The sequence below is a fragment of the Gracilimonas sp. genome (genome assembly GCF_017641085.1).
Lineage (GTDB): Bacteria > Bacteroidota > Rhodothermia > Balneolales > Balneolaceae > Gracilimonas.
Genome location: NZ_JAEPPI010000001.1, coordinates 576,715 through 692,057 on the forward strand (window position 1 = coordinate 576,715; position 115,343 = coordinate 692,057).

General features: G+C 43.9%; 101 protein-coding genes (2 of these 101 only partly in view). 66 read left to right on the forward strand and 35 right to left on the reverse strand.

Translation table 11 applies throughout. The annotated features are described in order from the left end of the window. The 10 genes from JJ941_RS02345 to JJ941_RS02390 all read right to left on the reverse strand — a co-directional run. Positions 1-94: the 5' portion of a rod shape-determining protein gene (locus tag JJ941_RS02345; RefSeq protein WP_255134876.1), read on the reverse strand. Its footprint begins 971 nt before the window's first position; the window shows 94 of its 1,065 coding nt (coding positions 1-94); the start codon lies at positions 92-94; its stop codon lies off the left edge, out of view. A gap of 146 nt (positions 95-240) precedes the next feature. After that, on the reverse strand, positions 241-1,815 hold the full coding sequence (purH, locus tag JJ941_RS02350) for a bifunctional phosphoribosylaminoimidazolecarboxamide formyltransferase/IMP cyclohydrolase (protein WP_290961924.1): 1,575 nt from the start codon (positions 1,813-1,815) through the stop codon (positions 241-243). Between the two features lie 18 nt (positions 1,816-1,833). Continuing rightward, a complete protein-coding gene (gene purN, locus JJ941_RS02355; protein ID WP_290961928.1) occupies positions 1,834-2,418 on the reverse strand; it encodes a phosphoribosylglycinamide formyltransferase in 585 nt (194 codons plus the stop codon). Between the two features lie 79 nt (positions 2,419-2,497). Further along, entirely contained in the window at positions 2,498-3,586 is a 1,089-nt protein-coding gene (locus JJ941_RS02360) for an AI-2E family transporter (protein ID WP_290961931.1), read from the reverse strand. After that, entirely contained in the window at positions 3,586-4,275 is a 690-nt protein-coding gene (locus JJ941_RS02365) for a RecX family transcriptional regulator (RefSeq protein ID WP_290961933.1), read from the reverse strand. Before JJ941_RS02365 ends, JJ941_RS02360 begins: the two co-directional genes overlap by 1 nt. Next, entirely contained in the window at positions 4,259-5,317 is a 1,059-nt protein-coding gene (recA, locus tag JJ941_RS02370) for a recombinase RecA (RefSeq protein ID WP_290961935.1), read from the reverse strand. The genes JJ941_RS02365 and recA overlap by 17 nt, the downstream gene beginning before the upstream one ends. Before the next feature lie 208 nt (positions 5,318-5,525). Beyond that, positions 5,526-6,713 carry a hypothetical protein gene (locus JJ941_RS02375; protein ID WP_290961938.1) on the reverse strand — a complete coding sequence of 396 codons (1,188 nt, stop codon included), beginning with the start codon at positions 6,711-6,713 and terminating at the stop codon, positions 5,526-5,528. A 95-nt stretch (positions 6,714-6,808) separates the two neighbouring features. After that, positions 6,809-7,411 (reverse strand): hypothetical protein, encoded by a 603-nt coding sequence (locus JJ941_RS02380; RefSeq protein ID WP_290961941.1) that lies wholly within the window; start codon positions 7,409-7,411, stop codon positions 6,809-6,811. Between the two features lie 92 nt (positions 7,412-7,503). Next, the gene (locus tag JJ941_RS02385; RefSeq protein WP_290961944.1) at positions 7,504-7,917 is read right to left on the reverse strand and encodes a hypothetical protein; all 414 of its coding nucleotides are present in this window, start codon (positions 7,915-7,917) and stop codon (positions 7,504-7,506) included. Positions 7,918-8,165: 248 nt separating this feature from the next. Continuing rightward, complete coding sequence (locus JJ941_RS02390) at positions 8,166-8,945, reverse strand: tryptophan 2,3-dioxygenase family protein (protein WP_290961947.1); 780 nt, start codon at positions 8,943-8,945, stop codon at positions 8,166-8,168. A 654-nt stretch (positions 8,946-9,599) separates the two neighbouring features. On the opposite strand from JJ941_RS02390, the gene JJ941_RS02395 reads away from it, so the two are divergent. The 8 genes from JJ941_RS02395 to JJ941_RS02430 all read left to right on the forward strand — a co-directional run bounded on the left by JJ941_RS02395 (position 9,600) and on the right by JJ941_RS02430 (position 24,615). Then, on the forward strand, positions 9,600-12,743 hold the full coding sequence (locus tag JJ941_RS02395; RefSeq protein WP_290961951.1) for a TonB-dependent receptor: 3,144 nt from the start codon (positions 9,600-9,602) through the stop codon (positions 12,741-12,743). 31 nt (positions 12,744-12,774) lie between these two features. Then, positions 12,775-14,892: a T9SS type A sorting domain-containing protein gene (locus tag JJ941_RS02400; RefSeq protein WP_255134866.1), complete on the forward strand. Its 2,118-nt coding sequence runs from the start codon at positions 12,775-12,777 to the stop codon at positions 14,890-14,892. An 8-nt stretch (positions 14,893-14,900) separates the two neighbouring features. Next, complete coding sequence (locus JJ941_RS02405; protein WP_290961955.1) at positions 14,901-15,905, forward strand: PorV/PorQ family protein; 1,005 nt, start codon at positions 14,901-14,903, stop codon at positions 15,903-15,905. 15 nt (positions 15,906-15,920) lie between these two features. Beyond that, positions 15,921-17,195: an IPT/TIG domain-containing protein gene (locus tag JJ941_RS02410; RefSeq protein ID WP_290961958.1), complete on the forward strand. Its 1,275-nt coding sequence runs from the start codon at positions 15,921-15,923 to the stop codon at positions 17,193-17,195. 64 nt (positions 17,196-17,259) lie between these two features. Beyond that, the gene (locus JJ941_RS02415) at positions 17,260-18,654 is read left to right on the forward strand and encodes a T9SS type A sorting domain-containing protein (RefSeq protein ID WP_290961962.1); all 1,395 of its coding nucleotides are present in this window, start codon (positions 17,260-17,262) and stop codon (positions 18,652-18,654) included. Between the two features lie 68 nt (positions 18,655-18,722). Then, complete coding sequence (locus JJ941_RS02420) at positions 18,723-20,714, forward strand: family 10 glycosylhydrolase (protein ID WP_290961965.1); 1,992 nt, start codon at positions 18,723-18,725, stop codon at positions 20,712-20,714. Continuing rightward, complete coding sequence (locus JJ941_RS02425) at positions 20,714-21,730, forward strand: metallophosphoesterase (protein ID WP_290961968.1); 1,017 nt, start codon at positions 20,714-20,716, stop codon at positions 21,728-21,730. The genes JJ941_RS02420 and JJ941_RS02425 overlap by 1 nt, the downstream gene beginning before the upstream one ends. 449 nt (positions 21,731-22,179) lie before the next feature. Continuing rightward, positions 22,180-24,615 (forward strand): phosphodiester glycosidase family protein, encoded by a 2,436-nt coding sequence (locus JJ941_RS02430; protein ID WP_290961970.1) that lies wholly within the window; start codon positions 22,180-22,182, stop codon positions 24,613-24,615. A gap of 274 nt (positions 24,616-24,889) precedes the next feature. Here the strand turns inward: JJ941_RS02430 and JJ941_RS02435 are convergent, their stop codons facing one another. Then, positions 24,890-26,050: a heparan-alpha-glucosaminide N-acetyltransferase domain-containing protein gene (locus JJ941_RS02435; protein ID WP_290961972.1), complete on the reverse strand. Its 1,161-nt coding sequence runs from the start codon at positions 26,048-26,050 to the stop codon at positions 24,890-24,892. A gap of 100 nt (positions 26,051-26,150) precedes the next feature. Here JJ941_RS02435 and JJ941_RS02440 point away from each other — a divergent pair, with 100 nt between their 5' ends. Next, a complete protein-coding gene (locus JJ941_RS02440; RefSeq protein ID WP_290961975.1) occupies positions 26,151-27,005 on the forward strand; it encodes a BadF/BadG/BcrA/BcrD ATPase family protein in 855 nt (284 codons plus the stop codon). A 425-nt stretch (positions 27,006-27,430) separates the two neighbouring features. On the opposite strand, the gene JJ941_RS02445 is transcribed toward JJ941_RS02440, so the two are convergent. Then, positions 27,431-28,492 carry a glycoside hydrolase family 3 protein gene (locus tag JJ941_RS02445; protein WP_290961978.1) on the reverse strand — a complete coding sequence of 354 codons (1,062 nt, stop codon included), beginning with the start codon at positions 28,490-28,492 and terminating at the stop codon, positions 27,431-27,433. Positions 28,493-28,602: 110 nt separating this feature from the next. Here JJ941_RS02445 and JJ941_RS02450 point away from each other — a divergent pair, with 110 nt between their 5' ends. Continuing rightward, on the forward strand, positions 28,603-29,847 hold the full coding sequence (locus JJ941_RS02450) for a DUF1343 domain-containing protein (RefSeq protein WP_290961980.1): 1,245 nt from the start codon (positions 28,603-28,605) through the stop codon (positions 29,845-29,847). A gap of 3 nt (positions 29,848-29,850) precedes the next feature. Continuing rightward, positions 29,851-31,710: an N-acetylmuramoyl-L-alanine amidase gene (locus JJ941_RS02455; protein WP_290961983.1), complete on the forward strand. Its 1,860-nt coding sequence runs from the start codon at positions 29,851-29,853 to the stop codon at positions 31,708-31,710. A gap of 322 nt (positions 31,711-32,032) precedes the next feature. On the opposite strand, the gene JJ941_RS02460 is transcribed toward JJ941_RS02455, so the two are convergent. The 4 genes from JJ941_RS02460 to nagB form a co-directional block, all read right to left on the reverse strand. Next, positions 32,033-34,537, reverse strand: coding sequence for an N-acetylmuramoyl-L-alanine amidase (locus JJ941_RS02460; protein WP_290961986.1), 2,505 nt, complete (start codon positions 34,535-34,537; stop codon positions 32,033-32,035). Between the two features lie 43 nt (positions 34,538-34,580). Beyond that, positions 34,581-35,540 carry a hypothetical protein gene (locus tag JJ941_RS02465; protein WP_290961989.1) on the reverse strand — a complete coding sequence of 320 codons (960 nt, stop codon included), beginning with the start codon at positions 35,538-35,540 and terminating at the stop codon, positions 34,581-34,583. A 138-nt stretch (positions 35,541-35,678) separates the two neighbouring features. Continuing rightward, the gene (locus JJ941_RS02470; RefSeq protein ID WP_290961992.1) at positions 35,679-36,983 is read right to left on the reverse strand and encodes an MFS transporter; all 1,305 of its coding nucleotides are present in this window, start codon (positions 36,981-36,983) and stop codon (positions 35,679-35,681) included. A 106-nt stretch (positions 36,984-37,089) separates the two neighbouring features. Then, complete coding sequence (gene nagB / locus JJ941_RS02475) at positions 37,090-39,018, reverse strand: glucosamine-6-phosphate deaminase (protein WP_290961994.1); 1,929 nt, start codon at positions 39,016-39,018, stop codon at positions 37,090-37,092. A gap of 304 nt (positions 39,019-39,322) precedes the next feature. Between nagB and JJ941_RS02480 the strand changes: the two genes are divergently transcribed. The 7 genes from JJ941_RS02480 (at position 39,323) to JJ941_RS02510 (ending at position 43,930) form a co-directional block, all read left to right on the forward strand. Continuing rightward, a complete protein-coding gene (locus JJ941_RS02480) occupies positions 39,323-40,081 on the forward strand; it encodes a TatD family hydrolase (RefSeq protein ID WP_290961996.1) in 759 nt (252 codons plus the stop codon). A gap of 90 nt (positions 40,082-40,171) precedes the next feature. Next, complete coding sequence (locus JJ941_RS02485; protein ID WP_290961998.1) at positions 40,172-40,714, forward strand: cysteine hydrolase family protein; 543 nt, start codon at positions 40,172-40,174, stop codon at positions 40,712-40,714. A gap of 442 nt (positions 40,715-41,156) precedes the next feature. Continuing rightward, on the forward strand, positions 41,157-41,609 hold the full coding sequence (locus JJ941_RS02490; RefSeq protein ID WP_290962000.1) for a DUF3592 domain-containing protein: 453 nt from the start codon (positions 41,157-41,159) through the stop codon (positions 41,607-41,609). 14 nt (positions 41,610-41,623) lie between these two features. Then, complete coding sequence (locus JJ941_RS02495) at positions 41,624-42,118, forward strand: hypothetical protein (protein ID WP_290962001.1); 495 nt, start codon at positions 41,624-41,626, stop codon at positions 42,116-42,118. A gap of 178 nt (positions 42,119-42,296) precedes the next feature. Beyond that, positions 42,297-42,743 carry a hypothetical protein gene (locus JJ941_RS02500; protein WP_290962002.1) on the forward strand — a complete coding sequence of 149 codons (447 nt, stop codon included), beginning with the start codon at positions 42,297-42,299 and terminating at the stop codon, positions 42,741-42,743. Positions 42,744-42,845: 102 nt separating this feature from the next. Further along, entirely contained in the window at positions 42,846-43,340 is a 495-nt protein-coding gene (locus JJ941_RS02505) for a DUF1772 domain-containing protein (RefSeq protein ID WP_290962004.1), read from the forward strand. 173 nt (positions 43,341-43,513) lie between these two features. Then, positions 43,514-43,930, forward strand: coding sequence for a DUF6567 family protein (locus JJ941_RS02510; RefSeq protein WP_290962006.1), 417 nt, complete (start codon positions 43,514-43,516; stop codon positions 43,928-43,930). Positions 43,931-43,996: 66 nt separating this feature from the next. Here the strand turns inward: JJ941_RS02510 and JJ941_RS02515 are convergent, their stop codons facing one another. Further along, positions 43,997-45,367 carry a glycoside hydrolase family 3 N-terminal domain-containing protein gene (locus tag JJ941_RS02515; RefSeq protein ID WP_290962008.1) on the reverse strand — a complete coding sequence of 457 codons (1,371 nt, stop codon included), beginning with the start codon at positions 45,365-45,367 and terminating at the stop codon, positions 43,997-43,999. A 138-nt stretch (positions 45,368-45,505) separates the two neighbouring features. On the opposite strand from JJ941_RS02515, the gene JJ941_RS02520 reads away from it, so the two are divergent. Beyond that, complete coding sequence (locus JJ941_RS02520; RefSeq protein WP_290962010.1) at positions 45,506-46,330, forward strand: hypothetical protein; 825 nt, start codon at positions 45,506-45,508, stop codon at positions 46,328-46,330. A 33-nt stretch (positions 46,331-46,363) separates the two neighbouring features. Here the strand turns inward: JJ941_RS02520 and JJ941_RS02525 are convergent, their stop codons facing one another. The 4 genes from JJ941_RS02525 to JJ941_RS02540 form a co-directional block, all read right to left on the reverse strand. Then, positions 46,364-46,909 (reverse strand): hypothetical protein, encoded by a 546-nt coding sequence (locus JJ941_RS02525; RefSeq protein ID WP_290962012.1) that lies wholly within the window; start codon positions 46,907-46,909, stop codon positions 46,364-46,366. Further along, entirely contained in the window at positions 46,896-47,387 is a 492-nt protein-coding gene (locus tag JJ941_RS02530; RefSeq protein WP_290962014.1) for a hypothetical protein, read from the reverse strand. Before JJ941_RS02530 ends, JJ941_RS02525 begins: the two co-directional genes overlap by 14 nt. Positions 47,388-47,479: 92 nt before the next feature. Further along, positions 47,480-49,195 (reverse strand): T9SS type A sorting domain-containing protein, encoded by a 1,716-nt coding sequence (locus tag JJ941_RS02535; protein WP_290962016.1) that lies wholly within the window; start codon positions 49,193-49,195, stop codon positions 47,480-47,482. A gap of 21 nt (positions 49,196-49,216) precedes the next feature. Next, positions 49,217-50,329, reverse strand: coding sequence for a 4-phosphoerythronate dehydrogenase (locus tag JJ941_RS02540; RefSeq protein WP_290962018.1), 1,113 nt, complete (start codon positions 50,327-50,329; stop codon positions 49,217-49,219). Between the two features lie 50 nt (positions 50,330-50,379). Here JJ941_RS02540 and JJ941_RS02545 point away from each other — a divergent pair, with 50 nt between their 5' ends. The 10 genes from JJ941_RS02545 (at position 50,380) to JJ941_RS02590 (ending at position 60,696) form a co-directional block, all read left to right on the forward strand. Further along, positions 50,380-51,723, forward strand: a complete 1,344-nt coding sequence (locus tag JJ941_RS02545) for a thymidine phosphorylase (protein WP_290962020.1) — start codon at positions 50,380-50,382, stop codon at positions 51,721-51,723. A gap of 75 nt (positions 51,724-51,798) precedes the next feature. Beyond that, positions 51,799-52,551 carry a PspA/IM30 family protein gene (locus JJ941_RS02550; protein WP_255134829.1) on the forward strand — a complete coding sequence of 251 codons (753 nt, stop codon included), beginning with the start codon at positions 51,799-51,801 and terminating at the stop codon, positions 52,549-52,551. A gap of 9 nt (positions 52,552-52,560) precedes the next feature. Then, positions 52,561-53,025: a hypothetical protein gene (locus JJ941_RS02555; protein ID WP_290962023.1), complete on the forward strand. Its 465-nt coding sequence runs from the start codon at positions 52,561-52,563 to the stop codon at positions 53,023-53,025. Then, a complete protein-coding gene (locus JJ941_RS02560; RefSeq protein WP_290962025.1) occupies positions 53,022-53,906 on the forward strand; it encodes a hypothetical protein in 885 nt (294 codons plus the stop codon). The genes JJ941_RS02555 and JJ941_RS02560 overlap by 4 nt, the downstream gene beginning before the upstream one ends. Positions 53,907-53,909: 3 nt before the next feature. Continuing rightward, positions 53,910-54,689 (forward strand): enoyl-CoA hydratase-related protein, encoded by a 780-nt coding sequence (locus JJ941_RS02565; protein ID WP_290962027.1) that lies wholly within the window; start codon positions 53,910-53,912, stop codon positions 54,687-54,689. Between the two features lie 88 nt (positions 54,690-54,777). After that, the gene (locus tag JJ941_RS02570; RefSeq protein ID WP_290962029.1) at positions 54,778-56,055 is read left to right on the forward strand and encodes a hemolysin family protein; all 1,278 of its coding nucleotides are present in this window, start codon (positions 54,778-54,780) and stop codon (positions 56,053-56,055) included. 90 nt (positions 56,056-56,145) lie between these two features. Beyond that, positions 56,146-57,858, forward strand: a complete 1,713-nt coding sequence (locus JJ941_RS02575) for an AAA family ATPase (protein WP_290962031.1) — start codon at positions 56,146-56,148, stop codon at positions 57,856-57,858. Between the two features lie 290 nt (positions 57,859-58,148). Beyond that, positions 58,149-59,123, forward strand: a complete 975-nt coding sequence (locus JJ941_RS02580) for a hypothetical protein (protein WP_290962033.1) — start codon at positions 58,149-58,151, stop codon at positions 59,121-59,123. A 15-nt stretch (positions 59,124-59,138) separates the two neighbouring features. Continuing rightward, complete coding sequence (locus tag JJ941_RS02585; RefSeq protein WP_290962035.1) at positions 59,139-60,047, forward strand: hypothetical protein; 909 nt, start codon at positions 59,139-59,141, stop codon at positions 60,045-60,047. A 1-nt stretch (position 60,048) separates the two neighbouring features. Then, positions 60,049-60,696 (forward strand): T9SS type A sorting domain-containing protein, encoded by a 648-nt coding sequence (locus JJ941_RS02590; RefSeq protein WP_290962036.1) that lies wholly within the window; start codon positions 60,049-60,051, stop codon positions 60,694-60,696. A gap of 151 nt (positions 60,697-60,847) precedes the next feature. Here JJ941_RS02590 and JJ941_RS02595 read toward each other — a convergent pair whose 3' ends face one another. Continuing rightward, positions 60,848-61,942 carry an ATP-dependent 6-phosphofructokinase gene (locus tag JJ941_RS02595; RefSeq protein WP_290962039.1) on the reverse strand — a complete coding sequence of 365 codons (1,095 nt, stop codon included), beginning with the start codon at positions 61,940-61,942 and terminating at the stop codon, positions 60,848-60,850. Between the two features lie 168 nt (positions 61,943-62,110). On the opposite strand from JJ941_RS02595, the gene JJ941_RS02600 reads away from it, so the two are divergent. Next, positions 62,111-62,758, forward strand: coding sequence for an SDR family oxidoreductase (locus tag JJ941_RS02600; protein WP_290962041.1), 648 nt, complete (start codon positions 62,111-62,113; stop codon positions 62,756-62,758). A 90-nt stretch (positions 62,759-62,848) separates the two neighbouring features. On the opposite strand, the gene azu is transcribed toward JJ941_RS02600, so the two are convergent. Then, positions 62,849-63,289: an azurin gene (azu, locus tag JJ941_RS02605; protein ID WP_290962043.1), complete on the reverse strand. Its 441-nt coding sequence runs from the start codon at positions 63,287-63,289 to the stop codon at positions 62,849-62,851. A 156-nt stretch (positions 63,290-63,445) separates the two neighbouring features. On the opposite strand from azu, the gene JJ941_RS02610 reads away from it, so the two are divergent. From JJ941_RS02610 to JJ941_RS02645, 8 genes are all read left to right on the forward strand, one after another. Beyond that, complete coding sequence (locus tag JJ941_RS02610; RefSeq protein WP_290962045.1) at positions 63,446-64,408, forward strand: Gfo/Idh/MocA family oxidoreductase; 963 nt, start codon at positions 63,446-63,448, stop codon at positions 64,406-64,408. Positions 64,409-64,583: 175 nt separating this feature from the next. Continuing rightward, positions 64,584-65,201, forward strand: coding sequence for a TetR/AcrR family transcriptional regulator (locus tag JJ941_RS02615; RefSeq protein ID WP_290962047.1), 618 nt, complete (start codon positions 64,584-64,586; stop codon positions 65,199-65,201). Further along, positions 65,198-66,463, forward strand: a complete 1,266-nt coding sequence (locus JJ941_RS02620; RefSeq protein ID WP_290962049.1) for a TolC family protein — start codon at positions 65,198-65,200, stop codon at positions 66,461-66,463. Before JJ941_RS02615 ends, JJ941_RS02620 begins: the two co-directional genes overlap by 4 nt. 23 nt (positions 66,464-66,486) lie before the next feature. Beyond that, positions 66,487-67,386, forward strand: a complete 900-nt coding sequence (locus JJ941_RS02625; protein ID WP_290962051.1) for an efflux RND transporter periplasmic adaptor subunit — start codon at positions 66,487-66,489, stop codon at positions 67,384-67,386. Positions 67,387-67,443: 57 nt separating this feature from the next. Continuing rightward, positions 67,444-68,319: an ABC transporter ATP-binding protein gene (locus JJ941_RS02630; protein ID WP_290962053.1), complete on the forward strand. Its 876-nt coding sequence runs from the start codon at positions 67,444-67,446 to the stop codon at positions 68,317-68,319. Then, entirely contained in the window at positions 68,312-69,055 is a 744-nt protein-coding gene (locus JJ941_RS02635; protein ID WP_290962055.1) for an ATP-binding cassette domain-containing protein, read from the forward strand. Before JJ941_RS02630 ends, JJ941_RS02635 begins: the two co-directional genes overlap by 8 nt. Next, a complete protein-coding gene (locus JJ941_RS02640) occupies positions 69,052-70,161 on the forward strand; it encodes an ABC transporter permease (RefSeq protein WP_290962056.1) in 1,110 nt (369 codons plus the stop codon). Before JJ941_RS02635 ends, JJ941_RS02640 begins: the two co-directional genes overlap by 4 nt. Next, positions 70,158-71,288 (forward strand): ABC transporter permease, encoded by a 1,131-nt coding sequence (locus JJ941_RS02645; protein ID WP_290962057.1) that lies wholly within the window; start codon positions 70,158-70,160, stop codon positions 71,286-71,288. Before JJ941_RS02640 ends, JJ941_RS02645 begins: the two co-directional genes overlap by 4 nt. Positions 71,289-71,346: 58 nt before the next feature. On the opposite strand, the gene JJ941_RS02650 is transcribed toward JJ941_RS02645, so the two are convergent. Further along, the gene (locus JJ941_RS02650; protein ID WP_290962059.1) at positions 71,347-72,042 is read right to left on the reverse strand and encodes a TIGR04283 family arsenosugar biosynthesis glycosyltransferase; all 696 of its coding nucleotides are present in this window, start codon (positions 72,040-72,042) and stop codon (positions 71,347-71,349) included. Between the two features lie 86 nt (positions 72,043-72,128). Here JJ941_RS02650 and JJ941_RS02655 point away from each other — a divergent pair, with 86 nt between their 5' ends. Next, a complete protein-coding gene (locus JJ941_RS02655; RefSeq protein WP_290962061.1) occupies positions 72,129-72,944 on the forward strand; it encodes a DUF547 domain-containing protein in 816 nt (271 codons plus the stop codon). Here the strand turns inward: JJ941_RS02655 and JJ941_RS02660 are convergent, their stop codons facing one another. The 4 genes from JJ941_RS02660 to JJ941_RS02675 form a co-directional block, all read right to left on the reverse strand. Beyond that, positions 72,945-74,021 carry a BamA/TamA family outer membrane protein gene (locus JJ941_RS02660; protein WP_290962063.1) on the reverse strand — a complete coding sequence of 359 codons (1,077 nt, stop codon included), beginning with the start codon at positions 74,019-74,021 and terminating at the stop codon, positions 72,945-72,947. It abuts the gene before it with no gap. A gap of 21 nt (positions 74,022-74,042) precedes the next feature. Then, positions 74,043-75,245 (reverse strand): ATP-binding protein, encoded by a 1,203-nt coding sequence (locus JJ941_RS02665; RefSeq protein WP_290962065.1) that lies wholly within the window; start codon positions 75,243-75,245, stop codon positions 74,043-74,045. Positions 75,246-75,259: 14 nt separating this feature from the next. Continuing rightward, positions 75,260-76,135 (reverse strand): hypothetical protein, encoded by an 876-nt coding sequence (locus tag JJ941_RS02670; protein ID WP_290962067.1) that lies wholly within the window; start codon positions 76,133-76,135, stop codon positions 75,260-75,262. 99 nt (positions 76,136-76,234) lie between these two features. Continuing rightward, positions 76,235-76,921 (reverse strand): hypothetical protein, encoded by a 687-nt coding sequence (locus JJ941_RS02675; protein WP_290962069.1) that lies wholly within the window; start codon positions 76,919-76,921, stop codon positions 76,235-76,237. A gap of 368 nt (positions 76,922-77,289) precedes the next feature. Here JJ941_RS02675 and JJ941_RS02680 point away from each other — a divergent pair, with 368 nt between their 5' ends. Next, positions 77,290-79,122: a DEAD/DEAH box helicase gene (locus tag JJ941_RS02680; protein WP_290962071.1), complete on the forward strand. Its 1,833-nt coding sequence runs from the start codon at positions 77,290-77,292 to the stop codon at positions 79,120-79,122. A 158-nt stretch (positions 79,123-79,280) separates the two neighbouring features. Here JJ941_RS02680 and JJ941_RS02685 read toward each other — a convergent pair whose 3' ends face one another. Next, entirely contained in the window at positions 79,281-81,284 is a 2,004-nt protein-coding gene (locus tag JJ941_RS02685; RefSeq protein WP_290962073.1) for an ATP-binding protein, read from the reverse strand. A 447-nt stretch (positions 81,285-81,731) separates the two neighbouring features. Here JJ941_RS02685 and JJ941_RS02690 point away from each other — a divergent pair, with 447 nt between their 5' ends. After that, positions 81,732-82,556 (forward strand): hypothetical protein, encoded by an 825-nt coding sequence (locus JJ941_RS02690; protein WP_290962075.1) that lies wholly within the window; start codon positions 81,732-81,734, stop codon positions 82,554-82,556. A gap of 13 nt (positions 82,557-82,569) precedes the next feature. Here JJ941_RS02690 and JJ941_RS02695 read toward each other — a convergent pair whose 3' ends face one another. Then, positions 82,570-82,950, reverse strand: a complete 381-nt coding sequence (locus JJ941_RS02695; protein WP_290962076.1) for a hypothetical protein — start codon at positions 82,948-82,950, stop codon at positions 82,570-82,572. A gap of 338 nt (positions 82,951-83,288) precedes the next feature. Between JJ941_RS02695 and JJ941_RS02700 the strand changes: the two genes are divergently transcribed. From JJ941_RS02700 to JJ941_RS02795, 20 genes are all read left to right on the forward strand, one after another. Next, entirely contained in the window at positions 83,289-83,735 is a 447-nt protein-coding gene (locus JJ941_RS02700) for a response regulator (protein ID WP_290962078.1), read from the forward strand. Between the two features lie 11 nt (positions 83,736-83,746). Continuing rightward, complete coding sequence (locus JJ941_RS02705; RefSeq protein WP_290962079.1) at positions 83,747-84,244, forward strand: chemotaxis protein CheX; 498 nt, start codon at positions 83,747-83,749, stop codon at positions 84,242-84,244. A 15-nt stretch (positions 84,245-84,259) separates the two neighbouring features. Continuing rightward, a complete protein-coding gene (locus JJ941_RS02710; RefSeq protein ID WP_290962081.1) occupies positions 84,260-86,797 on the forward strand; it encodes a chemotaxis protein CheW in 2,538 nt (845 codons plus the stop codon). A 14-nt stretch (positions 86,798-86,811) separates the two neighbouring features. After that, positions 86,812-87,651: a protein-glutamate O-methyltransferase CheR gene (locus JJ941_RS02715; protein ID WP_290962083.1), complete on the forward strand. Its 840-nt coding sequence runs from the start codon at positions 86,812-86,814 to the stop codon at positions 87,649-87,651. A gap of 11 nt (positions 87,652-87,662) precedes the next feature. Further along, complete coding sequence (locus JJ941_RS02720; RefSeq protein ID WP_290962084.1) at positions 87,663-88,196, forward strand: chemotaxis protein CheD; 534 nt, start codon at positions 87,663-87,665, stop codon at positions 88,194-88,196. A gap of 11 nt (positions 88,197-88,207) precedes the next feature. Continuing rightward, complete coding sequence (locus tag JJ941_RS02725) at positions 88,208-88,630, forward strand: response regulator (RefSeq protein ID WP_290962085.1); 423 nt, start codon at positions 88,208-88,210, stop codon at positions 88,628-88,630. A gap of 24 nt (positions 88,631-88,654) precedes the next feature. Next, a complete protein-coding gene (locus JJ941_RS02730) occupies positions 88,655-89,065 on the forward strand; it encodes a response regulator (protein WP_290962087.1) in 411 nt (136 codons plus the stop codon). After that, positions 89,043-89,516: a chemotaxis protein CheX gene (locus tag JJ941_RS02735; protein WP_290962089.1), complete on the forward strand. Its 474-nt coding sequence runs from the start codon at positions 89,043-89,045 to the stop codon at positions 89,514-89,516. Before JJ941_RS02730 ends, JJ941_RS02735 begins: the two co-directional genes overlap by 23 nt. Next, the gene (locus tag JJ941_RS02740) at positions 89,516-90,583 is read left to right on the forward strand and encodes a chemotaxis response regulator protein-glutamate methylesterase (RefSeq protein WP_290962091.1); all 1,068 of its coding nucleotides are present in this window, start codon (positions 89,516-89,518) and stop codon (positions 90,581-90,583) included. Before JJ941_RS02735 ends, JJ941_RS02740 begins: the two co-directional genes overlap by 1 nt. 19 nt (positions 90,584-90,602) lie before the next feature. After that, positions 90,603-91,676 (forward strand): chemotaxis response regulator protein-glutamate methylesterase, encoded by a 1,074-nt coding sequence (locus tag JJ941_RS02745; RefSeq protein ID WP_290962093.1) that lies wholly within the window; start codon positions 90,603-90,605, stop codon positions 91,674-91,676. Between the two features lie 16 nt (positions 91,677-91,692). Then, positions 91,693-92,073: a response regulator gene (locus JJ941_RS02750; RefSeq protein ID WP_290962096.1), complete on the forward strand. Its 381-nt coding sequence runs from the start codon at positions 91,693-91,695 to the stop codon at positions 92,071-92,073. A gap of 509 nt (positions 92,074-92,582) precedes the next feature. Further along, positions 92,583-93,053 (forward strand): PAS domain-containing protein, encoded by a 471-nt coding sequence (locus JJ941_RS02755; protein WP_290962098.1) that lies wholly within the window; start codon positions 92,583-92,585, stop codon positions 93,051-93,053. Continuing rightward, entirely contained in the window at positions 93,028-95,763 is a 2,736-nt protein-coding gene (locus tag JJ941_RS02760; RefSeq protein ID WP_290962099.1) for an ATP-binding protein, read from the forward strand. The genes JJ941_RS02755 and JJ941_RS02760 overlap by 26 nt, the downstream gene beginning before the upstream one ends. Next, a complete protein-coding gene (locus JJ941_RS02765; RefSeq protein WP_290962101.1) occupies positions 95,744-96,886 on the forward strand; it encodes a hybrid sensor histidine kinase/response regulator in 1,143 nt (380 codons plus the stop codon). Before JJ941_RS02760 ends, JJ941_RS02765 begins: the two co-directional genes overlap by 20 nt. A gap of 336 nt (positions 96,887-97,222) precedes the next feature. Next, the gene (locus JJ941_RS02770; RefSeq protein WP_290962103.1) at positions 97,223-97,654 is read left to right on the forward strand and encodes an energy transducer TonB; all 432 of its coding nucleotides are present in this window, start codon (positions 97,223-97,225) and stop codon (positions 97,652-97,654) included. A 938-nt stretch (positions 97,655-98,592) separates the two neighbouring features. Next, positions 98,593-99,105 carry a chemotaxis protein CheW gene (locus tag JJ941_RS02775; protein WP_290962105.1) on the forward strand — a complete coding sequence of 171 codons (513 nt, stop codon included), beginning with the start codon at positions 98,593-98,595 and terminating at the stop codon, positions 99,103-99,105. 39 nt (positions 99,106-99,144) lie between these two features. Further along, positions 99,145-100,923 carry a methyl-accepting chemotaxis protein gene (locus tag JJ941_RS02780; protein ID WP_290962106.1) on the forward strand — a complete coding sequence of 593 codons (1,779 nt, stop codon included), beginning with the start codon at positions 99,145-99,147 and terminating at the stop codon, positions 100,921-100,923. An 88-nt stretch (positions 100,924-101,011) separates the two neighbouring features. Continuing rightward, positions 101,012-101,416 (forward strand): hypothetical protein, encoded by a 405-nt coding sequence (locus JJ941_RS02785; RefSeq protein WP_290962108.1) that lies wholly within the window; start codon positions 101,012-101,014, stop codon positions 101,414-101,416. A 55-nt stretch (positions 101,417-101,471) separates the two neighbouring features. After that, positions 101,472-101,873, forward strand: coding sequence for a response regulator (locus tag JJ941_RS02790; protein WP_290962110.1), 402 nt, complete (start codon positions 101,472-101,474; stop codon positions 101,871-101,873). A 205-nt stretch (positions 101,874-102,078) separates the two neighbouring features. Beyond that, entirely contained in the window at positions 102,079-103,272 is a 1,194-nt protein-coding gene (locus JJ941_RS02795; RefSeq protein WP_290962112.1) for a histidine kinase dimerization/phosphoacceptor domain -containing protein, read from the forward strand. A 13-nt stretch (positions 103,273-103,285) separates the two neighbouring features. Here the strand turns inward: JJ941_RS02795 and JJ941_RS02800 are convergent, their stop codons facing one another. The 5 genes from JJ941_RS02800 to JJ941_RS02820 form a co-directional block, all read right to left on the reverse strand. Then, a complete protein-coding gene (locus JJ941_RS02800; protein ID WP_290962114.1) occupies positions 103,286-106,738 on the reverse strand; it encodes a PAS domain S-box protein in 3,453 nt (1,150 codons plus the stop codon). Between the two features lie 29 nt (positions 106,739-106,767). Next, positions 106,768-107,211 carry a response regulator gene (locus JJ941_RS02805; RefSeq protein WP_290962116.1) on the reverse strand — a complete coding sequence of 148 codons (444 nt, stop codon included), beginning with the start codon at positions 107,209-107,211 and terminating at the stop codon, positions 106,768-106,770. A 14-nt stretch (positions 107,212-107,225) separates the two neighbouring features. Beyond that, a complete protein-coding gene (locus JJ941_RS02810) occupies positions 107,226-109,655 on the reverse strand; it encodes a PAS domain S-box protein (RefSeq protein ID WP_290962118.1) in 2,430 nt (809 codons plus the stop codon). A gap of 203 nt (positions 109,656-109,858) precedes the next feature. Then, a complete protein-coding gene (locus JJ941_RS02815; protein ID WP_290962120.1) occupies positions 109,859-111,253 on the reverse strand; it encodes a PAS domain-containing protein in 1,395 nt (464 codons plus the stop codon). A 176-nt stretch (positions 111,254-111,429) separates the two neighbouring features. Continuing rightward, the gene (locus JJ941_RS02820) at positions 111,430-112,362 is read right to left on the reverse strand and encodes a HAMP domain-containing sensor histidine kinase (protein WP_290962122.1); all 933 of its coding nucleotides are present in this window, start codon (positions 112,360-112,362) and stop codon (positions 111,430-111,432) included. A gap of 203 nt (positions 112,363-112,565) precedes the next feature. Between JJ941_RS02820 and JJ941_RS02825 the strand changes: the two genes are divergently transcribed. The 5 genes in view from JJ941_RS02825 to fliF are tightly spaced (at most 26 nt apart) and all read left to right on the forward strand, a layout consistent with a single transcriptional unit that may run on beyond the window. Then, positions 112,566-113,051: a flagellar basal body protein gene (locus JJ941_RS02825; RefSeq protein WP_290962123.1), complete on the forward strand. Its 486-nt coding sequence runs from the start codon at positions 112,566-112,568 to the stop codon at positions 113,049-113,051. An 11-nt stretch (positions 113,052-113,062) separates the two neighbouring features. Next, the gene (locus tag JJ941_RS02830; RefSeq protein ID WP_290962125.1) at positions 113,063-113,563 is read left to right on the forward strand and encodes a flagellar basal body rod C-terminal domain-containing protein; all 501 of its coding nucleotides are present in this window, start codon (positions 113,063-113,065) and stop codon (positions 113,561-113,563) included. A gap of 4 nt (positions 113,564-113,567) precedes the next feature. After that, positions 113,568-113,801, forward strand: coding sequence for a hypothetical protein (locus tag JJ941_RS02835; protein ID WP_290962127.1), 234 nt, complete (start codon positions 113,568-113,570; stop codon positions 113,799-113,801). A 26-nt stretch (positions 113,802-113,827) separates the two neighbouring features. Beyond that, positions 113,828-114,142: a flagellar hook-basal body complex protein FliE gene (gene fliE, locus JJ941_RS02840; protein ID WP_290962128.1), complete on the forward strand. Its 315-nt coding sequence runs from the start codon at positions 113,828-113,830 to the stop codon at positions 114,140-114,142. A gap of 12 nt (positions 114,143-114,154) precedes the next feature. Further along, positions 114,155-115,343 carry the 5' portion of a flagellar basal-body MS-ring/collar protein FliF gene (gene fliF / locus JJ941_RS02845; protein ID WP_290962129.1) on the forward strand. 452 nt of this gene lie beyond the right edge of the window, so only the first 1,189 of its 1,641 coding nucleotides appear in the window; its start codon is at positions 114,155-114,157; its stop codon lies beyond the right edge, outside the window.

A 115,343-nucleotide genomic window follows, 5' to 3' on the forward strand; every position in this document is an offset into this window, starting at 1 on the left:
CAATTGCTATATCGGTGTAAAGAAAATCTAAAAAGCCCTTCTGAGCTTGTTTTTTTGAAGACTGTGAAGGGTTTGCTCCGCTGGAATCTGACATTTGCGCTGATTAAGTGAATTGAACTTTAATGGGATGATATAATCATGAGAAAATACAATATTGAAATTGTATTTGCGAATGTATAAGCAACGAATATTAGGAAATTTATGAAACCGAAATGTAAGGTCATTTTTAAGCGGTAAATATCAGTGCTTAAAGTGACGTTTTCCGGTGAAGATCATAGCCATGTCATATTCATCTGCTTTGGCAATTACTTCTTCATCTCGGATACTGCCTCCCGGTTGAATCACTGCTTTAGCCCCGGCTTTAGCAGCTGCTTCAACACCATCTGCAAAAGGGAAAAAAGCATCCGAGGCTATAGCCGATCCGCTTAAATCCAGTCCTTCTTTATTGGCTTTGGCAACAGCAATTTCCGAAGAATCAACCCGACTTGTTTGTCCTGAGCCGATTCCCAAAGTGCGACCGTCCTTAGCATATACGATGGCATTAGACTTGATATGACGAACTACTTTCCATGAAAAAAGCAGGTCTTTCATTTCCTGGTCTGTTGGTTTTCGCTTACTCACAATTTCAAAATCATCCGGATTTGCAGGGGCCAAGTCAGCATCCTGATTCAGCAATCCTCCAAAAATAGACCGGAATGATGAAGCTTGTACTTCACGAACTGACTTTTTGATCCTGATTAATCGCCTGTTTTTTTTCTGCTGTAGCAATTCCAGAGCTTCATCCGAAAAGTCGGGGGCTATGATAATTTCAGTAAAAATCTCATCAATGGCTTTTACTGTATCAATATCCATTTGCTGGTTTACAACAACGATGCCTCCGAAAGGAGAAACCCTATCGGTGCTGAAGGCTTTCTTATAGGCTTCGGTCAGGTTGTCGGCCACGCCCACGCCGCTTGGAATGGTATGCTTGATAATGGCACAGGCGGGCTCATCCTTATCGAAATCGGAAATGATGTTAAGTGCGGCATCTACATCCAGGTAATTGTTGTAACTAAGCTGCTTGCCATGAAAACAATCAATAAAATCATCCTGACTTCCATAAACGGCCGCTTTTTGATGAGGGTTTTCTCCATACCTGAGTTCCTGTGAAAGCGGGAGGGAGGTATTGAATTGCCGGGCAGGCTCTTCCTCAATCAAACCCGTAAAATAGTTGGCAATGGCACTGTCATAATCTGCCGTGTGAGCAAAAGCAGCTTTGGCCAGTTTTTGACGCTTCTCAAAAGAAATCGCCATCTTTTCTTCCAGCTCCTCGATAAAATCAGCGTAATGATCGGGAGAACTCAGAATAGAAACATGGGCAAAGTTTTTGGCTGCCGCCCGGATCATGGTTGGTCCGCCGATGTCAATAAATTCTGTTGCATCGGCAGCAGTAACATCAGGTTCAGCAACTTTATTTTTGAAGGGGTAAAGGTTCACAACTACCAAATCGATGGGAGTGATTCCCAGATCTTTGATTTCATTCACATCCGGCTCGTGAGAAGTACGGGCTAAAATTCCTCCATGAACCATAGGATGCAAGGTTTTAACCCGACCATCCAGGCACTCCTGAAACCCGGTAACCTCGGAAACATCTTTAACCGGAATTCCTTCTGCTTCAATAGCTTTGGCCGTGCCACCTGTTGATATAATTTCTACACCGGCAATATGAAGGGCTTTGGCAAGTTCTGATAGACCGGTTTTGTCAGAAACAGAAAGCAGTGCGCGGTTGATTTTAAGAGGTGTTTTAGGAAGGGATGAGAGAGGTTTAAGAGCCACGGTTTTGGGTTTTGAAATTTATAAGTTTTGTATGTGCTTCTGTATGGTTTGGGGATAGAGTCGATGCTCTTCCTTTAATACTCGTTTAGCTAAATCTTCCGGAGTATCGTTTTCATGAACCGGAACTTTGATTTGGGCAAGAATAGGGCCTTCATCAAATTCTTCGGTGACAATATGGACGGTGCAACCCGATTCAGTTTCCCCGGCTTCAAGTACTGCTTTATGTACATTGGAACCATAAAACCCTTTACCTCCAAACTTTGGAAGTAAGGACGGGTGAATATTCAGAATTCGGTTGGAATACATCTTGATGACAGAGGAAGGAATTTTCTTCAAATAACCGGCTAAAGCTATCAGGTCTGCATCCCAGGCTTCTAATTGTCGCAACAGTGCTTCTTCATAATCCTGCTCAGAGCCAGGTTCTTCAGGATTGATAACCTTTACGGGGATGTCGTTTTTTTCGGCACGTTCAATGGCGCCGATTCCGGGTTTGTTAGTTATCAGGCCGCTGATACGGGCAGAAAGCTCGCCACGCTGAATAGCGTCTATTATTGACTGGAAATTGGTGCCCGAACCGGAGGCAAAAACAACAATATTCTTCAAGAAAGTAGTGATGGATTTTGCAGTGCCTGATTGGGCGTTGAAGATAGTAAATGTTTGGGTGTAATGAAGGACTTTCTTGCTAACCAGGCGGACCGGTTGATTGAGAAATATCGCGCCTGAATACCTGGTAATTGTTGAAGCTCCAGCTTACCTGGGTAATGGTGATTTTTACAACTGTAGCTATAGGTATGGCAACCAGCATCCCGATAATTCCTGCCGTTTCAGCACCAATCAGAATAATAAACAGGATGGCAACCGGATGCATGTCGGCCGATCGTGAGAAGAGCATGGGTTGAAATACAATGTTGTCCAACATCTGAACTACAAATATGGCCAGGATACAGGCTGCCACTAAAGAGAAGTTGCCGGTTTCAATTATGGATACGATGATGGAAAGAAAATATCCCAGGATAGGTCCGAAGTAGGGGATGGTATTTGCCAGCCCGACCGCAATCCCCACCGACATTGCGTTATCCAATCCGGCAACGCTCAGTGTAGTCCACGAAGACAGGGCGACCAGAAAACTTTGGAAAAGTACGCTTCGAAAATAAAGGCCAAGACGTTTTTCAATTTTGTCTATAACGGTGAGTGTGGTCTCGAAATACTTATTCGGGACCAACTGAAGGAGGTCACGGCGGATTTTACTTCCGTCTTTAAGAAAAAAGAAAGCAGCAAAAGGCACTACTAATACAGCCGAAAAAATATTGGTAAAAATACTGAGGGCGTCGCTTACAATGGTTGAAATCTGATTTACATTAAACAGCTCATTAAGTACTGCGGTTATATTTTCTTCCAGGAAGCCGTCAGGCAGAAACTCAAATTTATTGGTAAGCTGATTTTCAACCTGTACCGCAATCCGGCGGATGTTTTCAATACTGAGTTGTGCGGTTAGTTCCGCCATTTGGTTAGCGATAATCGGGATAACGCTGGTGGAAATAAAAACAAGAATCAGGATTACGGTGGCCAGTATCAGTGTAATTCCAAACGTCCGGTTCAGCCCTGCTGATTGCAACCGGTTGGCAAATGGATCAAGGATGTAGCTGAGTATCATTGCCAGGATCAGGAACACAACCAGGGTAGAATAATTGTATAGAATGAGCAGTGCCACAGCTATTGCCGCTGCTCCGAGAATGAATTTTACTACCCGTTCTAATGTGATATTTCCCATTATGAGATGATATCTAAAAGTTCGTCCAGATGCTTTAAAATATTTTCTGAATCATACCCTTTTCTCATTAAATAGTCGAAAACTTTCTTCCGGCGTTTTTCTTCCGGCTCTCTCAGGTATCTCTTTTTCCTTTTGGTGATTAAAGTCATCATGCTTTCTTTGATCGCCTGATCTCCAAAAGTAGTATTAATTACCTGTTCGGCTATTGATTTTGAAATCCCCTTTTTAAATAACTGAGTTCTGATTTTATAGGGACCCCAGTCATTGAACTCAAACTTGTCGACGGCATATTTCTCAGCAAACTTCCGATCGTTGATGTATTCCTTTTGTTCAAATTCATCCAGAATTTCATCTATAAAGCTACCCGAGTAGCCTTTTTTGTAGGCTTTGTCTTTTAACTCTTTGCGGGAGTGGTCGCGCCGTGAGAGAATTCGAAACATGTATTCACGGGCAGCCCATTGGTCTTCCTGCTTCTCAATTTGCTGCAAAAAAGAAGGCGTTATTTCAACGCCTTTCTTTAGATTTAGTTTTGTCAGAGTAGAGTCGGAAACCCCGATCAGAAATTGGTTTTTAACAAAAATAGAGTACCGGCTGCTATTTTTCTTTTGAACCTGAATTTCGGAAACAGGGGCCGGAAGAAGTTTGAATGCTTCTTCCGAATACCGTTGGTATTTATCCTTCTTCTTCAACGGCTTCTTTGTCTTTTTTCTTACCCTTTTCCTCCTGCACTTCCTCTAATTCTTCACCGCGGAGTTTAGCGCGAACCTGCTGCTCAATTTTATCAGCTAATTCAGGATCTTCTTCCAGGAATTGCATTGCTGCATCGGAACCCTGACCGATCGGTTCACCGCCATGACGGAACCAGCTGCCTCGCTTCTCGATGATGTCGTACTCTACGGCAAGGTCAAGAATTTCGGAAATGCGGGAAATCCCTTTTCCATACATGATATTAAATTCGACCACTTTAAAAGGAGGGGCCACTTTGTTCTTAGCTATTTTGACTTTGGTTCGGTTACCGATTACTTCGTCGCCACTTTTGATGGAGCCAATTCTGCGAATATCAATACGAACAGAAGAGTAGAATTTAAGGGCTCGACCACCGGTGGTGGTTTCCGGGTTACCAAACATTACCCCGATTTTCTCCCGAACCTGGTTAATGAAAATGCAGGACGTCCGGCTCTTGTTGATGATTCCGGTAATCTTTCTCATCGCCTGCGACATCAGCCGAGCTTGTAGCCCCATGTGAGAATCTCCCATTTCACCTTCCAGTTCGGCCCGTGGCACAAGCGCGGCTACGGAGTCAACCACAACTACATCGAGTGCGCCTGACCGAATCAAAGTTTCGGTGATTTCGAGTGCCTGTTCTCCGTTATCGGGTTGGGAGACCAATAGCTCTTCTACATTAATCCCCAGAGCTTTAGCATAGCGTGGATCAAAGGCGTGTTCAGCGTCAATAAAAGCGGCATATCCGCCGGCTTTTTGTGCTTCCGCAATTACCTGAAGGGCGAGGGTGGTTTTACCACTCGCTTCCGGCCCGTAAATTTCAGTTACACGTCCACGTGGAATTCCCTGCACCCCAAGTGCATAATCAACCATGATGGAGCCGGTGGATATTACGTCAATATCCTGAATAGCTTCAGAACCCAGCTTCATGATGGTTCCCTTGCCGTGTTGTTTTTCTATTTGCCCTACGGCAATATCGAGGGCTTTCATTCGATCGTCTTTTGACATGGTATTCGGTTTTTTGAATTTGTTTTAGGCAAATATAATGGACAACAGTGACACTTCATGTCACCTCTTTTACAACGGAATCAATATATGTTCAATATATGTGATAGACAAATTTCAGATGTACTCATTTAAAATATTTCCCCAAAAAGTTGTTTATGTGTGATATATGTTAGAGCAACTAAAAAGGAATTCCTTACAAAAAAAATTTTCAGGGTAGATTTTTTACAACAGCATTAAGCTCATTTATGGCTTCATTGATCTGAGAAGTGGATATATAGGGGGCAGGCCCAAACCGTAGAATTTCACCACGGGCATCGGTGAAGACGCCTTTTTCAAGAAGAGCAGCTCTAATTTCCCGGGCGTGGGGAGAGGTAAGTGAAAGGAATCCGCCGTTCCGTTCCAGAGGCTCTTCGTGGGTGAGGCGAATCAAGGATTGGTCAAACTGATGGGCAAGGAATTCTTCTCTTAACATTCCGACTTGGGTCAGGTATTGTTCGCGCAAAACAGTTGGAGATAATCCATGCTCCCGGAAAAAATCGACCACCCGGGCAGCTCGAAATTGGGAGGAAGGGTCATAGGTTCCGCTGGCAAAACGCTGGTTGCCGTTATCATATTCCACCGGGGCATCGGTTCGGGGTTTATCGAGAGAGCTGAACGCAGCAAACCAGCCGGTTATAGCGGGACGGTAATCGCAATCTTTAGGAAAACGAAGAAAGCAATTTGCTTCTCCCCACTGCAAATATTTGTAGCCTCCAATCAGGATAAAACAGTCCTCCAGCCCGGCTTCCCGGATAGACAGAGGAACAACATTGGTTCCGTGGTAGTCATCAATTAAAACGGGGATGTCTTTTTCTCTGGCAGCTGCAGCAATTTCGGTGAGGTGTGTATTAATAAGACAAGTCTCAAAATACACGCGGGAAAGCATGATGGCCGATGTCCGGTCATCCATTTCATCAATAATACGTTCTGCAAAACTTTCATCGGGTTCAGTTGCTACTCGAACAAACTTCAGGCCTTCTTCTTCCAGCCTGTGCAGCTGACGAAACAGCGAATGAAATTCACCATCAGTGGATATGATTTTTGGCTTATTTTTAAGATCCAGACTGCTCATCCAGCTTACGAATAGCACATGGGTGCTTTCTTCACGACAATAGAATCCTTCAGGATCATCATAAAAATCACGCAGGTAATTTCTGAGGATTTCCGTCTTTTCAAAAGCGATGTCCCATTTGTTGTCCACATGTTTAGCGCATACATCAAAATATTCGGTTTGTCCTTCCCGGGCTACATCCGGCCAGGCCTGGTGAGAGTGACCGGTAAACAAGAGGCGGTTGGCTACATCGAAGTGAGAATAATGGGGGGAAAGCTTATGGGCTAGGGTGTCAATTGCGGACATGAAAAAATATCTGTTGATTCGTTTCTGGGCCTGAAAATAAGTTTACTTTGGCTTATTGCCTAAAAAGAATCAAGCTAACACGCAGGGATGATAATTCATTCTTTCTGAGCCGAATTCCCGTCAGAAAGATATTTCATTAATCCAAAAGCCATTGCAACGACCAACATCATATAGACAATAGCTGATAGAGTATAGACAGTGGGAGTGAGGTCTATCGTTTCTGCAAAGTCATCTAAAAACAGGAAGCTTGTGATAGCCAAAACTCCAAAAAACAGGAAAGCGAGAACACCTTTTGTAGAGAGCTTTTGGGACTTTAGTTCATCTTCATATTCTTCAAAAGTAGTTTCTTTGAGAACCCAATAGCGAGCTCTTGTCCGGTCCATTAACACAAATAGTAAAGCGAAAAGGGCAACTATTACAGGAATAGAAAACCACACCGGCTCAGAACCTATGGTGCTTTCGAGGTAGTAAAAAACACCCCAGGTAATTCCAAGCAAACCCAGAATAAAGAGGGGATAGATCAGCCAGAAAGGCTTTTCGAATTGAGGGAACCCGGAATCATTTTTTTTCTGAATCAGAATGGTATCACAATGCTGACACCTGAAAAATCCCTGAAGGGCTCTTTTAAAACCAACCCCTTTCAAATAGAACGTTCCCATGAAACCCACAGGCTTTTTACCGCAATTCGGACAGTTCATGATGTACCCCTTTTTTGTTTATCAATAACTTTCGGTTGACTCGGAGCTCTTAAGCCGCATTCTGTTGTTAACTAGGATATAAGAAGTAAGCTCTATTCCGGAAGTTTCTTAAATAATGACGAATTCATAATCTTAAGAGCGATAATTAAAACGATGGCCAGGTAAGTCAGTGTACCCACAACAAAAAGTAAAGTGCTTATTGAATGATCATTTGCCCATTTACTGAGGAATCCAAAACCAAAGATGGCAAGTACTGCATAGGCCATAAACACAATCATTCCCATAACTGATTTTTTTTGAATCTGTTCCTCTTTTGCAGGATCATAGATTTCGAGTGTTATATATTTCCTCGCCAATGCTCCTCCACCCAAACTGATAGTTATACCAGCGAGAAAAAGTAAAGCCAAAGACAATGCAGGCGAAGAAATTGAGAAAATAACTTCCATATTCATAATCACCGCCCAAGTCAGGGTGAGTGTCAAAATAATGAGCGTGCTGAGAATCACGTAGAAACTGTTTTCGAAATGATAGAAACCATATTTATTCTTTTTGAAGGTTAGTTCGGTTCCGCATTTCCGGCAATTGTATTGCCCCTTTAAATTTTTCCTGAGCTCCTCTTTACCCGGAAATATAGATTCCAAAAAAGTATATGGCTGTTCTCCACAATTTGGACAAGTCATATTGTACCCTAAAATTTTACCCGATTAAACGATGGCATTAAATACTAAAAATAACTCTTTTAAATCAAGCCAGATCAGAAATTTGCCCGGATAGCCCAAAGGTCCGGGAAAATTGGATTGTTCAGTGTTTTATGCAGGTATTTGGCACCGTCCGATCCACCGGTTCCTTTCTTGGTGCCGATGGTTCGTTCCACCATTTTAACGTGCCGGTAGCGCCACTCCTGTAGTCCTTCATCATAATCCACAAACAGCTCTGCAATCACAGCCGCTTCCGGATCATTTTTCATAGCTTCAACCAACATCTCCTGAATCTCTTCGGAAGGCTCATGAACCAATCCCTTTTCGTTTTCGCGTTCGGGATGGATGTTATATCCCCGCGTTCTCAGGTAGGCACAAAAACTTTCCCACAATGTGGATTCTTCCATCCGCTGCTCCAATACCTTTATATGATTGGGCTGATCTTTATGGGCTTCTTTCATTAAGGGGAAGCGGAGTCCGCAAACGATTTCCATTTCCCGGAACTGCAGGGATTGAAACCCGCTCGACTGACCCAGGAATTTTCGAAAGCTATTGAATTCAAGAGGGGTCATGGTTTCCAGGATATCAATTTGGGAGACCATGGTTTTTAGTATGGTAAGAACCCGCCGCATGGTTTTAAGAGAAGCCCAGGTGTTTCCGTCTTCTAGGTTTTTGCGGAGCTTCCCAAATTCATGCAATATCTGCTTGAACCACAACTCATAGGTTTGATGGATAATGATGAACAGGGTTTCATCATGTTCAGGTGGGTTTGATTTAAGCTGCTGTAGTTCAAGCAGTTCGTCGATTTTCAGGTAGTTGGTATATGTAAGGCTCATAGCACAATTTTGATTGAGCCGAATTATAGCGAGATCGTCGGATTGATGCTAAAACTCAATTTGGATGATAGAGATGATAAAATTGGTGATTAATTTCATTAAGAATAGTTGAGATATTTTGAAATCGGGGATCTGTTTTAGCAACGCGCGCTCAAAATTTATCGACAAAAGATTTAAAAAATGTTACTTGGTATGGTTTTGAGAATATTTTCTGGGTTGAGAGCCTTGGCACTATAATAAATTTTCGATCTCAAATCGGCGCACAACAAATAGGGGGAAGGGCGTAAGTTTGACAGCTCATCCAAACCTTTTATCGATTACTGAGTGTTAAATAACGGGTTTTCGGTGAAAATTTTTTTCATGGCAAGTCAGTTAAAATTCATATAGTTAAAGCATAAGCAGGAATTAGAAGTTCCATACAAGAAAATTTTTTATAAGGGTGGCAGGGGTATCTGGGATATAAGTAAGAGAGAGAAGTAAACAAATGAAGCGGTTTTAGGGCAAAGGAATTAACGAAATTCAGTGAGTTTCTCCGTTTGCTAAAAAACCTTCAACAAAAGTTTATTTCTTAATTGGAATTTTATACTATGCGGTTTCAGTCAACACTGAAAAATCCTGTTTGGGATTTCTACTGTTAAAAAAATTTTTCAGTCTATGGATGTTAAAAAGCTACTATCATTCTTCTTCTTTTTGCTTATCTCTCAATCCCTTCTTGCGCAAACCGGTAAAATAACCGGATTTGTAACCGACACGGAAGGGGAACCGCTTCCGGGGGTGAACGTAATTATTGAAGGAACAACTCAGGGAACAGCAACTCAACCGGATGGATATTTTCAAATCTTAAACGTGAAGCCCGGTACATATACCCTTAGAGCTTCTTTTGTGGGATTTACTCCGGTTGTTATTGAAGAGGTGGAAGTAAACATCAACCTGACTACCGAGATTGATATCGAAATGTCGGAACAAACATTTGAAGGGGAAGAAGTTGTGGTTGTGGCTGAACAACCTGTCGTGAAGAAAGATGTTTCCTCTAGCCAGGCTAATATCAGTAAAGAAAATATAGATGCGCTTCCGGTAGCCAGTGTAACTGATGTGGTTGGTCTGCAAGCCGGTGTTGAAGGCTTAAGCGTTCGGGGTAGTGGCTCTGATGAGATTTCGTTCAACCTGAATGGATTTACTCTTCGTTCCGGGCGAGATAACAGTCCCTTTACCGGAGTAAGTGTTACTTCAGTTGAAAATGTACAGCTGCAAACCGGTGGTTTTAATGCTGAATACGGTAACCTCAGGTCCGGTTTGATTAACGTAACCAGTAAAGAAGGTAATCCCGATCGTTATACGGTAGATGGACTGATTCGTATTACTCCTCCACAAAAGAAAAATGTAGGGCAGGATATAAATAGTCCTAATTCATACTGGCTTCGTCCTTATATGGATGATGAAGTGGCCTGGACCGGTACGGACAATGGAGCCTGGGACCGATACACCCAGCAGAATTACCCATCATTTATCGGGTGGAATGCTTTTTCACAGAACCTTCTCGCTGACGACGATCCAACAAATGATTTGACACCTGAGGCAGCTCAGCAGGCTTTTCTATGGCAGCACAGAAAAGATTTTGCCATCACCGAGCCTGATTATGAAATTGATTTGACGGTAGGTGGCCCGGTTCCGTTTGTAAGTGAAAAGTTAGGAGACTTGCGGTTTTCATCATCTCTTCGCCAAACCCAGACCATGTACATGGTACCCCTTTCAAGAGACCGGTATCAGCAAACTACTTTCCAGACCAAAGTAACGAGTAATGTGGGAACGGGTATGAAATTGTCGATTGACGGACTGTACAGTAAGGAAACAGGTACAGGTGCCAGTCAGTCAGGTAATCCGGGCTTCTTTGTATCCCCGTCCGGTATTGCAGGTAGTATTGAACGGGTAAGTTTCATTGAGTCCAGATTATATGCTACCGATTACTGGGCGCCATCTGAAAGAGTAAGTGCAAATCTTGGGGCACAGTTTACTCACTCCATCAACAACAATACATTTTACGAAGTAAAGGTTAGCAACTATTATTCAAGTAACAGCACGAATCCCGGTGGATTTCGCGATACTTCCGATGTTGTTAGTTTTGGAGGAGTTGGTTTTTCTGCAGCTCCATTTGGATTCTTTGATGAGACCTCATTTGGCTTAGCGTCCGGTATGCGAATGGGAGTTGGAATGAGTACCTCCCGGGATAGTAGTGAGGTTTCTGACCTGAATGTGAATTTCGCCATCACCAGCCAGGTCGATCGCTTTAACTTGATTAAGGCGGGGATTGATTTTAACAGAACAAACAGCCGGGTTAACTACGGTTCTTTTGATAAGGTGCTACCTTCAGGCCGTACCCGCTCCGTTTGGAATACAACTCCGTACCGAATAGGAGCATATGTTCAGGATAAGTTAGAGTTCCGTGGTATGATAGCTAACCTGGGGCTTCGCCTGACCTACAATGACCCGAATGTTGAGTGGTATGATTATGAGCCTTTTACTGATTTATTTTCTAGTGGAAACGCTTCCGCGCTGGACACGGCAGCTACTTCAGATGTTGATCCTCAGGTTGTACTGCAGCCACGCTTAGGGGTTTCTTTCCCAATCACCGAAAGCAGTAAGCTGTTCTTTAATTACGGACATTTCGTTCAGCTACCGGATCCAGAAAACCTGTATCTGGTCCGAGTTGAGCCTTTTACGAATACCGTAACCCGAATTGCTGCTCCGGGTAATAGTTTACCTAAAACCGTTGCTTATGAACTCGGATATGAGCAAAACTTATTCGATAATTATTTGATACGAATAAGCGGTTACTATAAAGATTTGACCAACCAGCCTATTCAGGTTTCATTTACAGGACGTGATAACAGCAACTACACGGTTAGCCGGCCATTTTCATATGAAGATATCCGCGGTATAGAATTTACTCTCAGAAAACAAAGAGGAAGATTTTTCTGGGGTGAAATTAATTACACCTATGATGTGCAAACGACTGGGTTTTTTGGAACGCTTGAAAACTATGAAAACCCATTTGAGCAACGTCAATATGAGCGCTTAACAGCTGATAATGACATAAACAGATCAACACCACGTCCTTATGCCCGCTTGCAATTGTATTTCCAGACACCATCTGATGTTGGACCTGAATTTCTTGGCGGCCACCCCTTAGGTAGCTGGCAGGTTGTGCCATTAGTTACCTGGAGGGCAGGGGATAAGTTTACTTATACAGGAGGAGGCTCAATTCCCGGTATAGTGGATAACCTGCAATACAGAGATTTCTGGGGAACCAGCCTGCGATTGACAAAACGCGTGGACCTCGGGGACGGATCTAACCTTCGATTCTTTGCTGATGTGAGTAATGTGATCAACCGAAGAAACTTCAGCATTTTCAATTCCGGCCTGATTGACGGTAACGATTACCTGGATTACATGGCTTCACTTCACCTGCCAAAAGGAAAACTTGAAGAGATAAATTTATTGAGTTCTCGTGTTCCCGGTAACGATCAACCCGGCGACTACCGTCCGGCAAGTGTTGAGTATGTACCGATTGAAGCTACCACAGATTTAGGAACCATAAGTAACCCGAACGGGCGGGCCTTGTACTACAATACCCAGGAAGGAAAGTATTACCAGTTTGAAAACGGATCTTTTGTTGAAGCAGATAAGGGCTTTGTCAATAAAGTGTTAGACGACAAAGCATATATCAATATGCCTAATCAACGGTTTTTCAATTTCCTTGATCCAAGGACGATCCGTTTTGGTGTAAGATTTTCGTTTTAAATAACAGAGCAGTAATAATTAAACAAGCGTAATGAGTAGAAAGAATTTGTATAAGAGTATCTGTGCTTCGCTACTAATAGCCTTTGGGTTGTCTGCTAATGCCTATTCGCAAGTAGAAAACAGATGGTTATCGGCGGGGTCTTTTCACAATTTTTATTCCAGTATTGGCTCTGAAATTGAAGAAGGCTTTATCAAGGAACAGCAGGGCGGATGGCAATGGCCTGCTATTTACAGAGGTCAGGATGCCCAGGCCATGAAAGCACTTTGGCTTGGAGTAACAGACTATACGGACGAAAACGGAACTACCTTCAGCAGCCGGGTAGTCCATGTGGGCCCTCGTGTAACCGGGCTTGGAGAATTTTACCCTGTGAGCATGGAAACGGTAAGTAAGTTTCAGCCACCATCAGTTACTGTAGATGGTTTGGATTCATTTTCAAAAAGTGTACAAAACGATCGTATAGATCCAAACCTGGAAGCTGACCGTGAAATACGCGTGGTTACAAACACCCTGATTGGTGTTACGGTAAAAAGAACCATCAAGCAGTTTAGCCAGCAGTACCACGATAACTATCACATTATTGAATATACCTTTGTAAACACAGGCAACACTGATGATGACCCTGAGATTGAAATGCAGGGGCAGGATATCACAGGTTTTGTACCCTACTTTCTGAACCGAATGGCACCGGTTAAAGCTTCCCGATATACCATCGGTAACGCAACAGGCTGGGGTATTAATACCATGAATGATCAGCGAGGGGACGGTGCCCGACCCGGTGAACCGGAAGACTTCAGGGCTTCTTTTGCATGGCATGGCTATTTCCCAAGTTTTGCCAATCCAAATTATGACAATATCGGAGCCCCGATTTTTGTACCAAATACCACCGGTGGTTATTTATCAGCCGATGATACCACAGGAAGGCTGGCAGCCTATCACTTTGTAGGAACCGTAACGCTGCATGCGGATGCCTCCTCAACGGATCCTACCGATGATCCAGGTCAGCCTTTTACCATGTCGTATGAGCATAATGATGATCCATTATACAGTAACAACGATGCTTTTAACGTTACTAAAATGGAAGATGAGTACGAGATGATGAATCGTGGCAGGGTTTCACCCCGACATGCCTACGTGGTAGAGCCAAGTGGTTTTGATGGTTTTGTGAACCCTTCAAACGATCCTTCTTTGGGTGAAGGTGGAGGGCAGGCTTATACCTATGGATATGGACCTTATGACATTGCATTCGGAGACAGTGTGACTATCGTCATAGCTGAAGCCTCATCAGGTATTTCACGGGAGGTAGCCAATGAAACAGGTGCCGCTTTTAAGAGAGGCGATATCACAGCTGAAGAAAAGAACAGGGTGGTTTTCCAGGGAAGAGACTCTTTGTTTCAAACATTTGAACGGGCCATTGCGAATTACGAATCCGGATATGCCATCCCCGAAGCGCCTGAGCCTCCAAGTATATTTACGGTGACCTCTGCAGGTAACGGAATTGACCTGGAATGGGAATACACCGGAAATACATCGAACCTATCAGGATTTAGAATTTACCGTGCTTCCGGCCGGTTAGACAGTACATACCGGCTGTTGTATGAAGCTGATCCGAGTGAGAATTTTATTAAAGACGGGGATGTGGATCGCGGACCTGAATATTTATTGGATCCCCCAATACGCGGGCTCGACTATTACTACTATATAGTAAGTGTCGGCAACGTGAACAACGATGGAACCGGACAAACGCCAACGAATACAGAGTTGGTCAGTAACCGATACTACATGCAAAGCTACGACCCTGCGCGCTTGCTGCGACCTGCCGGTGAAGCGATGGCGGATATACGAGTAGTTCCGAACCCCTACAGGGCCAATTCCCCCGTTGAATTGAAATTTGGAAGTGTAGCCAGTGAAGACCGGGTTGCCTTTTTTGAGGTGCCAAGCGTTTGTACTATTGAGATCTACACAGAGCTGGGAGAAAAAATAAGGACTTTGACTAACACAAATGGCAGCGGTGACATTTACTGGGATGTAAAGACCGACTACCGTCAAAGAGTAGCCAGTGGCATTTACATTGCCCGAATTATCAACGAAGATCCCAACAGTGATGAATTCGGCAGAGTAGCTACAAGAAAAATTGTAATCATACTATAGGTGTAAAAGTGAGATTAACCAAAGCAATATTCCTCTGTATTTTAGCGCTTCTTTGTACCACAGATATATACGGGCAAAAGAAAAGAGCGCAAACAAGTATGAAATTCTTAAGTGTATCGCCCTCTGCCAGAGCTTCTGCCCTATCCGGAGCCGTTACTTCGGTTGAAATGGGAGCCTACTCTGCCTTATACAACCCGGCAACCATGGCCTATATAAACGGTACGTACACCGCAAGCGTAGGTGCTGTGCAATGGATAGCGGACATCAACCACAATTCAGCTACTCTGGTTTATCAGCCGGCCGATGGTAAATTCGGAGTTATAGGGTTAAATGCTATTTCGGTTGATTACGGAGACATCCTATCCACGGCAAGGGCCGACAACGAGCAGGGCTATATTGACCTTGGTACCATCAACCCAACAGCCTTTGCAGTAGGTCTTTCTTATGCAAATGCGGTGACCGACCAGTTTTCTGTTGGTGCAAACTTCAGGTACAGTAATCAAAACTTAGGAAGTGCTGCAATTAGCACGGATGGGGCAGGGAACTACGAAACCCAATCATTTTCGGCGGGAACCGGGGTGCTGGATTTCGGAGTGCTCTATAAAACAGGGTTCAGAAGCTTAAATTTCGGAATGGCGCTCAGGAATTTCTCTCCGGAAGTAAGTTATGATGATGAAGGAGCTGAGCTGCCGCTTACGTTTAAGATTGGGGTATCCATGGATGTGCTGGACTTGACGAATCTCGACCCGGATGTTCATTCATTATTGGTAAGTATAGATGCGAATCGCCCCAGAGACTATGATGAACAACTTCTGTTCGGTCTGGAATATACGTTTATTGATCGGTTCGTACTTCGCGGAGGATATGGTTTCCCGAAAGATGAAGAGCAGCTTACTTTCGGTGCCGGTATCAAACAGCCTATCGGTCCATTAGTGCTGAGTGTTGATTACTCATATACTCAGTTCGGTGTTTTTGGAGAGGTAAACAGGTTTAGTGCTCAAATAGGATTTTAAATGACATTAGTAAGTATGAAGTTCAGAAAAATAAATCGTCTCGTATTATTAGCAGTTTTAGCTACCGGATTGATCTCCTGTAAAGAAGGCAATAGTGTGTACGATCCGGGCTATGAACCGTCAAAACCAAATCCTGTAGTAACCAATATCACTCCTGAAAACGGATATCTTGCCGGAGTGGATTCTGTTATTATAATAGGTGAAAACTTTGCCTCACATCCAGATAGCGTAATCGTAAACTTTGGAGGTTCGGCGGGCGTGGTTAAAAGTGCTACCGAAACCCGCCTAGTGGTTCGGCCGGGCACTATTTGGGGTGATAACCTGGATGTAAGAGTTGGCGTTCGTGGTGCCGAGTTTTTCAGTGAACCCTATCAATATGACCTTATTCAGCCATTTGGTTTCTATCCCGGGGTAGATGAAAGTAATACACCAACATCTCCTGTTGCAGTTGACGCTCAAAACAATATTTATACCATTATTAACACGAATGGGATTATCAGGTACACGAGAATTTCTCCCGATGGCACCATCACTACCGACATGACAAGATATCCCGGTGAATTAAATGAAAACGACAACCCATATCCGTCTGACAGTACCATGCGTTTTACTGCTTACTCCACGATGGAAGTGGGGCCGAATGGTGATTTATTTATGGCTCAGCAGAACCTGAGAGCCATTTTCAGTAAAGAATTCGGTAATGACCTGCAGGAAGATGTTTGGGTGGCTTCTTCCTCCGGTAACTTAAAGATTCGTGATTTTGTTTTTGATAACAACGGGTACCTGTGGGTTGTAGGAGCAGACAGTGATCAAATTCACAGATTCAACACGGCTAATAGAAATGAGTCCAAGACTCCCTTTGCAGGAGCACTATCTTCGGTTGCATTTTATAGTAATAACAACGAACTATTTGTGGGTGGAGAAATTGATGGCGGACAAAAAGTTTGGAAATTTACCATTGACGGAGGAGGTAACCTGACACAAGGAGGCCTATATTTTGATTATGGACAGCATTACGAAGGATCTGTTTCAGATATGATATTTGCTTCAAACGGTGAATTAATTATAACAACGGGCAGAGAAATTAATGATGTATCGAAGCCAAGTATGGTAAGAGTATTTCCTGATGGGCGTCATGAAGCTTTCTACGAAGGAATGCTAAAGCCCGGTGCCACAAGTATAACCTGGAGGGATGATGAATTTGCTGTAGTAACCATTCGTGGAGAAGAAAACAGCATTAATTTCCTGGACATGTATGACCGAAGAAGGGCCGGGATTTTCGGATTTTAACTAAAACGATAACCAAAACAATAACCTAATAAGACCTATCGATAAACAGATACAAAGGAGAAATATGATGAAAACGAATAAACTATTAATGGTGCTAAGTTTTATGCTGTTACCGGCATTGGCTTTTGCACAATGGACGCAGGACACAACATTTGTCCCTGATGGAGATGATCTCTTCTTCGAGGTACATGGTGTAGCCGTAGATAATGAAGGCAAAGTTTGGGTTCAGTCATTTTATTCGACTGAAACTATAGTTGTTAACAGAGATCTCGGGGATGACGGGGTGCCAGATACATTAAGTACCCGTGCCATTTACGTTTACAATGCTGATGGTACACCTGCTGATTTCTCACCACTTACCGTATTAGAATGGGAAGATGGAGAAACACCAAATGACACCCTGGGTAGATACTGGGATCCTTCATTAAACGATGGAGCGGGAGGATACGATACCCGATCCGGTCGAGGTATTGAAGCTGATTATGATGGTAATATCATTATTTCTCAGTGGAACGTATTATTCAAACTGAACTCAGATGGTAAAGTATTAGCTAAAGTTGCTCCAGAAATTGGTTCACTTACAGAAGCTTCTACTGACCGAGATGGTAATGTTTACGTTTCTGCTGTAGTAGCAACAGATGCTCCTATCGTTAAGTACGATCCTAATCTCGAGAATCCTGAAGAGATCATTACTCTTACTTCAAGCTTTTCACGTGACTTCCAGGTTTCCCCTGATGGAAACAAAGTCTGGTGGGCTGGATATACCTTAGGGGCTGTGCTGGAATACTCACGTCCGGACGAATTCAGTAGCTTTGGTGCTGTACCAGATACTGTTTTAAGAGGTTATAAAGCAGAAAGCTTCGATCTGCATCCACAAACCTATAACCTGTGGATTGGTTCAGGTTCATTGAATGATGTACCAGCTGAAGGTATTCAACCACAAACCTGGTATGCCTTTGACTATTCTACATTAGGATCTGACGAAACACGATTGGATAGTATCCAATGGGCAGCTGGTGCTGATGTAACAGCTGGTTATGACAACGCACGTCCTCGTGCTCTTGATTTCTCCCCTGATGGTACCATTGCCTATATTGGTTCATTCAGTGCAGGTGAAACAACGGTGGATCTTCAGAAGTTTACCACCGATCAAGTTTATACATCTAACGAAGATGAGAACAAAAATGAGATTCCGGAAGGCTATAGCTTAAGCCAGAACTATCCGAATCCGTTTAACCCAACGACTAACATTGAATATACTATTAACGAGGCCGGACCGGTTACTCTGAAAGTATATGACATGACAGGTCGTGAAGTGGCAACACTTGTAAATACGCGAATGAATGCAGGAGAGCACGTTGTTTCTTTCGATGCTTCTAACCTGTCTTCCGGCGTTTACATTTATTCGCTGCAGGCTAATGGCGTTCGTCTAACGAACAAAATGACTCTGATTAAGTAACAGGCAATAAGCCGATAAAAGGCAGCCTTGTGCTGCCTTTTTTTTTACACCTATGAAAAATGAATATCATGTCGTTTAAAAAATCAATACTACTTTTATTTGCAACTTTACTTGCCGGCAGTACAATTGCTCAACAAAATGAGCCCCCTAAAAAAGAATTCAGAGCCACATGGATGGCAACGGTAATAAACCTGGATTGGCCGGCTTCCGGTGATTTGCCTGTCCGTTTTCAAAAGCAAAGTTTAACCGACCGTTTGGATGACCTTAAAGCGGCGGGAATAAACACCTTATACTTTCAGATAAGAACTGAAGGGGACGCTCTGTATGATTCAGATATTGAACCCTGGTCGAAGTATTTGACCGGAGAAGAAGGCGTTGCACCGGATCCATATTGGGATCCTTTAGAATTTGTAATTGAAGAAGCTCATAAAAGAGGAATGGAACTTCATGCATGGCTGAACCCTTACCGCGCCATGCGTACAATTCCTGATGATTTCACACAAAAGATTTTCAACAATGAAAGCATCGACGAAAGCCTGAAGCCTTTTCTCGGCAGATACTACGATGCGAACTCAAAAAATAAGCTTCCCGGAACTACTGCACGCGATTCTCTGCATGTAGCTAATAAGCATCCGGAGTGGCTGTTTGTAATGAATGACAAAATTGCCATTATGAATCCCGGCCTGCCGGAGGTAATGGAATACAATGTTAAGGTGGTGATGGATGTAGTAAACCGCTACGATGTGGATGGAATCCACTTTGACGATTATTTCTATCCGTACCCTCCCAATCACATGGGCAGTTCCAGTGAGAACGAAGCTCTGGACGACAGCACCTTTGCTCAATATCCGCGGGGTTTTGATAATAAAGACGATTGGAGAAGAAACAATATCGACCTTTTTGTAGAGATGCTTCATGACAGCATCCAGGTTGTAAAACCCTGGGTTAAATTCGGTATCAGTCCCTTTGGAATTTGGAAAAGCGGAATTCCTCAAGGCACGAGTGGGATGGATGCCTACAGCGTTATTTACGGTGATGGTATAGCATGGCTGGAACAACGAACAATTGATTATATAACCCCTCAGTTGTACTGGGCATTTACCCGATTCGGGACGGCCCAGGATTATGGCAAGCTTGCAGACTGGTGGGCAGAACAGGCCGTGGCTAACGATCGCCATATCTATCCGGGGCATGGACTTTATCGTTCCAGCAGCAGTACCTTTTCCAATACCTTGTTTGATGCCGATGAGATTCCCCGTCAAATTCGACATAACAGGAATAATGAAAACATAAGCGGAAGTGTGTTTTTCAGATCCAGCAACATTACCACCTATTCTTCCAAAGGATTTGCGGATTCCCTGAAAACGAACTTCTACAAGTATGCAGCCCTGCAGCCAACCATGGCCTGGAAAGATACAACGGCCCCGAACAGCCCTCAAAACTTGGTGGTAAACAGGGATTCCGAAAAGGAATATGTATTTGAGCTGAGCTGGGATAAGCCGGAAGTTGACGTGCAGACTAAAGTATCTGCTGCCGGGCATGTTGATACGCTGATTAAATACGCGGTTTACCGGGTAGATGCCGGTTCGTCTCCAAATACCGTTGAGGAGATGGAAAGCCCTTATAACCTGGTTGCCGTAACCGGGGAGACGTCATATACCGATATCGCTCCTCCATCCGAAGAAAGTCACTGGTACTTTGTTACAGCTGTGAGCAGAAACAATGTAGAAAGTGAGCCTACAGCCGCTGCCGAAGGTGGAATCGTGGTTTCAAACGAGGAGGTTGAGGAGACACCGGAGCAAATCTCCCTGTCTCAAAACTATCCGAATCCTTTTAACCCGGTAACGCGAATTACCTTCGACTTACCCAATAGCGGCTTTACCACGTTGAAAGTTTTTGACATGCTGGGCAGGCAGGTTACCGAGCTGGTCAGCCGAAATATGACGGCCGGCGAGCACACCGTTAATTTTGATGCCTCCGAACTGTCGTCAGGTATTTATATTTATCAGCTTAACAGGGGTGATGTTTCCTTAACTCGAAAAATGACGCTGATTAAATAATGACCACCCGCAGATCTTTCTTAAGAAACATAGGACTGAGTGCCCTGGGAATGGGCACTTTGTTCAACGGTAAACATTCCGATGAAGATAGCTTTCGAATTGTCCACCTGACCGACCAGCATGTCACCTCTCGCAGGCAAGGACATGAGGGATATAAAAAGTGTATCCAATCCATTAATGCGCTTGATCCTGCCCCTGATTTAGTGTTAATGGGTGGAGATATGGTGTTTGACGGTTTGTACACCGAACTTGAGACTTATCAGGAATCCATACGGCTTTATCGAAGTATCACAGAAGAGCTCAATGTGCCTTATTATCATTGCATTGGAAACCATGATGTGCTCGGCCTCTCTTCCCGACGAAAAGTTCCGAAAGATCATCCAGGCATAGGCCGGAAAATGATTATGAAGGAGCTGGGGATGGAGAAAGATTACTACAGCTTCAATCATAAGGGATGGCATTTTGTAGTGTTGAATTCCATTTTTGAGTTTGAAGGGGAGAACGGCCCGGCCTATAAACCCATGATCGGGGAAGAACAAATGGACTGGCTCCGCCACGATCTTGGCGATCACAAAGACATGCCGGCTATTCTGGTTTCGCATATGCCTGCTTTTTCTCATAAGGGGCAAATCAACAACGATTTTGAGATGATGGCTATGAGTCCTTTCATCTTGCAGGATAATATTGATCTGCGGTATGTTTTAGAGCGTCATAATGTGAAAGCACTGCTGCAGGGGCACACCCATATCAACGAGGATTTTAGATTTAATGATGTTTGGTACACAACGTCTCAGTCTGCTTCTGCTGCATGGTGGGGTGGAAACTGGTTAGGTTTTAAACCCGGATATACGGTATTTGAACTTGGCAAGGAAGACATTTTGAAGTGGTACCCGGTGGAGTACGAATGGGAGCATCAGCTGGAGCCTGATGATACCGTGGAAAGGGAAAGAATACAGACCAGACAACAACTGGAGCAAAGGCAGGATAGCCTTTACCGCGCCGAAATTGAGAACTAAGGTGAGTTTGAGATAAAGAATTCTTCTAACCGTAAGTACATCAGGTCATGATATCCATCTGACGGATCACCCGTCTGATGGATGGTCCGAATGTGCCTGGTAAGCTTAATTACAACGGTCAGACGGGCTTAAAGCCGTCGGACCGGGACGCAAAGGCTTTACAGGATCATTATGTCGAAGTTATTTTAGAATGAAAAACCAAACTGTCATCGCGAGGAGGAGCATATGGTGAATCAGGACTCTTTTGCATGGCGACGAAGCGATCTCCTTGATTTACTTGGGATTATTGATTTAGGGAGATTGCCTGCTCAGTTTAACCAAAACTGTCCTCGAATTACCTGACTTCTACAGCAATGACGAGTGTTTAATATTGAACCACCTTAACTTCTAATTAAGCAATCCCTGTCCGTTTGTTTCAGGATGTATCACTCAATCTAACCTTTATAGCTATGAAGAAACTGATCTTGCTATTAACATTCCTCCTGTGTTCCATCACAAGTTTTGCACAGATAAAATATGACACCCTGAGTGTTCAGCAAATCGGGGATGGCATGTATCATTATACCATTGAAGCTCCTTCCGTTCCGTGGACTTTTGATGTAGTTGAAGTAGATTTGACCCGGCCGGATACCAAACTGGAGACCGTTAAAGCTCAGGATACATTTGGAGGTTATGAACAAACCAGCTCGATGGCCCAGCGAAAATCCTATGAAGGTCATCAGGTTATTGCCGCGGTGAACGGCGACTTTTATGGGGGAGGAAATCCGACCAATGCGCAGGTTATAAAAGGCGAGATCATAAAAAAGCCCATCAGCAGAGATGTATTTGGATATACTAAAGAAAAAAAGGTGTTCATAAATCCTACCACTTATACCGGAAAGCTATTTCAGGGTGGAAATGAATATGATATCACGGGTGTAAATCAGAGCAGAACAACGGACGCTTTAGTCTATTACAATCACTACTACGGAGCTTCAACAGGAACCAATGAGTTTGGAACAGAGCTTATTCTAACCGCTCTGGATGAATGGGTGGTTAATGGGGAAGTAAAAGCCGTGGTGAAAGAGAAAACAACCTCGGGAGATGCTGCACTTTCAGATTCAACCTTTGTTTTATCCGGTCACGGAACTTCTAAAACTATACTGGACGGCTTTGAAGTAGGAGATACCGTAGTTGTGCATCACCAACTGATGCCCGGTTTCGATGATATCAAAGAAGTTGTAGGCGGACGCGGGAAATTTCTGAATGATGGAAATAATGAGGGCGACTGGCCGGAGCGACATCCCCGTACGGCAGTAGGTTTTAATGCTGATTCAACAAAACTATATTTGCTGACGGTAGATGGCCGGCAAAGTACCAGTGCCGGTATGACCCTGACGGAAATGGGCGAGTTCATGAAAAGATTCGGAGTGCAAAATGCTTTGAATCTTGATGGCGGCGGTTCTACAACTATGGTTGTTCATAATCAGGTAGTCAATGATCCCTCTGACGGAAGCGGAGAACGCGCGGTGGCAAATGCATTGATGGTGATTTCATCAAAGCAGAAAACGGGAGAACTGGAGCATTTAAAGCTCGATCCCACATTCAAAAAATTATACAGGGGCAATACGTTTACGTTTACAGCCCGGGGAAGCGATGAGAACTACTATCCGGTTGAGCTCGACCCTCAAAAACTGAGCTTTAGCCTGAGCGAGAACTTTACTGCGACCATTGATAGTGAAGGCAATTTTACTGCCGGAAATTCCCCGGATACCGGTTATGTCTATGTGGATTATGAAGGCATGAAAGACACGGCGATGGTGATCGTGAAAGGAATTACCGAGTTCTCCCTTTTCCCTAAATATGCAGTTACTGACAGTTCCTACGAGTTCAGCTTTTTCAATGAGTCCTTTGATTTTGACGGACAAAAACGTGGGGTAAGTAATACAGATATCAGCTGGCAGGTGGGTAGCGAGGAAGTAGGAGAGGTGATTGACGGAACGTTTATTGGTAAAACAGAAGGTACCACGCCCGTCATCGGAACCTATGATGGTATTTCTGATACGGTTGAAGTTGAGGTGCAAATCGGGGGAGGAATTGAAACCGTCAGCGGGTTTGAGGATCTTGAAGGCTGGTCGCTGAGCGGAGAAAATTTAGATCTTCAAAACTCTGAACTCACCGTGGTTGACAGCACGTTTACCGAAGGATCCCACTCCGTTCGTCTGGATTATGAGTTTGTGTACGACAACGATCCGGAAGTATGGGCATACCTTGAAACGGATATTCCGGTATTTGGGGTGCCGGATTCCATCAACCTTGATGCAAGATCCGATGGTAAAAGGCATTTAATTGAACTTGAACTTGCAGATAACAACGATGAATTGTTTACCGTCCGCGTTAAAAAATGGGCCGAAAACACCGAGTTTGACATCTATCCGGCACTAACAAGTGATATTACCCCGGTTGATCCATTTAGCAGTTTCTATTATCCCATCACCATAAAAAAGATAGGCATCAAGCTGGCCTCTGATCAGCAAAGCGGTGAACGATATTCCGGAGCCATTTTTCTGGATAATCTCGAGATAGTATATCCCAACCGCACAGTAGTGTCTAATGAAAGAACGGGAGATGCTGAAGTTCCGAATGAACTTTCTTTGAATCAGAATTATCCAAATCCGTTTAATCCTACCACCAATATTTCTTTCCGCATTCCAAATGCGAGCCGGGTAGATCTTGATGTGTATGATGTGCTTGGCAGAAAGGTAGCTTCTTTAGTGGATCGAAGGCTTAGTGCAGGGAATCACACCGTTAGTTTTGACGCCGGAAAACTATCCTCCGGATTATACCTCTACCGGCTTTCAACCAACGAAACGAGCATTTCCCGGAAAATGATGCTCATTAAGTAATGTGATTTCGAGATAAGAAGAAGTAAAAAACTATCACGTCATTGCGAGGAGCCTATAAATCCTATGTCGGTCTGGGTGCATAACGACGCCGCCTGCCTGCTGGCAAAGGCAGGCAATCTCCCTGTACCTACATTCCAAGTGGCTTAAGGAGATCGCGTCGTCGCCAGACAAGGGAGTCCTGTTTCATCGTACAACTCCTCGCGATGACCGAGTTTTACAACCAACCACATCCACAGCAGTGCGAGATTCAAATTGGCTCAAAAAGAATCTTAAGCTACACCTTAATGATGATGTTCTTCTTTTTCATCCAGGCGGCGAGCAGGTAAAAGAGAACGATCCACATGATTGCATAAAGCAGGGAAGCGTTAATAGGTGAAGCTATGGAGGTGAGAACCACTTCGTAAATCCAACCTTTCAGGGTATAAGATTCCCCTCCGTATGAAAACCGGATCATGTTAAATACTCGGGCAATAACTCCACTCAGGAAAAAGACGGTAATGGCATTAATTCCATAAGCCACGCCCCAGTCAGTAAATCGCTGTTTACTTTTTACATCAATAAACCAATAGCATAAACCAAAAATACACATGGCCTGTCCGCCGGTAAATAAGGTGTAGGAGCTGGTCCAGATATTCTTGTTGACAGGGAAAACCCAGCTCCAGGCATAACCAAGTATGATGAGTATGAAGCCCCAAATGAAAAACTGTATGGTTCGCGAAGATTCGGATTCTTTATCACTCATCAACATTCGTCCCGTCCAGATTCCAATCAGGGTAGTTCCAATAGCCGGGAGCGTACTAAGCAAGCCTTCGGGGTCCCAGTTTTCCTTCCACATATGCCCGGAGAGTAGCAACTGATCGATATAGGCAGCAAGATTTCCTTCTGCGGTATCAATGGCTCCGGCTCCATAACCGGGAACGGGAATGGCCATCATCAAAATCCAGTAACCGATAAGGAGTCCGCCCAGCGTAAGCATTTGGGTTCTTGGTTTGGTGTAAAGGAACAGGAAAGCTCCCGCGGCATAGCAGATAGCAATTCGTTGCAGAACTCCAGGGATGCGAATATCAATCAGGTTTTGGTGGAGTCCGAAGTCCGGGATAAATGTAAGATAGGGAAAGGCGGAAAGGGCCAGTCCGAGGCCGAATATTTTTGCGGCCCGGATGAGCGTCTTTTTCAACAAATCAGAATCATCGGCACCTTTTGCCTTTGCTTTGGTAAAAGCCAGCACAATGGAAACGCCAACAATGAATAAGAAAAACGGGAATATGAGATCGGTTGGCGTCCATCCATGCCAGGCCGCATGTTTTAAAGGTCCGTATATGTGTGACCATGATCCGGGGTTGTTAACCAAAATCATGGCGGCAACGGTAGCACCTCTGAAGAAATCGAGTGAAACAAGTCGTTTGCCTGATGAAATTCCGCTGAGAGTAGTCATAAAGAATATTTTGTGAACGCCAATAGTATAAAAAAAGAAACCAAAGTGGTAATGGAATAATGTGTTAAGTATCTTCGCTCCAATCAATTAAAATAGATGCATGAACATACTGATAGCAGATAGTGGCTCCACTAAAACGGAATGGATTTTAATAGATGATGAAGGGCATAAGGAGTATTTCCATACAGACGGGCTGAATCCCTATTTCATGTCGCTAGAGCAACTCATCCATGCCATTGATGAGGGGCTGGCCCAGGTTTTGGAGAGTAAGCCCATTGATAAAATCTTTTTCTACGGAGCCGGCTGTGGGACAGAGAAGAGTAAGGAAGTCGTCAGAAAAGGAATCGCGGCCTGTTTCAGTAATGCTGAAATTCAGGTAGATACCGATCTGTTGGCAGCAGCTAAAGCCTGTTTCTGGGATAAGCCGGGTGTGGCTTGTATCTTGGGAACCGGGTCCAATTCTTGCATCTATGACGGGGAGAAGATAGTAAACAAGATCCCTTCATTGGGCTTTACGCTGGGTGATGAAGGCTCAGGCGGATACTTTGGGAAACGCATTTTGAGAAGTTACTACTATAACATTATGCCGGAAGATTTGAGGAATGAACTCGAGCAACGGCACGACATGAGGCTGGATAACATCCTGGAAATGGTGTATAAAAAGCCGAATGGAAATCGGTTTGTGGCGTCCTTTTCACATCTGCTGGGGAATTTTGCTGATCATGATTTCATCAAGAATATTGTGCGGAGCGGTTTCGAAGATTTTGCCGATAAGCAGCTGGCCTACTTCGGGGACTTATCCGGTAAAGAAATCGGCTTTGTAGGATCTATTGCCGCCATTCACCGCGATACCCTTGAAAGCGTTTTATCAGAAAGAGGGCTGAATTTAAGCGTCATTGTCCGAAAACCAATTGAACGTTTGGTGGAGAACCATCTGAAAGAATCCAAGGCTTAAAGGAAAGAAGAACCTCCAAGCGTCCGCTGTTAAATGAAACTCATCGATATCTAACCAGCCATATCCCCGCAACGCTTTCAGGACCTGTGGACGCTGAAAGGTTGCTCCGACTGTGTTGGGCGTTGCCTTTCTAAACTTGGTTTTTTTGAGTGGCATAAGACAGATGATCAAGGAGAAGTAATCGGCAATAGCTCCGCCCTTCAGGGCGGGGTAGAAAAAGTAAAATGAAAAGCTTCGCCCTGATGTAGATTAAGTAAAATGGGTGTTCGAAGCTTTGGCTATATGCCTTTAAAGTGGAAAGCCCAACCCTGCGATAAGCATCTAAACTTAATATCTATAGATGCTTGGGTTATTTTCAAATTTCATAATCCCCGTCTTGAAGGACGGAACTATTTTTATCATGAAACAGACTTTTGGGCTTGTTCTTAGAGCCTACCCTTCAGCTTCAAAATCCGGGACACAGATTCATCAATTCTTTCCTCCGAAATTTCTCCTTCCTCAACAAGTTGCTCCACGGCAGAAATGCAATCGTTGAGTTCCACCTGTTCTTTAAGCAGGTTGTTGCCAAAGCAGAAGATATCGAGGCCTGCTTTCAATCCTTCTTCCAGTGATTCTTTAAGGGAATAATGATCGGAAATGGCCCTCATCTGCATATCGTCAGAGATGATCACTCCGCTGAAACCCAGGTTTTTTCTTAACAGATTCTTTAACACATTTCTCGAAAGGGTGGCAGGCACAACTTCATCCATATCATTATGGAAGATGTGTGCGGTCATAATCATAGTGCAAAGTCCTTCATTAATTAACGCCTCATAAGGCTCCAGTTCATGTTCCTCCCACGTGTGTGTGATGTCAACGAAACCGGCATGGGTATCACCTTCGGCGCTGCCATGTCCGGGAAAATGCTTGCAACAGGTTTGTATGTTTTCCTGCTGATGCCCTTTGATGTAAGCTCGTGCATGCCGGGTTACTTTTTCCGGCGAAGACCCGAATGAACGTTCTCTCTTTGCAATGATGGAGCTGTCGGGGTTGGAGCTTAAATCAAGCACCGGGGCAAAATTGAGGTTAATACCGGCTTCAGATAGTGTTTTGGCGATATGCCGGGAATGCAATTCAGTGTATTCTTCATCGTCTTTCTCACCTAACTTCTGATGGGAGATGGTTTCCGGGAAGCCGTACTCGGGCTTCAGCCGGTTTATGAGTCCGCCTTCCTGATCAATGCCAATTAAAAGAGGGGTTTCGGAAGAAGCTTGTAATGCTTTTGTAAGGCTGCGAACCTGTTCAGGCGACTTGATATTATGAACCGGTTGGTCATGAACCATATCTTTATCAAATAGAATAACTCCGCCCGGTTTGTGTTCTTTAATCATGTTCAGAACTTCCGAATCTTCAGATATGTCATTCCCCCTGAATCCCATTAAAAAAAGCTGGCCAATTTTTTCTTTAAGACTTAGTTCGCTTACGGTACCTAGGTTGCTGTTGGGCATGTGCTTGAAGGGGTTTCTATTTTTTACAAGTAGTAATCATTCGTGCCTGAAGTTCAGGTTGAGAATGTATAACTTCAACAGCTTAAAATGAAAAAAAGATCACTCTTATTATGATGAAAAAAGCTCTGCTCGTTCTGCTGGTAAGTTTTTTGGGATATTCAAACGGCTTCACTCAGCATACTAACCAAGTTAAAACCGGAATTGAAGTGTTGGCTGAAAACAACTTCGAATTATTGAAAGGAAAAAGAGTTGGAGTTATCACTAACGCCACCGGAGTCAATGCTGATCTTGTATCTACTGTGGATCTTATTTACAACGCTCCGGGTGTGGAGCTCACGGCTTTATACGGGCCGGAACACGGGGTAAGAGGAGAGTTCGCCGCCGGTGACAAGGTTGATACCTATGTGGATGAAGCAACCGGTGTAACCGTGTTTTCACTATATGGAGCAACCCGCAAGCCAACTCCGGAAATGCTGGAGAATGTGGATGTGCTGGTTTATGATATTCAGGACATCGGCGTTCGTTCGTACACCTACATCAGTACAATGGGGCTGGCCATGGAAGCTGCCGCAGAGCATGACCTTGAGTTTGTGGTGCTCGACCGTCCCAATCCACTGGGTGGAGAAAAGGTGGAAGGCAATATTGTGGAAGAAGGATATTTTTCTTTTGTGAGTCAGTTTCCGGTTCCCTATATCTATGGGCTTACTCCGGGTGAAGTAGCCAAAATGATCAACAAAGAAGGCTGGCTGGCTAATGGCAAACAATGTAATCTTACCGTTGTGGAAATGGAAGGCTGGAACCGCTCTATGACCTTTGACGAAACGGGATTGCCCTGGGTGCCCACATCACCGCATATTCCGCATGAGTATTCCGCTTACTTTTATGTGGCCACAGGTATTATGGGAGAGTTGGGAGTATTCTCGGAAGGTGTTGGATATACGCTTCCTTTCCAGGTGTTTGCCGCCGAGTGGATTGATGAAGGTGAGCTTGCCGACCGCATGAATGCCCTGGATATACCGGGAGTGGTATTTCGCCCCATTGTTTTTAAGCCTTTTTATGGAAGAGATCAGGGCAAGACCTTACATGGTGTTCAGATTCATTTCAGCGACTACACGCAAGCTCATTTGATGAAGCTACAGTTCTGGTTTATGCAGGTTCATAAAGAAATGTATCCGGACAAGGATGTTTTTGAAATGGGCAAAAACCGATGGAGTATGTTTGAGAAAGTAACCGGAACCGATCAAATACGTAAGCGGTTCAGCCAAAATTATAAGGTTTCAGACATCTCGGAATACCTTTCCAAAGATATAGCCTCCTTCAAAGAGAAATCACAAAACTATTATCTATACAAGTAATTCATGAAGTATTTAAGTTTATTAGCCGCCTTTCTGGTTGTACAGTTTACTCCACAAAACCTGCAAGCCCAGGTCGATTCTGTCAGGGTTGATACGGTACAGGCCGACACTACCATCGCAGTCAGCGATTCTCTTTACCTGAATATTGTTATTCCTGAAACCGATACGGTTACCTACAGTTTTTCGCGATATCGTGTTGCAGCTAACACGAACCCCGCTGCAAATGCGTATATAAACGGGAAGCCGGTGAAGGTGTACGAAAGCGGTGCATTCATTGATATGATGGGGCATCGGTCGGATACCACCGAAATAGAATTCAGAGTAGAACTGAACGGCGAGGAACTGACCAAAACCATGTACCTGGTACGTCCGGAGTCTCCGGAACCATTAGATACCAAGGGAAATGTAATTTCTGACCGGATGATGAAACCATCCAGCGAGCTTTGGCTGGTAACCGGAGAAACACTGGACGTGCAATTTTTGGGTTCGCCCGGAAAAGAAGTGGTCTTCAATATCGATTACTTCAAGAATAATATCCCCATGAAAGAAGTACCCGAAGAAATTGCCGGTATTGAAGGACTTTATAAAGGAAGCTACACCGTGAAACCCGGTGACAAGGTAAGGGACAAACATATCACCTTTAAAATGAAAAAGGGTTTGTTCGGGTATGAGAAGAAAAAAAGTGAATATACCGTCAGTTTTAACAACTTCTCCCGCGTTGCGGAAGTGATGGATGAAAATGCCTACCTGAACATTGGCATGGGTACCGACCGCCTCGGAGGAGCTCGTTATGGCTCCCTTGAACCGGGAGTAAAACTCAATATCACCGGTCGCAAAGCCGATAATTACCGGGTACAGTTATCCAAAAGCCTGAGCGCCTGGATACCGGTTCGGTTTGTTGAACTTCAGAATGAGTACACTCCCCCGGCCACATCCCTTACAGGAAATATCAGGGTGTCGGGCAGAGATAAATCAGATATGATTTCGCTCACGCTTTCTCAAAAACTGCCGTATATCACCTACCAGGAGCTGGAACCGAATGTAATTATTGTTGATGTATTTGGGGCTACGTCCAACACCAACTGGAAGATTAAGCACAACAGTTCACAAGGCATCAAAAATGTAACCTGGAATCAGGTTGAGGATGATCGTTTCCGGCTGGAGATTGAGCTGAATCACAGCCAAAACTGGGGATATACCGTAGGGTACGGCTGGGGTTCTCAGCTGAATGTGGAAGTAAAAAGGCCTCCGGTTGTTACCAATTTCAATAGTCCGCTCGACGGCAGAACCATTTCGGTTGATGCGGGTCATGGCGGTGACAATCGCGGATCCTTAGGAGCTGCGGGGAATCTTGAAAAGGATGTTACCCTGAAGCTGTCTTACCTGGTGAAAGAGCTGCTCGAGGAAAGGGGAGCCAAGGTGGTACTACCCCGAACCGATGACAGCTATGTGTATATGAGCGAGAGAAAAGAGATCACTATTGAGGAAGATGCAGACCTGCTCGTCAGTATTCACACAAATTCAATTGGGTATGGAAGTGATCCGCTTGATGTGAGGGGAACCGGTTCTTTCTACAAGCATATCGCCTTTAAACCGCTTGCCGCTATTATGTATGATAAGATGATGGAGCTGGGCTTTAAAGACTACGGGCTGACCGGTAGTTTTAACTTCTCCCTGAATGCACCCACTGAGTTTCCGAATGTATTGGTAGAAACGGCTTTTATTTCAAACCCGGAAGAGGAAATATTATTAACTGATCCGGATTTCCAGCAGAAAATTGCTGAACAAATTGTGAAGGGACTCGAAGAGTTTTACCTGCAGCACGGATACCTTGAAACGGTGTCAGATATGCCTGATAAATAGAAGAGGTGTTTGGTAATAAGTAATAGAGTCCTTAAATAATGAGAGTTAGATGAGTAAGAATAAGCTTCCGCTTTCGTCCGACCGCTTTAGGAAAGAGTTTAAATTAGCAATACAAGGTTTGGCGGCCTGTCGATTAGAACAGGCATAAGTTAAGACTTAATCTCGTAACGATGCTCCGTCTCTAAATAAGTGCGTTTCTATCTTAAATTCATTCTTGCCAATTACTTAACATCCTGAGGCTCAGCCTCACAACCGGGTGCCGCAGCAGAGCGGCGGCACCTGTTTTAAATGAATAATTAGGGTATCTAAGCTGCCGGGTTCTTTATTTAAGCAGAGTCATTTTCTTGGAAATGGTACCCGACTTCGTAACCAATCGATAGATATACACTCCACTTGATAGTCTTGAAGCGTCAAACTGAATAGTATGAAACCCTTTTGATTTGACCCCGGAGTAAACGGTGGCTACTTCCCGTCCCAGCATGTCGTAGATCTTCAGGTTAACGTCACTCTGTTGGGGCAATCCAAAACTGATGTTAGTGGAAGGGTTAAATGGGTTCGGATAATTCTGCTTCAGCTCAATTTGGTTGGGTACATCTGAAAGAAGCTCATCATTGGGTTCGTTTGAAGTAGCGAGCCCCATCTCAACCGCTCTGAGATCATCAAATACAATAAAACCTTTTGTTGGCTGCCCGTCGGTGTAGGTCATCTGAAAGCTGTCCAAATACAGGTTTCCATTCAGCGTTCCGTTCCCATTTACCCATGCAACCACGCTGTCTTGAGTGAGGTCCCATGAAACCAATTTCCAGCCCAACCAATCTACAGTGTACCAGGAACTCCCTTCGAGCTCTCCATTGCCGTCGCGAAGCATGAACCTGAATTTATTGCCATTCCCATCACCGAATACATAGGTTTGAAGAACAAGATCATTAGTGAACTTAGGAGTAGTGACACTGCCACGATATTGACGAATAAGGTTTGCAGTGCTGGTAGTATCCCAGCCGTAATTCACCCTCATAGACTGACTGCTGTTAGTCAAAAGGTTGACTTCAGCGGTGCTGATTTCCAGGCTGGTTTCTTCGGGGATATAACCGTCCGTGCTTCCGCTTTGAGAGGGCTCCCACCAGGCTGAAATTCCATCTTCAAAATCATCAACAACGGTTTCATTTATAATGTCCTGATCTCCGGTAGGGAAGGTTCGTACTACATCAGATCCGAGACTGTTTCCAACCGTATCACTGATCGATTTGGAGAACGTGAGGGTGTAATTCCGGGATTTATCGAGTCTCTCGGAAGGGAAGAAGTTAAGTACACTTCGATTACCTATGGTATAATAAACGGTTTCACCGAGAACGGTGTAGTCGCTTTTGCTCACTTCGATGGTTTTGTTATCAAAAAGTGCGGTATCCAGTGGCTCATCAAAAGTGGCGCTAATGATAGGCCGGAGTTCGTTCAGTTGGGTATTGGTTGGGCGAATATCAGAAATAGCCGGAGGAATAATATCGACCGGACCGGTCTCGAAGGCAACGGTGTAAGAATCACCCTGCGTGCCATCGGCATTGCCGTCAATGTTATGAGCATAGGATGATTTGTCGGTTGCCGTAGAATCAATTGTAAGGGTGTAACTGCTTTCAAAGTCAAAATTAGCCGTGGAAATACTCAGCTTCTTATCTGAATTCCACGTGAGGGTATAGTCGGCTTCAGGCGTGAGGGATAAGGCATTTTCTACCGCAGTTCGATCCATAGACCGGCTGAAATTGAGTACGAGTGCTTCCCCGGGATTAATCTCATCGTCATCCCCAATGGAAGTAGATGCCACAAAGGGAGGGATGTTTGAAACCAATGCCACATCGGTAAAGGTGAAATCGGTAGAAATGATGTTGGTATCAACGGTATCAGTGTAAAATCCTTCCGCTTCAACAATGATTTGAGCGGGCCCGTTTTCGAGGTCTTCTATATAGTAAAAACCGTTTTGCAAGTCGCCGGGGTTTGCAGCGTAATTGTTGAACAGGGATTCAAAAGTATCGGTGGTATAGGTAGAATCGCCAACTGATACAACGGCCCCATTAACTGGAAGCCCGCCATCAGCATCGGTGATGTACCCGGTAGCAATGCCAACCGGAGGTCGTTCCACATCCAGGTAGTCCAGAATAGACCAGAAAAAGGATTGTGCTTCCAGTCGCTTCCAGTCCGCATTTAAGTTTCGTTTTTGCTGGGTAGGATTTGTATGAAATCCGGCTTCACTCAATACAGAAGCCATGTTGGTTGTTCTGTTTACAAAGAGGTACGGGAACTGATTGCTGTGATTATCAACAGAGCTGCCCTGATAGAAATTACGATCGGCCCAATTCCCGATGGTAGGTATCCGCATGGCATCGGTGAGCTCAATTTCCATAATGTCGCCCATTTCTTTTCCTCCGTTCGGAGTTTTCTCAACGGTTTGTCCATTTGAACGCCAACCGCCATGTAGAAACAATGTGTTGTTTGCAGTATTTGAGCCTGCGTTGCTGTGAATGGAGTGAAAGAAGTCGGCACCGGTTGCGTTGGCAAGATCATCTCTCTGAGACAGAGGAACCTGCTGAGAATCACTTGTCCGGCTAATGTACACGGTGTCGATGTCGGTTTGGGTGAGCAGCATTTCACGAAGAGCCAGCCCTACACGAAGTACTTTCTCAGCTTCCGAATAGTTGTAAAGTCCCATGTTTTCCGTTTGGCTGTGCCCCGGATCAAGAAAAATAGAAAAGCCTTCGAGTCCTGTTACGGTCTGGGCTTTAACCGGGGCCGTACTTAAAAGTGCTGCAAATGCTAAAAGGGATAGAAAATACTTCATAATGCCGTGTGTGGATGGTTGCTGATTGATTATACGGGATGAATTAATAGCTGATATTCAGGATGTAAATACTTCCATCATCGGGGCTGTCGAAGGCTATTTGGTCACCTTGAGGAGACCAGTCAGGGTTCATAGCTATTATATCCGTTGATGAAGTCAGGTTAATTCGCTCTTCTCCATCAATGCTCAAAGCATATAGGTCTGATTTGGTGTAGTTGTGTCCGTCATCTTCGGCAACCATCGCCACCAGGTATTGACTGTCGGGCGACCATTTTGCCCGGTTAGCTTTACCCAGATCCATAAGGTTGGTACCGTCAATATTCATTACGAATAAGTTGCCCCCGTACACTTCAAAGGCCAGTTTTTTACCGTCCGGCGATACTTCCAGGTTCAGGTATTGGGCATCATCAAAAGGGGAGATATTCTCGGTGCTGTTTTCCGGGACTTTACCTTTAGCAATCTGGTTCGACTTCAATACATAAAAAGGTTTGGTGACCGAAGCTTTTTGCTGGGTAGAAATTTCTTTGCCAGAGTCGAACGATTCAATATCATTATCAGAAATAAGCACTACCTGCCGGTCATAATTGGCCCACTTTGGAATGGTTGGCATTTGATCTCTGAACTCAGTCAGCTGCTCAGGTTCTTTGCCATTGGTGTGGTAAATCTTAACAGCGAGTTTTCTTCTTTTATTCTGAAACTCTGAAACCCGGGTCAAAATAGATTCGGAATCAGACGACCATGAGAAGCCGTACCCGGCCGATTCATCTGTAATCTGCTGCATGTTTGAACCGTCCGTATCTGCTATCCAAAGTCCCTGCTGCCGCGATGAAGTGAAAGCTATTTTGGTTCCGTCAGGTGACCAAACCGGGTTCATAAAATCAGAACCTTCCACACTTATCAATTTTTGTGGATTTCCATTCGGAGCTGGCTGAGCAATGGCTGTTACGGATAAAGTAATCACCAGCAGAAGGGAGGTGATTATAGATGATATAGAAGAGTTCATATTTTGGATTTTAAACGATTTACAGATCATAGTGGAGTAGGTAAAAATGATGGAATTAGCTGTAAGATGCTACAAGGGAGCGCCTTAAAGATTTTATTCTTTGTAAAACTATCTTGTTGTAAAAACAGGTTTCGATGATTAATTATTCTCTGCTTCCTGCTTGTCTTTTTTCTTTCCAAAGTCAGGATCGATATCTACAAACTTTGTTACAATAAAAATCGGGATAGTGGCAATCATCACCCAGATAAAGAAGTCGAGGTAGCCCAGCCATTCCTGCATAAAACCACTGATAGAGCCGGGGATCAACATACCAAGGGCCATAAACCCGGTTCCGAAAGCGTAATGTGCTGTTTTATTCTCGCCGCGGGCTATATAAATCAGAAACATCAGGAAAGCAGCGAAGCCAAATCCATATCCAAATTGTTCAATGGCTACAAAAGCACTGATTAAAGTATAGGATTCCGGTTGGAAGTAGGCCAGAATCACATATACCAGGTTGGGCACGTTCATAGCAATAAGCATAGGCCAGAGCCAGTATTTAAGTCCTTTTCTTGAAATAACCACACCGCCGATAATGCCACCGATGGTCAGGGCAATCACGCCTATGGTTCCATAGATAAATCCTAAATCGGAAGTGGAGAGGCCTAGTCCTCCGGCATTAATTTCATCCAAAAAGAAAGGAGGCCCCATTTTCACGAGCTGACCTTCCGCAAACCGGTAAAACAGGATAAAAGCAAGCGCTACCCAGATTTGTTTCTTCTTAAAGAAATCGATGAATACTTTGAAAAAAGCTGCCAGTTGTTCTTTGGGGCTGTCATATTCTTCGGCATAGTCACCGGCAGGCTTGGGAATAGAAAGGGTGTGGTAGAGGGCAAAAACCGTCATAACCACAGCCAGGATACCAAAGGTTACGGCCCAGGCATAATCTACATCGGTTCCGCTTTCAATCAGGTAACCGGCTAAAATAACCAGCGCCCCTTTACCGCTTATTATGGCAATGCGATAGAAGGTAGATCGGATCCCCACAAAAAAGGATTGCTTCTCTTCATTAAGGGCAATCATATAAAAACCGTCTGCGGCTATATCATGGGTTGCGGAAGCCAGGGCCAGCAGATAAAGCACGATAAGGCTAAAGGCAAAGAAAGAAGGAGTGAGCAATACAAGAGCCACGCCGGCAAAGGCGGCTCCCATCACAAACTGCATCCCTATGGTCCACCAGCGCTTGGTTTTGGTGTTCTCTACCAGTGGACTCCAGAATGGCTTAATAATCCACGGCAGGTACAGCAAACTGGTGTATAAACCAATCTCGGCATTAGAGATGTCAAGGTTTTGATACATGATTACCGAAACCTCTACCACCATGATGTAGGGAAGTCCCTGAGCGTAGTAGAGAGAAGGAATCCAAAACCATGGATTCTCTTTTAGCTTAGCTATTAAATTCATATGCCGATGTTGATTTCATGGTTAAGCTTCAAAATGTCGAAGTCGGAATTATAGGTAAAAAAAAAGCGAAAGAAATATTTCTTTCGCTTTTAAATGTTTAAAAATGTCAATCCAGCTCTTTCCAGCGCACGAAGGCTTCCATGGCTTCGTACTCAGCCAGCCCCAGCTTGTCGTAGAGTTCGGCGGTGCCGCGGGTTCGGTCATCGGCACGCTGCCAGAATTCCCGCTTGTCGGTTCCGGGGAACAGAGGTCGGTCTTTCTGCGACTGATGCTTGAAGATGGCTTTACGCTTGCGGTCTGTTTCTTCGGGGCTGAGTGGCACTGCCATTTCAATGTCCTCAATATCCCATTCCTGCCAGGCACCGCGGTATAACCACGTCCAGCATTCTTGCATCCACGGCTCATCCTTCAGTTCACGCAAAGCGGTGAAAACAGCATCCAGACACACCCGGTGCGTACCGTGCGGATCGGATAAGTCGCCCGCTGCATAAATCTGATGGGGTTTCACCTGCTGTATAATATTTTTAGTGATCTCAATGTCTTCCGGGCCAATAGGCTTTTTACGCACTTTCCCTGTTTCATAAAACGGAAGATCCAGGAAGTGCATGTTCTCATCGGGGATGCCCACATACCGACAGGCTGCTTTCGCCTCTCCGCGTCGAATCATTCCCTTAATGGTTTTCACTTCATCGGAATCCACTTCGCCGGGTTTCTTATTCTTGATGGAAGCTCTTACTTCCTCAAAAAGCTCAGCTGATTCTTCATTCTCCAATCCAAAACTTTCGTGGTAATCGGTTACGAAATCGGCAAAACGAATGGCTTCGTCATCAAAAACGGCGATGTTACCCGACGTCTGATAGGCTACATGAACTTCATGTCCCTGATCCACCAGGCGGATAAAAGTACCGCCCATTGAAATTACATCGTCATCCGGGTGGGGACTGAAAATAAGCACGCGTTTTTTAGCCGGTGATTTTCGTTCCGGACGGTAGGTGTCGTCTTCGTTGGGTTTTCCGCCGGGCCATCCGGTAATGGTATGCTGAATCTCGTTAAAAATGCGGATGTTCACATTGTAAGCGCGGCCAATGTCAATCAATACATCGTTCATGCCATGCTCACTGTAATCTTCATCCGTAAGCTTGAGGATTGGTTTCTCCAGATAGAGGCTTAACCATACCACCGCTTTTCTAAGCAGCTCGTCTGTCCAGTCAATAGGGCCGACCAGCCACGGAGTTTTGGTACGTGTAAGTTCTGCCGAAGAAGCATCATCGAGGAGGAATTCTACGTTCTCGTGCTTTTGAAGGAAGGTAGCCGGAATCTGGCTGGTGATGTCCCCTTCAATAGCCTTTTGAACAATCTTAGCCTTGCCTTCGCCCCAGGCCATCAGGAAGATGCGGTCGGCTTTCATAATAGTTCCAACCCCCATGGTGATGGCGCGACGGGGAACATTTTCAACACCAAAGAATCCACTGGCGGCATCTAATATCGTCAGGCTGTCTAAAGCAATGAGGCGGGTTTTAGAATTGATGGATGAACCGGGCTCATTAAAGCCAACGTGACCGGTTCGCCCGATACCCAGAATCTGGATATCCAATCCGCCAAGGGCATCAATTTTCTCTTCGTATTTTTGGCAAAAATCGTACACGTCTTCCCGATCCAGTGTACCATCGGGGATGTGGATATTTTCTTCTTTGATGTCCACATGGTCAAAGAGATACTCGTGCATAAAATGGACATAACTGTGAATGGAGTCCGGCTCCATCGGGTAGTATTCGTCCAGGTTGAAGGTGACTACATTCTCAAAACTCAGCCCTTCCTCTTTATGCATCCGCACCAGCTCATCATACAGCTGCGTTGGAGTGGAACCGGTTGCAAGTCCCAGGACTGCTTGCTCACCTTTGGCCGCTTTATCTCGTATCAGTGAAACAATTTCATCAGCGGCATATTTAGAAGCAATTTTGGCCGTATCAAAAACTTTGGTAGGCACTTTCTCATACTTTTCAAACTCAGGGCGGATGAGTGGAGTAGAAGACATAAACAATAATTGATTAGATGTTAATTTCGATGCAAAGCCCGCGTTAAGACAGCAGGTCTGAAAAAGATAGAACCCGCAAAATAACGCTTAAAATGATTAATTCAATACGATGTTGGGCAGTTTTACCTAAAGCAACAATTTGTTAACATAATGTGTCCCTTATGTATAGATGAGGCGCCTGGTGATTTTGAGGATGCTGAATTTGTCAAAGTTCTCAATCCGAAATGGATCCGGATATTTGGTTGTCATCATGAAATTGATTCAGGATCTTTAGTGGCATTTTAATTAAACAAGCACCAACCACGTGATAGACACCCATTCCCATATATACCTTCCTAAATTTGATGAAGACCGTGCTGAAGTAAACCGGCGAGCAGCAGAAGCCGGAGTAAAAGCCATATTCATGCCGGCTATCGATTTCGATTCGCTGGGGCAGATGGATAAGCTGAGTCATTCTGAAATTGATTTCTACAAAATGGCGGGCATACACCCTTGCGATGTGGAGAGCCTGCCGGATGATTTTGAAGAACAACTGTTAGGGCTTTGTTCAAAAGAAGATATCTACGGAGTGGGAGAGACCGGGCTGGATTATTACTGGAGCACCGATCATGTGGAGGAGCAGAAGCGCAGCCTTCGCGTTCATTGTAAAGTGGCTAAAGAAGTGCAGAAGCCGATCATTATCCACAACCGGGAGAGTACGGACGATGTGCTTGACATCCTGGAAGAGGAGCAGGATGGCAGCCTGACCGGCATCTGGCACTGCTTTAACGGAACGGTGGAAGAAGGCAAACGGGCCATCGGGTTTGGATTTCATCTCGGGATCGGCGGCGTGGTAACCTTTAAAAACGGGGGAGTGGATAAAACCGTAGCTCAGCTCCTGCTGGATAAGATGGTGTTGGAAACTGATGCCCCATATCTGTCGCCCACCCCAAAGCGCGGCAAACGCAACGAACCGGCTTTCATGAAATACACCGCTCAAAAACTCGCCGACATTTTTGATCTGAGTCTGGAGGAAATAGACATCAAAACCACGGAGACAGCGAAGCGGTTATTTGGGATTTGATTGCCGTTGAAAATGAGGGGTAAGGTATTATCTTAGGAGAGCGAGAGGGTGTTATGCAAAAAACTTTAACACTATTGAATCAAAGTTGTTTTGGCAAAAGATACTGCACTTATAGTTGTTGATATGCAAGTTGGCGTTTTTAATGGCTCGACTATCCCCGCAGTTTTTGAGTCTGAAAAGTTACTTTCAAACGTATCTCGTTTGATAGAGAAAGCAAGAAATGCGGTGATCCCAATTGTATTCATTCAACACAATGGAGGAAAAGGACACCCTTTAGAGCAGGGTACAAACGATTGGCAGATCCACCCGGGTCTGGATCTCACCAATGATGATTTTATTGTGCAAAAGCATACTCCTGATTCATTTTATGATACAAATCTTATAGGCATATTAGATTCAAATAAAATTAACAGAGTGATAATAGCTGGAATCCAAACCGAATATTGTATAGATACTATTTGTAGGAGGGCATTTAGTCTTGGCTATGAAGTGACATTGGTTAAAGATTCTCATAGCACCTGGGATACTGACGACCTTACTGCATCACAAATAATTAATCATCATAATTCTTTACTAAATGAATGGTTTGTATCACTAAAGGCAGAAAACGAGATTGAGTTGAACCAGTTTTAAATTGATGTCCTGCTGCTTATCACTGGGCTGTTATGCTTTAAACCTAAAACCATGAGTCAAATCAAATTCAAGGGAATACCAACTTTCAGAATCTTCAAGTATGATGAAGCTGTAGAATTCTATATTAATTTCCTTGGATCTCGTTCCCAACCACCCGGTTGGGAATGCTACTGAGGACCACCTGGTCCAACTAAGGGTTATTCGCCTGAGGTTCACCATAAACAGATGGAAGGTCCTATAATATATCTGCCTTGATACTCCAATCAAGAATGCTGTTATCCCAGTACCATGTAAGCAGAGCTTACCACATGCGTTCCGAAGCTGGAGCTTCTGAACGAGTACCATGAGATTTAACAGTTGAACTTGATTGAGTGGAGTTAATTTTGCTACTTCCGTAAACCTCTAACCCAGCGCTACATGTGTGGTGAGCCATATTATAACAATGATGAACCTTCCTCTATTAGTTGGAATAGCATTTACTCTTTTTGGAGTTTATTTAGTAATACATGCAGTCAGGAATCATAGAAGAGCAAAGCAAAGTGAAGACTGGCCTGTGGCAAACGGGAAATTGGTAAGCGTTGAACTGTGGGGAAAACGAAATATTGATGGCGAGATGAAAGATGCTGAAAAGTTGTCGGTTAAGTATGAGTATATCTTGAAAGGTAAGGTATATGAAAGTTCTACAGTGGCATTTTATACGATGATGTACCCGGAGACCATTGAATTTGCTGAGAATAATTCCCCGGACCAAGCAGTGGATGTATATTACAATCCGGCTAAACCGAATGAATCCGTTCTAATCCCTGGTCTTCGCTCCGGGAATAAGCGATACAGTGATCTGATTCTGGCCTTATTTGCTGTCTTTATTGGAATAGTGGTAGCTATAATGAGTTAATTGGTAAAGAATAAATGACTAACTATTTGATAGAAATGTGGGGTTTACTTCTTGAGGGATCAACCCAGGGGATTTTCTTCTGGGCAGCAGTATATGCATCTGTTGTATTGTTGATTTCAGTTGTTTACCAAATAAGAACAAGTTTATGGCCGGGGGTAGCCGGAACGTTAATAAAAAGTGATTTGCAAAGGTTTGGAGCTGCTGAGTGGGATAAAAGCGAAGATGATTATATCACAGAAACCGCTTATTTATACCAGGTAAATGGCAAGGAATACAAGGGGCACAGATTAACTGCCTGGACGGTAGTAGCCTCACATAACTTCAGGTTTATCCTTAAAAATCAGTTAAACAGGGTAACAAAGAATCAGAAGGGCGATGTTATTGTATTTTATAATCCTAAAAAGCCGGAAAAAAGTTTTCTGATTAAACCCGGAATAGCCGGTATAATTACAACTGCTCTGATGGCTTTATTGCCTTTTCTATTATACTGGGTAAAGTACTATGGATAGTAGTTTATAGAACCAATTAACACGGCTCAGCAGAGTTTTAGCCATAAGAAAGTGACAATAGATTATAGCTTTTCTATTATCTCCGAAACCCGTTGGCCGAGAAGTATCTAAATTATTTCTAATTCCGTTATTTCCCATACTTCAATATTATGAAGCAAAATCAATCTACGTTAGGCTTATGGGACAGCAACAACTACTCCTGGTGATACTGGTAGCAGTATTAGTGGGTATCGCAACGGTTATCGCCATTACAGTGTTTGGGGATGCCTCTAATTCTATGAATAACGATGCCGTTCGGCAGGATCTGATAACCATTTCGGCCTCCGTGCAGAGTTATTTGCAAAAACCCCCTATGCTTGGCGGTGGAGGGGGAAGCTTTGACGGTTTTACCTTCCACAAAATAGCGTTCCCGGCCGATGAGATTTCAGAGGATGGATTACATGCCCGGAATGCAAACGGAGTCTATCACGTGTTTAGCGTCACACCTACCGAAGTGGGACTTTGGGGAGAACCGATGATGGAAGTAGGCGGACCTATAGATATATCCAGCCTGGTATCTGATTCTGATTATTTTGAGCTGGTCGTAACTAAAGACGACATCGCGTGGACAAATACACCGGACTAATTTTAATCCCGCCCGTTTTATATTGGTAGATTAATTGAAAAGGCTTAACTACATTTCAAATTAATAACAGTATTAATAAATGATTTTCGGGGAGCTCGTTACATGGATATTTTTCAGATTACACTGATTCTTGCCACCTTTTTTTGTTCGGTGGTTGGTGGTTTTTTAATGGCTTTTTCCATTGTGGTAATGCCGGGTATCAAAAACCTTAATGACGGAGAATTTATCCGGGCATTTCAGGCTATCGACCGGGTCATTCAAAACGGTCAGGCGCTATTTATGATATTTTGGGTAGGTTCGATTATTGCTTTGGTTGTCACGGCCGTATTAGGGGTGGGAGAACTGGATACAACAGGTTGGGTTTTTATGATCCTTGCCATTGCTACTTACTTTCTTGGTGTTCAGTTACCAACTGTCCGCATCAATATTCCCCTGAATGATGCTTTACAAATGCTGGATGTAGATGAGATGGACGAAGAAGAACTACAAACCGCCCGCACTAATTTTGAAGAGAAGTGGGTAAAATGGAATATCATTCGAACGGCTTTCTCCAATATTACGGCATTGTTGCTTATCCTATTACTTTTCTTACTCTAAGCTTACAGTTATCAATGGGTACTCATCGTATCCCAAATCTACCTGAACTTCTTCGTGAATATTTCGTTAAGGCAATCAGGTGAGAAGAAATGATTTAACCACTCATTTATTTTTTTAAAGGCACGTTAATTCATAAGCTTTCTCCATAACTGAACTCATATCATAAATTCATCATGATGAAATCATATACAATAATTGTACTGCTTACTTCTGTATTAGTATTAGCAGGATGTGGTAATGCCGGGGTTTTCGTAGCAAGTAACAATACTCAGGTAGAACTGAGCGAAGGGAACTACTCCATCGTAGCCAAAAATGTTTCAGGTACGTCTGAATCAGCATATATCCTGGGTGCCAGCTACTCCTGGGGAATGGCAACTAACGCAGTTGGACTTATTCCGATAGGAGATGGAAAAATGCTTTATAAAGATGCCCGTGAAGATTTGTGGGCTAACTTTGAAGCAGCAAACTCTCCGGTTGAAGGCAGAAAACTGGCTTTGGTAAACATTCAGTACGATGCCGGAACAACTAACTTAGTTCTCTATACCAAAGCGAAGGTTACCATCACCGCCGATGTAATCGAATTCGACTGATCTATTCGAATCTAACAGATAATACAGTCCATCGTTCTTTTGAGCGGTGGACTTTTTTTATGCTCATTATTTGATGAGCATCATTTTGTGCACCTGACGGGTTTCCGGAGTACTCACCACTACGAGGTACATGCCGGAGCTGAGGCTTCTTCCGTCAAAAGTAAAGTTATGCACACCTGATGAGAGCTGTGTTTGGGCAAGTGTTTGCACCCGCTGACCAATGGAGTTAAAGACTTGTACCTGTACCTGACTGGACTGATCTAAAGACACCGTAATGGTAGTGGAAGGGTTAAAGGGGTTCGGGTAGTTGGCGATGTCAACCTGATCGGGAAGCTCCTGCGGTTCATAATCCACTTCGTTACTGGTTGGGATGCGGGTATCCTTCAGAGTCATAATGCGATTATAAGAAGCGGTGATGGTGGCTTCATCAATAACGCCGGCTTCTACTTTTTCTGAAATGAGTGAGATGATATAGGCCGGAAGGGATTTGTCCTGATACAAATTGGTGTTGAACAAAAGAATGTCTGTGTCAGAATTCACCACCTGAACAATGGCTTCATCCATTCCGTAATTTTCCTGAACGGCGCCCATAAAAAGCTCATCGGAAATCACAACCCCGTTAAATCCAAGGCTGTCTCTCAGAATGTCGGTGACGGCATAGGAAGAGAGGGAGGCCGGGTAGTCTTCATCCCAATTTTGATTAAATAGATGTCCGGTCATAACGGCATCGTTGTATCCATCTTCAATAAGAAAACGGAAAGGGTCGAGTTCACGGTCTTCCCATGTGTCGGTGATGTCGGTAAACCCTTCATGGGAGTCAGATACAGCGCTTCCATGACCGGGAAAATGCTTGAGTGAGGTGGTAATATTTTGTTTATGAAACTCATCCACAAACCAGGAGGCATGTTGATAAACAACCTGTTCATCCGTCGAAAAACTGCGATCCAGTCCGCCTATAGCCGGGCTGTTGGGATCAACATTTACATCCACTACCGGTGCCAGGTTCATGTTTAACCCGGTATTCGCCATCCAGCCGGCCATTAGCGCGGCCTGCTTTCGTGTGGAATCTTCGGAATTAAATTCGGTGCCCAGTTTATGTGCCGAGAAAGTTCGCTCAAAGCCGTTTTGCTCATCAAGGCGGGCTACAATACCGCCTTCCTGATCTGTGGCCAGAAATAAAGGGGTGTCTGCCAGTCCTTGAAATCTCGAATTTTGGCTGCGTATCTGGCTGGGAAAACGAAGGTTATATGCGAACAACAACACCCCGCCCAGGTTTCGGTGCTCGATGTCATACTTCAAAGAATCCTGGTGTTCCTGGCTGGTTTCAACGCCAACCATAATCATCTGGCCAATTTTTTCCTGAAGGGTCTGTGCCTCGGAAAGCAGGGGGAGGGAGAGTAAGAAAGTGAGTAAACTTAAAGTAGCTATTCGTCTCAAGGCAATGGATTGTAAGAATGAAAATGAACTGCCAATCCTAAGCATTTGAATTAGATTTAAAAAACAGGGCGGGTTCTTTTTTTGTAAAAATCTTAAACGCCGAAGTATATTGATAGCTAATCATGTAAGATGCACCCCATGAAATATACCTTGATTTTATTGCTGATGCTAAGCACTTCTGTGAGTGCTCAGAATGCGTTGCAAACACCGGTTTTGGAATTGCCTCATCCCTCAATTTCACAATCTATAACCGGAAGTGACTTCCTCAAAGAAACAGCTTCATTGAATTATCAATCCCGCCAGGAAGAGGCTGTAAGCTGGATTTTAGAAGGAAACATCCCATCATTTCTGCGGAAATTGGTTCCTGTACAGTTCAGAAATGCCGGTGGTGAAACCGCGACAATCTGGGTGACCAGTGATTATTTGTCGATAGGCACTAATGATGATTTCATACGGTTCCCGCTTTCAATGCCTTCTGCTCAAGAAATTGCCAGGGCTACCAACATGTACCTGCCCACAGCGGTTATGGTGGATTCTATGTATGCGCAGGCTCAATTTAGTCTAACTCCCATTCCGATGAAGCCCGGTGAACAAATGAGAAGCAATGACTACTACCACCGGCACAATGAGATGATAGAGGAACAGCTTGCAGGAGTTGAAAACGGGCGACTGGTTGCCGGACATAAGAAGGACGTTGTGATTACAAATCGATTGACACAACAAGGTGGGAGAGTAGCTATTTACGGATGGCATTATGCTGTGAATGATCCTATTCAGCCGCTTTCAACAGTTCATGATGAAGAATATGAGGACTACAGCCACGGGCTGCGCCTTGTTTATCCTGTTGCTGAAGTAAATGGAGAATCGGTTGAGCTGAAAAAGTTGATGAATCAGCCTGAATGGAATAGCACTTTCACCAGAGAAGGTGCAATAGATATCGACCTTCTTTCGCATGGAGAGTGAAGTACCTAACTCAGACCGATAACCGAAGTATTTTTAATCAGAAGTATAATCGGTTATTCGAACTACGGTTCCTTCCACTTTTATATCAGCCGCGGCGGGAGTGAATAAAGTGAGTCCTGTGGAACTTACAGCTATGGCCGTAAATTCCGGCTGGGGATCGGCTATTGCCAGAAAAGTAAAGAGAACAGATGCTGTCGTAGTGAGTGTTTTGGAAAACCACAAAAGACCATTTTTCCCGGCAGGGTTATTTACAGAAATACGAAGATTAACGATCGCATCCCCATCATGCTTTTCAATGATTTTGTTGAGACGGTTGGATATATCTTCACTGTTTTTGATCTCAATCATTGAAGAAACACCCCACTTTGTAAAGGTGAAGCCGAAATCCTTTAAGGCTTCGTACTGATCTTCCGTTGTAAGCTGATTCTGTTGGGTGTAAAAGCTGTTGGTCTGTGAAACTGGATATTGTACATCCGTGGTGCTCACGGCTATTTTTGCACCCACCGAGCATCCCGATGTGAGAACTCCGGTAAAGAAAAGAATTGCCAGTGAAAACAGTTTGGTGTTATTCGTTTTCATCCCGATTGGTGTTAGGTGTTATTTTATAGACAACCCCGGAATGACGAATGGTCTGTGTCGAGAACTCCCCGCCGGTTGATTCCCCACCCGTTATAGCTCCGGCAATTACCGTTCTCAAGAATCCCCAAAAAGTCATTCCTTGTTCCACTTCAACCTGGAAAACACCATCAGCAATGAAGTGATCGGGATTATCATCCAGCGAACGGTAAATAGTTGTAGTGATATTTTCTTCAACGTATTCGTCACCCCCTAAAGTCACCGCTATGTTTTCTGCTTCAGAATAAACAGCATCCTCAGAATGGAAGCGATAATATCCACTGATTACACCCAGGGTATCCAAAGGAACAGTTGATAAATGGGACCCCATTTGTATGGGCTGATTGTCGGTTTCATACTCCAGCGTATGCCAGGTTTTACATCCCGTAAATAACAGGCCAAACAGGCAGGCAGTGATAAGGAGGTTGAACTTGTTATTCATCCGGCGAACTTAGGGTTAGCGAGATTCAGTAGCCCGATTATGCAACAATTTCAGAAAAAATACTACCGATAGTTTAAGTATAGAAATGAATGCTATTTGATCAGTGCAAACTTCCTGACCTCAGTATTACCGTCAACAGTAAGCCGGTAAAAGTAAATACCGGATGAAAGTCCGCTTCCGTCAAATAGCAAAGAATGTTCACCGGCAGCCAACCGGTTTCCGTAAAATTCCTTCACTTTCTGTCCGCGGGCATTATAAACGGAGAGTTCTACAAAACTTGTTTCTGAAAGCCTGAAGGCAATGGAAGTAGTAGGGTTAAAAGGGTTCGGGTAGTTCTGAAAAAGAGTAAATTGATCGGGTTCAGAACCTGACTTTTCTGTTTCTGTTGACGTAAGCAGGCTGCTTTCGGAATAACTGATTATGTTGATACTTAGCGGAGGAAGTTCCAGAAGTAAATTATCATCCACGCTGCCAGAGTCAACTGCTGCCAGAGTATTTTGCGTTCGGGATTCATGAAATTGATACAACTGAAAGCTGTTCATTTCAGCCGGAGGAGTAATATTTGCTTCTTGCAGGCTGTCTGTTTTGTTGATAAGAATAACCTTGATGTTGTTTTCGGAATCCCGGATTGCAAACGGCTGCACCCGGTAGCCATCCACATTCATACCCGAGTGATGCGGCAGGTCCTGTAGGGGAATTTCAGTCGTCGTAATTTTGATTAGCTCGGATCCGGGTTTAAGAGCTCCGCGTTTAGCCATGAGTTCCCAGCTATAATAGGTGGGAAGTTCGTTGAAGTCAGGATACCAATTGAATATGCCGTAACCGCCTATTGTTTCCCATTTAAGGGTGATATCAAAACCACCTTTAGTACTGTGAAGCTGGGCAAGTGCCTGGTAAACTCCACCGAAAGTATTCACATTTCTGGGATCGGTCCATAACTCACCGTCTTTGGTTCCATCGATAGTCCAAAGTGCTGAAGCATTATAGGCATCCAGCATTAGTGTGGGAGAGTGGGTTGAGTTGAGCATACTCCGGATTTTCTTCGGGGCCTCCTCATACCATATGGTTTTATTGATGATAGATTGGTCGGAATCATCTTTATCCCACGAAAGAAAAATATTTGAAGAAATGAAATCGAGTAAGGTATCGTGTTCGGTTTGATTGAAAACGTAATTTCCCCAATGCCCGTTTTCCCACCCGTTGAATCCTGAAGGTCCTCCAACTTTTAAGTCAGGATCAACAGCCTTAATCGTTGAAGCTGTTTGAATATATAAATCCGCAGCCTTCGAAAAGGAAATGTAATAGGGATTGTCCTGATGCAGGTAGTTCAGCTCGTCGAACAAAATGATGTACTCAATCTCATCTGCGTACCTGCCTGCCAGTTCTTCTGACAATGTAAGCCATTGATTTACTGCAGAAGTGTCATTCCACCAGGGGTTTTCCGGGGTACCGGTATACCAATCTTCAGCCTGGAAAATACACACGATAGGCTCATAGCCAGCATTGATTACTTCATTGACCTTATTATCAAGCCCCGACCAGTTCCACTCTTCCAGATTTGGCCGGATCTGATTAGGTCTTGCCCAAATACGGACTTTTTTAATGGGGATTTCAGATAACTTTTCCTGAAGTATGGGAGAGCTGTAGGTGTTGGAGTGGTATTGAATTCCATAAAAATCATCACCTACCCGAGCTATCACAGAATCTTCAACCGAATATTGTACAGGCTGTCCGGAAAGGCCCCCTAATCCTATGTAGAATATCCATAAAAGAGAAAGAAGAAGTGTTTTACTGGTACATGGTCGCATAAAAACACCATTTGGAGTCATTTAAACGGGGTGAACCCCTAACATATGAATTTCTTTGAACTCCCTGAGTAACTCTTTACGAATTTTAAGAGAAGCATACTCATACCGAAGTGGCCACTCATTCCTCAAATTGCGGAATAGGACTCCTTTATCCGGTCGGTCGGATAAATCCCTTAATGCTTTATCATATTCCAGGATAGGGTTAAGGCGGGTGATCAGCTTGGTCAGGTCGTATTGAATATGAGCCAGGTCTTCAACCCGTTCCGGGATTTCATAGTGAGCCGAACCGGAACCCAGCTCAAAAAAAGAAGCCAGCTGATCACAAATCATTTTGGTGGCATTTACTTTTGCCTGTTCAGAATAGCCGGCAATATGCGGCGTAGCTATGAAGGCATGTTTGGCTACCTCTGTATTAAAGTCAGGCTCCCTTTCCCACACATCCAGAATGTAATCCCCGATTTTACCTTCTACGTAATATTTCATCAGGGCCAGCTCGTCAATCACTCCACCCCGCGCAGCGTTGATAATCAACTTAAAGGATCTGCCGGCTAATTTTTCTTCATCCAGCCAGTGGTAGGTAGCATGAGGTCCCTTTTTACTAAGGGGAGCATGAAAGGTGAGGATGTCACAACCCAAAACCTCTTGTAGCGAAGCAGAAGTGAAATCAGGATCTCTTTGCTGCCGGGGCGGGTCGTAAAGCACACAATCAATATCGAAACCGGAAAGTAAGTCAACAACTGCAGACCCGGCTTTGCCAACACCTATCACCCCGACTTTTCCAAACGATTCCTTAGGTTGCTTTTTCTCTTTCCACAACAATAGGGCTGTCATTACATACTCAGCAACTGCCCGGGCATTACATCCATTGGAGCTGGCAAGGGTAATTCCTTTTCCCTCAAGGTGTTCATTATCAAGGTGATCGGTTCCGGATGATCCGGTGCCGATAAATTTCAGTGTGGCAGGCGGGTTCGGGAAAGATTCTTCAGTTAAATGAGTTACCGTTCTCAACAGCATGGCGTCAGCCTGTGTAAGATCCGGAATTCCCTCTGAAGGGTTGTACAGGGAGAGCTCTGTTTGTGGAGGGATAAGCTCTTTGATTTTATACAGATTTTGGTCGGCTGAAACGTGTATCAAAAAATGCTGATTGAGTGAGAAAAAAAGTTTGATTAAGCCTATACTTCGATATGGATTCAAAATACAATATAGTTTCACTTATTCGCAAAAAACGGGATGGAAAAACCCTCGAGAAAGAGGAGATACAGCATCTCATTAATTTATATACCGCTGATGAGATTCCTGATTATCAGATAAGCGCCTTCTTGATGGCGGCTTTTTTAAACGGGATGAATGATGAGGAGTCGGCGGCTTTTACTGAAGCCATGCTGCATTCCGGGGAAATTGTTGACCTGTCTCACGTAGCCGGAAAAAAGGTGGACAAGCATTCAACAGGCGGAGTTGGGGATAAGCTTTCGCTCATTTTAGCACCCATTGTGGCGGCAGCCGGAGTGCCGGTTCCAATGATTTCCGGGCGTGGACTCGGACATACCGGAGGCACCTTAGACAAACTTGAATCTATTCCCGGCTTTACGGTGGATATGGACCTCGCGCGTTACAAGGAAATCATTGGTAAACATGATTTGGTACTGGCCGGTCAAACCAAAGAAATTGCCCCCGCCGATAAGCGCCTGTATGCCCTGCGTGATGTAACAGCCACGGTAGAATCTATTCCGCTGATTGCCGGAAGCATCATGAGTAAAAAACTGGCGGAAGGTATAGATGCATTGGTTTTAGATGTGAAAGTAGGCTCCGGCGCTTTTATGAAAACAACAGAAGAAGCCATAAAGCTGGGAGAGGCACTGGTTGGAATTGGCACCCAATTTGAGAAAGAAACCATCGCTTATGTGACGAATATGAATCAGCCGCTGGGTTATAAAATCGGAAACTGGCTGGAAGTGGAAGAATGTATTGACGCCATGCACGGGAACGGCCCGGATGATATCATGGAAATCACTCACTTACTGGCGGGAACCATGATTTATCTGGGTGGTAAAGCCGGAGATGTTTCCGAAGGTATTGAGCTCAGTAAAGAGCAAATTGAAAACGGAGCCGCCTTCCGGAAATGGCTGGATATTGTTGAAGAACAGCATGGGGATGTGGAAATGATTAAATCACCGCAAAAATACCCCAAAGCCCAATTTGAGTTTGAGATAAAAGCGAAAAAGGAAGGCTACGTTTCAGCTATGGATTCCTTTGAAATTGGAATGGCCTCGGTAGAACTCGGAGCCGGACGGAAAACCAAAGAAGATGACGTAGATCCCCAGGCCGGAATTGTGCTTCAAAAGAAAGTTGGAGACAAAATCTCAAAAGGTGAAACAATTTTGACCGGACTTACGAACAAGCCATCAGCAATAGACGCTGCAAGCGAGCAATTATTCGGGGCAGTTACTATTGCCGAAACTAAACCCGAAGCAGTGCATTTGGTGAGTCATACAATAGACAAAAAAGGCAGCAGGGCATTTGAGCTTTAACTGCTTGAAATACACTAATAATCGGTTAATTTAGTTTGTAGTTTAACAGGGCATTAAAAAATAAAGGAAAGTACTATGTTTCAACGATTTATCCGCGCAATCAAGTCCATGTTCGGTGGCTTAATAAGCTCAATGGAAGACCCAAAGCTCATCCTTGAGCAAAACATCCGGGACCTGAATGACCAAATTCCCCAGATGAACGAGAATATCGCTACGGTTAAAGCCAACCTGTTGATGCTCCAAAAAGAAATGAATCGAAATGAAAAAGCGATTCAGGATTTGACGGCAAAAGTGAAGTCCGCTATCCAGGCCGATCGTGATGATATTGCCGAGGGATATGCTCTTCAATTAGAGAAAGCCAAAGAAAATTATGCACACACCAAAGATCAGCTTGCCTTTGCTGAAAAAGCCTACGAAAAAGCGATTAAGGTGAAAAAAGTATTCATGCGTGAAAAAGATCGCAAGATCCAGGAAGCCAAAGAAGCATTGCGTGCAAGCGAGCGCTCCGAATGGCAAGCCAAGATTGCGGATACGCTGGAACAGTTTGAGGTAGGTGGAATTGATGCTACTCACGATGAGATGATTAACCGAATCAACGAGCAGTCGGCTAAAAACGAAGCCCGTATGGAAATCGCACTCGACAGCATTGATACTGAAACCATGGAAATCGAAGCCAATGCTGAGAAACTGCGCGCCAAGTCCTTAGTAGAACAGTTCAAGATGGAAATGGGTGAGAAGAGCGGGTCCATCAACATTGATGAAGAAGAACCGGCTAAAGAAAAAGACAGCTCTAAAACTGTTGGCAACAAAGAAAAAAGCAGTTCATAGGAAATCGCCATGAGCAGCAAAAGTGAACAAGAACGGGAACGTCTCAAAGAAGAATACAAAGAGCACTATCGGCGTATTAAAGAGGCGAAGGAGCGGCTTAAACGAGCCGAGCAGAAAGGGAAGATCTCCCAGGCAGTCAATAACATGAATGCCGACAATCTTCTTGGGACTGTTGATGAGTTTCTCGGGAAAGTGCGCGAAAAGGTCTCTAACGTGGAGGCCCGGCTGGATGTAGCTATGGACAGCCTGGAAGACGAAGACACCACTGCAGGCAGTAAAATTAAAAAAGAAGAGCTTGACGAAGAACTGAAGAAGCAGAAAGCCAAGCAGACTCTGAAGCAAGTGAAGGCCGAAATGGGCATGCTCTATAATGAGATCGAAAAACATGCCGATGAAATCCGTACTGAGAAAACAATTGGTAACAAAAAGCCGTCTTCAGATAGCAAAGATAATTCATCAGAACCTGAATCATGAGTGACGAACTGAATATCAATTATACCCGGGAAGCCTTCATGAACCCTATTAACTTAGGGGTGCTGCTGGTTTCCACGCTCACGGCTTTTTTTATGACCGGCATGGGGGATTTTTCCAGCCTTTTACTCACTTCTGTGTTCGGCCTGGAACTCATGTACCTGGGCATTGTCCCCAAATTGCCGCGCTTCCGCAAAAAGCTGGAACTGAAGAAGATTAAAGAACGCCATGCAGCCAATAACGAAAAAGAGCTGTTTCAGTCACTTGATAATAAGTCGCAGAAACGATTTCTGGTACTGAAGCATCTGGCTAAACTGGTACAGGAAAACTTTGAGAAATTACCATACAGCTCGCAGGGCTTGCTGGATAATATCGGGAAGAAGATCGATGAGCTGCTCGGAAATTACCTGACCCTGCTTGACCTGATTAAACGATATGAAGTGTATCTGAACACGTCTCTGGAAAGCAGCCTGAAGGAAGAAGTGATACGGCAAATTGAAGAAATCAAGACGCTGGAATCAGAGAAGTTGAAGCGCACAAAAGCCCGCCGTGTTGCTATTATGCAAAAGCGACTCAAGAAATTTAACGTGGCCAAAGAGAAATACCTGGTTTGTGAAACGCACCTGGAAACCATTGAAGATGCCGTCAGGTATATCTACGAGCAGTCTATGACCATGAGCAACCCGGAAGAGATCGGCTTCCAGCTTGATAACCTACTGACCGAAGTAGAAGAAACTTCACAATTGATTGACGACTTAGATCAGGATATTTTACCCGAGTACACTACCGAATGGGAGAACGACTTGGATTTTGATTCCATTTTGGATGAACTCTCTGATGAGGTACAAACGGAAATAAAACCCGCTAAGAAAGTCAAAGAATAGAATATGGACCAGATTTACGAAACGCTTCTTGTAGAAGTCGATGAATCAGGCATTTGCACGCTTACCATTAACCGCCCCGATAAACTCAACGCCCTCAACAATCAGGTGTTGGATGAACTCGACCAGGCTATTGATGACATCAAAGAGAATTATCAGGTTAAGTCGCTGGTGATTACCGGGGCCGGAGAAAAAGCTTTCGTGGCCGGTGCAGATATCAAAGAGCTGAGCTCGCTGGATCCGGTTTCCGGAGAAAAAGTATCCAAAAAAGGACAGGATATTTTTCAAAAGATCGAAGACCTGACCATTCCGGTGATCGCAGCCGTAAACGGCTATGCCCTTGGCGGGGGATGTGAACTGGCTATGGCCTGCCATTTAAGAATTGCATTCGAAAAAGCCGCTTTCGGGTTGCCGGAAGTCAGCCTGGGACTGATTCCCGGTTATGGCGGAACGCAGCGACTTACCCGGCTTGTAGGTCGCGGTAAAGCTCTGGAATTAATTATGACCGGCCGACAGGTAAAAGCAGATGAAGCTTTTGAAATCGGTTTGGTAAACCAGGTGACAGAACATTCCGCGATTGATGAGGCCAAATCAATGCTGACTAAAATCATGAAGCAAGGCCCTTTAGCTATTAAAAACGCTATTCAGGCTGTTCAGGAAGCCGGTTCCGGAAAAGGATTTGAAACCGAAGCCCGGCTGTTTGGAGAATTATGCGGTACGGCTGATTTTAAGGAAGGTACCGGCGCTTTTCTTGAAAAGAGAAAACCTAATTTCTCCGGTAAATAGAAACGAACTGATTTTTGAATGAAAGACGAACCTCCATCGGGTAGCACATTTCTTTTTCTCTTCACACCTGATAAAAACGGGGTAAACTATGTTTGAGTTTGCCCTGATTTTCATAACTGTTCTTCTGAGTGGCTTTTTTTCAGGGTCGGAAATCGCCTTTGTTACGGCTAATAAGCTTAAGCTGGAAGTTGCTTCACGCAAGAACAACTTTCTGTCCAACTCAATTGAGTTTTTTACACGCAAACCGGAGACTTTCTTAACTACGACGCTGGTTGGGAATAATATCGTAAATGTGCTTTATGCTACGTTTATGGCCATATTTCTGGTTGAGCCTATCCAAGTGTACAGCGAAGCCTGGTTTGGTTTGGTCCCTTCTGAAATACAGATCCTGATTATACAGACCATTATCGCATCTGTGGTCATTATGTTGTTCGGGGAGATTTTGCCCAAAGCTATTTTCCGGGCACTGGCTGATAATATGATCGCCGTTATTTCGATTCCTCTTCGGATTGCCTATTACCTGTTTCGCCCGCTTATCGAAATTTCGAAGGGTTCATCCAATATCCTGATCCGCTGGCTGGTAAGCGATGCAGAGGTGGTGGAAAGCTACTACCGGAGGCAGGACGTGGAAATGATCTTCAAAGAACTGCGGGACAGCGGGGGGAGTGAAGATATTGACGAGGATGACTCCGAGATTCTGCATAATGTATTGGAGCTTTCCAATAAGCGGGTTAAAGACTCTATGATACCCCGCATCGAAATTGAAGCGGTTGAAAAAGATGCGCCTATTGAAGAAGTGCTGAATATGTTTATACAATCCGGCCATTCCAAGCTCCCGGTGTACAGGGAATCTATTGACGATGTGATTGGGGTTGTGTTTGCGCACGATTTTTTCCATTCGCCCAAATCCCTGAACGAGATCATACGTCCGGTTAAGCTGGTGCCGTCCAGTAAAAAATCGAAAGCTTTGCTCACCGAATTCCGCCAGTCGAATATGTCGGTAGCCATCGTTCTGGATGAATATGGAGGCACTGCCGGGATGGTCACCATCGAGGATTTACTGGAAGAGGTAGTGGGTGACATTCAGGACGAATATGATGTTGAAGATGAAATTATGAAGAAGCTTTCCGAAAATACCTATGTGGTAAGCGGGAATGTGGAGATCCATGAGCTGATGGAAAAATTTGCAGAAATTGAACTTCCGCTGGAACCTTCTCAGTACGATACCGTAGCGGGATTCATAATCAATCATTTAGGGCGTATTCCAAAAGTAAATGAGGAAGTGGTGATTGAGGGCAAAAAATTCATTATCAGTAAAGCCACACCCAGCCGCATTGAAACGGTTAAGCTCATTTTAATCGAGTAATTATGTGTTTACGTGCGAACGTGTTTACAAATGGAAATCTATAAACACGTTCGCACGTAAACACCTTCACACTTTCATAACGTAAAACACATGTTTGATCACTATCCAAAATGGTCGCGCGAATTTGCCCGGAAGTATCTGAGCAGAACCATTAATCAGTTTATACTGCACGGAAACGTTCATGACCTGGTTTCTCTGAAAACCGATGAAGGAACGGAATTTCACCGCCTTAAATCCTTTCTCTCGGATGAATTTTTCGGGGCTCGTGACTTTGTGATTTTCTATGACCGCGCTTCCGGTATCTATTTTCGGGATAAAGAGTCTCAGGCTGATTTCAATCAGGCCATTGCCGGGCGGGATAGTTTGGTGGGCACCGAATACGCCAAGAAAATGCCGAAAGACCCGGTTCGGGTGATGTCGCTGCTGGAGCAGTATTTCCGTCTCCGCCTCGATCAAAAGAAAAGTGTGGCACTGATCATCGATTATGCCGAGACCATTGTGCCAATGAGTGATGCAGCTTCTATCGGGAATGAAGACCGGACTTCCATGGTCTATTTATCGCGATGGGCCCATGACCCTATGTTCCTGGCTTCCGATTTTACCACCGTGATGATAACCGAGAACCTGGCCGACCTGAACAAAACACTGGTCCAAAACCCTTACACCACGGATATTAAAATTGATATCCCCGCCGAGCAGGAACGAAGAGATTTTATTGACTACGAAACCCGGGATGACACCTGGAAAGATATTTCGGAAGTGAAACCGGAGATTGTAGCTCAGCAAACGGCAGGCTTGAATTTTGTAAACATCCGGAGCGTGTTATCTCATGCCCGGGAGAATAAAGAAAAGATCACCTTTGACGGCTTATCCGAAACCAAAAAGGAACTGATTGAAGCAGAAGCATACGGACTGCTGGAGTTCGTGGAAACCGAGTACTCGCTGGATAATGTGGCCGGACATACCCATGTGAAAAAGCATTTACGCCAATCCGTTAAAGCGCTGAAAGCCGGCCGGCAGGATGTAATGCCCATGGGATATCTGGTTTGTGGTCCGGTGGGAACCGGTAAAACCTTTTTAGTGACCTGTTTTGCCAGCGAAGTGGGCATCCCGATGGTGAAACTCAAAAACTTCCGAAGCCAATGGCAAGGGGTTACCGAAGGGAATCTGGAGAAGATACTTTCATTGCTTAAAGCTATGGCCCCTGTAGCGGTTATGATTGATGAAGCCGACGCCTACCTTGGCGACCGTGATGCAAGCGGGGACAGCGGAGTTTCAAGTCGCGTATTCTCACAGATCGCTACCTTTATGAGTGATACCACCAACCGCGGACGCATTGTCTGGTTCCTGATGACGGCCCGACCTGACCTCATGCCTATTGACCTGAAACGACAGGGAAGAGCCGAGGAACACCTTGCCCTGTTCCCGCCTCATACCAATGAAGAACGCGTGGAACTTTTTGAAGCCATGCGGAAGAAAACCGGCCTTCAGATGACTGAGAAATACATTCCTGCGGTAATCGAAGAAGGCTTTAAAACCTTTTCCGGTGCAGATATGGAAGCAGCTTTAACCCGGGCCAAATTCCGTGCAGCTGCAGAAGGCAAGAAGAAAGTAACCCCGGAAGTCCTGGATGCTGCACTGGCCGATTTCCTTCCGCCAACCTATCCGGAGGAAGTAGAGCTTCAGACCTTGAGTGCCGTCATTGAATGTACGTCCAAGGAATTACTGCCTGAACGATACCGGGATATGAACCGGGATGAAATTCTCTCAAAAATTGACGAATTGAAGTTTCGGGTGGGTTAAGGTTTAATTCCCCAAAAAAACTAAAACTTTTGGTTGAAGCAGCCTGAAATAATTTGGGCTGCTTTTTTGCTATCAGGACATGAGTGCCGTAATTCTGCTTTTTGCTGATTCTGCTACTACGGAATCAGTCGAAACAGAGAATGGCAAGCAGGTTACCGAACAACGTAAAATGCTGCTGGTGAAGTAGAAGGTTCTTTTGTACTGGAAGCCGGAGCTTCCAAAAGGCGTTCCGAACGAGGACGAAAGAAGATATTTCGGTGACCATTCAACCATCTATCCAGATTGAAATAATGTTACCAGATTCAGCTCAGGTTTGGCCATCTATACCTCAAGGTGGAGCGAGTACTTTATTTGATTTTGCACAAGTAGATAATACAATTGGAGAAATAATTGTGAAAATGTTTAATAGTGGTAGCCCAATATCTGACCAAGGGGTGACCATTAGTACTGAATGGATTGAAGGTTCCGGAGGCCATAATCATAGTGGTGGAAATGATCTTGCACAGCCCCCACAAAATATAATGGGTTGGATAGTAGATATAGCAGAAGCTGATTCAGCTCAAGGGCGAATAGAAACCGTTACTAATGAAGATGGGGAGATACGATTGAGATATAGGGCACCTGAATTTGGAGGAAAGATCAGAATGGTGGCCCAAACAAATATCAATAGAGATACGTTGTTTGCAGACGATACGCTTGCAGTAAAAGTACCTGGTTTGGTTCTTTTACCTAATGGAAATAACTTATCAAAAGTAGGGGGAACGCCTCGCCACCATGGGCCACGCGTTGATTCACGATATCAAAACAACAGATCTCCAGATAATAATCACTTTGGCACACAAGAATTTGTGGATAGTTTGATTTCGTTAGCTAATAATTGGGCTAATCTTGTAGCATCTGATTCTGAGCAAGATGATAGACAAGTACCATTGAATATTAACGATTTAAGTTTACCAAATGGAGGAAAGTTTGACCTTGAAGGTAGATGGTTAACGAGATTGCATCGTGCGGCCCACGATTATCACAGGGTAGGACGAGATGCTGATATCAGAACAACAAGAAAATTTCCAATAGGTAACGGGAGAAATGGTGTACTTCTTACCAGGCTTTTAGATGGAAATGGTACCCCAGTACTCGATACAGAAGGGAATGAAGTCTATGTAAACAGGGCTTTCCAACGACAGATAATTTTACATGGTGCAAACCGGAAATCTGGAATTCATGGTAGTGGTAAAAATGAACATTATCATGTTTACTTCTATTAATTAGTAGACGTTATTATGAAATATCTCAAATTTATAGTGCCAATTCTGTTAGTCTATACTTCTCAAAATGTTTTTGGTCAGCAGATAATAAATCAATTAACCTTTGATACTGAAAAGGGCTATTTCAGAATAATCTATCAATGGGAAAGCAATGATTCCCTTTTTACTGGAACAGTAATGCCTGGTGATAATGTATCTCCAAGGATTTTAGCGGACGTAAAATCATTGTCAACGGGACAGTTCGAATACTCATATACCATAAATAATCAAATGGATGCACTTTACCCATTATATGAGTTTTCTATACTATTAGATGAACCTGTTAATGAAATTTTAACACCTAATAATCAATGGGATGGTAGTTATTTAAGTCGATATAGGGAGACATCTTGGGCGAAAGTTGGGGGAGATATTCCAGGAATTTCTTCTGGCGATACTTTGAATGGGTTTTCATATGTTAGTAATGGGATACCTTCTATAAAGAACAGCTACTCAAAGAATTATGTGTGGTATTCTTTTCCCTCAGAGCCTCAAGGACCTACAGGGAGGTTAGGTGAAGTGGTTGATTCATTACTCACTTTAAAAAGTGGGGTTTTGAAGAAAACCCTAGGTCCTTGGAGCCCTAATCCTACTATGAATCTTATTTCCTTTACCGACTCTCTCGAGACTTTTCGTTACCGCTCCTGCGAAGAACTGGGCTGGATTACCAACCAGGGTATCTGCAACAGCCTGCAGGTAAAACTTCGTAATTTCCGCAGACACCTTGAACGGGATAAACCCAAGCAGGCCCGGAACGTGCTCCATGCATTTATCAATCAGGTTGAAGCTCAGCGGGGGAAGCATATTACCGAAGAGGGGTATGCGCTGCTGTATTTTAATGCGGAGTATTTGATGGATAAGCTGGATTCCGGCAGGGGGAACTGAAATGAATTTTTTCAAAGCTTTTGCCCTGATCATTACAGCTATCATTGGAACATTTCCGGCTGCGGCTCAAACTTATACCATTCCTTTTGCCAGTAAAGGAAATACGCTTCAACTGGAAGTGGTAAATTCCGGTCAGGAAAATGGCCAAGACCTTTTAGTACAAGCCGTAGAAATCCCGGATTGGATATCTCTTTCAGCTGATGAACTGCATTTAGATAATATTTCATCCGGTGATAGCCAAATAATCACCTTCCGGTTTGATGCGGGTGAGAAGGTTGAAGTGGGAGAGGTTTATGCGCTTACCTTTCAGATCACTCAACAGGGGAGAGTTATAGGAGAAAAGAATTTCCAACTCGCAAGCGATGCTCCGGCCGATTTTAAGCTATTTGCCAACTTTCCGAATCCGTTTAACCCGGCCACGACTATTTCTTATCAGCTTCCGGAGCAGACCAAAGTGACGGTTCAAATTTTTAATATTCTTGGACAGTTGGTGAGCGAACCGGTGAATGCCTCACAAAAACCCGGTAAATACCAGTTCCGGTGGAATGCTTCCTCCTATGCCAGCGGAGTGTATTTGTATCGTTTTGTTGGGAAAACAGAGAGTGGCAAGCAGGTTACCGAACAACGTAAAATGCTGCTGGTGAAGTAGAAGGTTCTTTTGTACTGAAAGCCGGAGCTTCCAAAAGGCGTACCGAACGAGGACGTTCGGAACGAGAACAACGTGGATGCTCGGAACGAGAACAACGTGGATGCTCGGAACGAGAAAAAGTAGTCAACAAGTGCTGCTATAATTCTCGGTACTAATCCCCGAAACTAATGCCAACTCCTTTAGCGGTTTGTACCAAAAAGCTGTTTGGGTCAACCAGGTTATTTCCTTTTGCGGCCTCAGATAAGGGGACGGCTACAATTTCTTGATCGATGAAGGAAACCATTTTTCCGTATTCGCCATTGATGGCAAGCTCCATGGCCTTCACCCCGAACTGGGTGGCAAGAATGCGGTCAAAGGCTTCAGGCTTACCTCCGCGCTGCAGATGACCTAACACCATCTCGCGAATGTCATGCTCAAATCCGGCCGATTTCAGCTGATCAGATAGCTGATAGGCAACACCGCCAAGCCGTTGATTGCGATATCCGACTTCATCGCTTTCACGGGTAACTACCGATCCTTCCCGGGGTTTGGCTCCCTCGGCAATCACAATAATGGCAAACCCGCGTCCATCTTTATACCGTTTGTTGAGACGCTCCAGCACCTTGTTGACGTCATAAGGAATTTCCGGAATCAGGCAAACTTCCGCTCCCCCGGCTATAGCAGCATGCAGGGCAATCCAGCCGGCTCCACGGCCCATCACTTCGAGTATCATCAGCCGGTGGTGGCTGGAGGCGGTGGTAACCAATTTATCCACGGCATCGGTGGCAATATCAACGGCGGTCTGGAAACCAAAGGTATAGTCGGTGGAGGACAGGTCGTTATCGATGGTTTTGGGAACGCCGATTACATTCAATCCTTTTTCCTGCAACTGGTGACTGATTTTCTGAGAACCGTCTCCACCGATATTAATGACAACCTCAAAGCCTTCCCTTTTCAGATAATCGATCATCTCATCGGAACGGTCTTCCGTAGTCCATGAACCGTCTTCATGCTTTACCGGCCAGTTAAAAGGTCCGCCCTTGTTGGTCGTTTTCAGAATGGTTCCGCCTTTGGCGTGAATTCCGGCCACTTCCTGATCATTTAGCCTGATAATCTCTTTAGGCGTTCGCAAAGCTCCGTTAAACGCTTCAATACTGCCATAAACCTGCCAGTCATTGGTTTGAGCTGCACGCTTTACAATGGCGCGAATTACCGCATTCAGCCCGGGGCAATCCCCGCCCCCGGTGGTGACAAGTACTTTCTTCATAGTTGTTTTTTGTCGATGAAATTTGGTGAATAAAATAAGCGATTCTGGCTGAATTAATAATAGAGAGAGGAGCTCTAAAAAAGGGGTGGGCAGGACGGACTAACACGCCCGAAACGAAAAGGGGTTCACAGTCATTTACCTTACTGAAATTCAATTCAAAAAAAGATAATGAACGTATTAGTTATAGGAGCGAACGGACAAATAGGAAACCGGTTGGTACATCAGTTGAAGGAAGCCGGGCACAATCCGGTGGCGATGGTCCGGAAAGAGGAGCAAATCGACCAGTTTAAAGAGCATGGTGTTGACACGGTGCTGGCTGACCTGGAGAAAGATTTCAGCCACGCTTACCAGGATATTGATGCAGTAGTATTTACGGCTGGGTCGGGCGGAGATACCCCTAAATCTCAGACTAAGGTCATAGACCGGGATGGAGCCATTAAAGCCATTGATGAGGCAGAAGAATCGGGTGTTACGCGATTCATTATGGTGAGTGCGCTCAAGGCCAATCGTGATCCGGGAACATGGTCGGAACCCATGGAACACTATTACGATGCCAAAGCCAAAGCTGATGAGCATCTCAGAAATTCCGATCTCAGCTACACGGTGCTGATGCCGGGCCGGCTAACCAATGAGAGCGGTACTGGGAAAGTAGAACTGAAGGAGCGGATTGAGGCCATTGATACCAAAACCATAACCCGGGATGACGTGGCATCGGTTATTGTGGAATTGCTGGATGAGGAACAAAGCTTTGGGAAAAGCCTGGAGCTGCTTCAGGGTGACATATCCATCAAACAAGCCATTTCTGACCTGAGCTAAAGTTAGCAGATATAAAAAACCCCGGAAAACGATCAGAAATCCGGGGTTCAGGGTATAATACGAGTAGTTTTAGAAATGCTAAATAACTACTTATTCTACAATTAGTTTACCTTTCATCAGCGCGTAGTGGCCGGGGAAGCTACAGATGTAATCGTAGGTTCCGGCTGCGGGAGCTGTAAACTCGATGGTAGTTTCTTGTCCGCCACCAATCAGTTTTGTATGTACAATTACATCGTCGGTGCCTTCCGGGACGTACTCGTTGCCAGCGGCTTTAGAGGCAGCTGATCCGAACGCCTGAATGTCGACACCTTGCTTCAGCAGTACCCAGTTGTGGCCCATTGCAGCTTTAGGAAGTTTTCCAACATGCTTAAGGGTCAGTACAACGGTTTGTCCTGCTTCTACTTTAATTTCGTTCAAGTCAAATTGCATCCGGTCGTTACTCTCGATGGTTACTTCAACCTTATCCTGAGCTTGAACCGTTGTTGTGAATGCGAAAGCAAAAATTGCTAATAAAGAAAATAGAGTTCTCATAGTATTCGTCTGTTTTATTAGTTGCGGCACCAAAGTGTGGTTACCAACCTGTTTTAATTTTGTTGATCAAAAACTAACCATGCATTGTGAATATTTTGTGAAGGTGATCCAAAAAGTAATTACTCTTACTGAAGCGTTAATCTTACGGTGTACAAAATGAATTTTATACGATGGGGAGTTTTAAGTACAGCAAAAATCGGCGTAGAGCAGGTTATTCCGGCTATGCAGAAAGGAGAGTTATCAAAAATATCGGCTATATCATCAAGAGAGGAGGACCGGGCAAAAGAAGTGGCAGATCGGTTGGGTATTGAAAAGGCGTATGGGTCGTATGAAGAACTTTTAGAGGATGAAGATATTGATGCAATTTATAACCCTCTTCCTAATCATCTGCATGTTCCCATGACCATTAAAGCACTGGAGGCAGGCAAGCACGTGCTTTGTGAAAAACCCATAGCTATCGATCTGGCGGAGTCTGAGGAGCTGGTAAAAATAATTGGACGATATCCGGAACTTAAAGTGATGGAGGCATTCATGTATCGTTTCCATCCACAGTGGCAGGTGATTAAGCAATGGATTGATGATGGAGAAATTGGTGCAATACAAACCATTCATTCCTCTTTCACCTATTACAATGATGATCCTGAAAATATCCGAAACAAAGCAGATATGGGCGGCGGCGGTTTATTGGATATAGGCTGTTACTGTATTTCAGCTTCCCGTTATTTATTTGAGGATGAACCTATTGATATAAAAGGGGAGGTAGAAATTCATCCGGACTTTGGAGTTGATACGTTAGCTTCAGGCGTTCTCAGGTTCGCGAAAGGAACAGCCACGTTTAGTTGTTCTACCCTTGCCAGTCCCGATCAAAAGCTCATCATTTATGGAACGTCGGGTATTATTGAAATGGATATACCCTTTAACCCGCAGGAAAGCCCGGCTTCCATAAGAATTACAAGCGGAGAAGGACAAGTTCTGAAAGAGAAAACATTACAAGCTAATCATTACACAATCCAGGGAGATGCTTTTTCAAAAGCCATTATCGAGAATAGGGATGTCCCCACTCCTTTAAATGATGCCGTTGCCAATATGAGAGTTATTGACGCACTGCTTTCCCTTTAAAATAGATTAGATTTTCTATCTCTGATCTGATTTAGTCACTGAAGTAGAATTCTATCCGGCTGTTTTTTATGGGAGAACCATATCCTTAAAATGACTAACCAACAAGTTCAACCATATGGTTGAAAAAATCCTTTTTCTGGTATAAATTTGATGCAGAATCAATCAAAAGACAGACATGACTGACAAAGAAAAGGATACAGAAGAACTGATTTTTGAAGCTGCATCCCGGGTTTTCCAAAAGGATGGCTACGCCGGCGCCCGCATGCAACAAATTGCTGACGAGGCAAACATCAACAAGTCGATGTTGCATTATTATTATCGCAGCAAAGACAAACTGTTCAGGGCGGTATTCCAGCAGCAACTGGCTCACTTTTTTCCCACTATATTCGAAATTTTAGGTTCAGAGCTTACACTGGATAAGAAAGTACCACGCTTGATTGATGCCTACTACAATTTCCTGCAAGACAATCCCAAGGTGGTGCAGTTTATCATACAGGAAATGAATAATCATCCGGATGAATTCAGGCGGTTTATGAGTGAGAAGAACATCCATCCGCCCAAAAGTTTTGCTGAGCAGATAAAGAAAGAAATTAAAGCCGGAAATATGGATCGGGTAGAACCGCGGCAACTGCTGATTAGTATGGTCGGCCTGATTCTATTTCCTTTTATAGCCCAGATGATGGTAAAAACAGTTTTTGACCTGGAAGAACAGGAATACCTGAAGTTTCTGAAAGACCGGAAATGGTTCCTTACTGATTTTATCCTGAACGCCATAAACTACAGAAAGCCATGAACACGTTTCTCGCTTCGTTACTGATATTCACGTTTGTGAATCAAAGTGCCCCTTCAGATTCCGTTTCACTGAACTACTGCTACCAACAGGCGGAAGAATATTACCCGGCGGCAAAGAAGGTGGCGCTCCAGGAAAAGATAACAGAGCTAAATATCAACATTGTGAATACGGGTTATTACCCACAGGTATCTGTAAACGGGCGGGCGAGTTATCAGTCGGAAGTAACGGAATTCGGGTTACCGGGGGGAGGGGCGCCCCCGGTTAGCAAAGATCAGTATGAAGCTTCCATACAGCTTAGCCAGAACATTTATAACGGCGGAGTTACGGCCATCAGAAAAGACCTGGAGCGGACACAAGGAATGCAGGAAGTGCTTTCCACAAAGGTGGAACTTCAGCAGGTAAGAGCACAAATTGATCAGGTGTACTTTGGGATACTGCTTTCTCAACAGCAGATGGAAGCCACAAAATTGATGATCTCGGAACTGGATGAACGCCTGGAAGGTGTCCGTTCCAAAGTTGAAAATGGGGTTCTGCTGAAAAGCCAGCAGTTGATCCTGGAAGCCGGACTGATCAAAGCTAAGCAGGATTCGGCAAGCATCATGGCGAATATAACATCCGGATACCTGGTGCTGGGAGAACTGATAGGGGAAAAGCTGAATCCTTTTATTAAACTTACACTACCTGATCCGGTTTCTGAAGGTGTAGTAACTGATGTGGCAAGACCAGAAATGGCTTTGTTTGAAAATTCGGTGAAAGCTTTGGAGCAGCAAAAGAAACTGGTTCAAACCGGCAAAATACCACGCATTTCGGCATTTGGGTCCGCTGCTTATGGACGTCCGGGACTCAACTTCTTAAACGATGACTTCCATGATTACTACATGGTGGGCCTGCGTTTAAACTGGAATTTGATGGACTTCCTGAATGCCGATGAGCAGAATGAAGTGCTGAACATCCGGCAGAAAACCATCCGGCAAAACGAAGAGTCATTTACCCTTCAGCTTCAGACCCAATTGAGTAGAATTGAAGAGCGAATCAAAGCCATTAAAGAGAACATCATCCACGATAAAGAAATCATCGAAATCAGGGAGCTGGTGGTAGCTGAAAGTTCCAATCAACTTGAGAATGGGGTGATTACGGCAACGGAATATATCACCGAGTTAACCCATGCCAACCGGGCCCGGCTTTCCTTGCTTACAAATGAAATCAAATTAGTTCAGGCCCGGGCTGAGTATCGAACGGCTTTGGGATTGGATCTGGAATAGAAATTTTAACGACAGGAAAGGTTATGAAACAGAAGAAAATATACACACCCCTTATTCCAATGGCGGCCTTGCTTTTTTTAACGGTAGGATGCAGTCAGGATCAAACATCGGATGCCTATGGGCAGTTTGAAGCGAAAGAAGTTACCGTGTCGGCTGAAACCTCAGGAATACTTAAGAGTTTTACGGTTCAGGAGGGTATGAAACTCGAAGAAGGCGAAAAAGCAGGACAGGTAGATTCAACTCAGCTGGCTCTTCGAAAAGATGAGCTGTTAGCTTCGGTAGCTTCTATCCGGACAAATATTGCAAAACTGGATGCACAGGCCGATGTGTATCGCGAGCAGTTGAATACAGCTCAGAAAGATCTGCAGCGCTTCACCAACCTGAAACAAAATAATGCCGCCACCCAGCAGCAGATCGACCAGGCACAAGGACAGGTAAATGTGCTGAAAAAACAGATTAATTCGGTGGAAGTACAAAAGCAATCGGTTTACGCAGAGCTGCAAACAATGAAAGCCCGAATAGCTCAGGTGGAAGATCAGATAAAAAAGACGCGGATTATAAACCCGGTTTCAGGGACGGTACTTTCAAGCTTTGCGGAGCAGGGGGAATTAGTCACAACCGGAAAGCCTCTGTACGAAATCGCCAATTTGGATGAAATGATCTTAAGGGTGTATGTGTCGGGTGCGCAGTTACCGATGGTTATTCTGGGTGAACAGGCAGAGGTTTTAATTGACAAAAATTCGGAGGAGAATGAATCACTTACCGGTGTGGTAAGGTGGATTGCATCCGAAGCGGAGTTCACGCCAAGAATGATTCAAACCAAAGAAGAACGCGTGACGCAGGTGTACGCGGTAGAGATTACCGTTCCAAACCCGGATGGCAAGTTAAAAATTGGCATGCCGGGAGAGGTAAACTTTAGGTAATTGAATAGCGTGGTAAACATATCGTCAGTTTCTAAGTGGTTTGGCAAGGTCCGGGCTTTGAAGCAGGTATCTTTTGATGTGAACAAAGGTGAGCTCTTTGGAGTGATCGGGCCGGATGGTGCCGGTAAAACCACGCTGTTCCGGATTATCAACACCTTGCTTGTTCCCGATGAAGGTTCTGCCATGGTATTGGGTAAAGATGTGGTGAAAGACTACAAGCAAATAAGGCCACTTCTGGGGTATATGCCCGGCCGGTTTTCCCTGTACCAGGATTTAACGGTGGAGGAGAACCTGAAGTTTTTCGCATCTGTTTTTGGAACTACTATAGAGGAGAATTATGAACTGGTGAAGCCTATTTACAGTCAGCTCGAAAAATTTAAAACCCGTTTGGCGGGAGATTTATCCGGTGGGATGAAGCAAAAGCTGGCACTGAGTTGTGCCCTCATTCATAAGCCAAAGTTATTGTTACTGGATGAACCAACCACCGGAGTGGATGCCGTTTCCCGAAAGGAATTCTGGGAAATGCTGCAGATGCTGAAAAAAGAAGGGATCACCATCATCGTATCCACGCCATACATGGACGAGGCAGACTTGTGCGAAAGAGTGGCACTGATTCAGGAAGGGGAGATTCTGCAAATTGATACCCCGACAGCCATCGTAAATTCCTTTGAACGTACGTTGCTGGGCATCAAAGCAGCTAACACCTATGCGTTACTCAATGCTCTTAAATCGTATCCTCAGGCGCATTCGGTTCAACCCTTTGGCGAGTATGTTCATTATACCGAAAAGACCGGTTCTCCCAATTTAGTGGCGTTAAAAACCTACTTGTTTGACCGGGGATTAGAACAAGTTGAGATCAAGCCCATCAAACCAAATATCGAGGACAGTTTTATGGAGCTGATGCAGGCCAAGGGTGAGGGAACCTATGTCTGAGCCGACCATTCAAACCGAAAACCTGACCCGGAAGTTTGGTGATTTCACTGCGGTGGATAAAATCACCTTTGAAGTGGAACAGGGAGAGATCTTCGGATTTTTGGGAGCCAACGGAGCAGGAAAGACGACAGCCATGCGTATGCTTACCGGACTGCTTACTCCAACTTCGGGCAAAGCATTGGTATCGGGCAAGGATGTTTATCGGCAGGCGGAGGCCATCAAGAAAAACATAGGGTATATGAGTCAGAAGTTCTCGCTGTATGATGATCTAACCTCCGAAGAGAATATCCGGTTTTACGGGGGCATTTATGGGATTCCCGATAAAGAACTAAACAGCAAAATTGACGAGGTAATCAACTCACTTGGACTAAAAGATGTACGAAAAAAGCTGGTCCGCTCTTTGCCCTTAGGCTGGAAGCAGAAACTAGCCTTTTCTATAGCCATACTCCACAATCCCAACATTGTGTTTCTTGACGAGCCCACCGGCGGAGTTGATCCGGTAACGAGGCGACAGTTCTGGGAAAAGATATACGAGGTGTCAGACCGGGGAATTACGGTTTTTGTGACTACGCATTACATGGATGAGGCAGAATACTGCGACCGGATTTCCATTATGGTGGACGGGCGGATGGATGCCATCGGTTCACCCCGCGAACTAAAAGAGAATTTAGAATCAGATTCTATTGAGGACGTATTTATAAAGCTGGCTCGCGGAGCCGAGAGGAGGGAAGGATGAATGCTTTTTCCGGCTTTGTGACTAAGGAGTTTAAGCAGATCTATCGTGATAAGCGGACACTAACGGTGCTTTTTGGAATGCCCATCATCATGCTGATCCTGTTTGGTTTTGCAATTAGAAATGAAGTGACCAACGCTCAGATCGGGATTTTGGATTTATCGAAGGATGAAGTAACCCGAACCCTCATCCAAAAGCTGGAAGCTTCGGCATCGTTTGAAGTCCGTGCGTACCTGCAAAGCTATGAGGAAGTGGAAGGGCTGTTCAGGGAGGGTAATATCAAAGAAGTAGTGGTTTTTGAACCGAACTTCAAAGAGAAGTTAGTCAGGGAACATACAGCTCAGGTGCAGGTGATTACCGATGCCACCGACCCAAACCTTGCGAACTTGGTTCAGTCTTATACAGCCAATATCATTCGGGATTACGTGGGGGAGTTAAATGATAACGGAGATATACGAAAGGCAGGACTAAACCCCCAAGTCCGGATGATGTACAATCCCGAACTGAGAAGCGTGAACTTGTTCGTCCCCGGATTGATTGCCGTAATACTTATGCTTATTTCCGCCCTCATGACTTCCATCTCCATCACCCGCGAAAAGGAGATGGGGAATATGGAAATCTTGCTGGTATCACCGCTCAAGCCACGGCATATAATTATTGGAAAAGTATTGCCGTACCTGGTGCTTTCGGTGGTGAATGTAGTCACCATTTTGGTGCTGGCCCGGTTTGTGTTTCAAGTTCCCTTTCAGGGTTCCTATTTCCTGTTTTTCATGGAAGCAACCTTATTCATTTTAACAGCCCTGGCACTGGGGGTATTCATTTCATCAGCGGCTAATAATCAGCAAACGGCGATGATGGTTTCTCTGGCAGGTTTGCTGCTTCCAACGGTGTTGTTGTCGGGCTTCATTTTTCCCGTTTCAAGTATGCCGCTTCCGCTTCAATGGATTTCTCATATCATCCCCGCCAAGTGGTTTCTGATTATCGTAAGAGACATCATGCTGAAAGGATCAGAGTTCTTATTTATCTGGAAAGAGACGCTTATCCTTGCCGGAATCACCGTGTTCTTTATGGCTCTGAGTATGAAAAAATTCAAGGTGAGGCTGCAATGAATATCATCCGGGTTTTACTTCGTAAAGAGTTTCTGCAGATTTTCCGTAACAAAGCGATGTTGCCTATCCTGTTTGTGATGCCGGTGGTTCAGTTGCTGGTTCTTTCCTTTGCTGCCACTTATGAACTGAAAGAGGTTGACTTTGCCCTGATTGACAGGGATCAATCCGAACTTTCCAGAGAGCTGACGGCAAAACTTCAGGCTACCGGCTACTTCACCCTGAAGCTGGAAACCTTTGACCGGGAAGAAGCACTTGATGCTATGAATGCCGGCCTGGTTAAAATGATCATTCACATTCCTTCTGAATTTGGAAAGGATGCCTCAACCGGAAAGCAGGCAGATCTGCAGCTGATTATTGATGCCGTGGACGGCAGCACGGCCGGACTCATTCAATCATACAGTGCATCTATCCTGAATGATCTGAACACCGAAGTTTTGACTAAGCTAAATATTGAAGAGGCGGGGCAGCAGATTAAACAAGCCAAATCAATTAATATCATTCCTCAAAACTGGTACAACCCGAACCTGGATTACATCACCTATATGGTGCCGGGCATTTTGGTGGTGCTTGTTTCCATGATCGGCGTGTTTTTATCGGGGATGAATATTGTCCGGGAGCAGGAGATCGGAACCATTGAACAGCTGAATGTAACACCCATACGAAAGTACCAGTTTATGATAGGGAAGCTGCTTCCATTCTGGGTGATTGGAATGGTGGATTTACTCATTGGCCTGGCCCTGGCCCGCTATGGTTTTCAGATTCCTTTTTTGGGTAGTCTTGCAACGGTGCTGGTGGTTGCGGGGATCTTTTTGATTGTTATACAATCGCTGGGTCTTCTTATTTCTACCTTAACCCACACCCAGCAGCAGGCTATGTTTATTGCCTGGTTCATTATGGTCATTTTTATACTGATGGGCGGATTGTTCACTCCTATTGAAAGCATGCCCGAGTGGGCACAACAGCTGACTTTGGCTAACCCGGTAGCTTATTTCATTAAGATTATGCGGATGGTGTTACTGAAAGGAGCCGGCTGGAAAGAAATTCAGTTTATGGTTTATACGCTTATTGGGATGGGAAGTGTGTTGCTGCTGATCTCCATCAATCGCTATAAGAAAACGACGGGCTAAGGCACGAACACCGAACATTGAACACCGAACACTCAACATTGAATATTGAGGTCTGAGCTCAATCGAACTTGGGGTGGATGATCAGGTTTTTGTAGGCGTGAACCATGGTCTCCTGGGATAAACCGGCGAAGTACATCATAAAGATAATCAGGTTGGCGAAGTTCACCCGAAAGTACCCGTTGTTGTCGTATTTGCGGGCAGAGACGGTGGCGTTTTTGGGGATAATCCGAAAGCTGGAATCGGACTGAATTTTCTGGATCAGATCGTAATCCTCCATAATCATAAAATCTTCCCGAAAGCCGCCTAACTCGTTAAATAAATCTCTTTTGATGAACAGGGTTTGATCACCGCCCCGGCACATCAAACGGTCAAAACGGGTGCAGTAGGCATTGATTTTTAAAAGGGGATGGTTCGTATCAAACCGGTAGCGGTAGCAACCGGATTCATAGCCCTGAGACAAAGCCTCCTCAATATCATCGCGAAAAGTGGCCGGAGGAAAGGTATCGGCATGGACGAAATAGAGAATTTCCCCGGTTGACTTTTCTGCACCATAGTTCATTTGGGCAGCACGGCCTTTTCTGGGTGACTTCAGGCAGGTGAACCCATTTTGCTCAACAATGCTAATGGTTTTGTCAGAGCTGCCTCCATCTACAACCAGTAGTTCATCGGAAGGGCCTATGGCATCACTCAAGTGAATCAATAAATCCAATATGGTGTTTTCTTCGTTATATGTAGGGACAATGATGCTCAGCATTTCACAGTAAGATAAATCAATATTGGATAGTCAATACGATGTGTTGGGTTTTGCAGATGTTTTTAATATTCAAAAAGAATAACAAAATGAAGAAAATAATTTTTAGTGTTTTATTAATGGCAGGAGTGCTGGCCTCTGTCAATATTCAGGCTCAGGAAGGAATGTCGGCAGATACCGTTAACCTGGATGCAATGACTTACGCCGAACTTTCCGAGCAAATGATTGAGAATCTCAGACAAGGCAAATCAACAAAAGCCATTCAGGAAAAACTGGCGAATGTATCCGAAAAAGAGTTAAAGGCAAGCCTGGATTCGGAAGGAGAACGGAAAGCATTTTGGCTGAATGTATATAACGCATACGTGCAAATTATTTTGACTGAAGATCCTGAGTTGTTTGAAGACCGGGATTCGGTATTTGGTTATAACTTTTTCTCATCCCCCCAAATAACCATTGCCGGAAAGGATGTAAGCTTTGATGATATTGAGCATGGCATTATCAGAAGATCCAAAGTTAAAATTTCCGGTGGGTATGCCAGCAATCCATTTCCCGGTGGATATGAAAAGAAATTTCGATGGTATGAAGTTGACCCCCGCATTCACTTTGCACTCAATTGTGGAGCTGCAGCCTGTCCTTACATCGCCGCCTACGATCCTGACCGGGTGAACGAGCAGCTGGACATCACCACGAAACAATACCTGGAAAAAACAACGGACTATTATCCGGAAGAAAACAGGGTAGTCGTAAATAAGCTTATGAGCTGGTTCCGTGCCGACTTTGGTGGAAAAAGCGGAGCTGTACAAATGCTTAAAGATTATGAAATCATACCTCAGGATGCCGATCCTTCCGTTGAATTTAAAGAATACGATTGGACGCTGGAACTGGGTAACTATAAAGATATCTGATTAAAAGGCTTCGCCGATGGTGAGCACGAAACCGTTTACCCCCGGGCCGAAGCCGGCATCCAGCCGAATGTTGACCTTGCGGTTTTCATCAATCATGTAGCGTAATCCCGGGCCAAGGGTCCATTTTAGGTTTGTCAATGGGGAATCTGATAGGTTTTGGACTACATTCCCCACAGATGCGAAAATGACTGCGCCAAACCGTTTATACACAGGAACCCTATATTCAGCTTGAGTAGTCAGGTATACCTTATCCCGGTATCGGCCCTCGAGGTAACCGCGCATTTGTTTTGGTCCGCCCAGCAACGCCAGCTTCTGAAACGGGACGTTGCCACCGGTAAATTTGCTCACAAAATTAAACCCGAGGGTATGATCGTAAGCGTTGGTATGGAACGTTCGGGCATCCAATGAGAGCTGGAAGAAGTCATAATCGCTCCCGGTCCAAGACTGATCTATGAGTCCCTGAAGCTCCAGGTAGCTTCCGGATTCTGTATAGAAAATATTGTCTCTTGTATCAAACACAGATGATATACCGATGCCGGAATGAGTACCACCCGCGGTTCCTGTTGGGTTATTGGTATCCAGTAAGCCTCCGGATTGAATGTTAGTCATATCGTAACGGTCGTACCAATAGCTTACCCCGGCATAGATTTTTCTGCTGACCTTATGAAGCGCGTTTATCTGAATGCGGGGAAAGTTAACCCGGTAGGTTTCTTCGTTACTTTCCGGGGTGTTGCTTCCTATCCCGTAATATTTGTAGGTATATCGATAGTATCCTATTTCTCCATCCAGCCGCCAGTTATTCTGTTGAAGATAAAGCTCATAAGGAAAGTAAAGGAGGAGCTGTTTTTCCAGAGTATAGGCTGCCCCGAAATTGATTTGAGATGGTTTGCCGGAATTCAGGTTGTTTTTAAAATCGAAGGTGTAGATTCCGAGTCCGCCAGCGGCAAAACTCGTTTCTTCGGTGTAGAAAATAACAGGAAATCCTCTTAATGCCTGGTTTTTAATTTGGGCATTCAGCGGTCTTGAAAATACAGCTAAGATGAAGCCAAGAAGAAAAACACCTGAATAAATTCGCATTCATAACCTCAATTATATAGTCTAAAGAGGGATGTTTACGGTGATTTCTGTTCCCTCATTCTTTTGGGATTCAATTAACAGAGAACCATTTATGGATTCAGTCAGGTGTTTGGCCAGCTTGAATCCAAATCCGAAGCCCCGCTCTTGTCCGGTTCCCTTTGTTGAACGTCCCCGGTTGCCCATAATCTCTTTTATTTGTTCACCGGACATTCCAACGCCATTATCTTTGATCACACCGATAAGCCCCAAGTCCGGTTTTTTGATATCCAGACTCACTTCCACGCTTCCATTTTCCGGGGTGAATTTGATCGCATTGGAAACCAGGTTTCCGAATATCTGGAGTAATTTATGCTTGGGAAAAGTAAGTCCCTGATGCCCATTATTAATCACGATTTTATAATCTATGGACTTGTTGAGTGCCTGTGGTTTATATAGGTCTTCGAGCTTCTTTTGCAGAACTTCGAGGGTAAGCTGATTTTTGAAGAGTTGATTTTCCTGTGATTGATCTTCAAAGTCACTCAATATTTCATCCGCCAGATCTAAAACGGATCTGCCGCCTTTGTTGATGAGTTCCAGAAGTTGCATGAGCTCTTCTTTCTTTTCACCCTTGGCCTGGTCGCGAAGGATTTCAGCAATACCAATGATACCTCCAATGGGCCCACGGATATCATGACTTACTTTGCGCTGTATTTCCTTAAGCTCATCCACGTTGTGGCGCATCAGCTTCAGCTTATGCTCATACTCAATTCGCGTGATGACCTCATTGGCAATGATTTTCAGAAATGATTCTTTCTCAGGAGTAAGATCATGCTCATCGGTATCCATTACGCACATAGCTCCGATTCGGTGGCCATCCGGAGTCTTTAGTGGCACTCCGTAGTAATACTTAATATGAGGGGAGTTCTTGACATACTCTTTATCCTTAAAGCGCTCATCTTCCGTCATGTCTTCCACCTCTAATGATTCATCATCCAGTACTACATACTGGCAAACGGTTTCTTCCCGGGGAGTTTGAAGTACATCAAGTCCAACTTTCGAAACCGTCCACTGGGTGGTTGTATCCAACAGGTTGATGAGAGAAATGGGAGTGCCGGCAACGTGAGCTGCAAGCCGGGTTAAATCATCTAATTTTCCGTGAATTTCCGAATAGTCAATATCATATTCAGATAATTTTAAAGCTCGCTCAAATTCATTTTCAGGGATCAGAGCTGAAGTGTCAGGCATAAAATATTAAGAGGCTATTGTTTTGAAAGATTCCAAACGTCTACGCGATCTAAAGCAATATACGGAACGGCTATGTGATTCAGATTGGTGTTAATTCCAATATCGGCCGGTCGGCCGGTTGTTTTGATGAGGATTGTGCTTGCCGAGCCGTCAAAATAACGGATGCTGGAATCCTGCTGGCTGGCAGCCAATAAATTTGACTGATGAAACTCGATACCGTCAAAATAACCACCTTCCAGGGTTGCGTATTCGTCCAAATCATCCAAACTGCTGAAAGAACGGAAAATTTGATCGCCGCCCCACGGAGCCAAAACAAACTGTTGACTCTCGGGATTCAGCGTTATTCCATTGGGAGCTTCAGGAAGTGAGTCCAGATAAATGGAAGGCGTGCCGGCTTCAACTTTAAAAACCCGGCTGGTCCCGGTATCTGTCACAAACAATGTGCCTTCCGCATCGGCTGAGATATCATTCAAGAAGCCAATTTCAAAATCCGAAAAATCAATAAAATCTGTTTGCTCACCGGTTGATGTATCAAAGCCGTGTACGCCAAGCACATCCGCGGCCCATAGTGTGTTTTCGATGATGAACATGCCTCTTGGAGCATGAAGGGGAGCATCAGCAGTGCCGGTCATAAATTTAAGATTCAGAATATTTCCCTTTGCATCCGCTTTGGTTATAAAACCGGTGGAGTCCTGTGTGTTCCCGCCGCCGGTAAAATTGGAAATGAAATAGACATCCTGTTCTGGGTCATACCGAACAGCCTCGGGGCCATCCAGTCCGCTAATGGTAAAGGCGATATCAGTGGTATCCTGAACGGTTTCCCAGTTGACCGGAGTCGTTTTTGTCTCATTAGCCGTACAGGAAATAAGAAAACCGGTAAGTAACATCATTAAACATATACGCATCATAGGATCTATTAGGTTAAAGGTGACCTGAAGGGTAGTTTGTATAAAAGTGCGGTTCTGAGCAAAAGAAATGAAGATACTGTTTTATGAATTGAAAATGGATATATCTCTAATTTCAAAGTAATCTTCCTGCTCAACATCGGTATTAATAACAATTCCTCCTATCAATAAGAGGGGACTATTTCCCAGGTTTTCGATACAGGCAGATACCATATCAGTGAGCTCTCTCTTGATTTGGTGGTAAGCAATATCGGTGATTTTTACGATTTGATTGTCCGCTTTTTTGATGTCTTTGTAATTCTCAATCAGCAGTTTATTAACTTGCCCCTGCTGGTAGTCATCATGAGAAATCATCAATATGTTGCCGGCTTTTACATTCTCGAGTCCGGCAATCAAAGAACCGCAACAGGCAGAAGAATCAGCCTGGCCTTCCCGCATTAATTCGCCGGTGGTGCCATTTTTCGAAATCCCAATGTGAGGCCCGTACACAATTACAGCACCGCCATCATCCGGAATATGGCTGGCAAAAGCACGAAATCCTGTTTTGCCGGCAAAGGGGATTCCCGAAATACCACCAAATCGAAAAGGGCCGGGTGCGGCAAAATGGCGGCTCATTCCGTCTAAAGAGTTGTTGACCTCATCACTGCAAACCGAGGTTCCCCAAATGCATTGTTTGGGACGCATTCCGTGTTTCTGTATCTCTTCCAGGATGTTCTTCTCAACTAATGAAAGAGGTTCTGCTTCGGAATAGTGCTTGGTAATATACTGCATGCTTTTGATGGTCAATTCATGAATTCGGCCGTTAATCTAATCATAACACAGCACATTGTATAGGGGATCATTTGTTTGAAACTAGTACCAGCAAAAAACGGGGCAGAAAAATAATTGGGTGAAATCTCATAACAGAAGGTTTTTATATGTATCTTGGGGGCTTACTGAATTTGTGAGTTCGCGATAAGACTGGAACAACCCGGTTTTCGAAAAGAAAACCTTTCAGGTTTATAGAACCTTGCTGGCCTTTATGAATCAAGCAGTCGTGCTTGCCTCTTGTCATTAGCTCACCTTACCAATTAATGATTCCGGGCAAGATCAACGCGCAGCACAAATTTCTTTGTACGGGATAAAACCGAATACAATTTATGTCATCGTTCAAAGAACTGGGCTTATCGCCCGAAATATGCCAAGCCGTTGAAGATCTTGGCTTTGAAACCCCAACCGAAGTACAGTCCAGGGCTATCCCTACCATTCTGGCTTCTCAGCGCGACCTGATTGCGCTTGCCCAAACCGGAACGGGTAAAACCGGCGCTTTTGGTATGCCTGTACTTCAACAGGTTGATGCCAACTCAAACAATGTGCAGGTACTGGTGTTATCACCAACCCGCGAGCTGGCTATTCAAATTGCCAAAGACCTTAAGTCTTTCGCCAAGCATCAAAAAGGAATTAAAACAGTGGCCGTGTATGGTGGAGCTAATATCTCTACCCAAATTCGCGCACTTAACAACGGATGCCAGGTTGTAATCGGAACTCCGGGCAGAATGCTGGACCTGATTCGCCGCCGTAAACTGGACGTAACCAACGTACGTTCTCTGGTACTTGATGAAGCTGATGAAATGCTGAATATGGGCTTCCAGGATGATCTGGATGCTATTTTAGCGGACACTCCCCAAGGAAAACAAACGTTGCTGTTTTCAGCTACCATGCCGAAGCAGATTTCCAAAATGGCTCGGAAATACATGAACAATCCTGAAGAGATTGAAGTAAACGCCCGCAACTCAGGTGCCCTCAATGTGGAGCACCATTATTACATGGTTCACGCCAAAGACCGGTATGATGCCCTCAAACGAATTGCGGATGTAAATCCTGATATCTATGGGATTATTTTTTGCCGAACACGACGCGAAACTTCTGAAGTGGCATCCAAGCTTTCGAAAGAAGGATATAATGCTGATTTACTGAATGGAGATTTATCACAAGCGCAGCGCGATGAAGTGATGAACCGGTTCCGCACCAAGGAACTCCAGTTGCTGGTAGCTACAGATGTAGCCGCACGTGGACTTGATGTCGATAACCTGACGCACGTTATCAACTACAACCTGCCGGATGATCTGGAAGTGTATATTCACCGAAGTGGCCGTACTGGTCGCGCAGGGAATAGCGGTATTGCCGTTTCCATTATTCACACCCGTGAAATGGGCAGAATTCGTGCGCTGGAAAAAATGTCCGGAAAGGAATTCATCAAGCAGGATGTTCCAAAAGGAGAAGAAGTATGCGGAGTCCGCATGATGGATATGGTGGACAAGCTGAAGGCTACCGAAGTCAACGAAAAGCAGATTGAGAAGTATCTGCCTCAGGTGTATGAGAAATTAGCGGACCTTGGCTGGCAGGAACTGATTCAACATTTTGTTTCCATGGAATTCAACCAGATTCTGGAATATTACCAGGAAGCAGGCGATATCAATGCCTCAGCCGGTAGATCAAAGAATAATAACAACCGTAATAACCCTTCCCGTAAGAACAATGGAAGAAGTAATTCCGGCGGAAGCGGAAGACATGCTGAAGAAGGGTTTACCCGATACTTCCTGAATGTTGGTAACCGTGACGGACTTAATCCGGCCCGTTTGATGGGAGTTGTGAACGAGCAGCTGAATGGCAAGAAGCCGAATTTTGGCAAAATCGATATTCAGAATAACTTCTCTTTCTTTGAAGTGGAAGAAGGTTTTGATGCCAAGTTATTCGATGCTGTAAACGGAACTCAGTTTGAAGGCCGTGATCTTTCCGTAGAATTGGCCAAGCCTGATAGTAACGGATCCGGATCTTCTTCAAAAGGATCGTCATCCGGAAGCTATAAAGGAAAAGGGAAAGGCGGTTCCAAATCCAAAAGAGGAAATCGCAAGTCTAAAGGTGATGAGCCTTTTTCGAAATCCAAGGGTGGAAGAATCAAGAAAAAGCGCAGCCCGGAAGTTTACGCTTAAGGGTAACAGGCGCAGATAAAATTAAAGCACAAATCCGGAAACGGGTTTGTGCTTTTTTGTTTGGGGTAATTCAGGCAGAGGCCTTGATGGCTGTTCTGAGCTTTAAGTATCTAAGAGCCAATTTATTAAAAGGGAGGGGCTTCAGAAATAATAGGTTTTCACCCAATTCTTTCAAGCACAGTTTCCAATAATTTACGGTAGCTGTTTACATTCTTCTGAACCACAGCATCAGCTTTTTTCAGGAGTTCTTCTTCTTCTGATTTAGCTAAGCTTTTTCCGGAATAAATGATGACGGGAATATTCTTATAGTTCCCGTTTGACTTAAGCTTGTCCAGTACTTCTTTTCCGTCGGCATCCGGCAGGTACATATCCAGGATTATGCAGTCCACAATTTCTTGTCGGAGTACTTCGTAGGCTTCTCCGGCCGACTCTGCTGTGATGCACTTGTTAATACTAAAGCCTAAAAATTCCTTTAAGGCCATATTATGAATACTGCTGTCGTCCACTAATAATACGGTGCCCTGAGACTTATCGGTTTCCAGTTCAGGGAATTCTACCAGCGGACTTTCAACATCAGGTTTACTCTCAATTCTTAACTTGCCTTTTTTAGCCTGCTGAGCAAGTTCATCACTACTGTCGGAAGGGAGAAACAGGGTGAAGCAGCTGCCATTGCCGGGCTCGCTTTCAAGTGTGATGTCACCTCCCAAAAGGTTCGCAATCTCTTTTGAGATGGCCAGCCCAAGTCCCGTACCACCAAATCTTTTTTCAGTGGATGAACCTTCAGCTTGAACATAGCTTTTAAAAATATGCTTTTGCCTTTCATCAGGGATGCCAATACCGGTGTCATGAACTTTAAAGGCAATCCTGTCGCCGTTTTGTTTTGCCCGATCACTGTTAGCCTTTACTATTTCAAGTCGTACGCTGCCGTGTTCCGTAAACTTAATAGCGTTTGATATCAGGTTGTTTAAAACCTGGTCGAGTCGAAGTCGGTCGGTCTTAAGGATGTTGTTGGCAATTCCATTGAGGCTACATTCAAATGACAGGTTTTTCTCCCAAGCAATGGGTTTGAATAAACGTTCGGCACGTTCGCAAACATCAGAAATTTCAACCTCATCAAGCCGTACCTCAATTTTTCCGGCTTCAATTTTGGACAAATCAAGAACCTCATTCAGGAGTTCAAGAACGCTGTTGTTGGAGTGATAAATAGTCTGTAAGTATTCTAACTGATCATCATTCAGGTTCTCATAACGGTTCTCTTTCAGGATGTTGGTAAGCAGAAGAGTTGAATTAAGAATGGTTCGCATTTCATGGCTTACATTGGCAAAAAACTGCGACTTGTACTTATTGTTTAACTCCAGTTCCCGGGTCTTCTGCTTTTGCTTTTCTATGATTTTAGCATCTTCCACCTGTCGGGAAATATCAAAACTTATACCCATTAAAAGCTGCCGGGTATCTTCCTGTGTAACCTCAACGTGTATCTCCACGGGATAGGTAGAACCATCTTTTCTTTTGCGATCGAACTGAAAAGTGGTGGAATTTTCTTCTCCGCGATATAGGGGGGCTATCTTCTCGAAAACGTTTCGTATATCATAAGAAGCAATTAAATCTTTTGCGGAAAGATCATAAAGCTCCTCTTCAGTATATCCAAGGTTATCCAGAAGCGTATCGTTGGCATAAATAACTTTAAGATTCATGGGATCCATAAGAAAAACTTCATTCGTACTCTTCTTAAGAATCCGGTCGAAAATCTGGTTTTTGGTAGCTGTTTGGGTGTATTTTCTTTGCTTGCGCAGGTTCCTGATTTCCTTAGCTACCACGGGGAGCAAGCGGTCTGGATTGTCTTTAGCTACGTAGTCCTGCACTCCTGCAGCCATGGCATCGTATAGCACATCATTCTTAATTTCAGATCCGATCAAAACAAGGGGAGTGATAAATTCTTGTTGATCCAGAATATCAAGTGTATAAGACAGGTCGAGGTCTTCTTTATCAATGTCGGCAATAATGAGATCCCACTTATGGGCTTGAAGTAAAACCCCCAGGCTTTCTACACTGTTTTGGGAAAATGGGATAACCGAAAAATCAGACTGCTCTAATCTTAGTTTGACCTCTTGATTTGACTGTTCGGTTTCCTCAATAAATAAAATCGAAATGAAGTCTTTCATACAATAAAATACTGCACAAATTTGGAAACACTCTTAAAAATTATTGGCACCTAAATAACAAAGAATCGATAGAAAATGGTACCGGATTAGACAATACTCATATTTGGGTTGTTCGGATTTCCGGTTTCGCACAAGAATCTGCTATTGGATAAGAATTAGTTATCCACATTTTTTCCACAGACTTGTAATAATCACTTTAATCACATGACAGCTAACAGCTTACGGGAAATAAAAAGCTCTTTAAAAACATGTTATTCACGGAACATTAATTTTTTTTAATAAAACTATTTGGCTAAAATAGAAAAGGTTAAAAAATCTTAATAAAACTTAGGATTTTTTACGTTAGCTGTTTTGGGATGATGTTGGCCATGGGGATGGATATACTGCACGTCCGGTACAAATAGCTCATTTATATAATGTGTTAATGTCCATATAAGTCTTAGTAGTATGAATTTAGCTGAAAGCTTCGATGATATCGTTCGGAAAGAGAAAAAGGTTAAGAATGAATTGCATTCCATCGTAACGGATATATTTGAAGAGCAAAAGGATTCTTCAGATCCTCACCTGGATAAACTAAGGGGAGTTCATCAGCTGCAGAAAAGCATTGTTAAGCAGAACATGCACAATGCGATGTCTCCTATAAGTGCAATATCCGGTTACCTGGAACTGATCAATATTTCCCTGTCCAATAACCCGGATGTGAAGCAGATTCAGCACTACCGTAAACAGATTGAAGCGGGGATAAATCAGGTGAATGTTATCCTCGAGCAGCTGATGGAAATTTACAGTGATGAGTCTGACACCGTAGTATCGGGAAGCGAAGACTTACTGGATGTTGACCTGAATTGGATTGTAACCGAAGTATGCGACCAAATGAGGTGTGCCGGTCCCAATATTTCTTTTGAGCGTAGTGATAACCCACTACATGTCCATACCGATATATTCATGTTAAAGCTGATTATTTTTAACCTGATCAGCTTTGCCATGAAATGTTCGGGCAAGGAATCGGTTACCGAAATGAGTACTTCAAAAAAAGGAAATAAAGCATACTTCTCCCTGGTTTTCGAAGCATCCGAGAAGAAGAGAAATGAACTCACCCAGATTTTATCCGACTCAGAAGCTGAGGAGTGTAATCAGAATTCTTTTAACGAAGGCTTAGCTCAGAGCCGAAAACTGGCAGGGCAAATAAAGGGTGATTTAAGTTTTACCGGCGAGAGTGAAGAGAGAGTCAGGTTAAACCTCAGTATTCCTCTTTCTTATTCTGATAACTAATAACCGGGTTGAATCAGAGCTTAAAATCCAGGTGCTGACCCTTTGGCTTGAACTTGGAAAGGGTTTGATAAGTTTGTTGCCTTTTCTCAATTAAAGGGCTTGTTTTTGAAACCATGGCGAGCTGCATCGATACTTCTTCCTGTTTCAGGTTCACCCAACTATCCGGCATATCTTTGAAGTTGGAATTGAAGGTGAAATCCGGATCTGCCGTAAACGTGGTAGCGTTGGTGTGGCGATTATCTTTGGTCTCCTCAATAACCTCATAATCAGCATATTCACCGGAGTGCTTGTCTGCATAATTCTTATGTGTCAGGTATGCTTCCACAAGCCGAAAACCTCTGGAGGTTTTAACTTCTGAACGCACAAATGACTGGAATGTGCTGTCTATACCCATTATTTATACCTGAAAGCCTAAATCTATACCCTTAAATCAAACTACACGAAAGTAAACAAGGGGCAGATATTTTACTTGTTAGAATCCATTAATCTGAGTGCTTTCCCACCTCCGGCTTTTCATCTTTATAAAAGGTTTCCATCCTTGGCAGGGTATTCATAAGTGCTTGAGATAATATTTCCCGGCAATTCTCTTAAGGAATTTTCCAAACATCCGATAACAGGCAGAGCGGTATGTGCGAAATCAGATTAAAACTGACGCCAACTGCTTCAATAATACTTTAATACAGAGGTTGATGGCAGATTCCATTCTGCCTTACCCACACACAGGAGTAAGTAATGAGTAAGATAAAAGCACTTGTTGTTGATGATTCAAAAATTATGAGGAGCCAGGTAAAGCGAGCTCTTGATCAACTGTTGATTGCTGATTTTGAATTTGAAGAAGCAATGGATGGAGAGGATGCACTCGGGAAATTCAACGATGACATTGATATGCTGTTTGTTGATTGGAACATGCCCAAAATGACCGGCGTTGAACTCGCCCGTGCTATTCGGGACAAAGGCTATGCTGATATCCCCATTATCATGGTAACAGCCGAAAAATCGATGGGTAAAGTGGATAAGGCTTTAAATGAAGGCGGTGCCAACGAATATATCACCAAGCCTTTTACAGCCGATAAAATGTCGAAGGCTATAAGCCGGTACATCGATGAGGAAGGAAACATTAAGAAAGAAGAAGCTGAAGAAGAGAAGAAGAGCTTCTTTAGCAGCATTCTAAATGCCTAAAGGGAGTTGTCATGATCGCAGAACAGCTAAGCAAAGCAGATAAAATCCCGGGCGAGATCGTTGACATCGTACAGGAATCAGTTATTAATACCTTTACTTCCATTTGTGGAGGTACTCCCGAATGTGTGGAGCAATTGGATCAAAGCGGCCCACTGAATGGCATCATCGGGAACATTGCGGTATTCAATGCCGAGCACACCTTTTCGTTGATGATCGCTATACCAAAAGAAACGGCATTGCAAATTTCGAATTCTTTTCTGGGTATGGAGCTTCCTTTTGAAAGCCACGATATGGGAGATTTAATTGCAGAGATATCAAATATCCTTGCAGGAGAAGTAGCTGCTAATATTGAGCGGGTGGGTTTTCGAGGTCAGTCTTCGCTGCCAACAGCAACCCGTGGAAGTGACCTGACGCTATTTATGCCAAACAAACCCCCTTCAGCCAAAATGAAATTTTCCAGCGACTGCGGCGAGTTTATGCTGAACATGGCGCTGAGTGAATCCAGATAAAACGGTAATAATCCAATGAGCAATAAAGACCAACTTATCAAAGACCTCGAATCCATTATCCGTTTGCTGGCAGATGTGTGGCCGGCCGACAGAGAAAATGTGGCCGTAGCCGGTGCTAAGTTCGAAGAGGTTACCAATAACGTCGAGAACAATTTCGGGCAATTTCAGAAACTGATTGATTTGTCGTGGAAGGGCATTAAGCACCTTTACGAAAAAGATGACTACTTCATCATGGTTAAAACAGCCACGATGCAAGCCATCAATACAATAAGGGAGTATGTGATTGAAGAAGGGGATATCAAAGTAGAAGACTTTGAAAAGGCCTATGACGAGTTGGAGAAATCACTGAAGGGAGGCTCGGAATCGGCCGACACCGTTATTGAATTGGATGAAGAAAAAGTAGAGGAAATCAAAAAGAACGGGGAGTCGAAGCAAAGTGCTAAAGAGGAAAAACCGGCAAAAGAATATACGCTGAATGACCTGGCTGGCTTCCTGATCACTCTCGAGGAGGAGTCGGTTACCGGCGAAGACCTTCAGAAACTGGATGAGTTGGTTTCCTACATAGTTAAGCATGCGGATGAAGCTATTGCCACTCCGCTAAAAGAAGCTATGGCTGAAGTTGAAGCCAGCGGTGGAGCAAAAGGCTGGCTGAAAATTGTATCGGATAAAACCGAGCAGGCTATTGAAGTGGAGGCTCAAAAAGAATGGGATAATCCCGGAAATACGGATGACCCTGTCGGTACTGAGAGCCCGATGGAGGATGAGCAAACTACAGTGGAGGAGCCAGTTGAAGAACCGGCAAACGAAGAAGAGTCAGAAAGCAAAGAGGTTGTGTCCTCAGAAGTATTTCACATCCCGGATGATATAGAAATGGCTCTGGTCGGAGAGTTCATTACCGAGTGCTCCGAACTGATTGAAATGGCAGAAAGTGCGCTTCTTGACCTGGAAGAATCTCCGGATGATGAAGAATTGATCAATACCGTATTCCGTGCTTTTCATACAATCAAAGGAACATCTGCTTTTATGGGGCTCGACCCGATCTCGGAGTTCACCCACTTTGTAGAAACCTTGTTAAGTATGGTGCGCGAAGGTGATTTACCCTTCGACCGGGCATGTGCCGATATCAACTTTGAGTCGATCGATATTCTGAATAAAATGCTAAAGGTTGTGGAAGTTGCTGAAGGGGGCGATCCGCTTCATAAACCGGCACAGTACGACAGCATGATTTCTATTCTGCATTCCATTTCGGAAGAAGGAAAAGAGCCGGCCAAGGCCCTCGAAGAAATCCGGGGGAAACAAGCGGCAGCTCCGGTTACTAATCCTGCTGTAGAGGCCATAACCGATTCAGGGGATGCTGATACCGACAACGCTGTGGTTGATAAAATAACGGCTAAATCCGAGTCAGAATCATCGGTGAGGGTAAGTGTAAGCCGCCTCGATCGTCTGATAGATATGGTTGGAGAGCTGGTTATTGCGCATTCTGTTGTAGCACAGGATAAAGCTATCCCCAAAGATTCAGAACTTCAGAAAAAAGTAAATCACGCAACCAAAATACTTCGTGAGCTACAGGACACGAGTTTAACCCTGCGTATGGTTCCGCTTAAAGCGACCTTCCACAAAATGAACCGTCTGGTTCGGGATCTTTCCAGAAAAGCGGGCAAGCAGGTGAAATTCACCACCTTCGGAGAAGACACTGAGATTGACCGAAACATGGTGGATGTAATTAATGAGCCTCTGATTCACATGCTGCGAAACTCTTTGGATCACGGCATTGAAGAGCCGGAAGAGCGACTTAAAAGCGGAAAAGGAGCTAACGCCGAACTTTCACTTTCTGCATCGCAAGAGGGTGGTAAAGTGGTCATTGAAATTAAGGATGACGGCCGTGGCATTAACAAAGATGTAATCCTCAACAAGGCCATTGAAAAAGGCCTGGTTGATCCGGAGAAAAAACTCACCGAAAAAGAAATTTACAATCTCATATTCCTGCCCGGTTTTTCATCGGCGGAGAAAGTTACGGACTTATCCGGTCGAGGAGTGGGAATGGATGTGGTTCGTCGTTCTATCGAGCAGCTGCAAGGTAAGGTGGATGTGAGTTCAGAGCTGGGTAAGGGAACAACCATCACCATTGAGCTGCCCTTCACTTTGGCTATTACCGATGGGATGCTGGTTCGTGTAGGTACACAGCGATTTATCGTTCCGACAATAAACATAGACATGACCTTCCGCGCTAAAGAATCGGACATGTTTACCATGATGGGCAACTCCGAGCAGGTAAATTTCAGAGGACAGTCCGTTCCTGTGATAAGGCTGCATGAGCAGTTTGAGATTAACGGCGCCAAAGAAAGTTTACTGGAAGGCACTCTGCTGATCATAAAGAACAACAATCGCCGGTATGCCCTTTTGGTTGACGAGGTGATTGGCCAACAACAACTGGTGGGTAAGTCAATTCACATGCTTACCAAAATGTCGCACATATCGGGCGGTGCCATTCTTGGGGACGGACGTGTTGGTCTGATTCTGGATACAGCCGCCCTGATGGATTCTGCTGCGTGAACAAGGATGAAACTATGAACACATTCACACAGAGCGCATTTTCTTCGTCAGTTTCATCCGTCAAATTAAAGGCAGGAGATTTTAAACGGGTCAAGGATTTACTTTATGAATACTGCGGAATATTTCTGCAGGATGGTAAAGAGGCGCTCGTCCAAAGCCGGCTGATGAAACGGATGCGAAAGCTGGGGATCGGAAGTTTCTCCGAGTACCTGGATTTCATCGAAAGGCCCGAATCGGGAGGGGAGTTCTTGTCTTTTGTGGATGTTTTGACGACCAATAAAACCCATTTCTTTAGAGAAGCCCAGCATTTTGAGTTCATCAAGAAGAACATCATTCCGACTATGGATGGCCAAAATGCAAAATGGTGGTCGGCCGGTTGTTCTACCGGAGAAGAACCAGTAACTACGGCCATAACACTGCATGAAGCACGGAGGGCAACGTCGTGGTCGTCCGTAAAAATACTGGCTACAGATATATCAAGAGAGGTGCTTAAGGTAGCAAAGAATGGAGTATATCCTTCAACGAGGATGAAGGATGTACCGGATTCCATTTGTCGAAAATACTTTGATGACATCGGCAATAATGAATTTAGGGTAAAAGAAAATATACAGAGCATGATTACCCACGGACGGCTGAATCTTATGGATGACTGGCCGCTGAAGGGAAATTTCCATGTAATTATGTGCCGTAATGTGATGATCTATTTTAACAGACAAACCCAGCAGGAAGTGGTACAAAAGTTTTATGACCAGCTTCAGCCGGGAGGGTTTCTGTTTTTAGGGCATTCCGAAAGTGTTTCATCAAATAATAAAGGATTCAAAAACTTGGCTCCTGCTGTGTATCAGAAAATATAACAGAGTGTTAAATGAGAAAAGTAGTAGGTGTTAGCGATTTAAAGGTTTCAGCCAACGTAAATGAGGAGATTATTACGCATGCGTTAGGTAGCTGTCTGGGTATTACAGCCTATGATCCGGTGGCAAAAGTAGGAGGGATGGTCCATGTAATGCTGCCCCTTGCCAAAGCAGATCGTGAAAAAGCCAAAGCCCGTCCGGCTATGTATGTGGATACCGGTTTCGGCCTGCTGTTGAATGAGGTGTACGAACTGGGTGCACAAAAAAAGAATCTTGAAATTATTGTGGCCGGCGGTGCAAGTATGAAACAGAATCAGGATGATGATTACTTCAAGATTGGCAAACGAAATTTTACCGTACTGCGAAAGTTGCTTTGGAAGAATGGATTTATGATTACATCGCAGGATGTGGGAGGCAGTACTTCGCGCACCATGGTTTTGTCGCTGGCAGACGGGCAGGTAACCATTAACAAGCAGCCTCTGAATAATGTAAATCGGTCAACCGGTATTTCGGTAGGTGCAGCCTTTAACCATCAAGTAGCAATATAAGAGAGGTTATTATGGGACTTAATGTATTAATAGTGGACGATTGTCAGGTAATGCGGATGGTAATTCGCCGTACCGTAGAGCTTTGTGATTTCGATATCAATGAGATAGTTGAGGCTGAGAATGGTAGGCAGGCACTGGACTTGGTTCGTGAGTATGAATTTGGGTTAATCATTGCCGACCTGAATATGCCGGTTATGACCGGAGCTGAGATGCTGGCTCATATTAAACTGGACCCTGCCACCTGCCGCATTCCTATTCTCACAGTTTCTGCGGAAAGTAATGGCGAAAAAATCGAGATCGTAGAAGAGTTAGGCACCAATTTCTTGCATAAACCTTTTACGCCGGAAATACTTCGCAACAAAATATTAAAGTTGCTAGGAAAAGAATCGATAACAACCGAAGAGACTGATTATTTGGTAAATGGGGGAATATAAACCGTAACTGTTATGGGAGTTCATATGAAAAATATATCGATTAATAACGTACTGGTAATTGAAGACGAACCTGCAATTCGCATACTTCAGAGAGTTTTGTTGCGAAGAAGCAGATTCAACGTGGGTGATATCTTTGAAGCGGCCAACGGCATCGAGGCAATCGACATTATGAGCAGGAATAGTATAGATCTGATTTTGACTGATATAGACATGCCGGTTATGAACGGAATCGAATTTCTGAGCATCATTCACAACCATCACAAGTTCAAAGATATACCTGTGGTTGCCGCTACTTCAGAATCGGGAGAACAGTTACTAAACATGCTGGCTTTCTGGGGGCACGGATACATCAGAAAACCCCTTCGGCAGTCTATGCTTGAACAAGAAATATCAAAATTTTATGGGATCAACAATGAGTACTACTTACACGGATAAAATCCACGATATCGCCGTAAATACATTCGAGATTACCTGCTACATGTTTCCGTTGGAAGAGTGGGAAATGGAAGATGCCGACATGCTCGAAAAGCCGGATGGTTCATCCCGATCGGTAGTGCATTTTGACGGCGCTGCCAACGGAGGAATGGTGATCGATGCTTCAGAAGACCTGCTGGAAGCTATTGCTGCCAATATGCTGGGGGTTGATGAAGCTTCACAAGAAGAAAAAGAAGGGGCCCTCTGCGAAATTGCGAATATCATATGCGGAAATACAGTACCGCTTTTTGCCAGGAATGAGAACATCTGCTATATCCGTCCTCCCCGAATTGCAAAACCGGAAGAAGACCTGGATTCAATTTTTCTAAATATGCATCACGAGAAACTGCAGGTTTACCTCGACGAGGGCGTTGCAGATATCTCCATCTATTATGATGCAGAGGAGCAGTAATGATCAAAGTTCTTATCGTTGATGACTCGGCTGTAGTCAGGAAACTGCTCACCGAAGAATTAAATAAGCAAAAGGATATTGAAGTAGTTGGTACGGCTATGGATCCTTATGTAGCCCGGGAAAAAATTATCCAGCTGAAGCCGGATGTACTGACTCTTGACCTGGAAATGCCCCGTATGGACGGCCTTTCTTTTTTGGGAAAACTGATGAAGCATTTCCCCATGCCGGTGGTGGTGGTAAGTTCGCTGACCCCAAAAAACAGTGCCAATGCATTAAATGCTCTCCATCTTGGAGCAGTAGATGTGATTTGTAAACCGGGTTCAGCCTATTCAACCCAGAATATTTCTCAGGATATTGTAAAATCAATTCGGGTGGCATCCGTCGCTCGTTTCGATAAGCACATGGAAACCGTTCGGTTTATGCAGTCGGCCCAGAAGACAACGGATCAACCGGGATTATCCGGTCTTCAGCATACTACCAATAAATTAATTGCAATAGGAGCCTCTACAGGAGGGACCCGGGCTCTTGAAGCTGTTTTAACTGAACTGCCTGCCAACATTCCGGGTATTGTGATCACCCAGCATATGCCACCGGTATTCACCAAGAGTTTTTCTGAACGTTTGAACAGTATTTGCAGGATTAATGTAAAAGAGGCGGAAGACGGAGATTTGATTAAGTCGGGGCAGGCTCTGATTGCCCCGGGCAGTTTTCACATGCTGGTAGAAAAAACAAGTGCTAAATATTATGTGCGAATAAAATCGGGGCCTCCGGTTCATCATCAGCGACCAAGCGTGGATGTAATGTTCAATTCAGTAGCTAAATCAGCGGGACTGAATGCGATGGGGGTAATTTTGACCGGAATGGGAGCAGACGGTGCAAGCGGACTTTTAAATATGAAAAATGCGGGTGCCCATACCATTGCCCAGGATGAAGCAACATCAGTCGTATATGGGATGCCTAAAGAAGCTGTAAAACTGGGAGCTGCAGAAGAGGTTTTACCGCTGCAGTCTATACCCCGGGCCATTGTTAAACATATGGCCCGTAAAATGGCCGAACCGGTTTCATAACAAGGAATGGAGGGCTGGCATGATTAAGGTTCTGGTTGTTGACGATTCTTTATTTGATAGAAAACTTATTTCGTTTTTACTGAATAAGCAGGAAGATATAGAAGTGGTTGGCGTGGCCGAAGATCCTTATGAAGCCCGCCAGCAATTGGCAGAGCTTAAGCCGGATGTTATCACCCTGGATATGCTGATGCCCCGTATGGATGGACTTACTTTCCTGAAGAAATTAATGAAGCATCTGCCTTTGCCCGTGGTTGTAGTAAGCTCAGTTACTCCGGCAAACAGCAAAAGAGCCTTGCGCGCCTTAGCCGCTGGTGCCATCGAAGTGATTTCCAAGCCGAAAGCGGATTATGGCGCCAAAGATATGGAGAATGATTTAGTAAGCGCGGTGCGGACGGCCGCAGTAGCCAACGTATCGATTCAAGATTCTCCCGGCATTCTACATGGAACAATAGATAAGACTTCCACAGATCAATCTGGTGCAGAAAAACCAACTGTAGGCTCAAAAGAAAAACTGATTGCTATAGGGTCCTCAACCGGAGGTCCGAAAGCCCTGGAATATCTGCTTCCGCAATTTCCTGAGAATACTCCCGGTGTGGTTATTGTACAGCATATGCCTGAGGTTTTTACCAAACAGTTTGCAAGCCGATTGAATACCCTGTGCAGGATGGAAATTGCGGAAGCTAAAGACGGTGATATAGTACACCGGGGCAAAGTGTTAATTGCCCCCGGCAACAGACATATGATTCTCGAGGAATCTGAAACGGGTTATCAGGTTAGAATTATAGATGCACCGAAAGTTAATCATCATCGCCCAAGCGTGGATGTGCTATTTGATTCAGTAGCTAAAGTGGCTGAAGGTAATACTACGGGCGTAATTCTAACGGGTATGGGAAATGATGGAGCTAAAGGACTTCTTCAGATAAAGAATAAAGGCTGCTACACCATAGCACAGGATGAAAAAAGTTCAGTCGTGCACGGCATGCCAAAAGAAGCGGCTAAAATTGGAGCGGCTGTTGATATCCTTCCACTAAAAGAAATAGCAGGTGCGATTCTGCATCATGTAAAACCAAAGAAATTGGAACTTATAGCGTAACTAAACGGAGATAGAAATGGCAATTAACATACTTGTGGTTGACGATAGTGCTGTAATGCGAAGTATGATCATTAAAACAATTAAGAACACCGGTATTGAGGTGGGGGAAGTTCACCAGGCAAGCAACGGTGCGGAAGGGCTGGAAGTGGTTGACAACAACTGGCTCGACCTGCTTTTCATTGATGTGAACATGCCGGTTATGGATGGAATGGAAATGCTGGCCCAGGTGCGAAAAAATCCGGTCACTATGGATATGCCGGTACTTATCGTTTCTACGGAAAGCAATAACGAGCGCATCAAAATAATTGATGAGCAATATGCCGGTTTTGTTCACAAACCTTTTACCCCGGAAGTGCTGAAAGAAAAAATTCTGGATGTATTAGGTGTGATGCATTAATGGGCTGACGCTTTCAGTTGCTGTTTTTGATATCTGGTTATGTTATTAGCAAAGGGCTGGCCCCCTTCGCTTGTTTACTGGAAGAGATGGTTGCCGGTGGGTAGATGGCGGTCTAGGTAAATATGGTTTACGGTATGCAAGCGAGTCGTTTACTGCATCGCGGCGAGCATACTTTAATGATATTTTTTGTACACCGGAAAATTTTCTCCAAAAAATGCTTACCAATTCCACTCTTTTTTGTGGCTATAGGATCTAATCTGCCAATCTAAAATTCATTCAGGTACTCGAGAGTGCTGCACTATTTTTAGAGTTACAGGTTACCAGAGTAGGTGAAAATACCTAAGAGCCCTTCATACAAATTTAGGTTAAAAGGCTGATTCATTATTCAAGAGTAGCATCTACCTTTTAATATTAAAATTTTCTAATGAAATGATTGGGGTCTTTTTCTTCACAAGTAAGGAGAAAAGCCGATAAGCAAATCCAATCCTCCATATACCTATGAAGAAAACATGAAAACGGAAGACCAATTTTTAAGAAAACTGAATACTGACTTTTTAAAGTCAGCTTTTAAATCTATTCCCTTTGCGGCAGTTGTTACAAATGCAGATCGTGAGATTATTGCTGTGAATCCGGCTTTTGTGGATATCTTTGGTTTTTCGAGAGAGGAGGTGTTCGGAGAGAAGACAGCCATGCTGTATGCCGATAAAGAGGATTTCAAGCAAACCGGGAAAACCAAATACAATAAGGCTTCTGATGTTCAAGAGGCTTCATATGAACTGGCATATCGTACTAAAGATGGGGAAGATTTCCCGGCAGAAACGGTAGGAAGTGTTGTAAAGAATGATAAAGGTGATACGATTGGCTATTTAGGACTTATTAAAGACCTGAGAGCAGAAGCACAAAGAGGCAAACCTGCAACAACTCACCGATCAGCTTCATTTGTTAGTAAAGGTGATGAGTCAGGATACCTACGATTATGATCAGCAGATTAACCAATCCCTTAAACTTACCTCGGAACTTTTAGGGCTGGAGCTTGGAATTATAAGTTCTGTTAAAGATCAAACCTATACCGTTAAGTATTTTTACCCTGAAGACACAGGCCTTGAAAAAGGCATGGAGTTTGAATTGGGTAATACCTACTGCGATATCATGCTGAAAGCCGATGAAGTACTCGCGATCAACCATATGGGGGAATCAGAATACTGCCACCATGTTTGTTATGAGCAGTTTAAGCTGGAAAGTTATATAGGTGTTCCCGTTTACGTGGATGGGGACTTGTTCGGAACATTGAATTTTTCCAGTGAAGAAAGGAGAAGAGAGTTTACCCAAGGTGATAAAGACACCATAACTTTGCTTTCGGAATGGATCGGCTCTATCCTGGAAAAGAAAGAAATTGAAGATGAGTTAAGTGAAAGCCGGAAGTTGTATGAGCTTCTGGCCAACCATTCTTCGGATATGGTTTGCTTGCACGAACCGGATGGCACCTATATTTATGCTTCTCCGGTTGTAGAAGAGCTGTTAGGATTTACTCAGGAAGAAATAATAGGAATGAATCCGTATTCACGGTTTCATCCGGATGACATAGAAAGGATCCAGAAAGAGTCTCACGAAAAAGCCAAAACCGGGGAACAGGTTAAGAGTTTTACTTACCGGACCATGAAAAAAAACGGGGAGTATATATGGCTTGAAACGAATACCGAACCCGTTTTAAATGAAAGAGGAGAGGTAGTAAAGCTCCGTACGGGTACCCGGGAGGTTACGGAAAGAAAACGCTTGGAGATATTGCTGAAGGAAACCAACAAGTTAGCGGCTGTTGGCGGATGGGAATTATATCTGGATACCGGTAAATCTTATTGGACTGAAGAAGTTTATAATATCCATGAATTACCCTTGGGTACAGACACGAATCTGGTAGATGGCCTGAGTTATTTTCCGGGAGAGGCTCGCAATATTATTGAGAATGCTGTTAACCATACAGCAGAAACAGGGGAAGGTTATGATCTGGAACTGCCTTTTGTGACTGCCAAAGGAAATGAAAAGTGGGTAAGGGCCATCGGTTTAGCTGATAAAAAATCGGATGGAACTATCAATAAGCTATATGGGGTATTTCAGGACATTTCGGATCGTAAAAAGATGGAACTGGAGTTGCTGAAGGCAAAAGAGGATGCGGAAGCAGCCAATAGGGCTAAAAGTGAGTTCATAGCCAATATAAGTCATGAAATCCGAACCCCAATGAACTCCATTCTGGGCTTTACCGAACTGCTGCAAAAAAGAGCTACTACCGAAGTGAGTAAAAAGTACCTCGAAAACATCTCAAGCAGTGGTAAAATGCTTTTGCAGCTGATCAACGATATCCTTGACTTGTCAAAAATTGAAGCAGGTAAGCAGGAGGTCAACCTTAACCCAGTGAATGTAAAAGCATTTATCCGGGAGATCAGAGACATCTTTTCGGTAAAAAGCGAACAAAAGAAAATTGATCTTGATGTGATCATAGAAGAAGGAATTCCAGATTCTCTGCTTCTGGATGATGTTCAGCTTCGGCAGATTTTGTTCAACCTGGTTGGTAATGCTATAAAGTTTACCAATCATGGATACGTGACGATTGAGCTTGGTGCCAACCTCGAACAGAGGGATCTTAGTAAAGTGGACCTGATTATCAAGGTGAGTGATACCGGTATTGGAATCCCACAGGATAGAATTGATGGAATTTTCAATGCTTTTGAGCAACAAGACCGGCAGATCTCTGATCAATTTGGTGGAACAGGGTTAGGTCTTTCAATCAGTAAGAAACTGATTGAAACGTTGGGCGGAACTATTTCGGTGGAAAGTGAAGTGGGTAAGGGAAGTTGCTTCACAATTACAATTCCGAAAGTGGTTACCTCGTCAGTGCTTGTGGAAGAAAAAGCTGTTGATATACTGATGGAAGATATTCTTTTTGAGGAAGCCATGGTTCTGGTGGTAGACGACATTGTAACAAACCGCGAGCTGGTTGCTGAATTTTTGCAAGATCATCCGATGACTATTCTACAAGCCGGGGGCGGTAATGAGGCTATTCAAAAAGTTAAAGAAAACGACATTGATCTAATCCTGATGGATATCAAAATGCCCGGAATTGACGGTGTGGAAACCATGAAAATTATCAAGCGGCACAATCCGAAGGTTAAAGTACTGGCGCTTACGGCTTCAGGGTTTCTCGGGTATGGGGAGGAAGTGAAAGAATTAGGTTTTGACGGTTATCTGCGAAAACCAATTAGTTATAAAAGCCTGGTACGTAATTTGAGTGAATTCCTGCCTCATTCATCAACCGATGATCAACTTACATTCGAAAACACCGGGGCAACAGATTCTTCTGAGGAAGCGGGAATATCTGTCTGGAATCCGGAGCAGGTAAAAGCATTTTCAACTACATGGCAAGCCAGACTTAATAACCTGTTAGAAGAAATTGACAGAGAAGCTTTAATGATGGACAGCTGTGAAGTTTTTGCTGAGGAGCTTAAAAAAGCCGGTTCGGAATTAAATATTACAGAATTAGAGATTTTAGCCGATAACATCATCGAATATGCCTTCAGCTTTGATATCGAAGGCATTAAGGAATCAATAATAAAATATGATCAGGTGATACAAACGAATGTGCCGATCATAACCAACGATAAGGAATCAATAGAAGTTTATGAAAGATCAAAGCAGTAATTCATCCAAAGGATTTGTACTTATTGTAGATGATATATCAAAGAACCTTCAACTGCTGGGCACCACGCTGAGGGAAGCAGGATATAAAGTTGCAGCGGTATCAAAATCGGAGCAGGTGTTGGATAGTGCTTTAAAATACCGCCCAGATCTGATTTTGCTGGATGTTATGATGCCCGGTAAATCAGGGTTTGAAGTGTGTGAAGAACTAAAAGCTCATTCAGATCTGAAGCACATACCCGTGATTTTCCTGACGGCTAAAGTAGAGCAGGAAAGCATAGTAAACGGACTGAATTTGGGAGGTTCCGACTATGTGACCAAGCCTTTTAATACCCAGGAATTGCTGGCAAGGGTAGATACGCACATTTCCCTGAAGCTTTCAAAAGACAAGCTGAAGGAACAGAACGAAAAGTTGAATGAATTAGGTCTTATGAAAGACCGGATTTATTCGGTGATAGGGCACGACCTTAGAGGGCCGGTAAACGGAATAAGTGGAGTAATTAACTTACTGCTTAGCGACCTGGAAAATATGGATGAGGAGAAGCTTAAGAAATTTCTGACCCTGATTAATCAGTCCTCGTCTAATTTATGGAATTTGCTTACCGACTTACTGAGCTGGGCCCGTGTGCAAAGCAAAGAAATGAAGGTAAATCGCACCGATTTTTATTTGCTTTCAGCTATTGAAGAAGACATCAAGATGATGGCTTTTAATGCAGAAAAGAAAGGGATCAACATAAATATTTACCCGGAAGTGGATGTAGAAGTACATGCGGACAAAACATTTGTTCGCACCATCTTCAGGAACTTTTTATCTAATGCACTCAAATTCAGCGATAAGAAAGGACACAGTATTGATGTGCATATAGAGGTTAAGGGCGACCTCAATATTTCGGTTAAAGATTATGGAATCGGAATGTCTGAAGAAACAAAAGAGCGGCTTTTTAAATTGACTCATCCTAAGAGCGATGCCAAAATGAATGCAAATGGTGCAGGATTTGGGCTGTTACTTTGCAACGAGTTAGCCAAGTTACACGGTGGTGAAATTAAAGTGAAGAGTGAGGAAGGAAATGGCTCCACGTTTACTTTGGCGATCCCACAATCGGAGCAAGGGGTTATAGCCGCATAACCAACCATACTTTGGCGAACTTGAGTTCTGATTAATAGAAAAGTGATTCCCGTACGGCCGATAATCCATTTGCCGCAGTTGAATCGAATTAAAAGCCTATCTCGAAAGTTAGATCCCAAACGCAGTTTTGACATTTATTTGAGCAGTAGGAAGAAATTTCTACTGCTTTTTTTATATACAGATTGCACTGCAAGGGGTACTAGGAAGGATAACTAAGTTTTATTAAAAAATTTTAAGAAAAAACTTAAGAAAGCATTAGAGCTGCCGATAATGAGTTTAGAAATGCTAATACCTGAAAACTTTTTCTATATCTATATCTAAAATTGAGGAAAACCCATGCTTAAGAAATCAATACAACTATTTTCTTTTGTAATTGCCCTTGCGGTAGTAACGAGTGCAAATGCCGAATCCATATCTGATTATGTTGAAAACACGGCTTTTGAAATAGCTGCTGATGACTCAGCTAAAATTTATGATGTAGTGGATCAGATGCCGGAGATTGAAGGAGGTATCAAAGAAGTGTACAACAATATTAAATACCCCAGAGCTGCAATATCCGGACGGATTGAAGGGCGTGTTTTCGTAAAATTTGTGGTAGATGAAAACGGAAACGTAAAAAACCCGACAGTCATCAAAGATATTGGTGCAGGCTGTGGAGAAGCCGCAGTAGAAGGTATTAAGAAAGTAAAGTTCACTCCCGGTAAATTGAATGGACAACCGGTTAAGGTGTACTATACGCTTCCGGTGAGCTTCAAGATAAATAGCTAAAGAACTTAAGACTAAGACATAACATCCCCAATAATTGGCTAAAAGCATTACTCTGACCAGGGTAATGCTTTTTTTATTTTATTTAAGGTTCCGCTTCAGGCCTTGGTGAACCATTTGTGTTCCTTTCTATAAAGTCATCCTGAGCGTAAGAAGGTATGAATGGGGCGGGGTGTTTACCGCGAAGGATCTGGGTTATGAAATGCTTGGTAAACATTTAATGGCTTAGATTCATCGCTCCGCTCTGAATGACTATTGTGAAATTGAAGGAATCAGAACCACCAAGCGTCCTAAAAGATCTTGGAGCGTTCGCCGTGGAATAAAGCAACGGTACCGTGCAACGCTTGCAGTCCTTCGGACGCAGCAAGGTAGCTCCAGGCTACAGAGTCATCCTGAGCGCAGGAAAGTTTGAATGGGTCCGGTGTAAACCGCGAAGGATCTGGGTTATGACATGCTTGGTAAACATTTAATGGCTTAGATTCATCCAACCTGCTCCGGTTGGCAGGCGCTACGATTGGATAACTATCATGGTAATCCTTGAATCCGTCTAATAAAGGTTCAAAATTATGAACCCTGATTTACTTGATTTACGGATTACCGTGATTCAAGTCAGCGAGTCATCCTGAGCGCAAGAAGGTTTGAATAGGGCTGGTTGTTCACCGCGAAGGATCTGGGTTATGACATGCTTGGTAAACATCTAATGGCAAGGTTCATCCAACCTGCTCCGGTTGGCAGGCGCTAAGCTCTGAATGACGGTGGGGAGAGTAAAGGTCAACAGGGGTAAACCTTCTCAAAAATACTTAGTCCCGCACATTAAAATCATTTAAGAAAATCTCACCCTGTCCGATAAACTCATTAACAAACCAATAATTAAGCTTTTTGGTGAGGGGAACTCAGCTAATGAATCCTGCAAAGCCGGAAAGAAGCAAAACACTAACAACATGGAAGAAACACTGGTTAAAGAAAAAGAGGCCGAAGAACTGGGCCATTTAATAGCTGGCGGAAAATTTCTCAGCTTCTTTTTAGGTAAAGAGGAGTACGCTATTGAAATTTTAAAAGTGCAGGAAATTATTGGCCTCATGCCGATTACTCCTGTACCCAAAATGCCGAAGTACATTCGCGGGGTGTTAAACCTTAGAGGTAAAATTGTACCGGTAATGAATCTGCGGCTTCGCTTTGAACTGCCGGCGGTGGAAGACACCGACGAGACCTGCGTGATTGTTGTGCAGGAGGATGATTACCTGATGGGCGTGCTGGTAGATAAAGTATCTGAAGTAGCCGACATCAAGGACAATCAGATTGAGGAAGTGCCTTCATTTGGTGTGAAGGGAAACAGCGAATACCTGGCCGGTATTGGTAAAGTTAAAGAGTCTGTAAAGATGATCGTTGATATCCATAAAGTACTATTTGATGTACCTGAAGAAGTTTTGGACACAAACGAGACCGCAGCTTAATTCAATAAATTCAATAAGTAAAAATAAGGTAACAGAACAATGTCATCGATTAATAACTATTTAAACAACATCACCGGAGGAGGCAGTGCTTCGGAAGGTAGCTGGACTATTGGGAAAAGAATTTTCTTCCTGACCGCTTCCGCAGCGGTAGTAACACTGATACTCGGAGCCATTGCTTTATTCTCCCTGAGTAAAATTCAGAGTAACACCACTTCTTTATCTGATATTTCATTTAATGAGTGGGGAACTGCGGCAGCGTTTGAGACAGCAGTTCGAAAAGCAGGCTACGAACACCTGCAGTTCACAAATACCAATGACGTTTCCTATATGGAAACGGCTCTTTCCAGATTCGAAAAAATCTATGGCGAATACGGAGAGTTTGAAGAGTATGTAGAAGCATACGATCTGCCGGTATTGGAAGAAAACATGGTGGGCCTTAAAGAGGTAATTGAAAGCTATGAAAGCAACCTTCAGGCATATCTTGATGCTACCCTGGCACTGGAGAATAATACCGATCCGTCTGAACTGACAAAAGTGAGTAATGCCTTATTCGAATCAGAGAGAAATGCTGCTATCGATTATCAGGAGCTGCTGGATCGTTCAGTTGCAATCAATCAGGCTGCCGAAGATGGTGCACGAGCCCTTGCGAGCGACACTCAGACTACCGTAGATAATTATGTATGGATTATTAGTGTAGTAGCGGTGCTTTCGGTATTAGGAGTATTGGCATTCGGGTTCTTCATTGGAAGGTCGATCAGCAATACACTGAAAAGTATCATAAACAGACTGAAGAGCGGTTCTGAGCAAGTGAACGCTTCTTCTGAACAGCTGTCCGGCGCCAGCCAGCAATTGGCAGAAAGTGCCAGCGAGCAGGCGGCAAGTCTTCAGGAAACCACATCTTCTCTTGAAGAAATGGCAGCTCAAATCAAGCAAACCGATGATAACTCAAGTCAGGCTGAACTGGCCATGGATGAGTCGAAGCCGTTGGTTGAAAATGGTGTACAGGCCATGCAGCGTATGGTTCAGGCCATGAATGAAATCAAGAGTTCTGCCCAGGAAACATCCAAAATCATTAATACGATCGATGATATTGCTTTCCAAACCAACTTGCTTGCATTGAATGCTGCTGTAGAAGCTGCGCGGGCAGGAGAGGCCGGAAAAGGTTTTGCTGTGGTGGCCGAAGAAGTACGTAACCTTGCTCAGCGAAGTGCGGAAGCCGCTCAGAATACATCAGAGCTGATCCAGAAGTCGCAGGCAAGTTCAGATCGTGGTTCAAGTGTAGCCGAAGAAGTATCAGAAAACCTGAAAGCGATCGAGCAAAGTATCGCAAGCGTAAGCACGCTGGTTGTTGAAATTTCAGCGGCATCCAAAGAGCAGGCCGTAGGCATTGAACAAATGACCTCGGTAATGACTGAAATGGACAACGTGGTTCAGAACAACGCTTCTTCATCTGAAGAATCAGCCAGTGCTGCCGAAGAGCTTTCTTCTCAGGCTAATGAACTGAATACCATTATTGGCGAGTTGGTCGGACTTGTTGGCGGCGGAAGCTCAGCTAATATCGGAAACGGAACATTCATTCAGCAGTCGCAACAGCAGTCACCCATCAGCAAAACCCTTGCAAACGGTTTCGTTAATGGAAACGGCAAAGGCAAAGGCCATAACGGACACAGCAATGGTAACGGGAACGGGAATGGACATCACAACGGAAATGGATCAAACAGAGCTCATGCAAACGGGCATTCCAACGGTTCTTCCAAAAGAGTAGAAGCGCACGAATTAATCCCTTTCGAGGATGATGATGACTTCAGTGATTTCTAGCCAGGCCACTACATAAAAGTAACAACTTGCTGTAGAGGATCTGGTTTCCCGGATCCTCTATTCAAGTATAAATAACAGAGAGGTTAACATGGATCAAATACCAACAGACTTAGAGATCATTGAGGATATTTACTATCGCTACTATGATGAGTACAAGAAGTACGCTAAGGACGAACCGGACCGGATTGCCCGAATCCGCGTACCCGTAAACATCCAGGAAATAGCGGATGCTTGTGGTGTTGATGAAGACATGATCTTCGGGCGATTGTACTACCACTTCAACAAAAAGTACAGCTATAAGAATGAGGATGGAGACATTACCACATTCTTTATGTCCGAAAAGTTTGAAGGGCTGAGTGTGAACTACCCGTTGGTGTCGGCGGTATTGGCCGATCTGAGTTCAGAAAAAAAGCGAACCACTTTATTTATAACAATTTCTGCTGTGGCGGTGATGCTGTCGGTCGTTGCAGTGGTTCTGGCTCTGGTTCTTTGAGCCGGAATTTATTTACAGACGGTTTTATCAAATCTAATAGTTAGGAGCAGTAGGGATGAAGATAAATGTACTGATTGTTGAGGATGATGCTGCAATGAGAGTAGTGCTGAGAAGCACGGTACTTTCGGCAGATCTGGATGTTGAAGTGGCTGAAATTTTTGAAGCCGAAAATGGGAAGGAAGGACTGGAAGTCCTGGAAAAAGAAAAGGTAGATATGATGTTGGTTGACATCTACATGCCCATTATGGACGGACTGGAAATGCTGGATTATGCCCGCGACCATCCGAAGATGGCAGATATACCGGCCATCGTAGTTTCTTCCGAGAATAACGAAGACCGCATTGATGCCATTTTAAGGCAGGGGCTGGGTTTTGTGCATAAACCACTGACCCATCTTCTGCTGAAAGACAAAATCAGTGAGATGATTAATACTAAGAGAAGTGATGAAACCGGGTAAGGTTTCATTCACATATACAAAGCCGAGAACTAATTACACTGCCATGAGGAGATGAACGATGAAAAATTCTTCACCTAAGAAAAAACTCACCGAAGTTTTACAGAAGGGTGCGAAGCTTAATCCGGAGGGTAATAGTTGTCGGCTCAATTATTTGGAAACAAATTCTTCCCTTAAAGTTGAGGGGGATTCTGGGTTGAAGAATAAGATGGCCAAGGCACCCCTCCGTAAAATTCAAAAGAATAAACAGGAGCAACCTGAAAAAGAAATTTCGCTTCCCTCTCAAAGTAAAATAATCCGACTGATCAGAAATCACTCCGGTAATATGTTCCAACCGTCTTTTGGCGACCCTACAAAGCTGGGCGTGGCCAAAAATCCATATTACAAGTTCAGTAAAGTGGCAGAATTGAGCCCGGCGCTCATCCTTATTGCAGACAGGCAGGGGTTTATTGAGTATGCAAATCCAAGTTTTTTAAAACTCTCACAGTACAAAGAAGAAGAGGTAATTGGCTGCGGGCTCGAGATGTTCAAATCCAGCCTCGACTATCAACAGCAGTACACCGAATTGAAAACGGCGATAGGCAATGGTGAGGAATGGAAAGGGGAGCTGATTAATAATAAAAAAAGAGGCGGCACTTTCGTGTTTTCGGCTACGCTTACGCCGGTACGGAATGAATACGACTTTATCACGAGCTACATCATGGTTGGGCAGGATATTACTCCCTTTCGCGAGACTGAAAAGGAGTTGAAGATGGCGGTAGAGGAGAAAACGGTTCTTTTGTCAGAACTGCACCATCGCGTTAAAAATAACCTGGCTATTATATCGGGCCTCATGCAGTTACAAGCCTTCACCGAAGGCAACGAGAGCGTTCAGTCTAAACTGTATTCCAGCGTAGGGCGTGTTCAGGCTATGGCGAACATGCACGAGTTGTTGTATGAATCGGGGAGTTTCAGTCAGCTGGAATTTGGGCAGAACCTGAAGAAAATAGTTACCTCCATTTCTAAAATGTACTATGAGCTGACTCAAAAAATTGATGTAAAACTGGATGTGGAATCGGTGATGCTGAATATTAACCAGGCCCATCCCTGTTCGTTGATTATGAATGAGGTGATTACCAATGCGTACAAGCATGCCTTTACCAAAGCGGAGTCAGGCAAGATCCGCATTCAGCTTTATAACCAGGAACAAACGGTATATATATCCATTGCGGATAACGGTTCGGGCCTGCCGGAAGACTTTGACATTGACCGGGATAAAACCCTGGGGAATACCTTACTCAAAACCCTGGTAAAACAGCTGAACGGAACCTATCAATATATATCTGATGAGGGAGGTACCACCTTCACCCTGTGTTTTCAGAAAGAGAATATAAAGGGTTCAGCCGGGGCTCATTTACATTAGCCAAGTGCCGGTGTTAAAAGAAATTGCTTGAGGCTCCTTTTAATTCGGATACGGGTTTAAACTCAACGGTAAAACTGCTTCCCTTTTTGGGGTTATTACGCTCCAGATTGGCATTCAGCTGGCTGGCTAATGTTTTTAAAAGAGTAAAACCCAAAGAGGTAGAATGGTTCATATCAAAATCAGGAGGGAGCCCTATTCCATCATCGGAAAGAGTCAATTTGATGATTCCCTTTCCGGATTTGTTTAATGCAATGTTTATAATTCCTTTTTCCCTCCCTTTGAACGCGTGTTTATAACTATTGGTCAGCAACTCGTTTACAATTAATGCAAGGGGTATAGCCTGATTAATATTAAGCTGAATATCACTGACTTTTAATTTAATCCGGACATCAGTTTCGGTGGGTACGGAACTTTCAACATGTTGTACCAGCTTCTGTATATTCTCTTTCATGCTGATCTGGGAAAAGCTTTCAGACTGGTAAAGCTGCTCATGAATTAGAGATATGGATTTAATCCGGCTTTGGCTGTCCGACAGCAGGTTAAAGGTTTCTTCACTATCTGTCTGGAAGGCCTGCAGCTGAAGAAAACCGGATACCAGGGCGAGGTTATTCTTTACCCGGTGATGAATTTCCATGAGCATGGTTTCCTGATCATTGAGGGATTTCATCAAAGACTGTTCGGTAATTTTTTTGGCGTTAATGTCCTGAAAACTTCCATAAATCCTAACGCAGGTGTCTCCTGAAAACTCCGCCTTTCCCATGGCCCGAACCCACTTCTCGTTTCCTTTAGCGGTAATAATCTGCAGTTCCACATCGTAGGGCTCACCATTTTCAATGGCATTCTCAACTACTTCATTAATTCTTTCCCTGCTTTCACCTTCTTTATAAAACTTAAGAGCTTCATCCACGTTGGGTTTGTAATCTGTATCCACCTCATGGATTTGCTTGGTTGCCTCTGTCCAATGCAGCTCATTCTTAATTAAGTCATACTCCCAGGCACCAATCTTGGCTATTTCCTGTGCTTGGGAGTATAACTCCCGGGTGTGAACCTGATCTGAAATATCAATACCGGTACCCAGTATATAGTTGTTTCCGTTTTCCTCGAAGTGGGCTCCGGTCAGGTAATAGTAGGGTAATTTCCCGCTTTTGGTTCTAATCCTGGAGATTAGGCTGGCACTGCCTTCCGTAAAGGCTTTCTGTATAGCTTCAGTAACACGAGGTTGATCTTCCGGCTCATAAAAATCAATTGGGTTCATAGTATCAATCTCTTCCCTTGAATAGCCAAGAGTATTAATGAAGTCATCATTTATCCGCACGTAATTTCCATCCTCATCCAATACGTAGAACAATCCCGGGATGGAATTAATCGCCCGATCAATAAATCGTTTTTCCCACTTAAGCTCATCTTCAATTTTTTTTCGGTCGGTTATATTCAGTCCGGATCCAATTATGTATCTATTACCATTCAGCTCGTCAACAATTCCTGTAATCAGGAAGGGTATTTTATCTCCCTCTTTGGTAATAATGTTCAGTTCCGTTTCGGCTAGGCCGGTTTCAAAAGCCTCGTTAAAACTTTCCAGGGCCGCTTCATGGTCTTCAGTAGCTACAAAATTAAAGTAACTCTTTTGGAGCACCTCAGGATTATAATCCAGCATTTCCTGTAGCTGTTTATTGACCCGTTCAACCATGCCGTTCTCATTCAGGATGAAGAATATTCCCGGCAGGCTATTAACTATTTTCTCATTCAGTTTGGATTGCTGCTTCAGTTTCTCTTCATAGTTCTTACGATCCGAAATATCGCGCGTAGAGGTTTGTATTTCATAAACTTCCCCTGAATCAGGGTTTCTTAAGCTTTTACTGGTTGTTTCTACCCAATTCCATCCTCCTTTTTTTTGCCTTATGCGGTAAACTACGGTAGAGATGTCCTCAGATGTGGTGATATCGCGATGACTGTCTGCTATTTTTTCAAGATCATCAGGGTGGAAATAATCGTAGGCATTGGTGCCGAGTAACTCTTCAGGAGCATACCCCATTAATGTTTCAGAAGCTGGAGAGACATACAAATAAGTGCCATCCGGTGCATGTCTGGATATCATATCGGTTGAGTTTTTGGAAATCAGCCGATATCGTTCTTTTTCAGATTCAAGCAACTCTAAATTGTGCTTTCGCTCCAGCAAAAGGCTCATTTGATTACTCACATCTATCAGTACATCTTCAATCACCTTACATTGCTCTTCTTCTGTGCGAGAGTAAAACTCTAATACAATTTCGGTTCGCCCGTTTAGAGTGATGGGCAGCAAAAGTCCGGTTTTAATCCCGGCATTCAGAGCTTCATCTTTTCTCAGGTAGTTCTGTGTTATATTTTCATTCTGTAACCAAAGTGGTTCTTTTTGTGCTGCAACTTGCCCTACATATCCTTGCTTTTTCTTGAATACCAGGTTTTTAGTTTTGTGCAGAAAATTTTGAATGGACTTGCCCCGTACCGACTTAGATATTAAAGTGGATGACTTAAACAGAACAGATTCTTCATTCACATCTTTAACATAAATGTGGCCGATATCCCATCCCAGGTAGTCATTAATTCTTTCCAGGCAATCATTAAGTGATTGTTGATAAGAGGTATTATTATTTAAAATTTGGGCAATATCATTCTTCAGTTGCTCCACTTTCTGTTGATCTTGTAATTTGCGTTGGGCAGCTTTTCTTTCTCGGATGTCTCTTATAATACTATAGGATAATAATTGACCATCCGCTGTTTCAACGATCCTTGATGTGGTTTCTACCGGTATCTCAGATCCATCTTTATGTTTCATTACCATTTCACCTTTAAACTGGTAATTCTTCTGCCGGATTTGAAGTATTTCCTTTGTATTTATTTTATTCTCAAACAGGATATCGGAGCGTTTTAATTTTAGAAACTCTTTTTTTGAATACCCAAGCAGTTCACAAATAGAGGGGTTTACATCCAGAATTTCTCCCTCAGAATTGGGCAAGCCGATAATGATTCCGTCCAGGCTGGTTTCATATAATAAGCTATACCGTTCCTCTGATTTGCTTAACTTCAGCTCAGCTGTTCTTCTCTTATGGATTTCATGGGCTTCCATAAGAGCACGTTTGCATACCTGCACCAACCTTTCCTTAATATTGTTTTTTATAAGGAAATCAACAGCTCCTCTTTTAATAAGTTCCGCAGCTTTCTCATCACCTACAGTAGCTGAAACGATGATAAGAGGGGTATCCGGATGAAATTCATTCTTAAGGTCAATGGCATCAATGCCGGTTATATCAGGCAGGCGAAAATCGGAAATAATAAGATCCGGTTCATGTTCAGCAAGAGCATCTATATAGGTTTTACTGTTTTTTGTGAGAATGATTTCTTCGAAATGCTCTTTCGAACGTTCCAGGTACCGCTTCATTAAAGAAGCATCTGCCTTATTATCTTCAAGAATTAAAATGGTGTAACCCATGATACTGTTTTAGGGGTTTTGTTTGGTAATTAGTCGTTGGTTGGCTGATTGAGCAGAAGCCAGTACAGGCCAACCTCAGCTACGGAATCCATAAACTTACTGAAGTCTACCGGCTTCACGATGTAACTGTTCACTCCATATTCATAGCTTTGAACAATATCCTGTTCTTCTTTGGAAGAGGTCATGATTACCACCGGCAGCTTCTTAGTTACGGGGTTACTTCGAATCTCTTTGAGAACCTCAAGCCCATCTACCTTAGGCATTTTAAGATCCAGTAATACGACTTTAGGTTTATCGTTGATTGAGCGATCCGCGTATCTTCCTTTAGCAAACAGATATTCGAGGGCTTCTTCACCGTCTTTGACCCAAACAACTTTGTTGCTGAGCTTTTTTTTCTTGAGTGCTCTGAGGGTTAAGTCTGCATCTCGTTTATTATCTTCTACTAACAATATTTCTACTGATCGTTCTGTCATTATCCGTTGTATTTTTAATTAATGTCTGCCGGAAGTGAAAAGTATATGGTGGTGCCTTCTCCGGGGGTGCTATCGGCCCAGGTCTTCCCATTGTGCCGATTGATAATTCTGCAGACCAAAGCCAGTCCAATTCCTGTTCCTTCAAATTCGTCATCACTATGAAGGCGTTGAAAAACACCAAATAATTTATCGGCGTACTTCATGTCAAATCCTACTCCCTTGTCTTCTATGCTAAAAATGTAAACTTGATTTTCTTTGTCATGTTCCGAACGGATGTGAATTTCCGGGTCTTTGCCGGGCTCACAATACTTCAGGGCATTGTTCAACAGGTTTAACCATACTTGTTTTATCAGTCTGGAGTCAGCTTCAACTTCGGGTAAATCTTCAACCTCAATTACCGGGTCAGTATCCGGAAATACAGCCTTAGCTTCTTTAACGCATTCGTTTACCAAATATTTCATGGAAAACCTTGCGGCGCTTTTGCTTAGCCGGCTCATTCGTGAGAAGGAAAGAAGGTCGTCAATCAGTTCTCCCATTCGTTTGGACTCATCATTCAGAATGCTCAAAAACTCCTTTCCATCTTCATCCAATTTGTCATAATAATCTTCAAGCAGGAGGGAAGAGTAGCCATCAATAGCCCGCAGGGGTGCACGTAAATCATGAGAAACGCTGTAACTGAATGATTCCAGCTCCTTGTTTGCTTTTTCGAGCATTTCGGTGCGTTCTTCTACTTTCTTCTCCAACGTTTCGTTTAACTTCGATAGCTCTTCATTTACCAGCAAGTGATCGGTGGCAAGAGCGATTTTATAGGCAAGTTCATCTAACAGGATAGAGGCATCTTCTACCCACTCGGTTTGTTCACCTGATAAGAGAAGGGTCATGGTTCCAATTTCCCTGTCTTGTACCAATAGGGGTTTTATGAGAACGGATTCAATTTCCAGGGCTTCAACCTGGTCGGCCAGCTCAGGTTGTGTGAGATACTCATCGATAAGTTGATCACTGATTTCGGGAATGAACACCTGTTTCTTTGAAGAGAGTACTTCAGAAAGGAAAGAAGAGGAATAAAACATATCAGGATTTGTCTCATGGAGTCTTTGGGCAATTTCTTCCTTCTTTTTATCCCTGTGCCGGGTAACCACACGCTGAAGTTGGTCGTCAATCAGTAAGTCGAATGAACATAAGTCTGCAATCTCTTCTACCATTACGGCAGCTACCTTTTCGAGTGTTTCCGCCGCCGTATTACCGGCCTCCAAAAAAATGGTGTTAATCCTGGATAAAAATTGCAGCCGTGAATTTATTAGCTGAAGCTGTTCTCTTTCCCTTTTTTCTTTTTCGTAAAGCTCTTCAAGTTTACCTTCAGCTTCTTTTAACTCCGTGATATCGGTAGCAATTCCGCAAATGCTGTTCTCATATCCCGGTATATCTAAAAGAGGATACTTTACTGTATAATAAGTTTTGGAGCCATCTACGGTTGGAATGATTTCTTCAAACCGCTTTGCAGTTCTACTTTCTAAAACTTGTGTATCATCTTCAATTAGCTGTTTGGCCAATTCCGGCTCAAATAGATTTCGGTCGGTTTTACCGATTACTTGCTGCCCGGTAAACCCAAGGTCTTGTTTAAATTTTTCATTTACCAGTTTATACGGGCCGTCCACATCTTTCACAAAAATAATGGATTCGGACTGTTGCGTAATGGCATCAAGCAACATCTTTTGTTGCAATAACTGTTCTTGTGCCTTATGCTGTTTGGATATATCAATTCCAAGCCCAATCAGGTAAGGTTCACCATATAGCGTTGATGTGCTCGCACTGAAGTAAAACGGGATACGATCGCCGTTTTTGGTGATCAGATTGGTTTTTAGTTCTGCTTTCCCGGTTTTAAAACCTTCAGCAATGGCCTTTTTTATTTTGGGATGATCTTTAGGATCGAAATACCTGAATGCGGAACTTTTAGCAATTTCCTGAGAGGAATATCCGGTTATCGTTTCCAGGTTTTTATTCCACCGTAGAGTTTTACCCTCTTGGTTGATCACATAAAAAGTGCCGGGCAGGTTTTGGGTAACCGCAGTAAGTAGTTCTTTCTCATTCTCAAGCCGCTCTTTGGCATCTACATATTCTGTTACATTTTGGGCTAATACCAATCTTAAGTTTGAATCACCGTTTTTAACAGGGGAACTAAGTATTCTGACATGAACGGGAGTCCCGTCTTTTCTGAGGTGACTTACTATCCCGGCATCATTAAATCCCTTCTCATGCTTATCCAGCTCTTGTTCTAATTTTTCAATTTCTGATTCAGGTCGAAGGTCTCTGATTGTCAGTTTCAGAAACTCTTCTTTAGTATAACCATATAGCTTAAGGGCAGACGGATTTATATCCACAATGCTTAAATCATCCCGGTCATAAATAAGCATTGGGTTGGGATTTTCTAAAAAAAGTAGTTCCATGTAATAGTATGCTGAATCCTAAGGCATTTCTAATATTAACATATTTTAATAAAACTGCAATTTTTTGATGCCCAGTCATTTATGCATATAAAACGATGATCTGAAAACTTTTACAAATAAAATCAGAACGAAAAAAAAGAGGAACTCGGTTAAAGTTCCTCTTTCGTTTTGGGGGTTACCCTAACAGTATTGGCCGAGGCTGCTTATCTGCGGTCAATATTTGCAATAAGGTTTGTAAGGCGTTCCTGGTAGGCGGTGTACATCAGTCCGCTGTCTTTGTTATCGCTTACCACTTCATTTAGTTCCCGAAGGTGGGAGTCGGCCGTTTCAATTTCATTCACAAGGTCCTGAAAAGTAGTTGAAAATGAGTTGGCATCGTCGTTCATACGGGCTACTTCCACCTTTCCGGTAATATGAATAAACCGAAGTACCAGTAAGAATCGCTCAATGTCTTTCACTCCGTTCATCAGGTCGCGAAGATAAGCCGGCACTTTTCCAATTCCCTTACTGATGACATCTAACCGAGGCATAAAGGCATCATACAACAAATTTATAACTTCATCAGATTTAATCAGGGATATCTCTTTCTCAAATTTGCGTTTTTCCAGCTCTTTGAAGAAATCAATGGTCATCTCAACTTGTATCTTAGAAGAAATAATTTCGAAATTCATTTCCGCAATCAGGTCGCTTAAATGATGGATATTTTCCTTCATATTGATGAGCCGCTTTTCCCCATCCACCGACTGCTCACCCATTTTTTCGGCTACAACCGATAGCGACATATCGTCCTGATCCAGCTTTGAAGAACTGATCTGTGCATTCAGGGAAAGCAACAGTATAGAACGAGCCAGTTTCAGGATGTAATCGGAGTGCCCGATCAGGGCGTTATGAATGTTTTGCAGGTTCTCCAGGCCCAGCACCAGTTCACTGAGTATCGTTTCAACTTTTACCAGAACAGGGGGCACGATGTGTTTTTCGGTCTTTTTCTTCTCCTCCGACATACCTTGGCTAAGGATGCTTTCGCGGTAGCTCATTTCTTTCTGAAGCGCATTCCACATGAACTCCCGGTAGTCTGCAAAGCCTTCTTTCTTGAGCAGGTTCAACAGGAAAGCCCGGGATTCTTCCATGGCTTTTTTCTTATCTCCCAGCTGCTGTTCTTTTCGCTTCTCAAATTGCAGGGTTTTGGCATAGCATTCTTTAACGGTATTAAAAAGCTCGCTCCCCGGTTTTAAACGAATGGATAAGTACCCGCCTTTGCATGGGAAAGCCAGTGCCAGCACCCAATAATAAGAGCCATCTTTTGCCATGTTTTTAACATAGGCAGCAACCGGTTTGCTGGCATTCAGATGATCCCAAAAGATGTTGAAGACCGACCGGGGCATATCCGGGTGGCGAATTAATTTATGCAGCTGCCCGATTACTTCTTCCTTTTCATATTTACTTATTCGTACAAAAACTTCGTTGGCATAAGTAATATTCGATTTTGGATCGGTAACAGAGAAGAACAGTTCCTCAAAAGTAAACGGACTTTCCTGGTTAACGGGAACCGGTTTTTTGAGGTCTTTAATCTTTTCAGTCGTCAATTCTTCAGTTAACATATGGATGGCTTCCTTTGTTGAATGTATTCGGATCAGTATCGTAATACTTACCCATTTGTTTTATCGGTTGAATTCGAGAAAACATTAATTTTCAGAAGCTATGAGAAATAAAAAGTGCGAACTACGGTAATTCGGAACTCAGCTGAGCGATTCATCTTCCGCACACGAATGCTCAGCTATTCAGGCAGGCACAAACTAAAGGTGATCTTCTCATCATCATTAGTAGATAAGAAAATAGTTCCACTAAGCTGACGGGCGTAGAGCAAGGCCAGAGTCAATCCAATACCAAGTCCGTTTGCTTTATCAGTCACAAACGGGCTAAATATATTGTCAGCGATATCTTTGGGAATAGCCGGGCCGGGATTTGAAATCTGGATCAGTCTTTCGGAAGGTACGGAAACAGTAACAGTGTTATCCGCTCCATGCTGAAGGCCATTTTGAATTAAAAGCTCAAGGATGTTTTTGAGGCTGGAAGGATTTCCCTTGAACTCAAAGTCCGGATCTATAGCTTGTACATTGATGCGTTTCTGAACGTCTGCGGGGTAGTCAAGCAAGATGCTTTCGACTAATTTCTCAGCTTTCAGGGAGGTGGATTCCTCGTCATCTTCCATCGCATTTGGGTCGATGGTGTAAAGGATTTCCAGCTCATCCATCATATCATACAGGCGGTTGATGCCCTTATCAATCAGGTCGAAATATTTTTCTTGCTGTTCATTCTCGTTGTACTCATTCAGTAAATCAACATAGCCGGTTATACCGGTAAGGGGAGAACGGAACCGGTGGAGCATAACGGCAATCATATTTCTCCATGAGGCTAAGGTTTCCTCATCCGGAACTTCATTCCGTTGTTTAAAAACGATGAGAGTGTATTCTTCATCTCTCCATGTAAATGCCCGTTCATCAAAGCTCAGCCATTGATTTTGAAGGCAGGCAACCGGTTCCTTAGAGATATTCTCATCAACTATAGTAACGGCTTGCTCAAAACTCTGACCTAACAGTTCATCAACACTGGAAGAAGGATGAGTGGCAAAACAGATTTCCCGGTTATTACGATGTAAAACCAAAAGGGGTGCTGAATACCCGTTAAATAGGTCTTTTATGATCTGCATTAATGTATGCTCCGAAGTTGTGTAATGGTAACCATCAATCTGCTTAAATGCATTAAGGGGTTCAACTGCCAAATCTGGTGTACAAATTTCTTGCCGTAAAGTCATCATTGTAGCTTTGCTTTGATTCTGTTCTTGTTGTTTCACCGGTTATCAGCGATCCCCTTTGCACCTTAAATGAATTCGGAAAGACGGAAAAATTTGCCATGAAGCGGTCAATTCTACTCCTGTATTTTCCGATTGTTCCTGAAAAAAATGGATATCAGGTATTTGAGAGAGATTTAGGTGAGCTGGCACAGCAATTGCAATTATCCGTGCGAGTGACTCACAACCAAAGCAAAATTTCAATGAACTTTATCGATAGTAATCATAGTCAAATGCTGGCCCGGGCGATGGATACCTATTCACTTCGCCAAAAAGTGACGGCTTCTAACATTGCCAATGCCGACACGCCTAATTATAAAAGGCATGAAGTGCTTTTTGAAGAAGAACTTCAGCAGGCCCAGCTGGATGAAGGCATCAGCGGCATGAAAGCCGTAACACCATCAATTGTACAAACAGATGAAAGCGTGACATTGGAAGATGAGATGATTGAAATGGCCGATACGCAAATTCGGGTACAAATGGTTACCCGTTCGCTTCGCCATCACTTCAGTCTTCTTAAATCCGGAATTACAGGCATTAACCGATAAAACCCATTCAGATGCTCCCAGATAGATTATCATCAACATTTCAAACCGCCGCTCAGGGCCTGGCCTTACAACGCGAGCGGATTTCCGTGGCATCGCAAAATATTGCTAATGCTCAAACTTCGGCACCCGCAGGCTCCGAGAATGTTTATCGGCCAAAACGGGTACAATCTTTAGCTCCGGACCAACAAAAATTTCTACAGGTCCTTTCCGAGAGCGTTTCTTCACTTACAAGAACCAACCCAAAGCACATGGCTACCGGTGTTGGAAATAGTCCTAATGGTGAGAAAGCAACCGGGCTGGGTCCGGAGTTTCATGTAAGCGAACAGAACAAATTCCGCTACGAGTATGATCCCAACCACCCCGATGCCGATGAAAACGGGATGGTAAAATATCCGGACATCGACATGGTGCGCGAAATGACGGAAATGGTAAGTGCCAATCGTCTGTATGAAGCCAATTTGAGTAGCATCGAAGCTGAAAAAGAAATTATTAAACGATCACTGGAGATCTGATACCATGAACAGTATTAATTCTATCTATACCCAACAAGCAGGACAAGTAAGCCGAAACACAGCCTTGAGAAGTGCAGCCGGCTCGCAAGATTTACCCAAGTTAACCCAGGATGAATCTTCTCTGATCAACCAAGAATTTACCGCTGAGAAAAAAGCCGCGATGAACATTTATTCGGTCGATGGAAAAGTGAATCAGCATGAGTTGTCGCGCGGAAGAAATATAGACACCCGAATTTAAAAGAAGGAAACAGGTAAGAAAAAGCCATGCAGAGCCCAGTACAATTAAACGGATTACAGTTACCCAAGGATATTGAAATTACCCCGAAGCATTATGAGATCGCGGTAGATGATATTGAAAAAGATTCCTTTGCTGATATGCTTTCCAACGCGATCAACGGGGTAGATACAACGATGAAAACTTCTGAATCAAAGATGCAGGATTACGTGGCCGGTAAAACCGACAACGTTGCGGACGTGATGATCTCAATGCAGCGTGCTCAGCTGAGCTTCCAGATGATGGTTGAAGTGCGCAACAAAGCCATTGAGACCTACAATGAAATAAGCAGAATGCAAATATAAGGACAGCCCTAAATGAATAAGTATGTAGAAAGTTTTCAGGAGTTTTTTGGTCCGCTGAGTAATGCCCAGCGTGCCATGTTTGTGGTGCTGATGCTGGTGGTGCTCACCATCATCGGGGGCGTGTTTTACTGGTCGCAACAGGAGGAGAACGTGCTCCTGTTTGGATCTCTTCAGCCTGAGGTAGCCCAGGAAATTGTAACCGAACTGAATAATCGGGGAATCAACTACGAGCTGCAGGAAAGCGGCCGCGCTATTTATGTAGCCAGCGATAAGGTTCACGAACTGCGGCTGGAGCTGGCCCCGATGGGCGGTAGTTTCTCGGACGTAAAAGGCTACGAGCTTTTTGATACCAATGCGCTTGGTATGACCGACTTTATGCAACAGGTAAATAAAAAGCGGGCTCTTGAAGGGGAGTTGGCCCGGTCTATCAACAGCCTGGAGCAGGTTGAGTTTTCCCGCATCCATTTGGTGCTGCCCGAGCGTTCTCCTTTTGAAGATGTCTCCGTGGAGGCCTCGGCATCGGTAATCCTGAACCTGAAAAAGGGACAAGCTCTCAAAAAAGAACAAATTGAAGGGATAACCTCTCTGATTGCCGGTAGTGTGGAAGGACTGGAATCGGCCAACGTAACTGTACTCGATCAGGCCGGAAACAGGCTGACCGATGAAATTGATTATGAATCAGAACTCGCTTTCGGATCATCCCAAATGCAGCTTCGCCAAAAAACGGAAGCTTACCTGACTGAACGGGGACAGTCGATGCTGGATCGGGTTCTGGGAGCCGGCAACAGTATTCTCCGGGTTTCGGTTGAACATGATTTTGACCGAGTTGTGCGGGAGTCTGATTTAATTGACCCCGACAGCCGAACCGTTATTTCAGAAGAGAAAAGGGAACAAACCAATAACGATGAGGTCATGGAGCCGGTTGCCGGGAATGTGACAAACAACAACCAGACCGGTTCGGTGGTGGTTGCCAGCAATAACAACGGGTCAACGGTTCAAACCAGAAATTACGAGGTAAACCGAACCCGGGAAGTTTTTGAGAAAACTCAGGGTGAGTTAAAGATGGTGTCGGCTTCGGTGCTGCTGAACTACAAACAGCGGTTTGAAGAAGGCGAAGAGGGAGAGCAAACGCTGGTAAGTGAGCCATACTCTGAGCAGGAAGTGGAAGAATTTAAGGAAGTTGTGAAGGTAGCCCTGGGTA

Excerpts from the sequence above, each read along its gene's own strand:
- JJ941_RS02510 (WP_290962006.1), top strand. The coding sequence starts at position 43,514 with ATGATGAAATCATATACAATAATTGTACTGCTTACTTCTGTATTAGTA.
- JJ941_RS02720 (WP_290962084.1), top strand. The coding sequence starts at position 87,663 with ATGAGAAAAGTAGTAGGTGTTAGCGATTTAAAGGTTTCAGCCAACGTA.
- JJ941_RS02775 (WP_290962105.1), top strand. The coding sequence starts at position 98,593 with ATGGAAGAAACACTGGTTAAAGAAAAAGAGGCCGAAGAACTGGGCCAT.
- JJ941_RS02560 (WP_290962025.1), top strand. The coding sequence starts at position 53,022 with ATGAGTGACGAACTGAATATCAATTATACCCGGGAAGCCTTCATGAAC.
- JJ941_RS02825 (WP_290962123.1), top strand. The coding sequence starts at position 112,566 with ATGAAGCGGTCAATTCTACTCCTGTATTTTCCGATTGTTCCTGAAAAA.
- JJ941_RS02730 (WP_290962087.1), top strand. The coding sequence starts at position 88,655 with ATGAAAAATATATCGATTAATAACGTACTGGTAATTGAAGACGAACCT.
- JJ941_RS02665 (WP_290962065.1), bottom strand. The coding sequence starts at position 75,245 with ATGCCTGACACTTCAGCTCTGATCCCTGAAAATGAATTTGAGCGAGCT.
- JJ941_RS02620 (WP_290962049.1), top strand. The coding sequence starts at position 65,198 with ATGAACACGTTTCTCGCTTCGTTACTGATATTCACGTTTGTGAATCAA.
- JJ941_RS02380 (WP_290961941.1), bottom strand. The coding sequence starts at position 7,411 with ATGAACTGTCCGAATTGCGGTAAAAAGCCTGTGGGTTTCATGGGAACG.
- JJ941_RS02410 (WP_290961958.1), top strand. The coding sequence starts at position 15,921 with ATGAAGTTCAGAAAAATAAATCGTCTCGTATTATTAGCAGTTTTAGCT.
- JJ941_RS02625 (WP_290962051.1), top strand. The coding sequence starts at position 66,487 with ATGAAACAGAAGAAAATATACACACCCCTTATTCCAATGGCGGCCTTG.
- JJ941_RS02670 (WP_290962067.1), bottom strand. The coding sequence starts at position 76,135 with ATGATGTTACTTACCGGTTTTCTTATTTCCTGTACGGCTAATGAGACA.
- JJ941_RS02655 (WP_290962061.1), top strand. The coding sequence starts at position 72,129 with ATGAAGAAAATAATTTTTAGTGTTTTATTAATGGCAGGAGTGCTGGCC.
- JJ941_RS02535 (WP_290962016.1), bottom strand. The coding sequence starts at position 49,195 with ATGCGACCATGTACCAGTAAAACACTTCTTCTTTCTCTTTTATGGATA.
- JJ941_RS02585 (WP_290962035.1), top strand. The coding sequence starts at position 59,139 with ATGAAATATCTCAAATTTATAGTGCCAATTCTGTTAGTCTATACTTCT.
- JJ941_RS02530 (WP_290962014.1), bottom strand. The coding sequence starts at position 47,387 with ATGAATAACAAGTTCAACCTCCTTATCACTGCCTGCCTGTTTGGCCTG.
- JJ941_RS02735 (WP_290962089.1), top strand. The coding sequence starts at position 89,043 with ATGAGTACTACTTACACGGATAAAATCCACGATATCGCCGTAAATACA.
- JJ941_RS02600 (WP_290962041.1), top strand. The coding sequence starts at position 62,111 with ATGAACGTATTAGTTATAGGAGCGAACGGACAAATAGGAAACCGGTTG.
- JJ941_RS02575 (WP_290962031.1), top strand. The coding sequence starts at position 56,146 with ATGTTTGATCACTATCCAAAATGGTCGCGCGAATTTGCCCGGAAGTAT.
- JJ941_RS02525 (WP_290962012.1), bottom strand. The coding sequence starts at position 46,909 with ATGAAAACGAATAACACCAAACTGTTTTCACTGGCAATTCTTTTCTTT.
- JJ941_RS02680 (WP_290962071.1), top strand. The coding sequence starts at position 77,290 with ATGTCATCGTTCAAAGAACTGGGCTTATCGCCCGAAATATGCCAAGCC.
- JJ941_RS02800 (WP_290962114.1), bottom strand. The coding sequence starts at position 106,738 with ATGGGTTACACCATTTTAATTCTTGAAGATAATAAGGCAGATGCTTCT.
- JJ941_RS02795 (WP_290962112.1), top strand. The coding sequence starts at position 102,079 with ATGGCCAAGGCACCCCTCCGTAAAATTCAAAAGAATAAACAGGAGCAA.
- JJ941_RS02500 (WP_290962002.1), top strand. The coding sequence starts at position 42,297 with ATGGGACAGCAACAACTACTCCTGGTGATACTGGTAGCAGTATTAGTG.
- JJ941_RS02435 (WP_290961972.1), bottom strand. The coding sequence starts at position 26,050 with ATGACTACTCTCAGCGGAATTTCATCAGGCAAACGACTTGTTTCACTC.
- JJ941_RS02460 (WP_290961986.1), bottom strand. The coding sequence starts at position 34,537 with ATGAAGTATTTTCTATCCCTTTTAGCATTTGCAGCACTTTTAAGTACG.
- JJ941_RS02375 (WP_290961938.1), bottom strand. The coding sequence starts at position 6,713 with ATGTCCGCAATTGACACCCTAGCCCATAAGCTTTCCCCCCATTATTCT.
- JJ941_RS02835 (WP_290962127.1), top strand. The coding sequence starts at position 113,568 with ATGAACAGTATTAATTCTATCTATACCCAACAAGCAGGACAAGTAAGC.
- JJ941_RS02635 (WP_290962055.1), top strand. The coding sequence starts at position 68,312 with ATGTCTGAGCCGACCATTCAAACCGAAAACCTGACCCGGAAGTTTGGT.
- JJ941_RS02430 (WP_290961970.1), top strand. The coding sequence starts at position 22,180 with ATGAAGAAACTGATCTTGCTATTAACATTCCTCCTGTGTTCCATCACA.
- JJ941_RS02400 (WP_255134866.1), top strand. The coding sequence starts at position 12,775 with ATGAGTAGAAAGAATTTGTATAAGAGTATCTGTGCTTCGCTACTAATA.
- JJ941_RS02395 (WP_290961951.1), top strand. The coding sequence starts at position 9,600 with ATGGATGTTAAAAAGCTACTATCATTCTTCTTCTTTTTGCTTATCTCT.
- recA (WP_290961935.1), bottom strand. The coding sequence starts at position 5,317 with ATGTCAAAAGACGATCGAATGAAAGCCCTCGATATTGCCGTAGGGCAA.
- JJ941_RS02805 (WP_290962116.1), bottom strand. The coding sequence starts at position 107,211 with ATGACAGAACGATCAGTAGAAATATTGTTAGTAGAAGATAATAAACGA.
- JJ941_RS02640 (WP_290962056.1), top strand. The coding sequence starts at position 69,052 with ATGAATGCTTTTTCCGGCTTTGTGACTAAGGAGTTTAAGCAGATCTAT.
- JJ941_RS02815 (WP_290962120.1), bottom strand. The coding sequence starts at position 111,253 with ATGTTAACTGAAGAATTGACGACTGAAAAGATTAAAGACCTCAAAAAA.
- JJ941_RS02715 (WP_290962083.1), top strand. The coding sequence starts at position 86,812 with ATGAACACATTCACACAGAGCGCATTTTCTTCGTCAGTTTCATCCGTC.
- JJ941_RS02425 (WP_290961968.1), top strand. The coding sequence starts at position 20,714 with ATGACCACCCGCAGATCTTTCTTAAGAAACATAGGACTGAGTGCCCTG.
- JJ941_RS02440 (WP_290961975.1), top strand. The coding sequence starts at position 26,151 with ATGAACATACTGATAGCAGATAGTGGCTCCACTAAAACGGAATGGATT.
- JJ941_RS02570 (WP_290962029.1), top strand. The coding sequence starts at position 54,778 with ATGTTTGAGTTTGCCCTGATTTTCATAACTGTTCTTCTGAGTGGCTTT.
- JJ941_RS02590 (WP_290962036.1), top strand. The coding sequence starts at position 60,049 with ATGAATTTTTTCAAAGCTTTTGCCCTGATCATTACAGCTATCATTGGA.
- JJ941_RS02450 (WP_290961980.1), top strand. The coding sequence starts at position 28,603 with ATGATGAAAAAAGCTCTGCTCGTTCTGCTGGTAAGTTTTTTGGGATAT.
- JJ941_RS02455 (WP_290961983.1), top strand. The coding sequence starts at position 29,851 with ATGAAGTATTTAAGTTTATTAGCCGCCTTTCTGGTTGTACAGTTTACT.
- JJ941_RS02780 (WP_290962106.1), top strand. The coding sequence starts at position 99,145 with ATGTCATCGATTAATAACTATTTAAACAACATCACCGGAGGAGGCAGT.
- JJ941_RS02420 (WP_290961965.1), top strand. The coding sequence starts at position 18,723 with ATGTCGTTTAAAAAATCAATACTACTTTTATTTGCAACTTTACTTGCC.
- JJ941_RS02755 (WP_290962098.1), top strand. The coding sequence starts at position 92,583 with ATGAAAACGGAAGACCAATTTTTAAGAAAACTGAATACTGACTTTTTA.
- JJ941_RS02505 (WP_290962004.1), top strand. The coding sequence starts at position 42,846 with ATGGATATTTTTCAGATTACACTGATTCTTGCCACCTTTTTTTGTTCG.
- JJ941_RS02390 (WP_290961947.1), bottom strand. The coding sequence starts at position 8,945 with ATGAGCCTTACATATACCAACTACCTGAAAATCGACGAACTGCTTGAA.
- JJ941_RS02700 (WP_290962078.1), top strand. The coding sequence starts at position 83,289 with ATGAGTAAGATAAAAGCACTTGTTGTTGATGATTCAAAAATTATGAGG.
- JJ941_RS02790 (WP_290962110.1), top strand. The coding sequence starts at position 101,472 with ATGAAGATAAATGTACTGATTGTTGAGGATGATGCTGCAATGAGAGTA.
- JJ941_RS02580 (WP_290962033.1), top strand. The coding sequence starts at position 58,149 with ATGTTACCAGATTCAGCTCAGGTTTGGCCATCTATACCTCAAGGTGGA.
- JJ941_RS02760 (WP_290962099.1), top strand. The coding sequence starts at position 93,028 with ATGAGTCAGGATACCTACGATTATGATCAGCAGATTAACCAATCCCTT.
- JJ941_RS02650 (WP_290962059.1), bottom strand. The coding sequence starts at position 72,042 with ATGCTGAGCATCATTGTCCCTACATATAACGAAGAAAACACCATATTG.
- fliE (WP_290962128.1), top strand. The coding sequence starts at position 113,828 with ATGCAGAGCCCAGTACAATTAAACGGATTACAGTTACCCAAGGATATT.
- JJ941_RS02495 (WP_290962001.1), top strand. The coding sequence starts at position 41,624 with ATGACTAACTATTTGATAGAAATGTGGGGTTTACTTCTTGAGGGATCA.
- JJ941_RS02360 (WP_290961931.1), bottom strand. The coding sequence starts at position 3,586 with ATGGGAAATATCACATTAGAACGGGTAGTAAAATTCATTCTCGGAGCA.
- JJ941_RS02675 (WP_290962069.1), bottom strand. The coding sequence starts at position 76,921 with ATGCAGTATATTACCAAGCACTATTCCGAAGCAGAACCTCTTTCATTA.
- JJ941_RS02470 (WP_290961992.1), bottom strand. The coding sequence starts at position 36,983 with ATGAATTTAATAGCTAAGCTAAAAGAGAATCCATGGTTTTGGATTCCT.
- JJ941_RS02745 (WP_290962093.1), top strand. The coding sequence starts at position 90,603 with ATGATTAAGGTTCTGGTTGTTGACGATTCTTTATTTGATAGAAAACTT.
- JJ941_RS02750 (WP_290962096.1), top strand. The coding sequence starts at position 91,693 with ATGGCAATTAACATACTTGTGGTTGACGATAGTGCTGTAATGCGAAGT.
- JJ941_RS02490 (WP_290962000.1), top strand. The coding sequence starts at position 41,157 with ATGATGAACCTTCCTCTATTAGTTGGAATAGCATTTACTCTTTTTGGA.
- JJ941_RS02595 (WP_290962039.1), bottom strand. The coding sequence starts at position 61,942 with ATGAAGAAAGTACTTGTCACCACCGGGGGCGGGGATTGCCCCGGGCTG.
- JJ941_RS02645 (WP_290962057.1), top strand. The coding sequence starts at position 70,158 with ATGAATATCATCCGGGTTTTACTTCGTAAAGAGTTTCTGCAGATTTTC.
- JJ941_RS02685 (WP_290962073.1), bottom strand. The coding sequence starts at position 81,284 with ATGAAAGACTTCATTTCGATTTTATTTATTGAGGAAACCGAACAGTCA.
- JJ941_RS02520 (WP_290962010.1), top strand. The coding sequence starts at position 45,506 with ATGAAATATACCTTGATTTTATTGCTGATGCTAAGCACTTCTGTGAGT.
- JJ941_RS02445 (WP_290961978.1), bottom strand. The coding sequence starts at position 28,492 with ATGCCCAACAGCAACCTAGGTACCGTAAGCGAACTAAGTCTTAAAGAA.
- JJ941_RS02415 (WP_290961962.1), top strand. The coding sequence starts at position 17,260 with ATGATGAAAACGAATAAACTATTAATGGTGCTAAGTTTTATGCTGTTA.
- JJ941_RS02545 (WP_290962020.1), top strand. The coding sequence starts at position 50,380 with ATGGATTCAAAATACAATATAGTTTCACTTATTCGCAAAAAACGGGAT.
- JJ941_RS02550 (WP_255134829.1), top strand. The coding sequence starts at position 51,799 with ATGTTTCAACGATTTATCCGCGCAATCAAGTCCATGTTCGGTGGCTTA.
- JJ941_RS02565 (WP_290962027.1), top strand. The coding sequence starts at position 53,910 with ATGGACCAGATTTACGAAACGCTTCTTGTAGAAGTCGATGAATCAGGC.
- azu (WP_290962043.1), bottom strand. The coding sequence starts at position 63,289 with ATGAGAACTCTATTTTCTTTATTAGCAATTTTTGCTTTCGCATTCACA.
- JJ941_RS02465 (WP_290961989.1), bottom strand. The coding sequence starts at position 35,540 with ATGAACTCTTCTATATCATCTATAATCACCTCCCTTCTGCTGGTGATT.
- JJ941_RS02820 (WP_290962122.1), bottom strand. The coding sequence starts at position 112,362 with ATGCAGATCATAAAAGACCTATTTAACGGGTATTCAGCACCCCTTTTG.
- JJ941_RS02660 (WP_290962063.1), bottom strand. The coding sequence starts at position 74,021 with ATGCGAATTTATTCAGGTGTTTTTCTTCTTGGCTTCATCTTAGCTGTA.
- JJ941_RS02765 (WP_290962101.1), top strand. The coding sequence starts at position 95,744 with ATGAAAGATCAAAGCAGTAATTCATCCAAAGGATTTGTACTTATTGTA.
- JJ941_RS02770 (WP_290962103.1), top strand. The coding sequence starts at position 97,223 with ATGCTTAAGAAATCAATACAACTATTTTCTTTTGTAATTGCCCTTGCG.
- nagB (WP_290961994.1), bottom strand. The coding sequence starts at position 39,018 with ATGTCTTCTACTCCACTCATCCGCCCTGAGTTTGAAAAGTATGAGAAA.
- JJ941_RS02610 (WP_290962045.1), top strand. The coding sequence starts at position 63,446 with ATGAATTTTATACGATGGGGAGTTTTAAGTACAGCAAAAATCGGCGTA.
- JJ941_RS02555 (WP_290962023.1), top strand. The coding sequence starts at position 52,561 with ATGAGCAGCAAAAGTGAACAAGAACGGGAACGTCTCAAAGAAGAATAC.
- JJ941_RS02810 (WP_290962118.1), bottom strand. The coding sequence starts at position 109,655 with ATGGAACTACTTTTTTTAGAAAATCCCAACCCAATGCTTATTTATGAC.
- JJ941_RS02740 (WP_290962091.1), top strand. The coding sequence starts at position 89,516 with ATGATCAAAGTTCTTATCGTTGATGACTCGGCTGTAGTCAGGAAACTG.
- JJ941_RS02690 (WP_290962075.1), top strand. The coding sequence starts at position 81,732 with ATGAATTTAGCTGAAAGCTTCGATGATATCGTTCGGAAAGAGAAAAAG.
- JJ941_RS02705 (WP_290962079.1), top strand. The coding sequence starts at position 83,747 with ATGATCGCAGAACAGCTAAGCAAAGCAGATAAAATCCCGGGCGAGATC.
- JJ941_RS02615 (WP_290962047.1), top strand. The coding sequence starts at position 64,584 with ATGACTGACAAAGAAAAGGATACAGAAGAACTGATTTTTGAAGCTGCA.
- JJ941_RS02695 (WP_290962076.1), bottom strand. The coding sequence starts at position 82,950 with ATGGGTATAGACAGCACATTCCAGTCATTTGTGCGTTCAGAAGTTAAA.
- JJ941_RS02710 (WP_290962081.1), top strand. The coding sequence starts at position 84,260 with ATGAGCAATAAAGACCAACTTATCAAAGACCTCGAATCCATTATCCGT.
- JJ941_RS02785 (WP_290962108.1), top strand. The coding sequence starts at position 101,012 with ATGGATCAAATACCAACAGACTTAGAGATCATTGAGGATATTTACTAT.
- JJ941_RS02725 (WP_290962085.1), top strand. The coding sequence starts at position 88,208 with ATGGGACTTAATGTATTAATAGTGGACGATTGTCAGGTAATGCGGATG.
- JJ941_RS02830 (WP_290962125.1), top strand. The coding sequence starts at position 113,063 with ATGCTCCCAGATAGATTATCATCAACATTTCAAACCGCCGCTCAGGGC.